This is a genomic window from Nakamurella antarctica (assembly GCF_003860405.1).
Classification (GTDB): Bacteria; Actinomycetota; Actinomycetes; order Mycobacteriales; family Nakamurellaceae; genus Nakamurella; species Nakamurella antarctica.
Map to the genome: position 1 here is coordinate 2,417,755 of NZ_CP034170.1, position 115,343 is coordinate 2,533,097.

General features: G+C 62.3%; 102 protein-coding genes (2 of these 102 only partly in view). 54 read left to right on the plus strand and 48 right to left on the minus strand.

The window, feature by feature from the left end; all coding sequences use genetic code 11:
• A protein-coding gene (locus EH165_RS10735) for a hypothetical protein (RefSeq protein ID WP_124799443.1) crosses the window boundary here: on the minus strand, window positions 1–224 show its 5' portion. 163 nt of this gene lie to the left of the window's left edge; 224 of the gene's 387 nt are visible here — the first part of the coding sequence; the start codon lies at window positions 222–224; its stop codon lies off the left edge, out of view.
• Window positions 225–455: 231 nt separating this feature from the next.
• Here EH165_RS10735 and EH165_RS10745 point away from each other — a divergent pair, with 231 nt between their 5' ends.
• Window positions 456–1,934 (plus strand): LCP family protein, encoded by a 1,479-nt coding sequence (locus tag EH165_RS10745; protein WP_124799444.1) that lies wholly within the window; start codon window positions 456–458, stop codon window positions 1,932–1,934.
• Window positions 1,935–1,949: 15 nt separating this feature from the next.
• Window positions 1,950–2,687 (plus strand): TIGR03089 family protein, encoded by a 738-nt coding sequence (locus EH165_RS10750; protein WP_124799445.1) that lies wholly within the window; start codon window positions 1,950–1,952, stop codon window positions 2,685–2,687.
• 17 nt (window positions 2,688–2,704) lie between these two features.
• Here EH165_RS10750 and EH165_RS10755 read toward each other — a convergent pair whose 3' ends face one another.
• Window positions 2,705–3,850, minus strand: a complete 1,146-nt coding sequence (locus EH165_RS10755) for an acyl-CoA dehydrogenase family protein (RefSeq protein ID WP_124799446.1) — start codon at window positions 3,848–3,850, stop codon at window positions 2,705–2,707.
• Between the two features lie 196 nt (window positions 3,851–4,046).
• Here EH165_RS10755 and EH165_RS10760 point away from each other — a divergent pair, with 196 nt between their 5' ends.
• Window positions 4,047–5,036 carry a glycosyltransferase family 2 protein gene (locus EH165_RS10760; protein ID WP_206425919.1) on the plus strand — a complete coding sequence of 330 codons (990 nt, stop codon included), beginning with the start codon at window positions 4,047–4,049 and terminating at the stop codon, window positions 5,034–5,036.
• Between the two features lie 41 nt (window positions 5,037–5,077).
• Here EH165_RS10760 and purE read toward each other — a convergent pair whose 3' ends face one another.
• The 3 genes from purE to EH165_RS10775 all read right to left on the minus strand — a co-directional run bounded on the left by purE (window position 5,078) and on the right by EH165_RS10775 (window position 7,816).
• A complete protein-coding gene (purE, locus tag EH165_RS10765) occupies window positions 5,078–5,590 on the minus strand; it encodes a 5-(carboxyamino)imidazole ribonucleotide mutase (RefSeq protein ID WP_124799448.1) in 513 nt (170 codons plus the stop codon).
• Entirely contained in the window at window positions 5,587–6,879 is a 1,293-nt protein-coding gene (locus EH165_RS10770) for a 5-(carboxyamino)imidazole ribonucleotide synthase (RefSeq protein ID WP_124799449.1), read from the minus strand. The genes purE and EH165_RS10770 overlap by 4 nt, the downstream gene beginning before the upstream one ends.
• 181 nt (window positions 6,880–7,060) lie before the next feature.
• A complete protein-coding gene (locus tag EH165_RS10775) occupies window positions 7,061–7,816 on the minus strand; it encodes a GGDEF domain-containing protein (RefSeq protein ID WP_124799450.1) in 756 nt (251 codons plus the stop codon).
• Between the two features lie 381 nt (window positions 7,817–8,197).
• Between EH165_RS10775 and EH165_RS10780 the strand changes: the two genes are divergently transcribed.
• The 3 genes from EH165_RS10780 (at window position 8,198) to EH165_RS10790 (ending at window position 12,101) form a co-directional block, all read left to right on the plus strand.
• Complete coding sequence (locus tag EH165_RS10780) at window positions 8,198–9,820, plus strand: sigma-70 family RNA polymerase sigma factor (protein ID WP_164479200.1); 1,623 nt, start codon at window positions 8,198–8,200, stop codon at window positions 9,818–9,820.
• Entirely contained in the window at window positions 9,814–11,490 is a 1,677-nt protein-coding gene (locus EH165_RS10785) for a COG1361 family protein (RefSeq protein ID WP_124799452.1), read from the plus strand. The genes EH165_RS10780 and EH165_RS10785 overlap by 7 nt, the downstream gene beginning before the upstream one ends.
• 89 nt (window positions 11,491–11,579) lie before the next feature.
• On the plus strand, window positions 11,580–12,101 hold the full coding sequence (locus EH165_RS10790) for a GtrA family protein (RefSeq protein ID WP_124799453.1): 522 nt from the start codon (window positions 11,580–11,582) through the stop codon (window positions 12,099–12,101).
• A 17-nt stretch (window positions 12,102–12,118) separates the two neighbouring features.
• Here EH165_RS10790 and EH165_RS10795 read toward each other — a convergent pair whose 3' ends face one another.
• From EH165_RS10795 to EH165_RS10820, 6 genes are all read right to left on the minus strand, one after another.
• A complete protein-coding gene (locus EH165_RS10795) occupies window positions 12,119–13,477 on the minus strand; it encodes a sensor histidine kinase (protein ID WP_124799454.1) in 1,359 nt (452 codons plus the stop codon).
• Between the two features lie 9 nt (window positions 13,478–13,486).
• Window positions 13,487–14,176 (minus strand): response regulator transcription factor, encoded by a 690-nt coding sequence (locus EH165_RS10800; RefSeq protein ID WP_124800469.1) that lies wholly within the window; start codon window positions 14,174–14,176, stop codon window positions 13,487–13,489.
• 95 nt (window positions 14,177–14,271) lie between these two features.
• A complete protein-coding gene (locus tag EH165_RS10805; protein WP_124799455.1) occupies window positions 14,272–15,834 on the minus strand; it encodes an acyl-CoA carboxylase subunit beta in 1,563 nt (520 codons plus the stop codon).
• Window positions 15,835–15,850: 16 nt separating this feature from the next.
• Entirely contained in the window at window positions 15,851–16,477 is a 627-nt protein-coding gene (locus EH165_RS10810) for a PH domain-containing protein (protein WP_124799456.1), read from the minus strand.
• A 158-nt stretch (window positions 16,478–16,635) separates the two neighbouring features.
• Window positions 16,636–17,334, minus strand: coding sequence for a YggS family pyridoxal phosphate-dependent enzyme (locus EH165_RS10815; protein ID WP_124799457.1), 699 nt, complete (start codon window positions 17,332–17,334; stop codon window positions 16,636–16,638).
• A gap of 9 nt (window positions 17,335–17,343) precedes the next feature.
• Window positions 17,344–18,090, minus strand: a complete 747-nt coding sequence (locus EH165_RS10820) for a biotin--[acetyl-CoA-carboxylase] ligase (protein WP_206425922.1) — start codon at window positions 18,088–18,090, stop codon at window positions 17,344–17,346.
• A 376-nt stretch (window positions 18,091–18,466) separates the two neighbouring features.
• Here EH165_RS10820 and EH165_RS10825 point away from each other — a divergent pair, with 376 nt between their 5' ends.
• The 5 genes from EH165_RS10825 to EH165_RS10845 all read left to right on the plus strand — a co-directional run bounded on the left by EH165_RS10825 (window position 18,467) and on the right by EH165_RS10845 (window position 23,303).
• Window positions 18,467–20,080, plus strand: a complete 1,614-nt coding sequence (locus EH165_RS10825) for a carboxyl transferase domain-containing protein (protein WP_124800470.1) — start codon at window positions 18,467–18,469, stop codon at window positions 20,078–20,080.
• The gene (locus EH165_RS10830) at window positions 20,077–20,289 is read left to right on the plus strand and encodes an acyl-CoA carboxylase epsilon subunit (RefSeq protein ID WP_124799459.1); all 213 of its coding nucleotides are present in this window, start codon (window positions 20,077–20,079) and stop codon (window positions 20,287–20,289) included. Before EH165_RS10825 ends, EH165_RS10830 begins: the two co-directional genes overlap by 4 nt.
• Entirely contained in the window at window positions 20,286–20,954 is a 669-nt protein-coding gene (locus EH165_RS10835; protein WP_124799460.1) for a Maf family protein, read from the plus strand. Before EH165_RS10830 ends, EH165_RS10835 begins: the two co-directional genes overlap by 4 nt.
• Window positions 20,951–22,723 (plus strand): acetyl/propionyl/methylcrotonyl-CoA carboxylase subunit alpha, encoded by a 1,773-nt coding sequence (locus tag EH165_RS10840; protein WP_239020542.1) that lies wholly within the window; start codon window positions 20,951–20,953, stop codon window positions 22,721–22,723. The genes EH165_RS10835 and EH165_RS10840 overlap by 4 nt, the downstream gene beginning before the upstream one ends.
• A 76-nt stretch (window positions 22,724–22,799) precedes the next feature.
• Complete coding sequence (locus tag EH165_RS10845) at window positions 22,800–23,303, plus strand: DUF1707 SHOCT-like domain-containing protein (RefSeq protein ID WP_124799461.1); 504 nt, start codon at window positions 22,800–22,802, stop codon at window positions 23,301–23,303.
• 408 nt (window positions 23,304–23,711) lie between these two features.
• Here the strand turns inward: EH165_RS10845 and EH165_RS10850 are convergent, their stop codons facing one another.
• Together EH165_RS10850 and EH165_RS10855 are read right to left on the minus strand one after the other, a co-directional pair.
• A complete protein-coding gene (locus EH165_RS10850; RefSeq protein ID WP_124799462.1) occupies window positions 23,712–24,182 on the minus strand; it encodes a hypothetical protein in 471 nt (156 codons plus the stop codon).
• A gap of 72 nt (window positions 24,183–24,254) precedes the next feature.
• A complete protein-coding gene (locus EH165_RS10855) occupies window positions 24,255–25,658 on the minus strand; it encodes an NAD(P)H-quinone dehydrogenase (protein ID WP_124799463.1) in 1,404 nt (467 codons plus the stop codon).
• Window positions 25,659–25,824: 166 nt separating this feature from the next.
• Here EH165_RS10855 and EH165_RS10860 point away from each other — a divergent pair, with 166 nt between their 5' ends.
• Window positions 25,825–26,277, plus strand: a complete 453-nt coding sequence (locus EH165_RS10860) for a gamma-glutamylcyclotransferase family protein (RefSeq protein ID WP_124799464.1) — start codon at window positions 25,825–25,827, stop codon at window positions 26,275–26,277.
• A gap of 73 nt (window positions 26,278–26,350) precedes the next feature.
• Window positions 26,351–27,208: a hypothetical protein gene (locus EH165_RS10865; protein ID WP_124799465.1), complete on the plus strand. Its 858-nt coding sequence runs from the start codon at window positions 26,351–26,353 to the stop codon at window positions 27,206–27,208.
• Window positions 27,209–27,406: 198 nt separating this feature from the next.
• On the opposite strand, the gene EH165_RS10870 is transcribed toward EH165_RS10865, so the two are convergent.
• Complete coding sequence (locus EH165_RS10870) at window positions 27,407–28,654, minus strand: amidohydrolase (protein ID WP_124799466.1); 1,248 nt, start codon at window positions 28,652–28,654, stop codon at window positions 27,407–27,409.
• Window positions 28,655–28,795: 141 nt separating this feature from the next.
• On the opposite strand from EH165_RS10870, the gene EH165_RS10875 reads away from it, so the two are divergent.
• The 6 genes from EH165_RS10875 to EH165_RS10900 all read left to right on the plus strand — a co-directional run bounded on the left by EH165_RS10875 (window position 28,796) and on the right by EH165_RS10900 (window position 38,386).
• The gene (locus EH165_RS10875) at window positions 28,796–30,283 is read left to right on the plus strand and encodes a glutamate-cysteine ligase family protein (protein ID WP_124799467.1); all 1,488 of its coding nucleotides are present in this window, start codon (window positions 28,796–28,798) and stop codon (window positions 30,281–30,283) included.
• 215 nt (window positions 30,284–30,498) lie between these two features.
• The gene (locus EH165_RS10880; RefSeq protein ID WP_124799468.1) at window positions 30,499–32,397 is read left to right on the plus strand and encodes a methylmalonyl-CoA mutase family protein; all 1,899 of its coding nucleotides are present in this window, start codon (window positions 30,499–30,501) and stop codon (window positions 32,395–32,397) included.
• Entirely contained in the window at window positions 32,394–34,574 is a 2,181-nt protein-coding gene (gene scpA, locus EH165_RS10885; RefSeq protein WP_124799469.1) for a methylmalonyl-CoA mutase, read from the plus strand. Before EH165_RS10880 ends, scpA begins: the two co-directional genes overlap by 4 nt.
• 10 nt (window positions 34,575–34,584) lie before the next feature.
• A complete protein-coding gene (gene meaB, locus EH165_RS10890) occupies window positions 34,585–35,571 on the plus strand; it encodes a methylmalonyl Co-A mutase-associated GTPase MeaB (RefSeq protein WP_124799470.1) in 987 nt (328 codons plus the stop codon).
• Window positions 35,572–35,628: 57 nt separating this feature from the next.
• Complete coding sequence (locus EH165_RS10895) at window positions 35,629–36,819, plus strand: serine/threonine-protein kinase (RefSeq protein ID WP_206425924.1); 1,191 nt, start codon at window positions 35,629–35,631, stop codon at window positions 36,817–36,819.
• A 169-nt stretch (window positions 36,820–36,988) separates the two neighbouring features.
• Window positions 36,989–38,386 (plus strand): ADP-ribosylglycohydrolase family protein, encoded by a 1,398-nt coding sequence (locus EH165_RS10900; RefSeq protein ID WP_124799471.1) that lies wholly within the window; start codon window positions 36,989–36,991, stop codon window positions 38,384–38,386.
• 18 nt (window positions 38,387–38,404) lie between these two features.
• On the opposite strand, the gene EH165_RS10905 is transcribed toward EH165_RS10900, so the two are convergent.
• Window positions 38,405–38,956, minus strand: a complete 552-nt coding sequence (locus EH165_RS10905) for a GNAT family N-acetyltransferase (protein ID WP_206425926.1) — start codon at window positions 38,954–38,956, stop codon at window positions 38,405–38,407.
• Between the two features lie 86 nt (window positions 38,957–39,042).
• Here EH165_RS10905 and EH165_RS10910 point away from each other — a divergent pair, with 86 nt between their 5' ends.
• The 5 genes from EH165_RS10910 (at window position 39,043) to EH165_RS10930 (ending at window position 45,070) form a co-directional block, all read left to right on the plus strand.
• A complete protein-coding gene (locus tag EH165_RS10910) occupies window positions 39,043–39,837 on the plus strand; it encodes a purine-nucleoside phosphorylase (RefSeq protein ID WP_124799472.1) in 795 nt (264 codons plus the stop codon).
• Window positions 39,834–41,510 carry a phospho-sugar mutase gene (locus EH165_RS10915; RefSeq protein ID WP_124799473.1) on the plus strand — a complete coding sequence of 559 codons (1,677 nt, stop codon included), beginning with the start codon at window positions 39,834–39,836 and terminating at the stop codon, window positions 41,508–41,510. The genes EH165_RS10910 and EH165_RS10915 overlap by 4 nt, the downstream gene beginning before the upstream one ends.
• 224 nt (window positions 41,511–41,734) lie before the next feature.
• Window positions 41,735–42,700 carry a carbohydrate ABC transporter permease gene (locus EH165_RS10920; RefSeq protein WP_124799474.1) on the plus strand — a complete coding sequence of 322 codons (966 nt, stop codon included), beginning with the start codon at window positions 41,735–41,737 and terminating at the stop codon, window positions 42,698–42,700.
• On the plus strand, window positions 42,697–43,584 hold the full coding sequence (locus EH165_RS10925; protein WP_124799475.1) for a carbohydrate ABC transporter permease: 888 nt from the start codon (window positions 42,697–42,699) through the stop codon (window positions 43,582–43,584). The genes EH165_RS10920 and EH165_RS10925 overlap by 4 nt, the downstream gene beginning before the upstream one ends.
• Before the next feature lie 112 nt (window positions 43,585–43,696).
• Window positions 43,697–45,070, plus strand: a complete 1,374-nt coding sequence (locus EH165_RS10930) for an ABC transporter substrate-binding protein (RefSeq protein WP_124800474.1) — start codon at window positions 43,697–43,699, stop codon at window positions 45,068–45,070.
• A gap of 77 nt (window positions 45,071–45,147) precedes the next feature.
• Here the strand turns inward: EH165_RS10930 and EH165_RS10935 are convergent, their stop codons facing one another.
• Together EH165_RS10935 and upp are read right to left on the minus strand one after the other, a co-directional pair.
• Entirely contained in the window at window positions 45,148–46,428 is a 1,281-nt protein-coding gene (locus EH165_RS10935) for an META domain-containing protein (RefSeq protein ID WP_124799476.1), read from the minus strand.
• 105 nt (window positions 46,429–46,533) lie between these two features.
• On the minus strand, window positions 46,534–47,187 hold the full coding sequence (gene upp, locus EH165_RS10940; protein ID WP_124799477.1) for a uracil phosphoribosyltransferase: 654 nt from the start codon (window positions 47,185–47,187) through the stop codon (window positions 46,534–46,536).
• A 122-nt stretch (window positions 47,188–47,309) separates the two neighbouring features.
• Between upp and EH165_RS10945 the strand changes: the two genes are divergently transcribed.
• From EH165_RS10945 to EH165_RS10960, 4 genes are read left to right on the plus strand one after another with little or no spacing between them, the layout of a single operon-like run.
• Complete coding sequence (locus tag EH165_RS10945) at window positions 47,310–49,319, plus strand: prolyl oligopeptidase family serine peptidase (protein ID WP_124799478.1); 2,010 nt, start codon at window positions 47,310–47,312, stop codon at window positions 49,317–49,319.
• 10 nt (window positions 49,320–49,329) lie between these two features.
• Window positions 49,330–50,295 carry a deoxyribose-phosphate aldolase gene (gene deoC, locus EH165_RS10950; RefSeq protein WP_239020543.1) on the plus strand — a complete coding sequence of 322 codons (966 nt, stop codon included), beginning with the start codon at window positions 49,330–49,332 and terminating at the stop codon, window positions 50,293–50,295.
• A gap of 5 nt (window positions 50,296–50,300) precedes the next feature.
• Entirely contained in the window at window positions 50,301–51,770 is a 1,470-nt protein-coding gene (locus EH165_RS10955) for an aldehyde dehydrogenase family protein (protein WP_124799480.1), read from the plus strand.
• Window positions 51,771–51,772: 2 nt separating this feature from the next.
• Window positions 51,773–52,660, plus strand: a complete 888-nt coding sequence (locus EH165_RS10960) for an aldehyde dehydrogenase family protein (RefSeq protein WP_124799481.1) — start codon at window positions 51,773–51,775, stop codon at window positions 52,658–52,660.
• A gap of 62 nt (window positions 52,661–52,722) precedes the next feature.
• On the opposite strand, the gene EH165_RS10965 is transcribed toward EH165_RS10960, so the two are convergent.
• Complete coding sequence (locus EH165_RS10965; RefSeq protein WP_206425930.1) at window positions 52,723–53,703, minus strand: nucleoside hydrolase; 981 nt, start codon at window positions 53,701–53,703, stop codon at window positions 52,723–52,725.
• A gap of 89 nt (window positions 53,704–53,792) precedes the next feature.
• Here EH165_RS10965 and EH165_RS10970 point away from each other — a divergent pair, with 89 nt between their 5' ends.
• From EH165_RS10970 to EH165_RS10980, 3 genes are all read left to right on the plus strand, one after another.
• Window positions 53,793–54,020 carry a DUF1737 domain-containing protein gene (locus EH165_RS10970; protein ID WP_124799482.1) on the plus strand — a complete coding sequence of 76 codons (228 nt, stop codon included), beginning with the start codon at window positions 53,793–53,795 and terminating at the stop codon, window positions 54,018–54,020.
• A gap of 158 nt (window positions 54,021–54,178) precedes the next feature.
• Window positions 54,179–55,546 carry an FAD-dependent oxidoreductase gene (locus EH165_RS10975; protein WP_124799483.1) on the plus strand — a complete coding sequence of 456 codons (1,368 nt, stop codon included), beginning with the start codon at window positions 54,179–54,181 and terminating at the stop codon, window positions 55,544–55,546.
• Window positions 55,547–55,716: 170 nt separating this feature from the next.
• Window positions 55,717–56,805, plus strand: coding sequence for an S-(hydroxymethyl)mycothiol dehydrogenase (locus EH165_RS10980; protein WP_124799484.1), 1,089 nt, complete (start codon window positions 55,717–55,719; stop codon window positions 56,803–56,805).
• Between the two features lie 79 nt (window positions 56,806–56,884).
• Here the strand turns inward: EH165_RS10980 and EH165_RS10985 are convergent, their stop codons facing one another.
• Window positions 56,885–57,157 (minus strand): DUF5302 domain-containing protein, encoded by a 273-nt coding sequence (locus EH165_RS10985; protein ID WP_124799485.1) that lies wholly within the window; start codon window positions 57,155–57,157, stop codon window positions 56,885–56,887.
• A 221-nt stretch (window positions 57,158–57,378) separates the two neighbouring features.
• Here EH165_RS10985 and EH165_RS10990 point away from each other — a divergent pair, with 221 nt between their 5' ends.
• The 3 genes from EH165_RS10990 (at window position 57,379) to EH165_RS11000 (ending at window position 61,643) form a co-directional block, all read left to right on the plus strand.
• Window positions 57,379–58,833 (plus strand): aminobutyraldehyde dehydrogenase, encoded by a 1,455-nt coding sequence (locus EH165_RS10990; protein WP_124799486.1) that lies wholly within the window; start codon window positions 57,379–57,381, stop codon window positions 58,831–58,833.
• A complete protein-coding gene (gene gabT / locus EH165_RS10995) occupies window positions 58,830–60,209 on the plus strand; it encodes a 4-aminobutyrate--2-oxoglutarate transaminase (RefSeq protein WP_124799487.1) in 1,380 nt (459 codons plus the stop codon). The genes EH165_RS10990 and gabT overlap by 4 nt, the downstream gene beginning before the upstream one ends.
• A 171-nt stretch (window positions 60,210–60,380) precedes the next feature.
• Window positions 60,381–61,643, plus strand: a complete 1,263-nt coding sequence (locus EH165_RS11000) for a primosomal protein (protein ID WP_124799488.1) — start codon at window positions 60,381–60,383, stop codon at window positions 61,641–61,643.
• Between the two features lie 536 nt (window positions 61,644–62,179).
• Here the strand turns inward: EH165_RS11000 and EH165_RS11005 are convergent.
• From EH165_RS11005 to EH165_RS11035, 7 genes are all read right to left on the minus strand, one after another.
• The gene (locus EH165_RS11005; protein ID WP_124799489.1) at window positions 62,180–63,268 is read right to left on the minus strand and encodes an adenosine deaminase; all 1,089 of its coding nucleotides are present in this window, start codon (window positions 63,266–63,268) and stop codon (window positions 62,180–62,182) included.
• Between the two features lie 75 nt (window positions 63,269–63,343).
• Window positions 63,344–64,627: a thymidine phosphorylase gene (locus EH165_RS11010; RefSeq protein WP_124799490.1), complete on the minus strand. Its 1,284-nt coding sequence runs from the start codon at window positions 64,625–64,627 to the stop codon at window positions 63,344–63,346.
• A gap of 75 nt (window positions 64,628–64,702) precedes the next feature.
• Window positions 64,703–65,101 carry a cytidine deaminase gene (locus tag EH165_RS11015; RefSeq protein WP_124799491.1) on the minus strand — a complete coding sequence of 133 codons (399 nt, stop codon included), beginning with the start codon at window positions 65,099–65,101 and terminating at the stop codon, window positions 64,703–64,705.
• The gene (locus tag EH165_RS11020) at window positions 65,101–66,417 is read right to left on the minus strand and encodes an ABC transporter permease (RefSeq protein ID WP_124799492.1); all 1,317 of its coding nucleotides are present in this window, start codon (window positions 66,415–66,417) and stop codon (window positions 65,101–65,103) included. Before EH165_RS11020 ends, EH165_RS11015 begins: the two co-directional genes overlap by 1 nt.
• Window positions 66,414–67,520 carry an ABC transporter permease gene (locus EH165_RS11025; RefSeq protein ID WP_239020786.1) on the minus strand — a complete coding sequence of 369 codons (1,107 nt, stop codon included), beginning with the start codon at window positions 67,518–67,520 and terminating at the stop codon, window positions 66,414–66,416. Before EH165_RS11025 ends, EH165_RS11020 begins: the two co-directional genes overlap by 4 nt.
• On the minus strand, window positions 67,520–69,046 hold the full coding sequence (locus EH165_RS11030; protein WP_124799494.1) for an ABC transporter ATP-binding protein: 1,527 nt from the start codon (window positions 69,044–69,046) through the stop codon (window positions 67,520–67,522). Before EH165_RS11030 ends, EH165_RS11025 begins: the two co-directional genes overlap by 1 nt.
• A 284-nt stretch (window positions 69,047–69,330) precedes the next feature.
• Complete coding sequence (locus EH165_RS11035) at window positions 69,331–70,305, minus strand: BMP family lipoprotein (protein WP_124799495.1); 975 nt, start codon at window positions 70,303–70,305, stop codon at window positions 69,331–69,333.
• On the opposite strand from EH165_RS11035, the gene EH165_RS15820 reads away from it, so the two are divergent.
• The 7 genes from EH165_RS15820 (at window position 70,304) to EH165_RS11070 (ending at window position 77,166) form a co-directional block, all read left to right on the plus strand.
• On the plus strand, window positions 70,304–70,501 hold the full coding sequence (locus EH165_RS15820; protein WP_124799496.1) for a hypothetical protein: 198 nt from the start codon (window positions 70,304–70,306) through the stop codon (window positions 70,499–70,501). The two genes, EH165_RS11035 and EH165_RS15820, sit on opposite strands and share 2 nt — an antisense overlap.
• A 467-nt stretch (window positions 70,502–70,968) precedes the next feature.
• The gene (gene sdhC, locus EH165_RS11045) at window positions 70,969–71,418 is read left to right on the plus strand and encodes a succinate dehydrogenase, cytochrome b556 subunit (protein WP_124799497.1); all 450 of its coding nucleotides are present in this window, start codon (window positions 70,969–70,971) and stop codon (window positions 71,416–71,418) included.
• The gene (locus EH165_RS11050; RefSeq protein WP_124799498.1) at window positions 71,418–71,882 is read left to right on the plus strand and encodes a succinate dehydrogenase hydrophobic membrane anchor subunit; all 465 of its coding nucleotides are present in this window, start codon (window positions 71,418–71,420) and stop codon (window positions 71,880–71,882) included. The genes sdhC and EH165_RS11050 overlap by 1 nt, the downstream gene beginning before the upstream one ends.
• A gap of 55 nt (window positions 71,883–71,937) precedes the next feature.
• Window positions 71,938–73,647: a succinate dehydrogenase flavoprotein subunit gene (gene sdhA, locus EH165_RS11055; protein WP_239020787.1), complete on the plus strand. Its 1,710-nt coding sequence runs from the start codon at window positions 71,938–71,940 to the stop codon at window positions 73,645–73,647.
• Between the two features lie 80 nt (window positions 73,648–73,727).
• Entirely contained in the window at window positions 73,728–74,435 is a 708-nt protein-coding gene (locus EH165_RS11060) for a succinate dehydrogenase iron-sulfur subunit (RefSeq protein ID WP_124800476.1), read from the plus strand.
• Window positions 74,436–74,480: 45 nt separating this feature from the next.
• Window positions 74,481–75,830, plus strand: a complete 1,350-nt coding sequence (locus EH165_RS11065) for a D-alanyl-D-alanine carboxypeptidase family protein (RefSeq protein WP_124799500.1) — start codon at window positions 74,481–74,483, stop codon at window positions 75,828–75,830.
• Window positions 75,831–75,900: 70 nt separating this feature from the next.
• The gene (locus EH165_RS11070) at window positions 75,901–77,166 is read left to right on the plus strand and encodes an ArgE/DapE family deacylase (RefSeq protein WP_124799501.1); all 1,266 of its coding nucleotides are present in this window, start codon (window positions 75,901–75,903) and stop codon (window positions 77,164–77,166) included.
• Between the two features lie 90 nt (window positions 77,167–77,256).
• Here the strand turns inward: EH165_RS11070 and EH165_RS11075 are convergent, their stop codons facing one another.
• The 3 genes from EH165_RS11075 to trpS are packed head-to-tail and all read right to left on the minus strand — an operon-like array spanning window position 77,257 to window position 79,563.
• Window positions 77,257–78,276: a YhjD/YihY/BrkB family envelope integrity protein gene (locus tag EH165_RS11075; protein WP_124799502.1), complete on the minus strand. Its 1,020-nt coding sequence runs from the start codon at window positions 78,274–78,276 to the stop codon at window positions 77,257–77,259.
• The gene (locus EH165_RS11080) at window positions 78,273–78,464 is read right to left on the minus strand and encodes a hypothetical protein (RefSeq protein ID WP_124799503.1); all 192 of its coding nucleotides are present in this window, start codon (window positions 78,462–78,464) and stop codon (window positions 78,273–78,275) included. Before EH165_RS11080 ends, EH165_RS11075 begins: the two co-directional genes overlap by 4 nt.
• 55 nt (window positions 78,465–78,519) lie before the next feature.
• The gene (trpS, locus tag EH165_RS11085) at window positions 78,520–79,563 is read right to left on the minus strand and encodes a tryptophan--tRNA ligase (RefSeq protein WP_124799504.1); all 1,044 of its coding nucleotides are present in this window, start codon (window positions 79,561–79,563) and stop codon (window positions 78,520–78,522) included.
• A 233-nt stretch (window positions 79,564–79,796) separates the two neighbouring features.
• Here trpS and EH165_RS11090 point away from each other — a divergent pair, with 233 nt between their 5' ends.
• Window positions 79,797–80,720, plus strand: coding sequence for an amidohydrolase family protein (locus tag EH165_RS11090; RefSeq protein ID WP_206425931.1), 924 nt, complete (start codon window positions 79,797–79,799; stop codon window positions 80,718–80,720).
• Window positions 80,721–80,881: 161 nt separating this feature from the next.
• Complete coding sequence (locus tag EH165_RS11095) at window positions 80,882–81,424, plus strand: cysteine dioxygenase (protein ID WP_422392153.1); 543 nt, start codon at window positions 80,882–80,884, stop codon at window positions 81,422–81,424.
• 1 nt (window position 81,425) lies between these two features.
• On the opposite strand, the gene EH165_RS11100 is transcribed toward EH165_RS11095, so the two are convergent.
• Window positions 81,426–83,150 (minus strand): aromatic amino acid ammonia-lyase, encoded by a 1,725-nt coding sequence (locus tag EH165_RS11100; protein ID WP_124799506.1) that lies wholly within the window; start codon window positions 83,148–83,150, stop codon window positions 81,426–81,428.
• A 191-nt stretch (window positions 83,151–83,341) separates the two neighbouring features.
• Here EH165_RS11100 and EH165_RS11105 point away from each other — a divergent pair, with 191 nt between their 5' ends.
• The 7 genes from EH165_RS11105 (at window position 83,342) to EH165_RS11135 (ending at window position 90,204) form a co-directional block, all read left to right on the plus strand.
• Window positions 83,342–84,184: an IclR family transcriptional regulator gene (locus EH165_RS11105; protein ID WP_206425932.1), complete on the plus strand. Its 843-nt coding sequence runs from the start codon at window positions 83,342–83,344 to the stop codon at window positions 84,182–84,184.
• Window positions 84,181–85,323 (plus strand): ABC transporter ATP-binding protein, encoded by a 1,143-nt coding sequence (locus tag EH165_RS11110; protein ID WP_124799508.1) that lies wholly within the window; start codon window positions 84,181–84,183, stop codon window positions 85,321–85,323. The genes EH165_RS11105 and EH165_RS11110 overlap by 4 nt, the downstream gene beginning before the upstream one ends.
• Complete coding sequence (locus EH165_RS11115; RefSeq protein ID WP_239020545.1) at window positions 85,320–86,027, plus strand: ABC transporter permease; 708 nt, start codon at window positions 85,320–85,322, stop codon at window positions 86,025–86,027. The genes EH165_RS11110 and EH165_RS11115 overlap by 4 nt, the downstream gene beginning before the upstream one ends.
• Window positions 86,024–86,818, plus strand: coding sequence for an ABC transporter permease (locus tag EH165_RS11120; RefSeq protein WP_124799509.1), 795 nt, complete (start codon window positions 86,024–86,026; stop codon window positions 86,816–86,818). The genes EH165_RS11115 and EH165_RS11120 overlap by 4 nt, the downstream gene beginning before the upstream one ends.
• Before the next feature lie 103 nt (window positions 86,819–86,921).
• A complete protein-coding gene (locus tag EH165_RS11125; protein WP_124799510.1) occupies window positions 86,922–87,983 on the plus strand; it encodes an ABC transporter substrate-binding protein in 1,062 nt (353 codons plus the stop codon).
• Between the two features lie 275 nt (window positions 87,984–88,258).
• Window positions 88,259–89,269, plus strand: coding sequence for a LacI family DNA-binding transcriptional regulator (locus EH165_RS11130; RefSeq protein ID WP_124799511.1), 1,011 nt, complete (start codon window positions 88,259–88,261; stop codon window positions 89,267–89,269).
• Complete coding sequence (locus EH165_RS11135; RefSeq protein ID WP_124799512.1) at window positions 89,266–90,204, plus strand: HutD/Ves family protein; 939 nt, start codon at window positions 89,266–89,268, stop codon at window positions 90,202–90,204. The genes EH165_RS11130 and EH165_RS11135 overlap by 4 nt, the downstream gene beginning before the upstream one ends.
• A 14-nt stretch (window positions 90,205–90,218) precedes the next feature.
• On the opposite strand, the gene EH165_RS11140 is transcribed toward EH165_RS11135, so the two are convergent.
• The 8 genes from EH165_RS11140 to purN form a co-directional block, all read right to left on the minus strand.
• A complete protein-coding gene (locus EH165_RS11140; protein ID WP_124799513.1) occupies window positions 90,219–91,010 on the minus strand; it encodes an exodeoxyribonuclease III in 792 nt (263 codons plus the stop codon).
• 224 nt (window positions 91,011–91,234) lie between these two features.
• Window positions 91,235–92,164 (minus strand): hypothetical protein, encoded by a 930-nt coding sequence (locus EH165_RS11145; protein WP_124799514.1) that lies wholly within the window; start codon window positions 92,162–92,164, stop codon window positions 91,235–91,237.
• A 319-nt stretch (window positions 92,165–92,483) separates the two neighbouring features.
• A complete protein-coding gene (locus tag EH165_RS11150) occupies window positions 92,484–93,701 on the minus strand; it encodes an NADP-dependent isocitrate dehydrogenase (RefSeq protein WP_124799515.1) in 1,218 nt (405 codons plus the stop codon).
• Window positions 93,702–93,851: 150 nt separating this feature from the next.
• Window positions 93,852–94,193: a DUF3017 domain-containing protein gene (locus EH165_RS11155; RefSeq protein ID WP_164479202.1), complete on the minus strand. Its 342-nt coding sequence runs from the start codon at window positions 94,191–94,193 to the stop codon at window positions 93,852–93,854.
• Window positions 94,148–94,906: a class I SAM-dependent methyltransferase gene (locus EH165_RS11160; RefSeq protein WP_124799517.1), complete on the minus strand. Its 759-nt coding sequence runs from the start codon at window positions 94,904–94,906 to the stop codon at window positions 94,148–94,150. Before EH165_RS11160 ends, EH165_RS11155 begins: the two co-directional genes overlap by 46 nt.
• A gap of 43 nt (window positions 94,907–94,949) precedes the next feature.
• Window positions 94,950–95,804, minus strand: coding sequence for a bifunctional methylenetetrahydrofolate dehydrogenase/methenyltetrahydrofolate cyclohydrolase (locus EH165_RS11165; RefSeq protein WP_239020546.1), 855 nt, complete (start codon window positions 95,802–95,804; stop codon window positions 94,950–94,952).
• A 101-nt stretch (window positions 95,805–95,905) separates the two neighbouring features.
• Window positions 95,906–97,489 carry a bifunctional phosphoribosylaminoimidazolecarboxamide formyltransferase/IMP cyclohydrolase gene (purH, locus tag EH165_RS11170; protein WP_124799519.1) on the minus strand — a complete coding sequence of 528 codons (1,584 nt, stop codon included), beginning with the start codon at window positions 97,487–97,489 and terminating at the stop codon, window positions 95,906–95,908.
• A complete protein-coding gene (gene purN, locus EH165_RS11175; protein ID WP_124799520.1) occupies window positions 97,486–98,139 on the minus strand; it encodes a phosphoribosylglycinamide formyltransferase in 654 nt (217 codons plus the stop codon). Before purN ends, purH begins: the two co-directional genes overlap by 4 nt.
• A gap of 128 nt (window positions 98,140–98,267) precedes the next feature.
• On the opposite strand from purN, the gene EH165_RS11180 reads away from it, so the two are divergent.
• Window positions 98,268–99,017, plus strand: coding sequence for an IspD/TarI family cytidylyltransferase (locus tag EH165_RS11180; RefSeq protein ID WP_124799521.1), 750 nt, complete (start codon window positions 98,268–98,270; stop codon window positions 99,015–99,017).
• A gap of 15 nt (window positions 99,018–99,032) precedes the next feature.
• Here the strand turns inward: EH165_RS11180 and EH165_RS15465 are convergent, their stop codons facing one another.
• From EH165_RS15465 to EH165_RS11215, 7 genes are all read right to left on the minus strand, one after another.
• Window positions 99,033–100,685: a cell division protein PerM gene (locus tag EH165_RS15465; RefSeq protein WP_164479203.1), complete on the minus strand. Its 1,653-nt coding sequence runs from the start codon at window positions 100,683–100,685 to the stop codon at window positions 99,033–99,035.
• An 86-nt stretch (window positions 100,686–100,771) separates the two neighbouring features.
• Window positions 100,772–101,446 (minus strand): hypothetical protein, encoded by a 675-nt coding sequence (locus EH165_RS11190; RefSeq protein ID WP_124799522.1) that lies wholly within the window; start codon window positions 101,444–101,446, stop codon window positions 100,772–100,774.
• A 47-nt stretch (window positions 101,447–101,493) separates the two neighbouring features.
• On the minus strand, window positions 101,494–102,330 hold the full coding sequence (locus EH165_RS11195; RefSeq protein WP_124799523.1) for a DUF5336 domain-containing protein: 837 nt from the start codon (window positions 102,328–102,330) through the stop codon (window positions 101,494–101,496).
• A 200-nt stretch (window positions 102,331–102,530) separates the two neighbouring features.
• The gene (locus tag EH165_RS15470) at window positions 102,531–103,877 is read right to left on the minus strand and encodes a DUF5336 domain-containing protein (RefSeq protein ID WP_164479204.1); all 1,347 of its coding nucleotides are present in this window, start codon (window positions 103,875–103,877) and stop codon (window positions 102,531–102,533) included.
• 187 nt (window positions 103,878–104,064) lie between these two features.
• Window positions 104,065–104,949, minus strand: a complete 885-nt coding sequence (sucD, locus tag EH165_RS11205) for a succinate--CoA ligase subunit alpha (protein WP_124799524.1) — start codon at window positions 104,947–104,949, stop codon at window positions 104,065–104,067.
• A gap of 2 nt (window positions 104,950–104,951) precedes the next feature.
• Entirely contained in the window at window positions 104,952–106,121 is a 1,170-nt protein-coding gene (sucC, locus tag EH165_RS11210; protein WP_124799525.1) for an ADP-forming succinate--CoA ligase subunit beta, read from the minus strand.
• Window positions 106,122–106,406: 285 nt separating this feature from the next.
• Window positions 106,407–108,401: a hypothetical protein gene (locus EH165_RS11215; protein WP_124799526.1), complete on the minus strand. Its 1,995-nt coding sequence runs from the start codon at window positions 108,399–108,401 to the stop codon at window positions 106,407–106,409.
• A gap of 381 nt (window positions 108,402–108,782) precedes the next feature.
• On the opposite strand from EH165_RS11215, the gene EH165_RS11220 reads away from it, so the two are divergent.
• Window positions 108,783–109,154, plus strand: a complete 372-nt coding sequence (locus tag EH165_RS11220; protein WP_124799527.1) for a hypothetical protein — start codon at window positions 108,783–108,785, stop codon at window positions 109,152–109,154.
• Entirely contained in the window at window positions 109,147–109,602 is a 456-nt protein-coding gene (locus EH165_RS11225; protein WP_124799528.1) for a hypothetical protein, read from the plus strand. Before EH165_RS11220 ends, EH165_RS11225 begins: the two co-directional genes overlap by 8 nt.
• A 495-nt stretch (window positions 109,603–110,097) precedes the next feature.
• Here the strand turns inward: EH165_RS11225 and pcrA are convergent, their stop codons facing one another.
• The 3 genes from pcrA to EH165_RS11245 all read right to left on the minus strand — a co-directional run bounded on the left by pcrA (window position 110,098) and on the right by EH165_RS11245 (window position 114,817).
• Window positions 110,098–112,722, minus strand: coding sequence for a DNA helicase PcrA (gene pcrA, locus EH165_RS11235; protein ID WP_124800479.1), 2,625 nt, complete (start codon window positions 112,720–112,722; stop codon window positions 110,098–110,100).
• A 144-nt stretch (window positions 112,723–112,866) separates the two neighbouring features.
• The gene (locus tag EH165_RS11240) at window positions 112,867–113,859 is read right to left on the minus strand and encodes a sodium:calcium antiporter (RefSeq protein WP_124799530.1); all 993 of its coding nucleotides are present in this window, start codon (window positions 113,857–113,859) and stop codon (window positions 112,867–112,869) included.
• A gap of 313 nt (window positions 113,860–114,172) precedes the next feature.
• Window positions 114,173–114,817, minus strand: a complete 645-nt coding sequence (locus EH165_RS11245; protein WP_124799531.1) for a DUF2461 domain-containing protein — start codon at window positions 114,815–114,817, stop codon at window positions 114,173–114,175.
• A 117-nt stretch (window positions 114,818–114,934) separates the two neighbouring features.
• Between EH165_RS11245 and EH165_RS11250 the strand changes: the two genes are divergently transcribed.
• Window positions 114,935–115,343, plus strand: partial view of a hypothetical protein gene (locus EH165_RS11250; RefSeq protein ID WP_124799532.1) — the 5' portion only. The gene runs 233 nt beyond the window's last position; only the first 409 of its 642 coding nucleotides appear in the window; it begins with the start codon at window positions 114,935–114,937; the stop codon falls past the right edge of the window.

The window sequence follows — 115,343 nt, forward strand, 5'->3', positions numbered from 1 at the left end:
CACAGGGCCAAAACCCCCAGCGCCCGAACCCGCAGGGTCAAAACCCCCAGCGACCGCACCCGCAAAACCCCCAGCGCCCGAACCTCCAAAACCACAACCCGCAAAACCCCCAGGGCCAAAACCCCCAGCGCCCACTCCCGGCGAACCAGAATCCGCAGCGCGACGATCCGTATCGTCGCGCGTGGTCGGAAGCCGATCAGCAGCCGCAGCGCCCGAATGTCCACAGTCAGTACCCCGAGACCAGAGTGTTCGCCGTGCCTCCGCGTGAATCCGCGGGGCCGCTCGGCCCCACGGGCCGCGGTCCCGGCGGTCCCCCGGTGCAAGGTCCCCCGGGTCGGGGCCCAGGCGGCCCAGGCGGCCCAGGCGGACCGGGCGGACCGCCAGGACCTGGGGGGCCACCGTCAGGCGGTCGTCGCAAGCGGGCATCTGGTCCGCTGAAAGCGGGCCGCATAGTGATGGCTTTGATCTCCGCCGCCGTCCTGGTGGTGAGTGGATTCGGCACTGTGGTCGCCGCCACCGCTGGCCAACAAGAGGCGGGCCTCACCAACCCGTGCGATGCCGCCGGCGCATGCCCCGGTCAGACGATTCTGCTGGTGGGTTCCGATGCCCGCGTCGACGCTCAGGGAAATCCGCTCAGCGCCGAAGCGCTCAAGCAAGTAGCCACAGAGGCAGACGGTGGCGGCACGAGCACCGACACCATGATGCTGATCCACATTCCCGAGGGCGGGGGCAAGGCAACAGCCGTGTCGATCCCGAGGGATGTGTGGATAGCGAATCCACCGCCCGGACCTTCCGACTCTGATGCGTCCGCACTGGTGAAGTACGACGCCAACAAGGTCAACTCGTACTACGGCAGTGCCAAGTTTTTCACCCAGGTTCGACTTGTCGCCGAAGGCGTTACTGATCAACCCACTGTTGAGCGTGAGTCCAACAATGCGGGCCGGAAGATGCTAATTAGCGTTCTGGAGAACTTCACCGGAATCCACATCGATAACTACGCCGAAGTCAACCTCTACGGGTTTTACCTACTGTCCAATGCTCTTGGTGGCGTGCCGGTCTGTTTGGTCAACGCGGTCAACGACCCGTTCTCCGGTGCCGTTTTTCCCGCTGGACCGCAGGAAGTTCAAGGTACTGCTGCACTTTCGTTCGTTCGTCAGCGTCACGGCTTGCCCAATGGCGACCTCGATCGCGTCAAACGTCAGCAGGCTTTCCTTTCCGGGGCCATCTCCAAAGTTCTGTCTGTCGGGACTGTTACCAAGATTCCCGAGTTGCTCAGCGCGGCTGACAAATCAATTGTGCTGAGTGAGGGCTTCAGCCTTTTGCAGTTGGCGAATCAAATGCAGTCGATGTCCACCGGCAATATTATTTTCGCTACTTTGCCCACCCACGGCAGCGAATCCTCCACTGAGAAGGACGCACTCGCTGTCGACGTGCCTGAGGTACAAGCACTTTTTGCTTCGATCAAGAATGAGACGGCCTCGACCCAGGGACCCGCCGCTCAGAGCGATCCCGCGGCACCCACTCAGACCCTTGACCCGGTGTCGATCATCGTTGATGTGCAAAATGGAACCATCACATCAGGGATGGCGAAGGCGGTGTCTGACGAGGTTGCCGCAGCCAAGTACACCCGGGGCCAGATCTCAGACTTCCCCGGTGTCTCCGAGGGCAACGAGCAGTCCAGCACCACGATTCGGTTTTCGCCGGGTGGTGAGGCAGCAGCTGCCGGAGTGAAAGCCGCTCTCGGATACGGCGAGTTGCAGCCGGATTCCAGCGTGGACGCAGGTCACGTTCTCGTGGTCGTTGGCACTGACCGATCAGCGAAACCAAGCGGGCTCCGCAACAGCGCCCCGTTCGTTTCCGCACCCCCTGCTTCCTTGTACGCAGCCCCCGGTGACGGCTCCATCACCGCAGCCCAACCGGGCTGCGTCAACTAATCTGATCGGCTCTGGATGACACCTCCCAACCCCACCGTCGCCGCGTGTATCGCCGCCATGGCGGTAGACCCCAGCCGGCCGCGATTGACGTTCTACTCAGTGGCGGGCGATCGCACCGAGCTATCCGGGACGGTCTTGCTGAATTGGGGCGCGAAAGTGGCCGGGCTCTTGATCGATGAGTTGGGCGCCCGCATTGGCGACACCGTCGCAGTGATGATCCCCGATGGCTGGCAAAAGGCTGGCATCCTGCTTGGGGCTTGGTGGGCTGGCATGGTAGTCACCGATTCAGATGACGCAGGAGCAGCAGCTGCATTCGTAGCCCAAGGCGAGGATGCCTCTTGCGATGAAATTTTTGTCGTATCAGGCCATCCATTTGGATTTCCCAGTACTAACGTCGCAGCACATCAACGGGACTACACCTCTTCGGTGCAGATCCAGGCGGACCAATTCATGTCCCGCGTCGCAGTCCCAGACACCCAGAGTGCCGTCCTCGACGGCCTGACGGTGGGGGCAGCGGGCGAGGCGACATGGGCTGCGGCCGAACAGCTTTCACCTACCGATCGCGTGTTGACCGTGGGCCCTTGGTCCTTAACGGGCGAGGTGTTCAGCAACCTGTGGGGACCCATTGCCGCAGGCGCTCAGGTAATTCACTGCGCTGATGCCGCGACGGCCGATCTTCGTCACCGAGCTGTTGCCGAGAGCGCCACAGTCACCATCGGCGTCACCATTGCTGGTGTACCGAGACTGCGCTAAGCCCCGCGAAATCTGGCTCAGCGCAACAAACTCCTGGCCATCACCAATCGCTGGATCTGATTGGTTCCTTCGTAGATCTGCGTGATTTTTGCATCACGCATCATGCGCTCGGCGGCGAAGTCTCGCGTGTATCCCGCGCCACCGAGGATCTGGACAGCATCGGTGGTGACGCTCATGGCGGTATCTGAGGCTAGGCATTTCGCCGCCGAAGCTAAGAAGCTGGAGCGCGGGTCGCCGCGTTCAGCGGCTGCTGCGGCTTGATAGACCAGCGTCCGGGCAGCTTCCACGGCCATCGCCATGTCGGCGATCATGAACTGAATTGCCTGGAACTGGGCAATCGCCTTGCCGAACTGCTGACGATGCTTCGCGTAGTCGACGGAGAGCTCAAGTGCGCCTTGGGCGATTCCCACCGCTTGGGCTCCAATGGTGGGGCGGGTGTGTTCGAGGGTCGCGAGCGCGGTGGAGTAGCCGGTCCCCGGCTCACCAACAATGCGCCAACCTGGGATGCGGCAGTTGTCAAAGTGGATCTCCCTCGTGGGCGATCCCTTGATACCGAGCTTGCGTTCCTTGGTACCAACCTGAAAGCCCTCGTCATCGGCGTGGACCACGAAAGCGCTGATTCCGCGAGATCCCTTGTCCGGATCGGTTACGGCCATAACGGTGTACCACGAGGACACACCCGCGTTGGTGATCCAGCACTTCGTTCCGTTCAGGATCCAATCGTCTCCGTCAGCCTTTGCGCGCGTGCGCATGGCGGCAGCATCGGACCCGGCCTCCCGCTCCGACAGCGCATACGAGATCATCGCTTCGCCCGACGCGATCGACGGCAGGACCGCCTGCTTGAGCTCCTCGGAGCCGGACAAGATAATCGGCATCGAGCCCAGCTTGTTCACCGCGGGGATGAGCGCAGAGGAGGCGCAGACCCTGGCGACCTCTTCTATAACCACCACTGTCGCCACGGCGTCGGCGCCCATGCCCTCGTAGGCTTCCGGGATGTGAACGGCGTGAAAACCTGCGTCGATCAGGGCTTTCTGGGCCTCGACGGGGTATCGCTCTTTTTCGTCGCAGTCCGCGGCGAACGGTTTGATCGCCCCCTCGGCAAGCTCACGAACAGCAGCCCTAATGTCCTGGTGATCTTCGGGCAAATTGTATAGATCAGACATCAAGACCACCTTAGTTTTGAACGCTCAAGACGGTGCCCGGCAACTGCTTCGTTCCACAAACACTACTCGCGGGTAACTATGACCGGCAAAGGCAGCGCGGACCTTGCTGGATGCCCCGGTACGATCGAGGACCTCACTAATGCTCGTGCGGGTAAGTTCAGGCTCTCGGTACGCCGACAGCAAAGAGGAGCACAAGGTGAATCCGGCGACCGTGACCGTGGTGGTGGTGACCTTTCGCGCAAAGGCGATGATTGCCGACTGCCTGGACTCGTTGGCGGCCCAAGACCTGCCGCACGAGCTGCTGGTTGTAGACAACGCATCTTCGGACGGCACAGCTGACGTCCTGCGGAGCAAGTACCCCGGGGTCCGTGTCATCACGCTCGCCGAAAACCGCGGTTTCGCAGGTGGCCTCAGCGCGGCTTTGGCCCACATCGAGTCACCGTACGTGGCGCTTCTGAATGACGACGCCGTAGCCGAGCCGGGTTGGCTGAGCCAGCTCCTCGCCGTGTGCGAGAGCGACGAGCGCATCGGGGCCGCGACATCAAAGATGATCCTTGAAACCGGCTTCCCCGGCGAAGAAGTTCTCAATAACATCGGCGTAGCGCTCACCAGGCACGGCTACGGGTTTGATGTTGGTCTCGGCTTGCCTGCCAGTTCGGCCTACACCGAGGTCACCGAAGTTTTCGGGTTCAGCGGGGGCGCTGCTCTGATCAGGACCGAGTCGCTCCGTGCCGCGGGCGGCTGCCCAGAGCACTTCTTCCTCTATTACGAGGATGTGGACATGTCGTGGCGGTTGCGGTTGAGTGGCTTTGCTGTGATGTCCGTCCCGGGCGCGATAGCTCATCACCGGCACTCAGCCACATCGGATCAGAACAGCGAGATCTTTCATCGGCACAATGAGCGCAACCGACTTCTCACCTTGATCCGTTGCGCCCCTGCAGGTTTCGCAGCTTCCGAAGTACTCCGATTTGGCCTGACGACGATCAGCCTTGCAGTCACAAAGGTAATCCGTCGACCAGTGCCGCCGGCTCTGAACTTTCGCATTCGACTGCGCGTGGGCGTGTTGGCCGAGGTGGCGCGACTCCTACCGTCAGAATGTGTGGCGCGCCGCCGGATCGGGCGGACGGCGGTGGTCAGCCGCCGGAGCGTTACCAGCGCATGGGTGGGCGCGAAACCCCTTGACTAGCAACTCTTTGCAGACTCTCGCCGCGACCGTCGGTGGTCACCTCACTCGGCGATGAGCTCTTGCAGCTTCCTGTCTTTCGCAAGCACCATTGCCTCCAGATCGGCTGCGTAGGCGGCCAGCTCACCACCGAGCCGGAGCCCGAGCTCGTCTGGCGCCGAAGCCAGAATGCGGATGGCCAGCAGTGCCGCATTAGTTGCGCCCCCGATCGAAACTGTCGCGACCGGGATCCCCGCGGGCATCTGGACGATGGACAGCAGCGAGTCGAGCCCGTCAAGGGTGGCCAGCGGCACCGGGACACCAATCACTGGCAACGTGGTGGCGGATGCGACCATGCCCGGTAGATGCGCGGCCCCGCCGGCACCAGCGATGATGACCCGCAGGCCCCTCGACGCTGCGGAGGACGCGTATTCGTGCATCCGCGCGGGCGTGCGGTGCGCTGACACCACTGCCACCTCGAACGGCACCTCGAAATCGGTCAAAACGTCCGCAGCCGCCGACATTACCGACCAGTCTGAATCTGAGCCCATAATCAGGCCTACTACCGCTGTGCTCATCTGGCTCCCCTATCCGTTCCCCGCTGGTGCTGCGGACTATCACTTGCGTCATCTGCTGGGCCGTGAATGGCATACCCATCGCCCCAGACACCGTCGCTAAGCCACAACGCGGCTAACTGCGCAGTTCGTCTGGTGACGGCCAGGTCGCTTCCGCCGACATTAACGTGCCCGAGCTTGCGGCCGGGCCGGAAGGATTTGCCGTACAGATGGACCTTGACAGCAGGGAATCGCGCCGCCAGGTGGTGAATGCGCTCGTCCATCCCCATACCCGCGCCCGGGGAGTCAAGGCTGCCGCCGATGACGTTCCCCATCACCATGACCGGGAAAACCGCATCGGTCTTGCCCAGCGGGTAGTCCAGGACCGCTCGTAAATGCTGCTCGAACTGGCTGGTAATGGCGCCGTCGATGGACCAGTGCCCCGAGTTGTGTGGACGCATCGCTAGTTCGTTAATTACCAGACCACCAGGGAATTGCGCCGACGGAGCTACTTCGAACAGTTCGACTGCCAGCACTCCGACCACGCCGAGGGATGCGGCGATGCTCAGAGCGAGCTCTTGGGCCGCCACTGCGCGCGCGTCGTCGAGATTCTGTGCCGGAGCGATCACCTCGACGCAAATCCCCTGCTGTTGAACTGTTTCCACTACCGGCCACGCGGCTGCTTGGCCGAATGGTGAGCGGGCAACCACCGCCGCCAACTCACGGTCGAGTGGCACCAGCGTCTCAACCAGCAGGTCTCCCGCCGATCCGAGATGCGTCAGGACCGCGGCGGCGTGCGCGGAGTCTTTCAGGATCCAGACGCCCCGCCCGTCGTATCCACCTCGGCATGTTTTGAGCACCACGGGCCACCCGTGGGCAGCGGCAAATTCTTCGGTGGCCTTGTGCGTCAGTTCACTATTAGCATCAGCGGGAATGACAGAAAAAGGGGGCACCGGAAGCCCCATGGCTCGCAGCTTTCGCCGCATAACGCCCTTGTCTTGCGCGTGTTCGAGGGCGTCTGCGCCGGGGTACATCGCATGCCCTTCGGACGCCAGCGTGCGGATGTGTTCGGTGGGCACGTGTTCGTGATCGAACGTCACCACCTCGCAGCCTTGCGCGAAAGAGCGCAGCGCAACTAAGTCGGTGTGAATTCCGATTTCAAGCTCGGGGGTGACAAGGGCTGCGGAGTCGTCGGCCGAAACGGCAAGTACGCGGAGTGTTTGACCTAGTCCAATCGCCGCCTGCTGCGTCATTCGGGCTAATTGCCCGCCGCCAACCATTCCGACTCGGGGCATACCCGTACGTGGATCCACGTTAGTGAGCTTAGTGCGGTGCTCCTACCGTCGGCGCCGACGCAGCTGAATACAAGACCCAACGCTGGCCACGAAGTGCAGTTCGCACAACACCGCCGCCGGTGGCGGGACAACGCACCTTGGATGTAGGGATCCGAGGTGCGCCGTCCGACCATCGGCGGCGGGGTGGCGCGCCCAACAGCTATCTGGCGAGTTCGTCAAGCAAGAACCTGACCGATGCGAATTTGGTGGGTAACGGCTCGGTCCACACCCTCGGCGCGGGAATGTTGGCCTGCGGATCGGCGCTAATTCGACTCGTATACATTCGGGCCGCCAGTTGCAGGCGACGCGGAAGCATTTCGTCGCGATGCGCGAGAGCGACAGCGATTGGTTCGCCCAAGCGGGCCAGCGTCTCGCCGGCATCAAAGACGGAGCGCAGACATTCGCTGACCAGAATCATCGGGAGGGTTCGCTGCCAGGCGCTGCGGCCAGAAAGGTCTACGCGGACAACAGCTAACGCAAACCTCTCATTAACATCGAAGTGCTGCGCCTGGGCTTGCTGATAAATCTCCGCCAACCGCAGCTGCAGGTACTCCTTCGATACCAAGCCGGTAAGCGGATCGGAGATCCCCACCGGAGGAGCGGTGATGCGTTCGGCCCAACCGAGGGAAACACCGCGGCGGAGTTGATCGGCATAGCGGGACGACACCAAAGCAGTCAAGGCATCCACGTCCGCCAGTGTCTCGCCGAGCCCGACGCCGGCGGCCGCACGTGCGCGGCCGAGCCGCTCTGCTGCTGGCCAGATATCAGTTTCACCGACAGCGGCTTCGCAGATCGCGTCCACGGCGGGGCTGTCCCAATCAGAGGGGAAAGACCAACCAGCCAATGCGGATTCTTCTGCCCACTTGGTGCGCAGCGCTCTGGCCGACATGCGTCCGAGCTGTGTTCCTCTTGCCATCAGGCACCTTTTCGTTCATCCACATTCGTACACGCGAGCGCTTGTCGAAGTCGTTCTACGAGGCCTTACGGAGAGGAGACGCGCTCAGAGCAGATATATCACGCGATAGAACGACAAAAGATATTGCCCTGACGATTATTTTTGGTGCAGGAATCGCGTGACATTTGTCGGGTTCCGTCGTCCCTTGACTGAATGGCTCAGCAGAGCCTTCGCGAAGCTCGTTGCCTCAACAACACTGTGCGTACTCTCCTGGACACTCGCAGTGAAGACAATGGTGACCCTCTTAACGAAGGTCCTACTTCCCGCAGACCCTTCATCACCCGTATGCTTCACACAGGCGTTGGGGCATATGCCTCACACTATGACCGCGAAAGAATGCACATGACGATCACCGACGAGGCAACTGCGCCCAGCGACGCTGAGTTGATCTCACGCGTTCGTGCGGGCGACCGCACCGCGTACGGCGATCTCTACGGACGACACGCACGGTCAGCAGCCACTCTCGCCCGGCAAATATCGGTTTCCGGCGCCGAAGCCGACGATTTGGTCGCCGAATCTTTCGCGCGGGTGTTGGACACTCTGCTTGATGGCCGAGGACCTGACTCGTCTTTCCGAGCCTACCTTTTCACCACGGTTCGACACACGGCCTACGACAGGTCACGCAAAGATAAACGGCTCCAGTTCACCGATGACGTCGCGGCCCACGAGGTCGCCGTTGAAGCCGAAGATCCAGTGCTCGCTCAAATGGAAAGCTCTTTTGTAGCAAAGGCTTTTGGTCAGCTTCCCGACCGTTGGCAAGCCGTCCTCTGGCATACGCAAGTCGAAGGGCAGTCCGCCGCCGAGGTGGGCGTTCTCCTGGGAATGTCCCCGAACGCTGTGTCCTCGTTGGCCTTCCGTGCCCGCGAGGGTTTACGAGAGGCGTACCTCCAGGTACATATGTCGGAGACCATCGCCGAGCGATGCCGGGCTACCATCGACCGCTTGGGAGCGTGGACCCGCGGTGGGCTGTCGAAGCGCGAAAGCGCGCAGGTCGATGCTCACCTCGCCGAATGCAACACTTGCCCTGCCTTGGCTGCAGAGTTGTCCGAGATCAACTCCGGCCTCCGTGGCTTGCTGGCACCTCTGCTCTTGGGCGCTGCCGCCGCCGGTTATGTTGCCACCCTTCCCGCAGTGCCGGTTCTGATGCAGGTCGGGGCCCACGTCGGCGGCACCGCCGCGGGCTCTTCTGCCGCTTCTGGGGTTACAACGCTCAAGTCGGCTGGCTGGATCCTGGCCCAACCCGCAAGCCTCGGAGCTGGCGTCGCTGCCGCTGCCGCTGCCGCCGTTGTCGCTTTGGTCGTCGTGCTGTCCACGAATGGACAATCACCTCTCGACAGTCTGGCCGCGGAGACTATCGCGTCTGGGCCTGTCGCTCCCCCCCTCGGGGTCGGTACCAGCGGTACAGGTGCAGGGGCAGCCGCTGCGACATCGTCCGCAGCGAGCGATTCGCCGTCTGCTGCTACCGCGACCGCACAATCTGCATCAGCGGGATCAAGCACGGAACCGGTGTCCGTAGCAACAACTACGACAGCCTCGGTGCCCGCGGTAGCCCCAGCCTCAGTATCCGAATCCGGGCTGGCTGGACCTGACTCTGCATCTGTACCCGCTGACGCTTCCGCTGCCGGCGGGATTGTTGGCTCGCCGGTAGCTCCGCCGAGTATCTCCAGGCCTACCGTGCCTCGAGTGACGGTTCCTCGAGTGGCGGTGCCTCAAGTTACGGTGCCTTCGCTGCCCATCGCAGCGGCCAACCCCGGCGACACTGCGCCGACCACCACTGCGCCGACCACCACTGCGCCCCCCACCACAGCGCCAACCACCACCGCGCCGACCACCACAGCGCCAACCACCACCGCGCCCCCCACCACAGCGCCAACCACCACAGCGCCAACCACCACCGCGCCCCCCACCACAGCGCCAACCACCACCGCGCCCCCACCACTGCGCCGACCACACCGCCCGTGCTGACGGAAGCCAGCTTTGAGGTCACTACTTCTTCTCTGTCCGTAGTCGCGGGCGGCACCGCAGAGTTTTCGGTAAGCATCAAAAACGTGGGCCAAAAGCCCTCGGCGGAAAATCAAGCCATCACCTTGGCGGGCAACGGTGTTGCCCTGACCGGAGTGAGCCTCACATCAGCCCCAGTGGGCCAAGGCCTGCGCCCAGCGGGAGCGGCCCTGCGGGGGGCTCCCGCCACCACCATCAGCTGCACAAACAACTCCTGCTTGCTTCCCAAGGTCGAACCCGGTGTCAGCATCTCGCTTACGGTCACCGTCACAGCGAGCCCAGACGCCCAGGGCGGCCCGAGTAGTTTCGAGATCGGCAACGTTTCCTATCCATTTGCTGTCGCGGTTCAACCGGGATATCAGAACCTCACGCTGACAGCGCTGGACTCCTTGGGAACGCCCGACGCTGGCCCCGTTGTCGCGGGTACCGCAGTCGACATGGTGTTGGCAGCGACAAACGCGGGAACGTCCAACCCCGGCCCGATCAGCCTTCCAGTACAAATGGGAGATTCGCTGATTATCGACAGTGCCTCCCCTGACCCAGCCAGTGGATCAATCTGCGAATTTGTCGGCCAGGACCTGATTTGTACGCCCGGCGCCAATGGTCTCGGGAACGTTAAATTGGGAGTTTTTGTTCGTACTGATGCAGCTGGAAGTGCGAGCTTCACTGCACGCCTGGCTGGCGAGCGCGTTGTCGCTGTCACCAATGGTGTAGAAGTCACTCCTCGTGTTGGCAACCAACCTATTGAGATCAAGGGCCACTTCGGAGCCACATCCGTCGGCGCGGCGACACTCGCATGTTCGACTCCCCCTAACGTGACCATTCAAACCAGTTGCCGGAGCACGTCCGCAGTCCAACCGGTCGCTCCTGTCGCGCAGCAACTGGCAATCCCTGCTGGGTCCACCGTGGCCTTCGCAGAGCTGGTCTGGGCAGCAACCTCTGGTGAATCCTCCGCCATTACCGCTGACTTTGGCTCTGGCAGGGGCCCAGAGGTACTCGCTGGCGACCTCGTTCCCGTCACGGGTGGCGCCGGCGGATTTATCGCCACCTATCGCGCCGACGTCACCGGCAAGTTGACTGGTAGCGCGGCGGTCACCGTCACCAACCTGGCCAGCTCCCTCACTACGGTCGTTGACCCGGACGCTACTCAGAGCACGCCTCCCCTCGGTGCCTGGACGCTCAGTGTCATCTGGTCTGACCCCACATCGGCGACCCGGATGGTTCAGTACAGCAATCTCAATCTGGGATCGATTCCACCGCCTGCAGTGGTAGGCGGCCCGCCGGCACTCAATGGGCCACTCACGCTGGCTACCGGAACTTCGAGCATTGAGCGCGCGTGGCTGTCCGTGTGGGGGGCAGACCCGTGGGGGGTGAAAACGCTTAGAAACGCCGGAGTCGAAGTCACTACCTACGTTGATGGCTCTGAGGCACCGCGGCTTATTGTCGGCTCCACACCCTCCGTCCAAACGGGCTTCGATCTCGTCGAGTTCTCCTCGCAGGCGAACGCCGGGAATCTCACCCTGTCGAACCAAGGTGAATTTACCGGTCTCGATCCCGCAAATCCGTTGGCGGGCCTCTGGAACCAAGATCGCATCTGGGTGGGCCCGCTACTCATCGTTCGGAATCAAGGCTAAACCGTCTAGTTCGTGGCAATCTGTTGAGGATCGGGTGCGATCGATCGTGGACCGCTGAACAATTGCAGGAGACACCTTAGAATGATCCGGTGAACCTTGTAGATCGCGTGCGGGCCGTATTGCCTGAAAAGTACCGCCAATTCTCGAAGTTCCTCATTGTCGGCGGGTTCACCTGGGTGATCGATACCGGGCTTTTTTTGATCCTCCGTAACACGATCTTGAGCGACAAGGTCCTGACTGCCAAGATTATTCCGGTCCTCATCGCGATGATCGTCAACTACGTACTGAACCGCGAATGGTCTTTTGCCCAGCGGGGTGGTCGCGAAAAGGCACACGAAGCGTTGCTTTTCTTCCTCCTCAACGGCATTGGGCTGCTCATCAACTTGGTCCCCTTGTGGATCTCCCATTACCTACTCGGCTTCAACCTTGCCCACTACAGCACCCTGACGGTCAACATCGTCGACGTCATTTCTGGTTCCATCATCGGCACAATTTTGGCGATGGCATTTCGTTACTGGGCTTACAAAAAATGGGTTTTTCCCGAAGTCAAGGATGAAGAATCCGCTCACCTCTCCGAGGGCAACCCGGGGAGCCCTCGAGGTACTTCATAGAGTGGATCTACCTTTAATTAGCAAAAGCGTGTGGGTGCATCCCAGGGCGGCGGTATCCGGGGTGAGCCGCCCGGAGCTCCGATGCTGTGAGGCGCAAACACACTAGGCGCAGACCCATTAGGCACAGAGCCACTGGGCGCAGAGTCGTCGGGGTCAGCGCGCACCAGGAACATCCCAAAAACTGGTGGGCGCGCGCGGCGCAGCTCTAGTCGTCCGCCGTCTGCTTCGATGAATGCTCTTGCCAAGGCCAAGCCCAGCCCCGAGGAGTCGGCGCCGGATATGCCACGATCAAAGATGTGGCCGGCTAACTTTTCACCGACCCCGTCGCCCTCATCCGCCACTTCCAACAGCACCAGCGGCTCACCTTGTTTGACCGTCACTCGGACTGCCCCCGCCCCGTGCATGAGGGCGTTGTCGAGGAGTACGCCGAGCGCCTCCCGCAGACGCACCGCGGTCGCTTTCACCACTATCTGGGGTGGGCAGATCACGGTCAGCGTTCGACCAGCCGCTGCGTACACCGTTACCCACTCAGTGCGGACCTGCTCTAACGCGGTAGAGAGGCTGATTTCTGCTGCGCTCGCGGCTCGTTGCGAACGAGCATTAGCCAGCAGATCGTTCACGATGTTCACCAGCCGGTCCGTCTGCTCCAATGCGGCGCTCACGTCGGCGCGGACTACGTCATCTGGATACTCCGCAAGCTCCTCGAGCCGAAGCTGCAAGCCGGTTAAGCGGGTGCGCAGCTGATGGGAAATCTCGCTGGCTAAGTCCCGCTCGCGTTGCAATACGGTCGAAATGTCGCCAGCCGCGGAGTCCAGGACCTCGGCCACCCGGTCCAATTCGGCGATCTGGTATCGGCGTTTGAAGGTGCGGAAGTCGCCGGAACCCAACCTGGCAGCGCGATCGGCCAGATCCGACAACGGGTGCGTGAGCCGACGTGAAGTGATCAGCGCAACTCCGACACCCACCACGATGGACGCGAGCACTGCGAGAGCCACTAGACCAAGGGCCAAGAACTGCTCGCGTCGGAGCCGGTCGACGGGGCTGTACAGGGTCAGCTTCCCGTTGGAGATGCTGGTGACTGCGTCGGACACCGAAACGGCCAACGGTTCAGCTCCCACCGCCTGACCAACGCCGCCCCGCTCGTACTCCAAACGCCATCCCGGCGGCACGGAAACGCTCACGGATCGAAGGTCCATCGCGCCGTCGGTGAACTGCTGAGCGTTGAGTGAAGCATTAATTGCTTCGAGCTGCGAAGTGATGTTGCTGTGCACCAAATCGTCGACGAGGCGCCACGAGACGACGCCCAATGGCAACCCCAAGGCAATCACGGTCACCATGATCACCATCACGATGGAGCGCAAAAGTCTGCGACGCATCTGTCAGCCTCAGATCACGTTAAAGCGAAAACCCAGGCCGCGGATGGTGGTGATGCGGTGCTCGATCTCAGGCTTTTCGGCGGTATCCTCGCTGTCCGCAGGGCTGATCTTGCGGCGTAACCACGACATATGCATGTCCAGAGTTTTCGAGTTTTTCATCGCCGGGTCAGCCCAAACCTCTTCGAGAACCTGCTCGCGCGTCACCACATCGCCCGCGTGGGCCATCAAGATTCTGAGCAATTCGAATTCTTTGTTTGCCAGGCCTACGGGGGCCCCGTCGACGGTGACCTGCCTAGCCCCAAGATCCATTCGGATACCGCTGCACTCCAGGATTTCCGGTGAGCGGCGGCGCAGTAGGGCGCGGACGCGTGCGAGTAACTCCCCTGTCCGGAAGGGCTTTGCCACATAGTCATCTGCGCCTGCGTCCAAGCCGACAACAAAATCAGCTTCGTCGGTCCGCGCAGTGAGCATCAGCACGGGGGTGCTTTTGCCTGCCTGCCGAATTCGCCGACACACGTCGAGTCCGTCCCAGATGGGCAGCCCCAAGTCCAGGATGACAAGCGAAATATCCCCCTCCAGCGCCTGATCAAGTGCGCTTTGGCCATCCTTAGCCAGCAGGACTGCATAGCCTTCGCGCTCGAGAGCGCGCGCTAAAGGTTCGGAGATATCAGGATCGTCTTCGGCCAGCAGCACGGTCATCACGCCGCTAGCCTACGGTCCGCTGATGGCACTTACATGAGAAAGAGCCATCCGTAAGTGGGGAAAAGGCTGACGCAGCCTACCGAGCTGGTTAATTACACGGGAGTGACGCCGTGTCTGCGCCGAGAAAACGTCCGATCCTTGCCACGAGCAGCAGCGATGCGGCCAATCAGTTCGGTACGGAGGTTCTCTGGCTCGACAATGGAGTCGACTACCATTTCGGCGGCAAGCCGCACGGTATCGATATCCGCTTCGTACTCGGCGCGTCTGTCGGCCACAAACGCTGCCGCCGCCGACGGGTCGTCGAAGTCGGCAATCTTCTTGGCGTACACCGCGTTGACGGCCGCATCCGCTCCCATCACCGCTATTTTCGCCGTGGGCAGCGCAATGGTGGCGTCTGGTTCAAAACCTGGACCGGCCATCGCGTAAAGCCCGGCGCCGTAGGCCTTGCGGACCACCACGCAAAACTTTGGGACGGTTGCTTCGCAGACTGCGGAGATCATCTTCGCGCCGTGTCGGATAATTCCTTGCCTTTCGACGGCCGCACCGACCATGAAACCAGGCACGTCTGACAGGAAGATCAACGGGACATTGAACGCATCGCACAATTGCACGAAATGCGCTGCCTTGTCTGCAGAGTCGACGAAAAGCACGCCGCCCTTGAACATCGAGTTGTTCCCGACGATACCCACCACTTCGCCATTGAGGCGCCCAAAGCCGGTCGTAAGCTCACGGGCCCAGTCGGGATGGATGGGGAAATAAGTGCCATCATCAAGCAGCGCCGCGACATAGCGGCGCATGTCGAAGGCAACCCGCTCGGCTACCGGCACCAATTCGCGGAGGTTCCCCTTCCCTGGTGGTAGCGCCGGCGCGGTGGGGGGCTGCTGCTGAAAGTTATCGGGCAGATAGCTCAGGTAGTGCGCCACCATGGCCAATGCCTCTATTTCGGTCTTCGCCAGCAGATGGCCGACCCCGGAGACGGAGGTGTGCATCTTCGCCCCGCCCATCTCTTCCAGGGTGGTTTTTTCGCCGGTAACCATCTCCACCATACGATCGCTACCGAGGTACATGGAGGCGTTCTTTTCGACCATGATCACCACATCGCAGAAGGCGGGAATGTAGGCCCCTCCAGCTGCGCTAGGCCCAAACAGCGCACAGACCTGCGGAATCACCCCTGACGCCCGAACCTGGGTGTGGAAGATCTTCCCAGCGCCGCGGCGCCCGGGAAAGAGATCGACTTGATCAGTGATGCGTGCCCCAGCTGAGTCCACTAGGTACACCATCGGAACTGATGTGGCATAGGCCTTTTCGATAATGCGGATGATCTTCTCGACTGTCCTTGCGCCCCATGAGCCGGCCTTCACCGTGGAGTCGTTGGCCATCACGCAGACATGGCGACCGCCGATGGTGGCGCCGCCGGTAATGACGCCGTCCGCGGGTAGTCCGTCAGCTAACGCATTCGCGAAGAGGCCGTCTTCGATAAAGCTGCCGTCATCGACAAGCTGTGAAATACGTTGGCGCGCAAACATCTTGCCCTTGGCCGCGTTAGCGTCGTGGTACCGCTTCGCCCCACCCGCCAGGACCTTCTCGCGGAGCTCGGCTTCGCGGCTGGAGTTAGACGTACACGGTGTGGGCTCGACTCGATCGTCGGTACTCATTGATGCGCCTCGCTTTCTAACGACGCGAAGTGTTGTCCCCGCCGGGGAAATCATTGCCCTCGTCATCGTCGGTGGTGTACTGCGCTGTCGGCCGATTACCAGCCGGCCGCGTCTGACTTCCTTGACGCGGAGCAGCCGAACCCATTCCATCACCACGGTTGCGATCGTCATCAATGAGCTGGTTGAGCAGGCTTTGAACCTTGGTCAATGCGGCGACATTGTAAAAGGACAGCGGCTGGTCTGCCGCTGATTCCACCGTCAGGTCCCCGTAGCCGAAAATACGGCCCCAGAAGCTGACGTTTGTCTCCATGTTCTGGATCCGGCCGAGCGGGATTTGGTGTTCGCGACGCTTGAAAAAGCCTGCCCTGAAGAAGATGTGGTGCGTAGTGATTACAAAATGTTCAAAACGCCACTTGATGAACGGCACCAGCACAAACCAGAACAACAACCCCACCGCGACCACAGCGATGACGATCCAGTAAATGACATGGTTGTTTTGATCGCGTACCCAGGCAGCGAGAGCGAACGCACCGCCGATAATAAGGATGAACAGCGCGATTGGCACGACGAGCACCTTGGGTGTCGGGTGCTTATGCAGCATCACCTTTTCGCCTCGCGCCAGCAGGTGGTCCGGATACGCCATGGTGGAGCCCTTCACATCGAGTTGAGATGCACGAGTTGAGATGCACGAGTTGACGCGGGTAGTGCAAGGTCACGCTACCGTGCTCACCCCTCTGCGACCCAGGACCTGGCGAACCTTGGTGAGTGCGACTGGCCGGCTACGCCAGTCGGCCTCGCGAGCTAGCGGACTGCGCGCGCACCAAAGGCAGCCGAGCCCAGCCGCACCATCGTCGCGCCGCAGGCGATGGCCAACTCAAAATCACCGCTCATCCCCATCGATAACTGCCGGGCACCATCAAGTTTCAGCTCATCACGCATGTGTGCAAGCTGCAGATAACCTGCCTGAACGGCCGCCGCGTCCGGTGAGTTCAACCCGACCGTCATGTATCCCGTGAGCCGCACACCGGGCAAGGTGGCGATGTAAGCCGCCACTTCGGGCGCCCGCTGCGGCGTGAGGCCAGACTTCGAATCTTCCCCAGAGACATTGACCTGTAAAAAGACATCCATAACCCGCCCAGCATCGACGGATCGGTTGCTCAGTTTGCTCGCAAGATCGGCGCTGTCCACTGTCTGTATGCAGCTGACGAGAGGCAGCACCTGCCCGATCTTATTCGACTGCAGGTGCCCGATGAAGTGGGTCGTGGGCGCGAAAGCTGCTAGCTCTCTTGCCTTCTCGACCACCTCGTTGACCCGGTTCTCGCCGATCAGGTTGTAGCCGGCCTGTAGCGCTTCGATGATTCGAGCTGCGCTCTGCGTTTTCGTCGCCAGCAGTATCTTCACGTCGGTGGGTAGCCGTCCTGCAGCGACCGCTGCCGCGTCGGCACGCTGCCGGAGAGCGGCTAACTGCCGTGGCAACTCGCGGGGCTGGGGAGTCGTCATCGCCCCACCTTAGGACGCTGGCCGCAGGTGCAATACATCGGCGGCGGTGAACGTGCACAGCTCCCCTGAATCGGAGCGCACCACGAGGCTGCCGTCTAAGGCGATGTTCGTTGCCACCCCGAGCACGGTCGCTCCTGACGGCAATTCCACCCGCACCCCAGCTCCAATGGTGGCGCACAGCGTGAGGTACTCGGCGCGGATCTGAGCCACATCACCGTTCGCGCCCTCCCAGCGCCGCAGCAGGCTGTCGATCTCCGTCAGCACCGCCGCAGCCAACTCCGCCCGGTCCAGCGATGACGAGCCCGCAAGCAACAAAGAGGTGGCGTCGGGCCGCGGCAGTTCCGCTTTCAGCAAGCTGACATTCAGGCCAAGACCGATCACTACTGCGCTACCAGCCATCTCGCCAAGGATTCCCGCACACTTCCTCTCGGCGCCTTCCGCATCTGTCACCAGAAGGTCGTTGGGCCACTTCAGGCTTGCGGAAACTCCACCGAGTTCGCGGCATACACGGACTGCAGCAATACCGGCGACGACACCGGCCCAGCCGCGGGCCGCCATCGGCACGTAGGGCAGGAGCACCAGCATCGACATGGTGATCGAAGAACCGGCGGGCGCCGTCCACGTGCGGCCGAGCCGCCCCTTCCCCGCTACCTGCTCTTCGGCGATCAAAACGGCGCCATCCACCATGTTTCCATCGCGCTCGCCGCGAGCCGCAGCAGCCGCGAGATCCGTGTTGGTAGAACCTGTATGGCTCACTACGGACACTCTCCAACGGCTGTCGAGAGCCAGTAACGCCTGCACTGCCCCGGCGTCGATTGGGCGACGGGAGAGGGCTGCATGCTCGTCTAGGTCGCAATCACGTGTCATCTGTCCTCTGCCATCGTTCGCCCGTCATCGTGGGTCCTGTGCGGTGCGCTGCTGGGTGCGCTGCTTTCACTCGCGGTGGTCAGTGCAGATTACCGACGCCCAGATCTCTTGGTGGCACGCCTTCGCGTTACCGCCCGACAGCACCTTCGAGCTTCGCTATTACAGTGGGACTACTCATTATTGCCATAGTTAATTTGTTGCGACACCAGACGAAGGGCCAGCGGTGACTCAGGCCGGTACAGCAGATCCGCAAAACCCAGCAGACATGTCCTTCCCCGCGCGTTCACCCTCCCCCGCAGCGGCGCCCCACGGAACTGCGGCGAAACTGCAAGATCTCGCAGCACGTAACGAGGCCGCGATCCACGCCGGCGCCAAAGCCGCCGTCGAGCGCCAGCATGCCAAGGGCAAGAACACGGCTCGCGAGCGGCTCGCGATGCTTCTCGACGAAGACTCCTTCGTCGAATTTGATGCCTTCGCCAGGCACCGCAACACCCACTTCGGTTCGGAGAAGAACCGGCCCTACGGCGACGGCGTCGTCACCGGCTATGGGACGGTCAATGGGCGCGAGATCGCAGTCTTCTCCCAGGATGTCACGGTTTTCGGCGGTTCACTGGGTGAGGTCTACGGCGAAAAGATCTGCAAGGTGTTGGATTTCGCCCTCAAGACTGGCCGGCCCGTCGTCGGCATCAATGAGGGGGGTGGCGCCCGGATTCAGGAGGGCGTTGTCAGCCTCGGTCTCTATGCGGAAATCTTCAAGCGCAACGTGCACATGTCCGGAGTGGTGCCGCAAATCTCGCTCATCATGGGCGCCGCCGCCGGCGGCCACGTCTACTCCCCCGCACTCACCGATTTTGTGGTGATGGTGGACCAAACCTCCCAGATGTTCATCACCGGACCGGACGTGGTGCGCGCCGTCACCGGCGAAGACGTCACTCTTGAGGATCTCGGAGGCGCCCGCACGCACAACACCCGGTCCGGGGTCTCCCACTATTTGGGCGCTGACGAGGCAGACGCGATTTCCTATGTGCAGGAACTCCTCTCCTACCTTCCGAGCAACAACCTGTCGGCTCCCCCTGTGTTGGAGGGCTTTTCGGATCCGGGGATTCTTGAAATCACCGACCTAGATACCTCCCTTGACACGTTGATCCCCGATTCAGCGAACGTGCCGTACGACATGCACACGGTGATCGAGGCGGTGCTGGACGAAAAAGAGTTCCTGGAGGTTCAGGAATTATTCGCCCCGAACATGCTGATCGGTTTTGGCCGCATCGAGGGCAAACCCGTTGGCATCGTGGCGAATCAGCCACTGGCACTGGCCGGTACCCTGGATATCAACGCATCGGAGAAGGCTGCCAGGTTTGTCCGCACGTGCGACGCCTATAACGTCCCCGTCATTACTTTTGTGGACGTTCCGGGCTTCTTGCCGGGCACCGACCAGGAGTGGAATGGCATTATCCGGCGCGGCGCCAAACTGCTGTACGCCTACGCAGAGGCCACCGTTCCCCTCATCACCGTCATCACCCGCAAGGCCTTCGGCGGCGCCTATGACGTGATGGGGTCAAAGCACCTCGGCGCTGATATCAACCTCGCCTGGCCGACCGCCCAGATCGCCGTACTCGGCGCGCCGGGGGCCGTAAACATCCTCTATCGCAAGGAACTTGCTGCCGCAGCCGCTGAAGAAGTCGAGGCGTTGCGGGCGAAGTTCCAAGCAGACTACGAGGACACATTGCTCAACCCCTATATCGCGGCCGACCGCGGATACATCGACCAAGTCATCGCTCCCGCTGCCACTCGCATTCAGCTGGTGCGCGGATTGCGGGTACTTGCCGATAAACGAGAAACGCGGCCCACGCGCAAACACGGAAACATTCCGCTGTGACGCCGGATCGGGAACGGGCCGTTGGCAGCACCCGCGATCGGGACGATGAGGATGCGGCGGCGGTCATCGCCGTCATAGCTGCGTTGGCGACCGGCAACAGCAAGACCAGCGAGTCCGCCCCGCGTTCTGCCTGGGGCAGCCCTGCGCATCGTCTGGGAGTCGTGGCGCCCGGTCAGCACGCTTGGTGGATGTCGGGGGTCGGCCGATGACGACGTTCATCCTTGCGTCAGCCTCCCCCGCACGCCAGGCGGTACTCACAGCGGCGGGAATCGATGCGCTGGTTCATGTTTCGGGTATCGACGAAGACGCCTTAGCCGCAGCCAACCCCACCGCCTTGCCCGCCGACCTCGTGGTCATCCTGGCGAGAGCGAAGGCGGAGTTCGTTGCTGGCGCGCTGCGCGAGCAGCATCCGGATGCTGTCGTGGTTGGGTGTGATTCGATGCTGCACCTCGACGATGAGCTGATCGGTAAGCCGCATGACGAAGCAACGGCGCGCCGTCGCTGGGCCCAGATGACCGGCCGCGCGGGTGATCTGCTGACCGGACATTTGGTGTTGCGGATCTCTGGCGGGGTCGTGACGTCAACTGCGTCGGGCACGTGCTCTACCTCGGTCCAGATTGGCGACCCCAGCGATGAGGAACTGGACGCCTATCTCGCCACAGGCGAACCACTGGCAGTGGCCGGTGGTTTCACCCTCGACGGCTACGGTGGGTGGTTCGTCGATGGAGTGATCGGCGACCCGTCATCGGTGGTCGGCATATCCCTCCCCCTGACCCGCAGGCTGCTGCGCGAGGTCGACATTAGGGTCACTGACCTCTGGCGCACACGTCCCGGCGCCGAGGGCAACGGCCACCAAGGAGCAGTGAACAAATGACCAGTGCCATGCATACGGTTTTGATTGCCAACCGCGGTGAAATTGCGGTCCGCGTAGCCCGGGCGTGCGCCGACGCAGGCCTGAAATCCGTTGCGGTGTACGCGGATCCGGATCGCGACGCGGTCCATGTCCGCGCGGCGGACGAGGCATACGCGCTGCACGGCGAGACCTCGGCGCAGACGTACTTGGACGCAGGAAAGCTTCTGGATGTGGCGCGGCGAGCCGGCGCCAACGCGGTACACCCGGGGTACGGATTTCTGTCGGAAAACGCAGAGTTTGCCCAGGCGGTCATCGACGCCGGGCTGATCTGGATCGGCCCGACACCACAGGCTATCCGCGACCTTGGCGATAAGGTGACTGCGCGTCATATCGCGATGCGAGCCGGTGCACCATTGGTCCCAGGAACCAAAGACCCGGTATCCGGACCAGACGAAATTCTGGCGTTCGCAGCCGAATTTGGGCTTCCGGTTGCCATCAAGGCCGCATTTGGGGGTGGCGGTCGCGGGCTGAAAGTGGCGCGCACCATGGAGGAGATACCCGAACTATTTGACTCGGCAGTCCGCGAGGCCATCTCCGCCTTCGGCCGCGGCGAGTGCTTCGTCGAGCGATTCCTCGACTCGTCGCGTCACGTGGAAGCGCAGGTGCTCGCCGATACCCACGGTAACGTCATCGTTGTCGGCACCCGGGACTGCTCCCTGCAACGGCGTAACCAGAAGCTGGTGGAGGAAGCGCCGGCCCCGTTCCTCACCGACGAACAACGCGCCAGCATTCACGCCTCCGCCAAAGCGATTTGCCGCGAAGCCGGCTACCACGGCGCGGGGACCGTCGAGTTCCTCGTCGGGCGTGACGGGGCGATCAGCTTCCTGGAGGTCAATACGAGACTTCAGGTGGAGCACCCGGTTTCAGAAGAAACATCGGGCTTGGACCTGGTGCGTGAACAATTCCGCATCGCTGACGGCGAGGTTTTGCGTGTCGCGGATGACCCGATACCCCGGGGGCATTCCATCGAATTCCGGATCAACGGCGAAGACGCCGGCCGCGGCTTCTTGCCAGCCCCCGGGGTAGTGACGACGTTCCTGGCGCCCGCCGGACCGGGGGTCCGGGTGGACTCCGGCGTCGAATCGGGCAGCGTCATCGGAGGTCAGTTCGACTCGTTGCTGGCGAAAGTAATCGTCACCGGCGCAACCCGAGACGAGGCCATCGCCCGCTCCCGCAGGGCCCTGGCCGAGATGCGCGTCGAGGGGATGGCGACTGTGTTGCCATTCCATCGCGCTGTAGTCGCCGACCCCGACTTCACCGCCCCAGACGGGGTTTTCAAGGTCCACACCCGCTGGATCGAAACCGAATTCAACAACCGGATCGAGCCCTTCAGCGCCGCTGGAAGCGCAGGTGATGCCGGTGACGGCGGCGCGCGCCAGGTAATCGTGGCCGAGGTAAACGGTCGAAGGATCTCGGTTTCGCTCCCTGCCGGGTTGGTCGGGGGCGCAGCAGCCGGTTCCGGCACCGGGCCTGCCAAAGCCAAACGCACTGCGGGCTCCAGCAAGTCAGCCGTCAGCGGCGACGCCGTTCTGGCTCCGATGCAGGGCACCATCGTCAAGCTTGCGGTCAGCGAGGGCCAAGAAGTGGCGACGGGTGATCTAATCTGCGTGCTCGAGGCCATGAAGATGGAGAACCCGGTGACCGCGCATAAGGACGGCGCTGTCACGAATTTGATCGCCGTGGTGGGCGCGGCAGTCGCCAACGGCGCCGTCATTGCTGAATTGAAGTAGGCGCACCTCCGTCACTCCTCTGCTGCCCTTGGCGCATACTCGAGCGACGGCCCGGCCGAATCGAAAGGACGTATCCATGGCGCTACCTGGACCCGACCAATCTGAACCCGGCCCAGGTGAACCCGGCCCAGCTGAACCCCGGCAAGGGGGCGGAAAACTGCCCGCTGTCCGCATCGGGGACGTCGATCGTAATGCGGCGGTGACCGCGCTGAGCGAGCACCTGGGTCTCGGGCGGCTGAACCTCGAGGAATTTAACGAGAGGTCGACCGTGGTAGCCAATGCCCGCACCATGGACGAGGTGGACGCGGTGTTCGGCGACCTCCCCGAGCCCCGTCCGGTGGGCGCCGCACTGGCCCTCGCGGGCACTCCGGGCGTTGCCCTCGCGGGCCCTTCGGGCGTTGCAGGCAGTTCGCAGACGCTCTCCCCGGTGGCGGGTCCGAATAAAACACTCATAGCGTTGATCGCTGCAATGCCGTTTCTGGCGCTTGGCCTGTTTTTCATCACCGGGCTCTGGTACTTCTTTTTGCTGGTCCCGTTGAGCGGGGCCGTATTGGGGCCATTCATCAACAAGGGGAGATAGGCCGTGCGCGGCCCGCCGAGCGCTCGCGCTTGGGTCCCGCCCCGCGCTCGGGCTTGGGTCCCGCCCCGCGCTCGGGTTTCGGTTAGGCCCCATGCTCGGGTTTCGGTTGGGCCCCATGCTCGCGCGATCGGTTTAGGCCCCACGCTCGGGTTTCGGTTGGGCCCCACCCTCGGGTTTCGGTTGGGCCCCACGCTCGCGCGATCGGTTTAGTTTGGTGCGATCGCAATAGGAGTCGCACGGACCTAAACCGATCGCACGAACAGACCGCACCACCCGACCGCACCAACCGACCGCACGAACAGACCTCACCAACAGACCGCACCAACAGACCGCACGAACAGACCGCGCCAACCGACCGCGCCGAGGCACCACTAGATGCGGCGGCGAGCCGACGGCGACAATCCGAAGCTAGGTTGCTGCGTGGAAGCTGACCCAGCAATACAAGCGTTCGCCGCGTGCCCGCGCGCGCCTGGCCAGCCCCACCAGCTGATGCAAGAACGTCTCGAGATACGCGGCTTCGACGGCGCCGCCGAACTCTTCGGATGTCGCCCATTCCGCAGCGACACCGGCGAGGGAATCGTCTTTACTGTCGGCAAGGACAGCCTGCAGCGCGTCGGTGATCGTTACAACCATCGCTTCGGACTCGACGCTGGTCTGCAGGGTGTCACCTGCCCGCGGGATGTCAAGGATCTCGTCAAACTCAACGCCCGTCAAAAGCTCTTGAAGTTCTAAGAGCTGAATGGAGGGCTCGACACCTGACACGGAAACAGTGTCCCATTGCGCTGTCCCGTTGGGGTTTGCCGGAGCCGCCACCGGACCGTAGTCGACCATGGAAACGGCGAGATCGTCGCTGGGCGCTGAGAAATAGTCAAAGTGCATCCCCTGAAGCTAGGGCACGGCCGCACGGGCTACCAGCTTGGGGCCCCACCGTGGCCCCACGTCACACTGATTTCAGCCAAGATCCCCGTCAAAATGCATCAGCTGACGGCCCAGCTCGGTGATCGAACCGGTCAGCGATGGGTAAACGCTGAAGGTGTAGGCCAGATTTTTTGCCGTTAAGCGGTTCTGAACGGCCAGCGCCATGGGCAGGATCAGCTCACTTGCCTCCGGTCCTACCACCACCCCGCCGACGACGATGCCGGTGGCCGGGCGAACGAAGATTTTGACGAAACCGTAGCGCAGGCCCAACATTTTTGCCCGAGGGTTGGTGGCCAGCGGCAGCATCAGCACGCGGCACGGCACCAGGCCCGCGTCGGCTTCCGCCTGCGAGATGCCAACCGTGGCGATCTCGGGATGAGTAAACACGTTGGCGGACACCGTCTTCAGCCGCAGCGGTGGCACCCCGTCGCCAAGGAAATGCCACATTGCAATACGCCCCTGCATGGCCGCAACCGAGGCGAGCATCAACACGCCGGTGCAGTCGCCCGCGGCATAAATACCTGCGACAGACGTGCGCGATACCCGGTCTACGGGAATGAAACCGCCTGGGCCAGTGACGATCCCGACTTTCTCCAGGCCAAGATCGACGGTGTTGGGAACCGACCCGACCGTCATCAAACAATGCGACCCGACGATTTTGCGGCCATCGGCGAGCGTCACCCGCACCTGGTCACCCTCCCGCTCCACGAGGTCGGCGCGCGCATGTTTCACCAGCGTCACGCCGCGATTATCAAACACCTCTTCGATGACGGCCGCCGCGTCCGCATCTTCGTGCGGCAGCACCCGGTCTCGGCTGGACACCAAGGTGACTCGCACCCCGAGTTCCGTGTAGGCGGAGGCGAACTCGGCACCCGTAACACCCGAGCCCACGATGATGAGGTGCTCCGGCAGCTCACTGAGCGAGTAGACCTGGCGCCACGTCAGGATCCGTTCGCCATCCGGGATCGCCGTCGGAAGGACCCGGGGGCTCGCGCCCGTAGCAATCAAAACGGCTTCGGCTTGCAAGTTGATGATGCTGCCATCGAGGGCTGTTACTTCCACATTATGGAGCGCCAGACCCGTTGACTCATCAACAAAACGAGCGTGCCCAGACAACATCGTGACGCCAGCGGCGAGGAGCCCGCTACGTATGTCGTTGGACTGCGCCATCGCTAACGCCGACACCCTAGCGTGGACGCGTGCGATATCGACATCCACTTCGTTGATTGATACCTGGATACCCAGTTGATCGGCCTCGCGGACAGCGGTGCGCCCGCCCGCCGAGGCTATAAAGGTTTTGGAGGGGACGCAGTCGTAGAGGACGCAATTGCCGCCGGCCCCGTCGGTTTCCACCAACGTCACTTCGGCTCCGTACTGCGCAGCGACCAGTGCCGCTTCGTAGCCTGCTGGCCCTGCGCCAATGATGACGATCCGCATTGTTTTTTTCGCTCCCTACGTTGAAATGCCGTGCCTGTTGCCGGGTCAGGGCAGCAATGCCTGTTTCAACTCCGGCTCGACGCTGTGGTGCGCCCGCAGCCCGTCAACCGTATCCCGTGCCAGCAGGCCCGCCCACGCACGGGATAACCCACTAAGCTCACAGCCTATGGCGCTTTACGCCGCTTACGGCTCGAATATGGACCCCGCCCAGATGCTTCAGCGATGCCCGTCATCGCCCATGGCCGGGGCTGGTTACCTACCCGGTTGGCGTTTGACGTTCGGCGGCGAGGACCTCGGGTGGGAGGGCTCGCTCACCACCATCGTCGAGGACGCCACTGCCTCCGTCTTTGTGGTGCTTTACGACATGGCCGAGGCTGATGAGAAAAATTTGGACTCGTGGGAAGGCGCTGATCTAGGCGTCTACGAGAAGATTCGGTTGCGGGTCCGGACGCTCAACGGCGACCAGCTGGCGTGGCTGTACGTCCTTGTCGCCTACGAGGGCGGGCTGCCATCGGCGCGCTACCTCGGCGTCATCGCCGATGCGGCAGAAGCTGCCGGGGCGCCTAGCGATTACGTCACCGAATTGCGGCATCGTCCGTGCCGGTCCAACGGCACCTGAGCAATCGAAATCTCTCGCTCCACGCCCACGAGAAGCCACCTCCGAAGCTCCACGAAAAAAAGGAATTGCAGAGATGACCTGCGAGCCATGGCTGAATGCGGATGGTTCCACCACCACGTTTTTTGATTCTCTGAAAAATAGATATTTTGCGGTATCTACGCTTGAAAATCCTGAACGGTACGTCAGCGTCAGGCTGGATGGCGTTCAAGAAGTGCAACCCTATTTTTCCAAAAAGATATCCTTGCCGTGGAAATGGGAATGCGAGCTGCGTTTTTACAAACGCGTTAATACTGAACCTCCCGAGTTTGAACAAGAAGAAATTCTCAAACTTGCGCTCACCCCAGAAATCTATAATAACCTCGAAAAAGGGAGGGTGAGAGTTCTAGCAGACGGGAAGGTCTTGACGTTGATACCAGTGCCCGACGATCAGGAATTCTGGGTCTTTCAGAACGTCATTACCTCCCGCGGTGATCAATATTCGCGCCGGATGAGGGCAGCCCGATCTGATTTTGACGCTCGGCAGATACTGCTATCTCAGCTCCAAAACGATGTGGGCGCAGTGACTTACGATAACAAATTTGATGCGCACGCGGGGTGTGGCTTCGTCACTTTCGACTGCTCTGGGTGCGAAGGGTTTATCGAATTCGCGATGTTTAGTCTTGATGATGATGTTTACGCCAGATTAGTTTTTGGGTCGACTTACTATATTGAAGGCCTGACAATTCACGAGGCATTACAGATACTGGAGCTTCTAAAGAAAAAGAACTTTACGATCAAAGTCAACCGACTTGGACCTCTCAAGTTCATCAAACTCGAATTTGAAATTCTGGGTGCGGATTCTCAAGGCTTCAAGGCTGGGCGCGAGAGGGTGAAAGTTTCACGTTTTGCTTGGTGTGCTCTTGAAGCATGGGAGTCGGCTGTATATAATTAAGTGGACGAATAGCACTGAGCCTTCGCTCGTCACGTCTGTGCGGGTCACCGAGGAAGCAATTGGTGAAGCGACTCTGGTGATCAATGCTCTCCATCACGGGATATCTCTGCCGGTCCAGAAGCGCTGAGGGAACCTGGTCCATGCAATGTGCCTGGGGTCTCAACGTGGTGGGTGCACGCGTGCGCGACACAGTCGCTACTAGACTTTTAGCGCCGCCAGGGCCACGTTCACCACGGTTCGGATCCCGACGGCGATCGCTCGCTCGTCCAGTTCGAACGTCGGCGAGTGCAGGTCTACCTGTTTACTGTGCCCATCCCACACGCCGAGCCGAGCTAGCGCTCCGGGGATGTGATCCAGGTAGACGGCAAAATCCTCCGCACCGGTGGACTGTTCGGTGGTGGTGATAGCCGCCTCACCCAGGCCGGCAGCGATCCCCTCGCGCAACAGTTCGACGGACTCTTCGTCATTGACAACCGGTGGTACGCCGCGGGTGTAGATGAATTCGTGCGTCAGCTTCAGCGGCGCCAACAATTCGGTGGTTAGCTCCGCGAGCAACGGTTCGGCTGCATCCCAGGCCTCGCGTTGCATGATCCTCAGCGTGCCCTTGAGCGAACCGGATTGCGGGATGGCGTTGGCAGCCTTCCCCGCATCGACGGCCCCCCACACCAGCACCGGCGCACTGCGCGGATCCATCCGCCGGGTCAACATTGTGGGCAAGCCGGTGATCAAGACACCCAACCCGAACACCAGGTCGCCCGTCAGGTGCGGTCGGGCGGTGTGGCCACCTGGGCTCGTCAGCCTGATTTCAATCACGTCCGCGGTCGAAGTAATCGGCCCGACCTTGAGCCCTACCTTTCCCACTTCGGTGCGCGGATCACAGTGCAGCGCGAAAATCCTGTCTACACCATTGATTCCGCCGGCCTCTACGACGTCATAGGCGCCGCCCGGCTGGATCTCTTCTGCAGGCTGGAACAGGAACCGCACCCTGCCGGGCAGGTCGGGAGCGCTGTTGAGAGCAAGCGCTGCGCCTAAAACAATGGCGAGGTGCGCGTCGTGACCACAGGCGTGGGACACCCCCTCCACAGTGGACGAGAACCCCAGGCCGGTTGCTTCAGGCAGCGGAAGCGCGTCAACGTCAGCCCGAAGACCCACCGTGCGGTACTCGGAACCAGCAGGGCCGACTTCGGCCATCAGGCCGGTGCCGCCGGGAAAGATCCTGCTGACAATGCCCGCGTCGTCCAGGGTTGAGGCGATGAAGTCGGTGGTGCGGTGCTCCAGATGTGACAACTCGGGGTGCGCGTGGATGTCCCGGCGCCATTCCAACACCGTGGCGAGATTGTCCTGCAAAAACTTGTCGAGCCAGTCTGGGCCGTGCCCGGTGCCCAGGTCTGGGATACCGGCAGGCGGTACGACTGGCCTGTTGTGCGAGTTGTGGGCCGAGGACATGCAGTGGAGTTTAGTTACCGCGGCTCAGTATTTCTGCCAAGACGTGCCCGTGGTGCAGGCCTTGGTCACCGGCGTAGGCGTGTTTGTGATTGGCTTATCCCACTGATCCGGGCCCTCGGCCCACAGCGGCGGAGGTTCCCGGTGGGCGACGACATCAGCTTGAAAGAGTTCTCTCGTGAACAGCGCAAGTTCTACCGCGAAAAGGTTCGCCAGTGTCTTGATGTGTTCGAGCGGATGCTAGTTGAGCACACATTCGAGTTCGACCGCCAGCTCACCGGACTGGAAATAGAACTCAATCTTGTCGACTCTGAGTTCCAACCAGCGATGGCAAATGCGGAGGTATTGGCCAATCTGGCCGACCCGTCCTACCAAACCGAGCTGGGGCAGTACAACATCGAGCTCAACGTCGACCCGCAGGCGATGCCCGGCGACGCTGTGCTCGAGCTGGAAACGAAACTCCGAGCATCGCTGGACCATGCCGAGCTCAAGGCCAACGAAGTCGGCTCCAGCATCATCATGATCGGCATATTGCCGACGCTGCAGCCCGAACACTTCACTACCGAGTGGATGAGCGCGAACCCCCGGTACGCGGCGCTGAACGAGGCCATTTTCAGCGCCCGCCGGGAGGATCTAGAACTATCGATCACCGGAACCAACGAGTCGCTACGAATGGACGCGGACACCATCGCGCCCGAGTCGGCGTGCACTTCGGTCCAGCTGCACCTTCAGGTTTCCCCCGCCGACTTCGCGTCGAACTGGAACGCCGCACAGACCCTGGCAGGTCCACAATTGGCGCTGGGAGCCAACTCTCCATTCCTTTTCGGCAAGAAGCTATGGGCCGAAACCCGCACTGAACTGTTTTTGCAGGCCACCGACACCCGCTCCATTGAGCTTCGCAACCAGGGTGTGCGGCCGGGAGTGTTCTTCGGTGAGCGCTGGATTACGTCCATCTTCGACCTGTTCGAAGAGAACGTCCGTTACTTCTCCCCGCTGCTCCCCGAAACCACAGACGAAGATCCCGAAGCCGTTTTAGCGGCAGGCGGCGTGCCGAAACTGCAGGAGCTTCGGCTGCATAATGGGACGGTCTATCGCTGGAATCGACCCGTCTATGACGTCTACAACGGGCAGCCTCACCTGCGGGTCGAGAACCGCGTATTGCCAGCGGGTCCGACCGTCGCCGACGTGCTCGCCAACGCCGCCTTCTACTACGGCGCAGTCAAGATGCTCGCCGCGGACGAGCGGCCCGTATGGTCCAAAATGAGCTTCGCCGCCGCCGAGTCAAACTTCAACTCCGGTGCCCGCCGCGGTATCGATGCGACCTTCTACTGGCCCGGCTTCGGCGAGGTGCCCTGGGACGAGCTGATCCTGCGTCACCTCCTACCGATTGCTCACGAGGGACTCGAGCGTTGGGGCGTGTCTGCAGCCGTGCGCGACCGTTTCTTGGGGATTGTCGAAGACCGCTGTAAAACCCGCAGCAATGGCGCCTCCTGGCAGGTGCAGACCGTCGAGGCCTTCGAGAGCCGAGGCCTGGGCCGTATCGACGCTCTGAACGCGATGTTGCGCCTGTATGCGGACGGCATGCACTCCAACGAACCTGTTCACACGTGGGAGATCCCGACAGCGAGATAATGCTGCGACGGTTTTGGCACCTGGGGCGATCTCCGCAGGTGCGAACAGGCACGCAGCGGGCATATGTCTGGCGTCGGCTCCTCGCGCAGGTGGCCACCGCCACAAGCACAGTTACATTCACAGTCAGAGCCAGAGCCAGACTCAGGCACGAGCGGTGTTGTTCCCCACTGCACCCGCACTAGCTAATTGTTAGTAACTTTGCCACCATCAAAGCCATGGATGCACTCAGCGAAGAGCTGCCCCTACTGGGCAACACCGCTGTCCCAACCCGGCAGGGATGGGACGCGGCTGCTGCGGCTGTACTACGCAAAGCGGGCAGGCTGGCTGCAGATGCTTCCGATTCGCTGGCTCTTGCAAGCCTTTCTCGCCGAAGCGAAGACGGCATCGTCGTTCCAGCGCTCGGTACCGCCGAATCCGCCGCTGGGCTCCCCGAACTAGGACTGCCAGGCCACGCACCGTTCACCCGTGGCTCTGCTGCACCCCAGTCCGAAGAAACCACCGCCGACGGCTGGGACATCCGCACCTACATCGCCGAATCGGACCCCGCTGCCGCGAACCGGATTGCCCTCTTGGATTTACGGGGCGGCGCGGTTTCGCTCTGGCTTCGCGTGGGCGCAACTGGCACCGATATCGCAGACTTGGCAACGGTTCTCGACGGCGTGTACCTCGACTTCGGCCCGGTGGTGTTTGACTGCGACGACGACGTCGACCCCGTTGCCGTAGCCGTTGCCTTTGACAGCATCCTCACCACGCGCGTGCTAAGAAGCGCTCCGACCAGCAATCTTGGCGCTGATCCGCTTGCTTCCCTCGTCCGGTCAGGTGGAGTCGATCCTGGTTGCGCTGCAACAGCTTCCGCTGCAGTCTCGGCCACCATTGGCGAAGTGGGCGCGATAGCGGCTCGACTCGGAACTCGCGGCGTGGTGGTTGATGCCACGGCTGTCCACGACGCCGGAGCGACCGACGCCCAGGAACTCGGTTATTCGTTGGCCGCCGGCACCCTCTACTTGCGCGCTCTGGTTGATTCTGGCATCGATGTCAACACAGCCGCTTGCCTCATCGAATTCCGTTACGCCGCAACCGATAACCAATTTTTGACGATCGCGAAACTTCGTGCGGCGCGAACACTGTGGCACCGGGTGTGCGAACTTTCCGGAGTAGTCGAATCGGCTCGCGGTCAGTTGCAACACGTGGTGACCTCACGCCCGATGATGACGCGCTACGACCCCTGGGTGAACATTCTGCGCACGACGATTGCAGCCTTCGCCGCCAGTATCGGGGGCGCAGCGGCCATCACGGTGCTGCCCTTTGACGACGCACTGGGTGAGCCGAATACGCTGGCGCGCCGCATTGCTCGCAATACGTCTGCCGTCCTCATCAGCGAATCGCATATTGCCAAGGTCACTGATCCTGCCGGGGGCGCTTATGCGGTCGAGGAGCTCACCGACGCCACCGCCCGCGCTGGGTGGGCCCAGTTCCAGCTGATCGAAGAATCGGACGGCGTCGTCGCGGCGCTCGCCGACGGGTCGTTGGCAGCACGTGTTCACGCCGCGGCAGTAGCGCGTTCCGCGGACATCGCTCGGCGTAAAAGGCCTCTGACCGGCGTCAGCGAGTTTCCGCTGACTGGCGAGCAGCTCCTCGATCGCAACCGGCCGCCAACGTCAGGAACGAAACCGCGTCCCGGCGCTCTCCCTGCCATCCGGTACGCGGAGGAATTCGAAGAAATGCGCGACGCTCCCTGCAGTGGAACACTTTTTCTGGCAACACTGGGCAGTGTCGCCCAGCACACGGCGCGTGCCACGTTTGTTGCCAACCTCTGCGCGGCAGGTGGCATCACCGTGGACGCCGCGGGGACCACCGCTACACCGGCCGACGTGGTCGCCGCGTTCACGCGCAGTGGCGCAGGCGTGGTTGCCGTAACCGGAACAGATGCTGCGTATGTAAATTCCGCCGTCGACGTCATTGCCGGGCTGCGGGCCGCCGGAGCCACATGGATAATCCTGGCCGGCAGGCCCTCTGAGGATCTGGCGCCGCTAGTAGACGATTGGGTTGCCGCCGGCGTAGACGCCCTAGCCTTCCTGCACCGCACTCGCGCCCATTTGCAGGAGACGACATGACGATCCCGAAATCCTTTTCTGGACTGGACTTTTCGACGCCCGGAGCGATAAAGCCACAGTGCGAGCCCAAGGCGACACCGTGGTCATCACCGGAAGGCATTGAAGTTGAGCGCCTCTACACCGCCCGCAGCCTGGACGGCCTGGACGCACTCAACACCTACCCGGGGCTCGCTCCCTTTCTGCGCGGACCCTACCCAACCATGTACACCACCCAACCGTGGACAGTGCGGCAATACGCCGGCTTCTCCACGGCGCAGGCCTCAAACGCGTTCTACCGGCGCAACCTTGCGGCCGGCCAGAAGGGCCTGTCGGTCGCCTTCGATCTCGCTACCCACCGCGGCTACGACTCCGACCACCCACGCGTGGCTGGCGATGTTGGGATGGCGGGGGTGGCCATCGACTCCATCTATGACGCGCGACAACTTTTCGACGGAATCCCCCTCGACGAAATGTCGGTCTCCATGACGATGAACGGCGCGGTATTGCCGGTTCTCGCGCTGTATGTGGTCGCCGCCGAGGAGCAGGGCGTACCGCCGGAAAAGCTGGTCGGCACCATCCAGAACGACATCCTCAAAGAGTTCATGGTCCGTAACACCTACATTTACCCGCCGAAGCAATCGATGCGGATCATCTCGGACATCTTCAGCTACACCGCCGCAAAAATGCCGAAGTTCAACTCGATATCGATCTCCGGCTATCACATCCAGGAAGCCGGGGCCACAGCCGATCTCGAGCTGGCCTACACGCTCGCCGACGGCGTCGAATACCTGCGAGCGGGGTTGGCCACGGGAATGGACGTCGACACCTTCGCCCCGCGCCTGAGTTTCTTCTGGGCAATAGGGATGAACTTCTTCATGGAGGTGGCCAAACTCCGCGCCGCACGGGCCATCTGGTCGAGGTTGGTGAGCGAGTTCGGACCGAAGAATCCGAAATCCTTATCCTTGCGCACACACTCGCAGACCTCGGGCTGGTCGCTGACTGCGCAGGATGTGTATAACAACGTCGTACGAACCTGCGTCGAGGCGATGGCGGCCACCCAAGGCCACACACAATCGTTGCACACCAACGCATTGGACGAAGCCATCGCGTTGCCCACTGACTTCTCGGCGCGGATCGCCCGCAACACGCAACTACTGCTGCAACAAGAGAGCGGTACCACCGACATTATCGATCCGTGGGGCGGCTCGTACTACGTGGAGAAGCTCACGCACGATCTGGCCAACAAGGCGTGGGCCCATATCCAGGAGGTCGAGAAGGCTGGCGGGATGGCCGCCGCGATCGAAGAGGGCATCCCCAAGATGCGGATCGAGGAAGCCGCGGCGCGCACCCAAGCCCGCATCGACTCCGGCACGCAGGCCGTCATCGGGGTGAACACCTTTGTCCTGGAAAGTGAAGAGCCGCTTGATGTTTTGAAGGTTGACAACCGCGCCGTCCTCGAAGCACAAAAGGAGAAGCTGGTGCGGTTGCGCGCCGAACGGGACCCGGAGGCGGTGCAGGCAGCGCTGCAGGCACTCACCGAATCCGCCGCTCGCGGCGGAACCACCACCGGCGGCGATTTGGACGGTAATCTGCTCGCCCTAGCGATCGATGCTGCACGGGCCAAAGCCACTGTCGGCGAGATTTCGGATGCGCTGGAGAAGGTCTACGGCCGTCATACCGCGACGATCCGTACCATCTCCGGTGTGTATCGCAACGAGGTCGGCGCTTCGGCAGCCGTCGATAAAGTGCTCGCGGCTACCGCGGCGTTCGAAGAGCACGAGGGTCGGCGGCCCCGAATCCTGGTAGCAAAAATGGGGCAGGACGGGCACGACCGTGGCCAAAAGGTGATTGTGACCGCATTCGCCGACCTTGGTTTTGATGTCGATGTGGGTCCGTTGTTCTCGACGCCGGAAGAGGTTGCGAAGCAAGCGGTGGACGCCGACGTGCACATCGCCGGCGTTTCTTCGCTGGCTGCAGGACATCTCACGTTGGTCCCCGCCTTGAAACAGGAACTGGCGAAGGCCGGTCGGCCAGACATCATGATTGTGGTCGGCGGCGTCATCCCGCCCGGCGACGTGCCGGAGTTACTGGACATAGGAGCAGCTGCGGTGTTCGGCCCCGGCACGGTGATCCCCGCAGCGGCGCTGGATTTGTTGGAGCGGTTGGCTGCCCAGTTGAACCACTCACCCAGCACATGAAGACGGCCGTATGACGGATGTGCGCTTGCTCGCTGAACAGGTTCTTGCTGGCTCTCGCTCGGCAATGGCGCAGGCGATCACCCTCGTCGAGTCCCGGCGTCCAGACCACCGCGTTGCGGCGCGCGAGCTTCTTGCCGCCTTGGCGCCCGCAGCGGGAAAGTCCTGGCGGGTAGGCATTTCCGGGGTTCCCGGTGTTGGTAAGTCCACCTTTATCGAGTCGCTCGGCACGATGCTGACTGAAGCTGGCCATCGCGTGGGAGTGCTTGCCGTCGACCCGTCCAGCGTCCGCACCGGCGGGAGCGTTCTTGGCGATAAGACTCGGATGGCGCGGCTGGCCGCCAACGATAGCGCCTACATCCGGCCCTCCCCCACCGCGGGCACGCTCGGCGGTGTCGCCAGGGCCACGGCGCAAGCGATCACCGTCTTGGAGGCGGCCGGTTACGACATTGTTTTGGTGGAAACCGTTGGCGTGGGCCAATCGGAGATCACGGTCGCGGGCATGGTCGACACCTTCGTCCTGTTAGCGCTGGCGCGCTCGGGCGATCAGTTGCAGGGCATCAAGAAGGGCGTGCTGGAAATCGCGGACCTGATTGCGGTCAACAAGGCTGATGGCGATCACCTTCGGGAAGCAAAAGCCGCCGCACGGGATTTGAGCAGCGCCTTGCGGTTGGTCCACGGCGGCTCGACCTCCTGGGTGCCACCCGCAATTACCTGTTCGGCGCTCACCGGCGGCGACGTTGACACCGTGTGGCAGCAGGTCACCGCTCACAGGGAAAGCATGGGCGTGGTCGGCCTTGGGGCGAAAAGGTCTCGGCAGCAATGGGCTTTCACCCAAGCGCTGGTCCGCGAGGAATTGCTCGAGCGGCTGCGCAGATCCCCGGGTGTCGCTGCTATTTCCGAAGGCATTGAAGCCGCGGTACTGCGAGGCGAACTACCAGCCATGACGGCTGCGGACCAGATCATCGCCGCCTTCGATGCCCGCGACCGCAAGGAATAGGGGGCGTTCGCACGCGCGCGTCCTCGCTCGCCCTGTTTAATGCACCACAATGGAGCTGTGCCCCCCTCTGAAATGCCTGCGAACCCGGTTCCCGGGCCCGCGCCGACCCGGATGGTCGCGGATCGGTACCGACTGGATCGGGTTCTCGGCAAAGGCTCTATGGGCACCGTGTGGGCCGCTTATGACGAAACTTTGCGTCGCCGCGTCGCGATCAAAGAAATTTACTTTCCTGCTGGCCTCACCGAAGCAGAGGCCCACCTTCTCATCGAACGAACCCTGCGCGAAGCCCGTGCGATTGCGCAGCTCTCGCACCCCAACGTCATCACGCTCTATGACATTTTGACGCTGCCGACAGGGCCGGTGATTGTGATGGAATTACTAGCCGCGCGGTCTCTCGGCGAAGTGTTGAAAGAGGTCGGGCCCCTGTCCGAAGGGCAGGCTGCAACGGTAGGTCTGGCCGTATCTGCCGGGCTACTTGCCGCACACGATGCGGGCATCACGCATCGAGATGTCAAGCCGGGCAACGTGTTGATCGGTGGCGACGGCCGGATCAAGCTCACGGACTTCGGGATCGCCCGCAGCGCCGCCGAGAACGCCATGACGGCAGTGGGTCTACTGCTGGGATCGCCCGCTTACATCGCACCCGAGGTGGCCACCGGCGCGCAGGCTGGGCCTGCTGCGGACGCGTGGGGTCTCGGCGCTCTACTTTTTGCCACGGTCGAAGGTAAGCCGCCATTCGACAAGAGCAATCCGGTTGCCACTTTGATGTCCGTGGTCAATGATCCCATCCCTTCCCCTGAGCGAGCTGGCAACCTGCGGCCCATCATTGAAGGCCTACTCGTCAAAGACCCACAGGCTCGAATGGGCCTCGCCCAAGCGCGAACCTTGCTCACCGCTATTACAAGCGACGCAGTGGACGGGCGTCTGACTTTCCCGCCCATAGCCGGCAGCGCGTCGGCGCGTCCTTCGCAGGGCGCACCTGCAGGATCTTCCCTGCCCCGAGGGCCGCTACCCCCTTCTGCTGCGATGCCCCCGCCCCCGTGGGCGGCAGATGCTGCCGAAAGCCTGGCCGCCCTTCCACCACGAGCAGACACTGGGGAATCTGCAAAATCCGGGATTTCCAGGCCGACTACTTTGACCCCCACGCAGCGCTGGATGCTGATCATCGGTGTGCTGGTAGTGGCTGCGGCACTGGGCTTCTGGGGTGTGCGGCTGTTAGTTGACGCCGTGGCAGGCCGCGCCGGCTGACGCAGCACACTCCTAGTGGCCCCGCAGCACACAAGTCAGACATCGATGCGGCGGCATCGGTTACTAGCCGTAATGGCAAGCTCCATTGCAGGGCGAGATTCTGTGGGGGCCTCCCCAGTAGGCCTCGATCGGGAAAAAATCGCGCCACGGATCAGGAAGAGGTAGCCGCATGAAACTCACTGGCGCACACTACGACCGAGCCGTTGGCGCTCTGCTAGGAAGCGCTGCTGGTGACGCTCTGGGGGCTGGTTACGAATTCACCCACCCACCGCAGGACACCGTCATCGCCATGATCGGGGGCGGCCCCTTCAACTTCGCCCCAGGCGAGTGGACCGACGATACCTCGATGGCCGCAGCGGTGGCTCGGGTGGCAGCCACGGGCGCGGACCTCCGATCCCCAGCGGGGCTGAACGCTGTCGCTGCAGGTTTTAGCGAGTGGTTTGCTCAGGGCCCCAAAGATGTGGGAACCCAAACCCGCGCTGTACTGTCCCACCACGACGCCACCGCCGCCGAAATGACGGCGACAGCAGCCACATTGCGGGGCCGCAAGGGCGGCAACGGATCCTTGATGCGGACGGCTGCTGTCGGCCTTCGCTACCTGCAGGACCCGAAAGGGTGTTTGGAAGCCGCTGCATTGGTCAGCGACTTAACCCATGACGACGAACGGGCGCGGCAGGCGTGTCAGATCTGGTCGTATGCGATCCGACATGCGGTGCTGTACGGCAACTTCGGTGGCGTCCGTGAATCGCTCACACATCTGGGCCAAGAAGCCACCGATTTCTGGACGCCACTGCTTAATGGCGCGGAAACTGGTGTGCCCCAGGACTTCCCGAAGAACGGCTGGGTAGTGCACGCGCTGCAGACGGCGTGGTACGCGATCACGCAGGCTGACCAGAGCGACGCAGGCCATCTTGGGGCCGCACTGGAGTTGGCGATTCGCGCGGGCAACGACACCGACACCACGGCCGCTATTGCCGGCGGCTTGCTCGGTGCACGCTGGGGCGGCTCGGCCGTGCCTGCTCGATGGCGCAGAATGCTTCACGGCTGGCCGGGGCTGGTAGCAAAGGACCTGGCAACGCTCGCGATTGAAACCGTCAATGGCGGCAAAAACCCTGGGGTGTGGCCGAACGTCGATGTGGTCGACTATGCGACAGGAACCACCGCTAGCGGGCCCGTCATGCACCCGCACGACAAAGGTGTGTTTCTCGCGGGCCACGCCGCCGCCCTCTCCGGCGATTATGACGCAGTGGTCAGTGTGTGCCGGATGGGAACCCGGACCCTCGCGCCCGACCATGTGGAGTTCTGGCTGATTGACGCCGGCCCTACCGAAAACGAGAACCTGCAGTTCATCCTCGACGACGCGGCAGCCACCGTTCGCGAACTGCGAGCGGAGGGCAAAACTGTTCTGCTCCATGGTGTTCACGGCACGAGTCGCACCCCCAGCGTCGCCGCTCGCTATTCGATGCTGCTCGGTCAAGAACCCGATGAGGTCTTGAACGTCATGACGTCGTCGCGGCCCGATCCCGCGCTGTGGGCCGCTGCCACCCACCGGCCGGTGAGGGCCTAGTTGTTGCCCGCCCGCGGGCTACTGAGTACGCAACACCATTTCGAAGAGTGTCTCTAGACCGTCTTCGTCGTCCCACTGTTCGCCGACTTCGGCGAAGGCGAATTGCTGAATGAGCGCTCGTGACGCGTGATTTTCCGGGCTGATGCTGGCCCGCACAACGCGCACATCCGGGCTGGAACCGGCTACAGAAAGCAGAATCTCCAGAGCCTGCCTCGCGTAGCCGTTACGACGGTGTTCCGGCGCGATCCGGTAGCCCACTTCAACCATGCCGACCTGATCAGGCGCTCCGTGGAAGCCTGCGGCTCCCACGGCTCCGGATACCCCGGGAACAACGACGAATCGGGTGACCCAGGGAGCGTCCCCGGGCTTATCGGAGAGCTGCATGCTCCTCATCCGCCACAGACCCGCGCATTCCTCGCCAGCGAGGTAAGGAGTCACCAATGGTGGGGGCAGAGCGGCCGCAGCTCTTCCCGACACCAACGCAGTGAGGACCGGTCGGGGTACTGCCACCAGCTCTAGTCGATTTGTCAGCGGCTGGGGGTGCGGCCACGAATCCATGGTGATTCTCATCCAGAGCATTGTGACACTCGGCGGGATCCGTGGGCTGGCACCCGAGGGTCTGCACTGCCAAACCCTCGGGAGTTTATGCTGCCTACATGACATCTCCCTACGAGTTAGCCGTCGAAGCCGCAGCCGCCCTTGCCGCAGCCACCGGCGTGGAGCAACACGACGTCGCGCTGGTCTTGGGCTCCGGTTGGGTACCCGCCGCCGACGTCTTAGGCAGCGCCGACGTGGAGATCGACATCGCCGATCTGCCAGGCTTCACCGCACCCGTGGTGGCTGGCCATGGCGGCAAGCTACGGTCCCTGAAAGTGGGCGACAAACGATTGCTGGTGGTGCTCGGTCGCACCCACTTCTACGAGGGTCGCGGCGTTTCCGCCGTCGTACATGGAGTTCGAACTGCTGCGGCAGCGGGCGCAAAACTGATCATCCTGACCAACGCCGCTGGCGGACTGCGGACCGACATGCGAGTCGGGCAGCCGGTGTTGATTTCTGACCACCTGAACCTGACAGCTACCTCGCCCATTATCGGGCCGACATTCGTTGACCTCACGGATGTTTACTCACCTCGACTGCGCGCGCTCGCCCAACGCATCGACCCCTCCCTGGCTGAAGGTGTGTACGCGCAGTTGCCGGGGCCGCACTACGAAACCCCTGCCGAAATTAGGATGCTCCGGGGCTTCGGTGCGGACTTGGTGGGGATGTCGACGGTGCTGGAGGCAATCGCCGCGCGAGAGGCGGGCGCGGAGGTGATGGGTATTTCCCTCGTGACCAACCTCGCCGCTGGCATGACGGGCCAGGCGCTGAACCACGCCGAGGTGCTTGAGGCGGGCAAGGCGGCCGCTACCTCGATGGGACAGCTTCTCTCTCAGCTCGTGAAACAAGCATGAGTGCAACGGCTTTGGACGGTGACCTGCGTCGCGCCGTAGTTCGTTGGATCGCAGACGACCCCAGTCCCGCAGACGCCGCCGAACTGAAAGGGATTCTCGCCGACGCGATGGCAGGGGATGCGGCAGCGATCGGCGAGCTGACGGACCGGATGTCCGCGCCCCTAGCGTTCGGGACAGCGGGTTTGCGCGGTCCGCTCCGCGCCGGCCCAGCGGGGATGAATCTTGCCGTCGTGCGGAGAGCCGCAGCCGGTATTGCGGCATATTTGCGCAACGTTGGTAGCGCAGGCGAATCCGTCGTCATCGGGTACGACGCGCGGCATCGCAGCGCCGAGTTCGCACATGACGCGGCCGGAGTGCTTGCGGCAGCAGGGTTCCGGGTACTGCTGGCACCCTCTGCGCTGCCTACGCCCCTCACCGCCTTCGGAGTCCGTTCGCTCGGCGCGGTCGCCGGATTGATGGTCACCGCTTCCCACAACCCGCCCAACGACAATGGCCTCAAGGTCTACCTGGCTGGCGGTACCCAATTGGTCTGGCCCGCCGATGTCCAGATCGAAGCGGCCATCGCCGCCGCCCCCGCTGGGGTAGCGATCGACGCGACCGGACAAGCTCAACCCTGGCCGGATTCGCTGATCGGCGACTACCTCGACCGGGCAGCTGCCGTTGCCACCGGAGGAGCAAAATCGCTCCGGATAGCCGCCACCCCCATGCATGGCGTGGGCGGCGAAACGTTAGTGAAAGCGCTTTACCAGGCTGGCTTCTCCGACGTACACATGGTGGCGGAACAGGCGGTACCGGACCCGGACTTCCCCACGGTGGCTTTCCCCAACCCGGAGGAACCCGGGGCTGCGGATCTGCTGCTCGCACTTGCCACGGCGATTGATGCCGACTTGGCGATCGCAAACGACCCAGATGCCGACAGGTGCGCGATCGGCATCAAGGACGTCAACGGCATCTGGCGGATGCTGACCGGCAACGAAACTGGAGCGTTGCTCGGTGACCGAGTGCTTCGAGGGCTCGACCGCGGGGCACACCCGGACCCACTGGTTGCAACTACCATCGTGTCTTCGGCAATGCTCAAATCCATTGCAGCGCAGCATGATGTCCGCTTCGACGAAACCCTCACGGGATTCAAGTGGATCGTGCGAGCTGGCGACGGCGACGGCACCGGACTGGTTTTCGGCTTCGAGGAGGCCTTGGGCCTGTGCGTCGACCCCACCGTGGTTCGCGACAAGGACGGAATTTCTGCTGCCGTCCTTGCTTGTGATCTCGCCGCGACTTTGAAGGCCGGTGGTCGGCACATCACCGACGCCCTCGATGATCTCGCTCGGCAGCACGGCCTGCACGCCACCGATCAGCTCTCGTTCCGAGTGGCGGATCTTTCGCTCATCACCGATGGGATGGCGCGGCTTCGCGGAAACATTCCCATCGAACTTTTGGGTGAGACGGTGCTGACTACAAAGGATTTACTGCCCCAGACCGATGCGGTTGTCTTGCACACTGAGCGCGTTCGCGTCGTCATCAGGCCCTCGGGCACCGAACCCAAATTGAAGTGCTACCTGGAGATCATCACTCCGGTGGGCGTGGACGATGATCTGACGGCGATCCGAGAAGCTTCGGCGGGGCAGCTGACGGCTCTTAAGTCTGAGCTGCGAGAGGTCCTGCAGCTAGGCTGAGGCTTGGCAAGCCTTCGACGCCGTCAGAGCCACGTTCGAGCCCTCCTGCCGACGCGAAATGTTCATCTACTGGACGCGAGATGAACTGTGAACGAAGGCTTTTCGACTTCTCTGGAAAACTGTCTCAGTAGCTGTTTGGCGGCTGTTCCGTCACTGGTGTTCATGCAGAGATCCTGCTGACATCACGCGATCGGCTCCATTACTGACATGAATTTCGGCCCGCGATGACCCCGCCCTCCGATCTGTTAATCAAACAACGACAGCCCGCCTTGGCATCCACCACGACTGGGCCAGTAACTCCAAAGAGGCTTACGCACCGGAGCAAGCGAGACTTTTTTGTGTTCTTGGCCTTCGCGCTACCGAACCTTGCACTGATCGCTGTCTTCACCTACAGACCTCTGTTGAACAACCTCTATTACTCCACGCTCGACTGGACGCTGGGAAGCTCCACCGCAACGTCGATCGGTTTTGACAACTACCGGAAATTCTTTCAGTCGGCTGAAAGCATGGAAACGCTCAAAGTCACCGGAATCTTCACTGTGGCAACGGTTTTTGGCTCCATGGCAATCGGTCTGCTGGTGGCGCTCTCACTCAACAGGAAGGTTCGCGGCCACTCGTTCGCGAGAGCAGCTATCTTTGCCCCGTTCGTACTTTCTGGCGTGGGGGTAGGCCTGATCTGGTTGTTCATTTTCGACCCGACTATCGGGGTCTTGTCGGCGGTATTCCGCGCGTGGGGAAGCGTCAGCCCGCAATGGTTCAACGATCCGAATCTAGCGTTGACGATGATCATCATCGTGTACGTGTGGAAGAACCTCGGGTACGCCGCGGTCATCTATCTTGCTGCGCTGCAATCAATTCCGAAGGATCAGTTGGAAGCAGCGGAACTAGATGGAGCAAACGGGTTTAAAAAGTTTAGGTACATCACTCTTCCGCTGCTGTCCCCCACAACGTTCTTTCTGATGCTCACCACGATCTTGAGTTCACTGCAGGCGTTCGACCTGATTCGGATTATGACTCCCACCGGCAGCGGCACCACCACGTTGATGTACTCCTCCTACTTACAGGCCTTCGCCGGCGCCTACCAGCGCGCTGGGTACTCCGCCGCGATCTCCGTCATCCTTTTCGTCCTGCTCCTGATAATGACCATTTTCCAGCTCCGTTTTCTAGAAAAACGTGTGCACTACGCATGAGCAAAGCCACGCGGGCGCCTCGCCCCCAGAGGAGGGCAGACCGTCCCCTTTCCGCGAGCAATGTCTGGGCCACTGTTCTCGGTGGATACATCCCTCTGATTCTGGCCACATTCGTCATCATCGCGCCGCTGCTCTGGATGGTCTTGTCGTCGTTCAAGCAACCGTCAGAGATCGTCACCACCGATATCGTCGTCTTGCCGGGCTCTTTTGATCCGGCAAACTACATCCAAGCTGCCCATCAGATCCCCTTCCTACGAATGCTGCTGAACAGCACCATCGTCACCGTCATCGGCGCGAGCATCAAGCTATTACTAGCCATATCTACCGCTTATGCCTTGGTTTTCGTGCGGTTTCCCTTCAAGCGCACAATCTTCGTTGCCATCTTGATCGCGTTGATGGTGCCGCCACAGGTGGCGCTGCTGCCGAACTACGTGTTGATCGCCAACTTGGGCGGCCTTAACACCTACTGGGGGATTATCGTGCCGGGTCTCGGCACAGCATTTGGCACATTCCTGCTGCGCCAGCACTTCCTGGCACTTCCCATGTCCGTCATCGAGGCTGCGGAACTCGACGGCGCCGGACATTGGCGCCGCCTCACCAGCGTTGTCATTCCCATCTCGATGCCCACCATCGCCACCGTGGCGCTGGTTTCGATCGTCAACGAATGGAACGACTATATTTGGCCGCTTATCATCACGACCGACTCCTCCATGATGACCCTTCCAGTGGGGTTGACCATGCTGCGGAACAGCGAAAGTGGCGCCGATTCCTACGGCGTGCTGATGGCCGGCGCTGTCATGGTCATTCTTCCCGTCCTTATCGTCTTCGCCGCGTTGCAGCGCTACATAGTCGCTGGGCTCACCCAAGGCGCCAACACGGGCTAATTGGAAAACGTTGTATGCACTACAACGCATCTCGCTCACATCCACGTCCAGAGAAGGAATCCACATGTCATTCGTCAACCCGCTAAACGGCCGAACCAGCGATGGCTTACACCTGCCCGCCGCATTGGACCGACGACGATTCTTGCAGTTATCCGGCTTGGGCCTGTCGGCCGCGGCGCTAGCTGCCTGCGGCGGCCCGGCCACCGTAACCCAGAGCGGCTCCACCGCCGCTGGCGTCAGCGGATCAGCAGGAAGCGCGGCGTCCTCCGGCATCGACTACTCAGGCGTCAAGCCCGCTTCCGAGATCACCTGGTGGTCCAACCACCCCGGCAAGTCCGAGGACGTCGAGAAGGCCCTCATCGAGAAGTTCCACCAATCTCAAAAAGATATCAAGGTCACCCTCGTCACGGCAGGGGCGAACTACGAGGAAGTGGCACAGAAGTTCCAGACGGCGCAGGTGGGCGGCGAACTACCGAACCTGGTGGTGTTCTCGGACGTCTGGTGGTTCCGCTATTTCCTCGCCGACACCATTGCGCCGCTGGACCCCCTGATCAAGCAACTCGAGATCGATACCTCCGACTACCGAGACTCGTTGATCACCGACTACCAGTACAACGGACAGCAGTGGGCGCTCCCATTCGCACGGTCCACCCCCTTGTTCTACTTCAACAAGGCGCACTTCGCCGCCGCCGGTCTTGGTGACAAAGCCCCAGCAACCTGGGATGAATTCAGCGAATGGGTTCCGAAGTTGCAGGGCGCCGGCCTCGGTACCCAAAGCGTCTACCAGCATCCAGCACTCGCCGGGTATGCCGGTTGGAGCTTCCAGAACAACCTGTGGGGACAGGGCGGCGGCTGGAGTAGCGAGTGGGACATCACGGCCGACTCGAAACAGTCTGTCGCCGCTATGCAGTGGCTGCAAGACTCGGTTTACCGGGGCAAGTGGGCCGGTGTTTCCAGCAACGACGCTATCGACGATTTGGCGGCTGGCGCGGTCAGCGCCACCATCGCCTCCACCGGATCTCTTGTCGGAGCTATTAAGGCAGCAAAATTCGATATCGGCGTAGGCTTCTTGCCCGGCGGACCGACCGAGAAGTCGCCTGTTTGCCCTACCGGCGGGGCTGGAATCGGCATTCCCAAGAAGAACACGCCGGAGCAACAGCTGGCAGCGGCGACGTTCCTCAAATTCCTCACGTTGCCTGAGAACACCGCAAGTTTCTCTGCTGCAACGGGTTACATGCCGGTGCGTAAGAGTGCGGATATGAAGCTGGTTGTCCAGAAGACGCCGCAGATCCAAGTTGCGATCGACCAGCTCGCCGTCACCCGCTCGCAGGACTACGCACGCACATTCCTGCCGGGCGCGGACATCGAGATGGCCAACACCTGCGGCAAGATTCTGACCCAGCAGGGCGACGTTGCCACCGAGCTGGCTGCTCTCAAGGTCAAGCTCACGGACATCTACACCTCGGACGTGAAGCCCAAACTGTAGGAAGCAAGTCGAGCCACAACTGCCGCGGTGTCTGGCCTTTCGGTCCGGCGCCGCGGCATACTTTTACCCGAGGACCCTCAGGTCGTAGAAGTGAGCGCGTAGCTGGTGTCGCCCGAAGTCAACGTCAAGACCGAGCCGTCGAGGCTCCATGTCGGGGAAGCACCCAAGAATTGGAGCCAGGCGGTTTCAGCCTCCGAGATGCCCTCGCAGTACATCTCTGTCGATATCAACCCGCCCATGTTCAGTGAGCCTCCCGCGGTCGACTGTTCTTCGGTGGCGGAAATGATATTGCAACTGGCGTTTGTCAGGATCGCAACGGCAAAGCTCAGGCTGATCAGTGCTACCGGCTCGGTGCCCGGGATCGGAGTCGTAAACGAAAGCCCCTGCAGCACCGGGTCAATGGTGGCCGAGACGGCCTTACCCGAGACGCCCGTCGCAGACACCGTGGGAGCCACCGGCGCAGTCGCGGACGTCATCACAGGACTAGATTGGCTTCCATCGGGCTGAGCGCTCGCGCTGGCACCCGGAACGGCGCTGCCACTCGCATCGGCTACGAATATCAGTTCTGTGCCATTCCCCGTGACGGACAGTGTCTCGTCATTGATGACGTAATCGACGGTCCCGTCGAAAACAGTGATCAGAATTTTTTCCATTTCGCCGCGCACGCCCTCGCAGAACATCATGGTCCCGATTACGGCCGATATTGTCATGGACGCCTCAGTGGCCTCGACGTCTCCGCCCACCGAGTTGCATTGTGCGTCAAAGGCAATGCGTCCGCCGTTGATCGTGATCGTCGGGTCCACTCCAGCCGGAACGCCTGTGGGCACGCCAGCGCTGAGGATGGTAGTCAGCCTCCACCGTGTGCTCGTCAGCGTTGGACTCGGAGCTTCTGGGGCCGTGATGGCAGAAGAAGCTTCAGGCTGTGCGGCCGTCCTCGCCATCGTGATGACGCTCCGGCCTGACGTCAGTGTCAGAGTGTCGCCCACCAATGCCCACGTTGGGGTCGAGGCGAAGAAGGCGGCCAGCCAGGTGTCTTGTTCGAGCAGCGCTGGCTCGCAACCGATCAGGGTCTGCGTCATTTGCGGGGCAGATATCTTGCCGTCGACCAGATTCACCGACCCCGACGTAGTGTTACAACCAGCGCTGATCGCGATGCGGCCGGAGTCGAAGGAAACGGCGATTGACGACCCGGGCACCATGTCGTGGCCAAGGACGGCGGTTGATACAAACTCATATCCTGCCGGGTCAGACCCAGCCTCCGGCGCCGCACCCACCGGACTGCTGGCCTTTGACGCACAAGCAGAGACGATGACCGTAGTTGCCGCCAGAATCGCTACCGCTTTCAGTGACCGCAACACGGTTACGTCCTCCTTCGTGAGATCTGCGCGAGGGCGCGCGCATCAGTGCGCGCCACCCGTTCTATGTCAGACGCAGAGAACACCTGAAACGGTTGCAGGAGGCGACTAAACAGCGCCAAACTGGCGATCGCCCGCATCGCCCAAGCCCGGCACGATATACCCCGAATCGTTGAGACGCTCGTCGATACTTGCTGTCACCACCCGGATCCCGAGGTTGGCAGCCGCCAGCGTCGCCAACCCTTCGGGCGCCGCAAGAGCGCAGATCGCGGTCACATCGGTGGCGCCGCGGGCAAGGAGCAATTTGATGGTGTGCACCATCGAGCCGCCGGTGGCGAGCATCGGGTCAAGGACGAAAACTGGCCGCCCAGCAAGTGATTCGGGCAACGACACCATGTAGGGCGTCGGCAGCAGTGTCTCCTCATCCCGCGCGATTCCGACGAAACCCATCTGTGATTCCGGGATCAGCGCATGCGCTTGGTCGGCCATTCCCAGGCCCGCCCGGAGCACCGGCACCAACAAAGGCGGATTCGAGAGCCGGATGGCATTCGTCTTGGCCACCGGCGTGTGGATCGGCACCCGCTCCACGGACAGACCGCGGGTTGCTTCGTAAATCAGCATCAGTGTCAGCTCGCGAAGCGCCGCGCGGAAAGCCGCATTGTCGGTGCGGGCATCCCGCATTGTAGATAGCCTGGCCTGCGCCAACGGGTGGTCCACCAGCACCAATGGGAGGTTCGACGGCACTTCGTGCGGGGCAGGCATCAGCGGGACTCCAGATGTGTAGGTGGCGGGCTCCTCAAACCGTATCGGGCCGCGCGCCTTGGCACTACCGTGCGCGTCCCCCGCGCCGAGACAACCAGACGGACCACCTACCGTAAGTTCTTATGACCACCACCGACATTTCGTCCCAGTCCCCTGCAGTCGTTCCCTACGGCGCTTGGCCGTCCCCGATCAGCGCCGCCGACCTAGCTGCCAACTCCCATCCGGTGAGCGGTGGAGCCTTTGTGGCTCAGGAGATCTGGTTCACCGAATTGCGACCGATGGAAGGCGGCCGGCAGGCGATTCGGCGCGTCGACGCCCACGGTTTTGTCAGTGACGTGCTGCCGGCCCCGTGGAATGCACGAAGCCGGGTGCATGAGTACGGCGGAACCTCGTGGACGCCCTACGGCGACCACATGATTTTCGCCGAGTTCACCGACCAGCGCCTGTACCGCCTCGATCCGTCGTCAGGAGAACCGCCGGTCGCACTCACCCCCGCCGACACTGGGTTTCGCTTCTGCGATTTCCACGTGCGTGGCGGCGAGCTGATCGCCGTCCGGGAAACGCATTCTGATGCTGGCCTGAGCAGGGATATCTGCGCCGTCCCGCTGGACGGCAGCGCGGCGAGGGACCCTGCGGGGATCCGCAGCATTGTCAGCGGTTCACATTTCCTGGCCTACCCCCGTTACTCACCGGACGGATCCAAGCTTGCCTGGATCAGTTGGGAACACCCCCAGATGCCCTGGGATGGAACCGAACTCCGCGTCGGGGACATTGATCCTGACGGTGCAGTCTCGACGTGGCGAAGTGTGATCGGCTCGACCACCGAATCGGTGCTGCAACCGCACTGGACCACCAACGATGAACTGATGGTGCTCAGCGACCGCACCGGATTTTGGAACCTCTACTCGGTCGCCGATGCCCCCGGCGGTTCGGTTCAGCCGTTATGCGCGAAGGATGTCGACTTCGCGGCTCCACTCTGGCAACTGGGCCGCACCTTCTTTCTGCCACTGGATGACCGGCGGGTGTTGACGGTGCGAACCCACGGCACTGACAGGATGGGCATCCTCGACCTGAACTCGGGCGACCTGGTCGATGTGGCGCCGGAGCTCACCTCTGTGAACCTGGGAGGCATTGGTCGCACCGATGGCACGGGGGCCGGCGAACTGTTGCTGGTGGGTGGCAGCGGCGGGCTCGCCTCGGGCCTTCGGAAACTTGATCTGGCCACGGGCGCTTTGACGGATGTGCGGCTCGCCGTCGACGCACTACCCGACCCCGAACTACTGCCGCTGCCCGAGGCGCCCACATTCATCAGCAAGGAAACCGGCCGCGACGTGCACACCTTCCTCTACCCCCCGCGTAACCCAATGCATGTGGGGCCGCATGACGAACTCCCGCCGTATGTCGCATTCGTGCACGGCGGCCCGACCGGTCACGTCAGCGGTTCCCTCAGCGTGCTCTACGCCTATTTCACCAGCCGCGGCATCGGCGTTATCGACGTCAACTATGGCGGTTCGAGCGGATACGGCCGTGAGTACCGCAACCGGCTGCGCGGCCAGTGGGGCGTCGTTGACGTCCAGGACGTCGTGACCGCTGTTGTGGGGCTCGCAGACGCGGGGCTGGCGGACCGCAATCGGCTGGCTATCGAAGGTGGATCCGCTGGCGGCTGGACCGTGTTGGCCGCGCTCACCAGTTCGAATGTGTTCGCCTGCGGCGCGAGCTATTACGGCGTCGCCGAGTTGGCGGAGTTCGTCAAGGAAACCCACGACTTTGAATCGCGGTACGTCGATGGTCTAGTTGGACCCTGGCCGGAGGCCGCCGCTCTGTATGCCGAGCGCGCGCCACTGAACCACGTGGACAACCTCGCGTGCCCCGTCTTGCTGCTCCAGGGGCTTGACGACCCGATCGTGCCACCGGCGGGGGCCGAGCGCTTCCGAGACGCGATGGTAGGCAAGGGTATTCCCCACGCCTATCTTGCCTTCGAAGGAGAATCACACGGGTTCCGGCGGGCTGAAACGATTATCGCGGCGCGGGAAGCTGAGCTGTCGTTCTACGGCCAAACCATGGGATTCACCCCGCCGGGCGTCCCCGTTCTGCCGCTGCACAGCGGCCCGAGCGCGGACAGCGCACTCTAGGATGAAGCCCATGACCACAGCCCACGTCTCACCGGCGCTGCCCTCCCACCTGGCTGACGCCCGGGTCGATGAAGCCTCGCTCAAGCGGTTTCTGCGCGGCCTGCCGGGGGTGGATCCCGTTGGCCTCGAACAACGCTCCGCCGGGCTGGCTACCCGGTCCATCAAGAAGGGCGCCAAGAAGCAGGCCATCGATCTCGCTATCTCGATGGTGGACCTCACCACGTTGGAGGGCGCCGACACCGCTGGCAAGGTGCGCTCTCTCGCGGCGAAGGCGCGACGACCCGACCCCGATAACCCCGACACCCCGACTGTTGCAGCGGTCTGCGTCTACCCCGACATGGTGGCCACGGCCGCTGCCGAATTGGCCGGCACAAGTATTGGAATTGCCTCGGTAGCAACGGCTTTCCCGTCTGGCCGGTCAAGCCTGGCGATCAAGATCGCCGACACCCAGCTCGCGCTCGATTCCGGCGCCACCGAGATCGACATGGTGATCGATCGCGGCGCCTTTCTCAGCGGGAACGTGGGCAAGGTCTTCGACGAAATCGTTGCCATCAAGGGGGTCTGCGGTTCCACCAGGCTCAAGGTGATCCTCGAAATTGGCGAGCTTGGCACCTACGACAACGTCCGTCAAGCGTCATGGCTTGCGCTGCTCGCGGGTGGCGACTTCATCAAAACCTCCACAGGCAAAATCAGCCCTGCGGCCACGCTACCGGTGACACAGGTGATGCTGCAGGCGGTTCGGGACTGGAGGGACCAAACCGGCGAGTACCGCGCAGTCAAACCCGCTGGCGGCATCCGCACTACTAAAGACGCAATTAAGTACCTGGTGATGGTGAACGAAATCGCTGGCCCCGAATGGCTTGATTCGCACCTCTTCCGGTTCGGCGCCTCCTCACTGCTCAACGATCTGTTGATGCAGCGACGCACCCAGACAGACGGCCACTACTCGGGCCCCAACTACGTAACGGTGGACTGATACCTGTGACCACAGCATCTGCAGCGCAACCGCTTCAGTGGGACTACGCCCCCGCTCCGGAGTCGGCGGCCATTGGCCGCATCAAGCCCCGGTACCAGCCGTACATTAACGGGCACTTCGTTGATGGGGGTGGCGTCGACGATGTCACCATCAACCCGGGCACCGAGGAGGCGCTCGCCACCGTCAGCCAGTGCGATGACGCTAACGTCGACGCCGCGGTCAAGGCGGCCCGGACGGGCTACGACAAGTACTGGTCGAAGCTCTCCGGCGCCGAACGCGGCAAATACCTCTTCCGCATTGCGCGGGCCATCGCCGAGCGGTCCCGCGAGTTGGCGGTGGTCGAAACGCTCGACAACGGCAAACCCATCAAGGAATCTCGCGATGTAGACGTGCCGACCGCAGCGGCGCACTTCTTCTACCACGCAGGCTGGGCCGACAAGTTACAGCACGCGGGCCTCGGCGCCCACCCCCAGCCGCTAGGTGTCGCGGGCCAGGTGATCCCCTGGAACTTCCCGCTGCTCATGGCTGCGTGGAAGATAGCCCCGGCCCTCGCCGCAGGCAACACCGTGGTAATCAAACCCGCTGAGACAACGCCGTTGTCGCTGCTGGTACTAGCCGAGATCTTTGCCGAAGCGGACCTGCCGCCGGGGGTTGTCAACATCCTCACCGGAGCCGGCGATGTGGGCAGCGCTCTCGTCAACCACCCAGGCGTGGACAAGGTGGCGTTCACCGGCTCCACCAATGTGGGTAAAAAGATCCAAGCCAGCCTCGCCGGTACCGGCCGCAAGCTGACCTTGGAACTCGGGGGCAAGGCGGCCAATATCGTCTTCGACGACGCCCCGATCGACCAGGCCGTGGAAGGCATCGTCAACGGAATCTTCTTCAACCAGGGGCACGTCTGCTGCGCGGGATCCCGACTCCTGGTCCAGGAGTCGATCGCCGAAGAGGTGCTGGCCAAATTGAAGGACAGAATCGGCACCCTGCGCCTAGGTAACCCGATGGATAAGAACACCGACATCGGCGCCATCAACTCCGCCGCACAGCTGGCGCGCATCACCGCCCTGGCCGACACCGGCGAAGGCGAGGGCGCAACCCGATGGACGAGTTCGTGCGCCATTCCCGACCGGGGCTTCTACTTCCCTCCGACCATCTTCAGCAACGTCTCACAGTCGATGCGGATCTCGCGCGAGGAAATTTTTGGGCCCGTCCTTTCCGTCCTCACCTTCCGAACGCCAGACGAGGCAATCGCCAAGGCCAACAACACCCCCTACGGCCTCTCCGCTGGTGTCTGGACCGAGAAAGGTTCGCGCATCCTGGGAATGGCCGGGGCGCTCAAGGCGGGCGTCGTCTGGGCCAATACCTTTAACCGCTTTGATCCCACCGCGGCCTTCGGTGGGTACAAGGAATCCGGATTCGGACGTGAGGGCGGACTGTCCGGCCTTGCTGCTTACCTACGCCCCGAACTGGAGGCCTAACCATGAGCGATCGCATCGATGTTGCCAAGACGTACAAACTGTTCGTCGGGGGCGCGTTCCCGCGCTCGGAATCCGGACGCACCTATCAAGTCACGGATTCGAGCGGCAAGTTTCTCGCCAACGCGGCGCAGGCCTCCCGCAAGGATGGTCGCGACGCAGTAGCCGCCGCCCGCAAGGGTTTTGGTGGCTGGGCCAGCGCTACGGCCTACAACCGCGGGCAGGTGGTGTACCGGGTGGCCGAGATGTTGGAGGGCCGCCGAGCCCAGTTCGCCGCGCTCCTGCACGACACCGAGGGCACAGAAGAATCCGCGGCCAAGAACACGGTTGACGCCGCTGTCGACCGTTTGGTGCACTTCGCCGGCTGGACGGACAAAATTGCGGCAGTCTTCGGCAGCTCCAATCCTGTTGCTGGGCCGTACTTCTCATTCTCCACCCCGGAGCCCACTGGCGTGGTCGCGGCCCTCGCACCGCAAAACGACAGCTTGCTGGGGCTTGTCTCGGTGATCGCGCCCATCATCTGTTCGGGCAATTCCGTGGTGCTGATTGCCTCGGAGACCCGCCCGCTGCCTGCCATCACGTTGGCGGAAGTCTTTGCCACCTCAGACCTGCCCGGTGGCGTAGTCAACATCCTGACCGGCTCGCCCGCAGAGATCATGCCCTGGCTGGCATCTCACGCCGACGTGAACGCCCTCGACCTAACGGGCGCCACCGGAGACCAGCGGATTGAGTGGGAGGCCGCAGCTGCGGGCACCGTCAAACGCGTCTATTCGCCCACTGGAACCGACTTCTCTGCGGCTCCGGGAACGGGGCGGATGCGCGCGTTCCTCGAAACGAAAACGGTATGGCACCCCACCGGAGCCGTGTCGCTCTCCGGCGGCGGCAGCTACTGAGCGGAAAACCTTGATCAGGTCGAGATCTGCTGCAACCCAGCAGATCTCGAGCCCCGAACAGGTCAGAGACTCAGTATTCGGTCTACAAGCATCGGCGAGAAGTCCTCATCCACCCGCAATACCACCGCGCAGTGGGCCCCTTCGATCAAGGGGTATCCCCGGAATTGGCCGCGCAAATCGGCAATGGTTTGACCCCGACCAATCCCGAGCGTCGCGTCGATCTCTACGGGAACAATGGGAGCGAGTGACGGGACTACCTCGCCGGTCGCTATTGCTGCCGCCAGTGGGTCGTGCAGCGCCGAACTCGGATGCCCATAGACGTTGACGTAAAACTCGAAATACAGCTCGAGCATCGCCCCGATAGCAATGGCCACAGGTTTCCCGGAGCTCAGAAGACGCTGCCGCGCAGGCTCTTCCATTCGCTGCTGCATGGTGACGTCCAAACCGACCATCGTCATCGGCCACGGTGCCGCAAAGACCGCGGCCGCTGCCTCCGGGTCGAGGCCGATATTCGCCTCGGCTACCGGCGTAATGTTGCCGGGCGCCAGCGCGGCCCCGCCCATGATGGTCAAGTGCGAAATTTTGGTCGGTAGCGACGGGTCGAGTTTCAGGGCAAGGGCAAGGTTCGTCAGCGGTCCAATCGCTACCAGTCGAAGTTCGCCGGCATACTCGTCCGCAAGCTTCACGATCAGCTCGGCTCCGGACTCCGCGACCACCGAAGCCGACGCGGTCGGAAGTTCGATGTTGCCCACACCGTTCGCCCCGTGGATATGCGGCACGCCACCCTCGAAATCACCCACCAGCGGGTCGTGCGCTCCCACAGCTACCGGGATGCCCTCGAAACCGGATATTTCCAGCAGGTCGAGGCAGTTCTGCGCGGCCTGGGCAGCGCTGACATTGCCCGACACCGTCGTGATTCCGACGAGATTGGCCACCGGCGAAGCGAGCAGATAGAGCAGCGCCAACGAGTCGTCGATGCCAGTATCGCAATCCAGGAGAAACGGAGGCGCTGCGATGGCATCCGGCCGTGCGGTTTCTGGCACAGGGCTCCTTATCAACGGGGAACTGGTCGAGCCGCAACCCTATCCGCCCCCGCGCCCTTGAGGTCGACGCAGCTGTCTACGATTGCCCCATGACCGAAGCCGCTGTTCTGAAAACCGAAGCCAAACTGCTGTACCGGTTAATTACCGGGCCCGACGACATCACCTTCTGCCAGCGCATCAGTGCCGCACTGGCCGATGGGTACCGCTTGTACGGGAGCCCGGCTGCCACGTTCGATCCAGAAAAACGGGTTGTTACTTTGGCGCAGGCGGTCGTGCTTGACGTTGCCGTCGACAACAAGGGCACCTTGCGCGGGTAAGGAAACAGCCAGCTCCTGGCCAATCTCGCACCTGCAGCAAGGGCGGCGCCCAGCCTGGTCGTGACCCCAGTCACGGCAGGTCAGGCCCGTCATAAGGGCACGGTAGGTTGGAATGGTTGCTTTCGCAGACCTTGCATCCACTTGGGGAGTTTTTTCTAATGACGTTGCCGTTGCGTGTTGCTGTAGTCGGCGCTGGGCCAGCCGGGATCTACGCATCCGACATCCTGACGAAGAATGATCCGGACGCGACCGTGGATATCTACGATCGGCTGCCCACGCCCTACGGGCTCATTCGATACGGGGTTGCGCCGGATCACCCGCGGATCAAGCAAATTATCGTTGCTCTGCACCGCGTCATGGAAAACCCGCGTATCCACTTCACCGGCAACGTCCACGTCGGAGTCGACGTCAGCATTGACGAACTGCGTGGCTACTACGACGCCGTCGTCTTCGCCACCGGCGCCGAACGCGACCGCACCGTTGCCATTCCCGGCATCGGCCTCCCGCGCTCCTACGGCGGCGCTGACTTTGTCGCCTTCTACGATTCGCACCCCGATCGCGAGCAGACTTGGGACCTCAGCGATGCCAGCAGCGTTGCCGTTCTGGGTGTGGGCAACGTCGGCTTGGACGTGGCGCGTATCTTAGCTCGCACCGGCGATGAGCTTCTGTACACCGAAATCCCGCCGCACGTCCACGCTGCGCTGAGCAACTCGGCCGTTACCGACGTCCACATGTTCGCTCGCCGGGGACCCGCCCAAGCTCAGTTCACCCCCGTCGAATTACGCGAGCTGGACCACTCCCCCAACGTGCAGGTAGTGGTGCACCCCGAAGGCATGGAGTTTGACGAGGGCTCAGAAGCCGCGCTGCGCGAGTCGAAGTCGCTGCGGATGGTAGTGGATGTTCTCTCCCAGTGGGCCATGCGCGACCCGGAAGACGGGCCGCAGCGCCGAGTCCACATCCACTTCCTGGAGAACCCGGTTGAGATCCTCGGCGACGAAACATCAGGGGTCACCGGCTTACGCACCGAGCACCAGGAGCTCACCGGCGATGAGGGTATTCGCGGCACCGGCGTCTTCACCGACTGGGATGTGCAAGCGGTGTACCGCTGCGTCGGATATCGATCCGAGCCTATTGCCGAAATACCGTTCGACGACCGAAAGATGGTGCTGCCCAACGTAGCCGGCCGAGTACTGCAAGCTGCCGGGCCCGATGCCGAGGTCCTACCGGGGGTGTACGCCACCGGCTGGGTCAAGCGTGGCCCGGTCGGACTCATTGGGCACACCAAATCTGACGCCGCCGAAACGATCGCAAACCTGTTGCAGGACGCCCCGCACCTGACGAAGGCCCCCCACCGCGACCGAGCGGCCGTCCACGCGATGCTTGTCGCAAAGGGATTGCCCGTCACCGACTTCGACGGATGGGACAGGCTTGAAGACTTTGAGCGGGCAGCCGGCGTCGCGGTCGGTCGCGAGCGCATCAAGTCAATTTCCAGGCCGGAAATGACGGAAGTGGCAGGGGTCCGCTAGTCCGCTCGGGCGAACAGTTCCAAGACACCACGATTGCCCCGCCATCCGAACTAAGCTTGGGCCAGCACACCCTGGGCCCGCGAGGCTTTAGCTGAGAAGCGTCGGCCCAGAACAGATTGCCCCGAAGTCCCGCATCGGTCATCGCCGCCCAGCAAAGTGAGGTAGTCAACGTGGTTCACGCTGTCCAGGGAGTTATCTCCCGTACCAAAGACGCCCCCGTCGAAGTCGTCACCATTCTCGTTCCGGATCCGGGTCCGGGCGAGGCTTTGGTGAAGGTCCAGGCTTGCGGTGTCTGCCACACCGACTTGCACTACAAGCTCGGCGGTATCGGCGACAGCTACCCCTACCTACTAGGCCACGAGGCCGCCGGAATTGTCGAAGCGGTTGGCGAAGGAGTCACCGACGTCGCACCCGGCGACTACGTTATTTTGAACTGGCGTGCGGTCTGCGGCAGCTGCCGCGCGTGCTCCAAAGGCCAGCCCTGGTACTGCTTCAATACCCATAACGCGGCGCAGAAGATGACGCTGGAAGACGGCACCGAGCTCTCCCCCGCTTTGGGCATCGGCGCCTTCGCGGAGAAGACGCTGGTCCACGCGAAGCAGTGCACCAAAGTGGACCCGGCGGCGCCGGCCACCGTCGCCGGCCTCCTAGGCTGCGGTGTGATGGCGGGCATCGGCGCTGCCATCAACACGGGCAACGTCAGCAAGAACGACACCGTCGCGGTGATCGGATGCGGCGGCGTCGGCGACGCAGCTATTGCCGGATCGCGATTGGTGGGCGCTCGGCGCATCATCGCCATCGACCGAGATCAGCGAAAGCTGGATTGGGCCAAGGAGTTCGGGGCGACTCACACGATCTTGGTCGAGGCTGACACCGATGTGCCCGCTCAGATCCAAGCGCTCACTGACGGCCACGGCGCCGACGTGGTGATTGACGCTGTTGGCCGCCCGGAAACGTGGAAGCAGGCGTTCTATGGGCGCGACCTCGCTGGCACCGTCGTGTTAGTGGGTGTGCCGACACCGCAGATGCAGCTCGAAATCCCGCTGCTGGATATTTTTGGCCGGGGTGGCTCGCTCAAGTCCTCCTGGTACGGGGATTGCTTACCTTCGCGCGATTTCCCGGTGCTGATTGAGCTGTACCTGCAGGGCAGATTGCCGTTGGACAAGTTTGTCAGCGAAGAAATTTCGCTCGCCGAGATCGAGGCCGCCTTCGATAAGATGCACGCCGGCGACGTGCTGCGCAGCGTCGTCGTCATCTAGCTCTGCCCTTCGCGAAGGAGTGGAGTTGTGACCGACTAAGACCGAGTCAGAACTCCATTCCATTCGTGCAGAGCGCTGATCAGCCGCCGGATTTGCGGCGGAACTGACGTTTGCTCACCCCTGGAGTTGAAGACCCCAGCAAATTGTTCTGCCCGTCGAGGTGGCCGGACCGCTTCAACGCGTGGGCGTTCTTGCGGGCCAAAGCAGTTGCCATGAGAGCCTTTTGGTCGACGACCACATCACCCGTCAACTCCGGTGTGGGGATTTCTTCCACTTCGGATGCCGACACTGGGGATGCCGACACTGGCGCATCTGCGGCTGGCTCTTCGTGACTGTGTCCAGTGTGAGACATAACCCGTCCTTTATTCGTTGCGGTGCTACTCGGTAGGTTGCTCCATCATGTCCCACCCTGCAGCCCACAGTGACCACCCACGCCACCTTGCACCGCTCCTCCGGGGCTGCAGTTCCGAGTCCCATCCCGTGTGATTCACCCTCGCCTGATGACGGCAGGAATCGCGGGGTGACAAGATGTAGTTAGCGTCAAATACCCGCCCGAACGAAGGAAGTTTTTCGATGAGTGAGCGCACCCAGGTCCTGCGCAATTTCGTCAACGGTCAGTCCGTTGACGCTGCTGACGGAGCGACGATGGAGGTCACCAACCCGTCCACCGGACAGGTCTACGCCACCGCCGCTCAATCGGGCGCCGCCGATGTCGACGCAGCCTACGCCGCCGCAGATCACGCCTTTGAACAGTGGGGTAACACCACTCCCGCCGAGCGCCAGCGTGCCTTGCTCAGGATCGCTGACTCACTCGAAGAACGGGCTGGCGATTTTGTCGCGTGCGAAGTTGAGAACACGGGCAAGCCCATTGCTCTGACGGCCAGCGAGGAGCTTCCCCCGGCGATTGATCAACTGCGTTTCTTTGCTGGCGCCGCTCGCGTCCTGGAGGGCCGCTCCGCCGGCGAATACATGGCGGGCCATACGTCATTCGTCCGCCGCGAGCCCATCGGCGTGATCGGACAGGTCACCCCGTGGAATTACCCCCTGATGATGGCCATCTGGAAGATCGGTCCGGCGCTGGCCGCCGGCAACACCATCGTGCTCAAGCCATCCGACACCACCCCCGCGTCCACATTGCTGCTCGCCGAATTGGCCGCGGAATTCCTGCCGCCCGGCGTCCTTAACGTCATTACTGGCGACCGCGAGACTGGCAAGGCCCTCGTTTCGCACCCGACGCCGCAGATGGTGGCAATCACCGGCTCCATCCGCGCCGGCATCTCGGTAGCGGAGGCAGCTGCGGCTCAGGTCAAGCGCGTGCACCTGGAATTGGGCGGCAAAGCGCCCGTCATCATCTTCAACGACGCCGACATCGAAGCAGCAGCCGAAGCAATCGCGGTTGCGGGTTACTTCAACGCGGGCCAGGACTGCACAGCTGCCACCCGCGTCCTCGTTGCCTCCGGGGTGCACGACGCATTCGTCGCGGCACTGGCGGCGCATGCCAAGGCCACGATTACCGGGCCACCGTCGAACACGGACGCCCTCTACGGCGCCATTAACAATGCCAATCAACTCGCGCACGTCAGCGGGTTTATCGAGCGTTTGCCCGACCACGCCAGCCTGAACGCGGGTGGAACGCGGGTCGGCAACGAGGGCTTCTTCTACGCCCCCACCGTCGTCTCCGGTTTACGACAAGACGACGACGCCGTGCAGAACGAGATCTTCGGACCGGTCATCACCGTCCAGAAATTTTCCGACGAGCGCGAAGCGCTGAGCTGGGCTAACGGAACCAAATACGGCCTTGCATCCTCCGTGTGGACCGCCGACCACGGCCGCGCCATGCGGATGTCCAAGGCGCTGAATTTCGGTTGCGTGTGGATCAATACCCACATCCCGCTGGTGGCAGAGATGCCGCACGGCGGCTTCGGACAGTCCGGCTACGGCAAGGACCTTTCGATGTATGGCCTCGAGGACTACACCCGCATCAAACACGTCATGTCCGCCATCGGCGACATCAACTCAGGAGTATGACCGTGACACCTTCGCTGACAACTGTTGACGCACCACTGGGCGTGCAGAGCTACCACACCGAACTTACGCAGGAGCGGCGGCTGGTCACCGCCATTCCCGGACCCCTGTCGACGGCCATGCATGCGCGGCGGACCGCAGCGGTGGCCGCCGGCGTTTCCTCCACTCTGCCGATCTACACCGCCGATGCGGGTGGCGGCGTCATCGTCGATATTGACGGGAACTCCCTCATCGACTTCGGGTCGGGCATCGCCGTGACCAGCGTCGGTAACGCAGCGCCCCTCGTCAGCGCCGCAGTGGCAGAGCAAGCCGCGCATTTCATCCACACCTGTTTCATGGTGACACCGTACGAGGGGTACGTTGCCGTCGCCGAGAAGCTGAACGCGCTCACGCCAGGCAGCCACGCCAAGCGGACCGCGCTGTTCAACTCAGGCTCGGAGGCGGTGGAGAACGCCGTCAAAATTGCGCGCACCGCCACCAAGCGACAGGCTGTCGTCGTCTTCGACCACGCCTACCACGGCCGCACCAGCCTCACGATGGCGCTGACGGCCAAGGCCATGCCGTACAAGAAGGGATTCGGACCCTTCCCGGGCGAGATCTACCGCGTACCAATGTCCTACCCGTTCCGAGATTCTGGAATCTCGGGCAAAGAGGCAGCTGCACGGGCGATCTCGATGATGGACAAGCAAATTGGTGGCAGCGAAATTGCCTGCGTCATCATCGAACCCATCCAGGGCGAGGGCGGCTTCATCGCGCCTGCCGACGGCTTCCTGTCCGCGATTTCCGAGTACTGCGCCGCCAACGGGATCGTGTTTGTCGCCGACGAGGTGCAGAGCGGTTTCTGCCGGACCGGGCAGTGGTTTGCCAGTGACTTTGAAGGCATTGTGCCCGACCTCGTGATTACCGCCAAAGGCATCGCGGGCGGTATGCCGATCTCCGGGGTCACGGGGAGAGCGGATCTGATGGACGCCGTGCACCCCGGCGGTTTGGGCGGCACGTACGGCGGCAACCCCGTCGCGTGCGCCGCGGCGCTGGGCGCCATCCAAACGATGGAAGCCCTCAACTTAAACGCCGCGGCCCTCTCGATCGAGGCCGCAGCTGTTCCAAGGCTGAAGGCGCTAGCCGCGGAGACCGGGAAAATCGGTGACGTACGTGGCCGGGGAGCGATGCTGGCCCTCGAATTCACCGTCGCGGGTTCGCTCGAGCCCGATCCAGCCACGGCGACTGCCGTGGCAAAGGCCTGCCACGCAGAAGGTGTCGTTATCTTGACCTGTGGTACCTACGGGAACGTCATCCGGCTCCTGCCACCGCTGGTGATCGGGGCCAAGTTACTGTCCGAAGGCTTGGACGTCCTGGAAGCGGCAGTTCGACGCTGCTAGCGCCGGTTGGCCCCGACGCCAGATGCGAGTTTCGACCATCTGGCGCCGGTAAGCTGCCAATGGCATTCCAACGAGCCGGCACCACCCCCGCTCGGACGAGCGCGGCCGCCAACCATAGTGCGAGCGGTACTGACAGGGCCAGATAGCCCTGAACATCGAGAGGATTCCCCCGTGGCAGCCGATATTGTCCCCATTGAGCTCGGCCTGACCGCCGGCAACCTCGTGACGCTGTGGGCGCCGCTGTGGCGCGAGGACGGCGAGGAGTGGGAGGCCTTTCTCGGGCACGGCGAAAACCTCTACGCATTCCCCCATGTCGCGCAGCTTGCCGCATTCATTCGCACCGAGGATGAGCACGACCTTGCCGACCATCCCGATTGGGAGGATTTCCCCGACGCACTGACCCACGAGCTGCAGCCGGGCGAGGATCGCAAATTCGACCTGGTGGGCGTGCCCGAACTAGTCTCCGGCCCCGCCGACATCTGGACATTGGCCGAACTCGGCGACACCGTCGCAATTCTCCGTTCGCTCGCCGAAGTGTGCGATCTCGACGTCGTCAACAGCGTGCTTGACTCCGCTGAAGGCTTCCAACTCCTTTCCTTCGGCGAATCCGCCTTCTCCGGCCGGGGCGGCGAGAAGCTGTGGACCGGCATTGGCAAGGCCGTAGTTGCCCGATGGGATGAAGTGATCGATGCTCTCGATGCCATCGTCATCACTCCCGAAGTGAATGCCGAAGCACTCGTCCAAGCCGAAGCAGAATTTGCCTCCGTCGCGAAGCTCGAGGCTGGTGTCCTTGTTGATGGCGAGCGGGAGATTGAGGCTGCCGAAGACGATGTAGAACGAAGCGAGGAACTTAAGTTCTGGGACGAAATCGGTATCGACTGCATCACTGTCACCGTCGACGGGAAGTCCGGCCACACCCTCCGTTGCTACCTCGGTCAGCAAGCGGTGTTCCTGTCCGTGGCCAACCGCATCCAGATCTTCACCACTGGAACCGGTTTGCTGGATTATCTGGCCGATGCGGGGAACAAGCACACGCTGTCCGGCATCGAAGTGTTTGACGAAGTGCGCAGTGGCGCCGCAGCCGGGGATATCGAAATCGTTGCTGGTCCCGAAAACACCTACGTGATCGATGGTGTGATGCAACAACTGGCCAAGGGGCCCGAAGCGGTCCACCCACGCAAGCTCGAACTTGCGGTTGAACTATTGACCGACGCAGCCACCGCCCGCGGCGACGAAGAGACCACCGATGCCATGACGACAGCAACCCCATTGGGGTCTTTGCTCGGCGCCTGCCTGCGGCCGGACCCCAACCGTTTGGCTCCCGCACCGCCGTTCACCGATGAAGTAACCGCATGGAACATCTTGGTCGAGCGCTTTGTTGCCACGCTGGACTGGGACGGTGGCTCGGACGACGAATTCGACGAGCTCGACTGATCCCACTCGAGACAGGCCCACGGGCTGAGCGCCCAGGGCTGGGTGTCCAGGGCTGGGCGCCCAGGGCTGAGTGTCCAGGGCTGGACGCCCCTGGTGTCGTAGGTCTTTGCGGTGCCGCACTTGCGCGACTCGCTAGACCCCTACCGGCCACCCCTTTGATGCTAAACGTTGATGTTCAACGCTGATGTTCAACCCTGATGCTCAACGCTGACCTGCTGGGCATAGATTCCGTGCTGCACGCTGCTGCCCCCGCCCACGGCAGCCTGCAACTTCCGAATCTCGATCGCGGCGCATCGCCTCTGCTACCTCGATGCCCAGCAGGTCCATAGCCTTAGGTAAACACATGTCAACCCATTGGGGGAATAGCAGTTTCAAAAATGTGGATCAATCGAGAAAAATACTACTGTGAGTCCATGGCGCCGCACGGTGCGTGGTAAAAAACTACAGAACTACTCCCCCCGTGTTGGTATGAGGCAGTCGCCTTCTAGACCAGATACCGCGTATCACCGCAAGGGGTGTAGTGCCCCCCGTGATCGTTAGCCTGCCAGCGCGGCGTACCCGGGCTTGATGACGTCGTTGATAATCGCCAGCCGCTCGTCAAAGGGCAGGAACGATGACTTCATCGCGTTGAGGGTAAACCATTGCATTTCCTCCCAGCCGTAACCGAAAGCCTGCGCCAGCGCGGTCATCTCGCTCGTCATCGAAACGCCGGACATCAACCGATTGTCGGTGTTGACTGTTACCCGAAACTTCAGTTTTGTGAGCAGGCCGATCGGGTGCTCAGCGATCGAGGCCGCCGCTCCGGTCTGGATATTTGAACTGGGACACATCTCCAACGGAATCCGTCGATCGCGAACGTAAGCAGCGAGTAGGCCCAAACTCACCGTGCCATCCGCTGCCACCGAAATGTCGTCGATGATGCGCACGCCGTGGCCCAAACGCTCTGCGCCGCACCACGTCAGCGCCTCCCAGATGGAGGGCAGACCAAAGGCCTCGCCAGCATGGATCGTGAAATGCGCGTTCTCCTTGCGCAGATATTCGAAAGCGTCCAAATGACGAGAGGGCGGGAAACCCGCTTCGGCGCCGGCTATGTCGAATCCAGCGACCCCCCGATCGCGATACTGCACCACCAACTCGGCGATCTCCCGAGAGCGGGCCGCATGGCGCATAGCCGTCAACAGGGCCCGGACCACGATGGGGTGCCCGGCTTCCGAGGCGATGGCCGCGCCGATCGCAAAGCCTTCCAGCACGGCCTCCACGACTTCGGTCAGGTGCATACCCTTCTCGGTGTGCAGTTCCGGAGCGAACCTGACCTCCGCGTACACCACACCGTCCGCAGCGTGGTCTTGGGCGCACTCAGAAGCCACTCTGATCAGCGAGGCGCGGTCCTGCATTACACCCACGGTGTGCGCGAACGTCTCGAGATAACGTACAAGCGACCCGGAATCTGCGGACTCGGTGAACCAGCGCGCTAGCTCTTGCGCGTCGGTGGCGGGTAGGGCCGAATACCCGGTCTGCTGCGCCAGATCGATGATTGTCTGTGGTCGCAGACCGCCATCAAGATGATCGTGCAGCACCACCTTCGGTGCGAGGCGAATGTTGGCTGGAGTTACTGAAGCTGGCATGTTTTCACGCTACCGGACTTGCCTAGCCTGAGCCGAAGGCGGCGCGCAGGGGTGCAGCAGTGCTCACCAGCGGGGTCAACCGCGAATGGTATCCAGCACCACTGGCGTGCGCGTAAACGCCGTTCCCGCTGGCGAGATGGTGACCGCATCGGCAAGCTCGGACAGCGCATCGGCGAATCGCTCGGGGGTGTCTGTTCTCAGTTCAAAAATCGGCTGACCGACCGCCACCTCGACACCAGGCTTGACCAAGCACATAATCCCCGCCGCAGCCTGCACACGCTCCTCTTTCCGCGCTCGACCTGCACCCAGTCGCCACGCGCTTACCCCCACCGCGAGGGCGTCCATACGCGTTACAAGCCCGGCACTCTCGGCACACACCAGATGTGTTTCGCGCGGAGCCGGAAAGACGAAGTCTGGGTCTGCACCTTGGCCACTAATCATCTGTCGCCAGCTGTCCATTGCCGCGCCAGAAGCCAAAACCTCGGCAGGGTCGGTGTCAATGCCCGCGAGGGACAGCATCTCTCGCGCTAGCGACAGCGTGAGCTCCACTACGTCCGGCGGGCCACCGCCAGCGAGCACCTCCACAGCCTCCGTGACCTCGATAGCATTACCCACCGCGCAGCCCAACGGAGTCGACATATCCGTCAGCAAGGCGGTGGTCCGAACCCCATGCGCTGAGCCAAGTGTGACCATCGTCTTCGCCAACTCCGTGGCTTGGTCGCGCCTTTTCATAAAAGCTCCTGCGCCAACCTTGACGTCGAGGACCAACGCATCGGTACCCTCGGCAATTTTCTTGCTCATAATGGAGGCCGCGATCATCGGGATTGATTCGACGGTTGAGGTGACATCCCGTAGGGCGTAGAGCTTCTTGTCTGCCGGAGCGAGATCGGCTGATGCGGCACAGATTACGGCGCCCACGCGAGAAAGCTGATTAATGAACTCCGCGGGAGTGAGCATCGGATTCCAGCCGCGAATAGACTCGAGTTTGTCGAGCGTTCCGCCGGTATGACCCAAACCGCGCCCCGATAACTGCGGCACGGCGGCCCCACAAGCGGCAACCAAAGCAGCCAACGGCAGCGAGATCTTGTCGCCCACGCCACCTGTCGAGTGCTTATCCACCGTTGGGCGGCCGACTCCGGAAAGGTCAAGTCGAACTCCGGAGTCGATCATCGCCGAGGTCCAACGCGAGATCTCTCTAGGCGTCATGCCGTTGAGATAGATCGCCATCAGCAGCGCGGACATCTGCTCCTCCGCAACAGCTCCCGCGGTGTAGTGCGCTACCACCCACTCGATCTGCGCGTCGCTGAGCTCCTTCCGGTCCCGCTTGGCACGGATGATGTCTACGGCGGCAAAACTCATGGGTGTCCTCTCCCGTATTCAGCTAGCACTGCGAGGTGCACCTTCGGGCAGGATGCCCGCTCCCGCAGGCGGGTTTTAGGTGGTGGGCAGGTGCTCCGGACCGAACGCATCCGGCAGGACCCAGCTCATAGGCTTGATTCCCGAAGGAGTGTCGACCAATAGCTCTGGCCCGCCGAACTCATAAATTACTTGACGGCATCGCCCGCACGGCATCAGCAACTCACCGGCGCCGCTGCGGCAGGCAACGGCCACCAGCTTGCCGCCGCCGGTCAACCTGAGCTGTCCCACCAGCGCGCACTCGGCGCACAGGCCCAATCCGTACGAGGCGTTCTCGACATTGCAGCCGGTGATGATGCGGCCGTCGTCGACGAGGGCAGCAACGCCCACTTGGAGGCCGGAGTAGGGGCAATAGGCCAGCAAGGCGGCCTGCACAGCACGCGCCCGCAAATCGTCCCAGTCATACCCAGTAGTCATTAGTGGTCCTCTCCAGATCGGTATGGCAGGCCGGCATGCGCCGGCGGCCGTAGACGTTGACTCGCCGCAGCCAGCACCAGCAGCGTCACCACGTACGGCGACATGGTGACGAGATCCGTAGGCAATTTTGTGACAGTCAAATTTGCTAGCAGGAATCCCGCGGCAACGATCAGCGTGGCAACAGCAACCAGCGGCCGTTTCCGGCGGAACTGCATGATCGCCAAGCCGAACAGGAGAGCGGTCACAAAGAGAAAGAGTGCGGGGATGCTGTCGGCGGAGAGCAACTGCAGCGAGTCGGTGTAACCAAACAGTCCGGCGCCACCGAGAAGACCGACCGGGCGCCAGTTTCCAAAGATCATGATTGCCAAACCGATGTAGCCACGGTTTGCTGTCTGGCCCTCCTGGTAGGCCGAACTCGCCACCACAGCGAGGAACGCGCCACCGAGTCCTGCGAGCCCGCCACTGACGACCATCGCCTGGTACCGGAGGCGAATGACCTTGACGCCCAGGCTTTCTGCCGCCGAGGGAGCCTCCCCGGAAGACCGGAGTCGCAGCCCGAACTTGGTGCGCCACAACAGGTACGCGGTGATGGGGACCAACACAATCGCGACGATGGTAGCGAGCGACACTTCAAACATCAGCCCGCGCGCAATGCCTGCAATGTCGGAAAGCAAGAACCAATGCTTGTCTTCGAGCGAGCCCAATAAATCTGGGCTTTCCCATCCGAACGGCTTCCCGCCGGCGAGAACCGGCATGGAGAGAGTGTCGATCGCAGATGACCTGGGCGGCGACTTTGACACGCCCCCACCGGGGGCATCCTTGAAGGTGACCGCAGCTAAATACTGGGTGACACCCAACGCCAAAATATTCAGTGCCACACCGGAAATGACGTGGTCGACGTTGAACCGAATCGTCGCTAGGGCGTGGATCAAACCACCGATGATGCCTCCGACAATGCCGAAGGCAAGCCCCATCCACGGTCCGAACTTCCAGGCTCCGAAGCCGCCCGCGAAGGTACCGAGGATCATCATGCCCTCAATACCGATGTTGACGATGCCTACGCGTTCGGCCCAGAGGCCCGCGAGTCCGGCGAGCAACAGCGGGACAGCCAATCGCAGCGTTGCCTCGACAGTGCTGGAGGAGGTTAAACCATTGGCGCCGGTGATCGCCCGGACGAGAGAGAGCAGCACCAGTAACGCAACGCCAATAATCACCAACCTCATCGGGCCCTTGCGGCCTAGTACGTCAAGGATCTTGTACCTCGAGCCCGCAGGCGTACCTGGCGTCCTAGGCGCCAGGGGTGTCGTGGTGCTCATACGAGCGCCTCCCCACGGTCCAGTGCCTTGGAAGTGCCTCGCTGGGTGCGTTTCTCATACCATCTCGAGACGGCCTCGTTCACGATCACGACGGTCAGCACCACGATTCCCTGAATGATGTCAACGATGGATTTGGGCACTTCCTGCAACTGCAAAATACCGGAGGAAGCCTGCAAGAAGCCGAATAGTAGACCGGCAAGCACGATGCCGCCGGGGTGGTTGCGGCCCAGCAACGCGACCGCGATGCCGACAAACCCCAGACCGGTGCCCAGACCCGGGCGGTAGGAGTGTTCGTCCACCATTAGCGACTGCATTCCCACCAAACCGGCCAACGCACCGGAGAACAACATGGCGCGGACAACCATCTTCTTCGAGTCGATGCCAGCGGTGCGAGCGGCCACTGGGTTCAGACCCGAGGAGCGCAGTTGGAAACCAAACGTGGAGCGGAACACGACGAGCCACACCACGAACGCCACCACCAAAGCAAACACGAAATACCAGGACAACTTTCCGGCAGAACCGGAGAAGACGTTACCGAGCCAGGCAGATTCGGGCAGGACCGCGGTGCGGACATCCAGGGAAGGTCGCCCGGACGAATCCAACTTGGTTGATTTGAAAAAGCTCTGGAACAGCCATCCCGTCAAACCCAGGGCAATGGCGTTCAACATGATGGTCGCAATCACCTCGTTAACGCCCCGCCACACCTTCAGCAGCGCGGCAATTCCCGCGTATGCGGCGCCCGCAGCCATGGCCACTACAAAGATGAACGCCACGTGCAGCGGCCCCGGCAGCTTCACTGCGGCTCCGGCGACGGCAGCGAGCAGCAATGCCACCCGGAACTGGCCTTCGACACCGATGTTGAACAAGTTCATTTTGAATCCGACGGCGACAGCGCATGCCGACATGATCAGTGGGCCAGAGCGTTTCGCCGCGTCCAGCAGCTGCTGTGGTTCGGTGCCGTAAGAAAACATCTGCCGGTAGACCTCGAACGCGTTGTGTCCCGTGGTCCACAGCAAAACGCCACCCAGGATGAAAGCCACCAGAACAGCTCCGATAGTTCCCACGCCGATGACGCCAAATCGTTGTAGCGCAGCCCGATCCATCACGCCACCTCCTGCTCTGTTCCGGTCATGTACACACCGAGCATGTCGGGGGTGGCATCCGTGGGCGCCAACCTCGCTGTGATCCGGCCGTCGAACATCACGACCAAGGTGTCCGACAGGCCCAGGAGCTCGTCCAGATCGGCCGAAATCAACAGGATCCCCATTCCCGCGTCGCGCGCCTTTCGCAGTTCCTCCCAGATGGTCGCCTGCGCCCCAACATCCACTCCTCGGGTCGGATGGGCGGCAATCAAAATGGTGGGGTGCGATTCGAGTTCGCGTCCGACGATGAGCTTTTGCTGGTTACCCCCCGAAAGGGCATATGCCGGAACGGTTTCGCTGGGTGTTCGCACGCCAAAGGTGGAGATTATCCGCCGGGTATCGGCGCGGACAGCTGCCGCCGCTAGAAAGGGCCCCTTCCGGAACTGTGGCTCAATTTCCCTTCCCAGCAGGGCGTTCTCCCACAGCGGCGCCCCGAGCATAAGGCCCTCTCGCTGACGGTCGAAGGGGACGTAGCCGATACCTGAGCCACGACTTTCCTGGGCTGACAACGTTGTCAGGTCCTTCCCGTCCAGCTCGACTTTGCCCTCGGCGACGGGGCGCAGGCCCATAATCGCCTCGCACAACTCGAATTGACCATTCCCTTCGACACCGGCAATGCCAACAATCTCACCGGCGCGCACCCGCAGGGAAACACTTTCCACCAACGGTTTTGCCTCAATTCCTGCAACGGTGACGTCGTCTACGTTGAGCAGGACTTTGTCGCCTATCTTGGTGACCCGGGCAGGTGGCACAGGGAGCTCGGACCCAACCATCATTTCGCCGAGCTGCTTTTTATTCACCTCGGCCGGCTTGACCGTGCCCACCGTTGTACCGGCTCGAATCACCGTGATGTCGTCCGCGACGGCAAGCACCTCGTCGAGTTTGTGGGAGATGAAGATGACGGTGGCGCCACCCTTCACCAGTTCGCGCAAGTTGACGAACAGCTCGGCAACCTCTTGCGGAACGAGAACGGCAGTGGGCTCGTCCAAGATCAAGATCTTGGCGCCCCGGTACAACACCTTAATGATCTCGATGCGCTGACGCTCACCCACGCCCAGCTCAGAAACCTGCGCGTCTAGGTCAACGAGGGAGCCGGCCCGCTGCGCTGCCTCGCGAACCAGCGCGTGAGCGTTACCAAAATCAATGCGGCCGCCGCTGGTGGGCTCGGAGCCGAGGATGACGTTTTCAAGCACCGTCAAGTTGTCGGCGAGCATGAAGTGTTGGTGGACCATACCGATACCCGCGGCGATAGCGTCGCTGGGGCTCTTGAAGGTCATCAATTGGCCGTTGACCGCGATCGTCCCAGCATCCGGCTGATGCATCCCGTAGAGGGTCTTCATCAACGTGGATTTGCCGGCTCCGTTCTCCCCCACGATCGCATGGATCGTGCCCCGGCGTACTTTCAACGACACATCCCGATTGGCAATGACGCCGGGGAATCTCTTTTCGATTCCCTCCAGCTCGACTGCCAGATCACTCTCGCTCACTCAGGCCACCTTCATCTCGCGCTGGGGCATTTTGTACTTCATCACTTCGCACTGCGTCACTACTCGCTGCTTCGGACGTCACCACACTGCGTCGGTGACCGAACACTTCCTGTGTGAAGCGTTCCTTCGCAAACTTAGGGCCAAAACCCGGCGCAACCTAGGACCCGGACCATAAAACAAACAAGGGTCCCGGGGCGTGATGCCCCGGGGCCCTTGTTCGCCGTGCCTTGGGAAATTCCGTGCGGTCAAGTCAGCGCTTGATCGCGGACGAGACCAAGACTCAATTACTGGGTCGGGACCTTGATCTCGCCCGAGATGATCTTGGCCTTGAAGGCTTCCAGCTGGGGAACAATGTCGTCGATGTAACCACCCGAGGTGGCGTAGCCAACGCCGTCGACCTTGAGGTCGAAGGTCTGGATTCCACCGGACTTGTCGCCATCCTGAACAGCCTTGATGGTCTGGTAAACAGCCGAGTCAACACGCTTGAGCATGGAGGTCAAGATGACCTTCTGCTGTTCCGGTGTGGAGGTCAAGTACTGGTCGCTGTCAACGCCAATGGCCCACTTCTTGGCTTCGACAGCGGCCTCAACGGTGCCCGCACCCGATCCACCAGCGGCGGAGTAGATGATGTCGGTACCTGCGGCGTACCAAGACTTAGCGATCTCCTTGGCCTTGTCTGGGGAGTTCCACGCGGCGTTGTCACCGTCGGCACCCAAGTACTTGCTGTCGATCTTGATGTCGGGGTTAACCGCCTTGGCGCCGGCGACGTAGCCAGCTTCGAACTGCTTGATCAGTGCGCCCTCCTGGCCACCGATAAAGCCGATCATTCCGGACTTCGACTTCAGCGCAGCTGCCGCGCCGACCAGGAACGAACCCTGTTCGGAAGCGAAGAGCAGGCTCTTGACGTTCGGCTCATCAACAACGCTGTCGACGATGGCGTAGGTCAGGTCGGGGTTGGCTGCGGCAGCGGCTTTGATGGTGTCGCCGAAGAGGAACCCCACCGCGATGATCGGATCGTTCTTCTGCGAGCTCAACAGTGTGATGTTCGGGACGCGGTCGTCATCCGAGCTTGCCTCGAGCTCGTTGACCTTGACGCCGAGATCGGCCTTGGCCTTGTCCGAGCCACGCCCAGCGGAGTCGTTGAAGGTACCGTCGCCGCGTCCGCCGGTGTCGAAGGCCAGGCCCACGGTGATGGGTGCACCTGTGGGAGTGGCAGCTTCAGAGCTAGCGGCTTCTGAGGTCATTGCGGATGAGCTCATGGCTTCGGAGCTCATCGCTTCGGAGCTAGGTGCTGCGCTGGCTACAGCCGAGCTGGCAGCCGGTGCTGCAGACGATGAGGTGGAGGCCTTGGAATCTGACCCGCAAGCCGCCAAGGTAATGGCTGCTACGGCAATTCCGGCGATGAGCCGAAGGCTGCGTGCACGACGCACAGTGTGTCCTCTTTCTGTGGGGTAACCCGTCGGCTGCTAAACAGCAATCTGTGGCGCTACGGATGTCGGCCACAAAACGTACGGGAACAATGAGCCGGGACATTACCCGCGCGAGGGCGCGCTGGGCAGCCCTGCGGGCGGTCCGTGACCGAATTGTTCTCATCTCCGGCCTTAGTCACCCATCAGGTGCAGCAGCTCACTGGTCGCCATCATTCGATTATCCGAACAGGTGACAACTGCCACACCGAATTCCGCATCTACTGCGCCTAGGGCGCCCGTAGGTTCTGCGCAACGGGGCTGTGTCCAAGCCTCACCGTCCCTGTTCACGCCCGCTCGTTGCCCCGGTAACCACAGCTAAGGGTCGCCTATGTCAAGAGCGTCACAGGGGAACTAGTTACACCCCCCGACTGACACGGGGTTAGCATCGAGTAAGTCCTTGGTGCCGTCCGGCGCCAAGTTTCCCGCCGCTGACGTCGGAGGTCTTTTTCCAACATGGCCAGCCCTACCGCCATACGTGGTTCCGATGCAGCCGCGCAGCACCCATTAGCCACTCCAGGAAAGCGCCGCGGCTCGTTGTACCGCGGCGGCGAAGGCATGTGGTCGTGGGTTGCCCACCGGATCACCGGCGTACTCACGTTCTTTTTCCTCTTCACCCACGTGCTGGACACCGCCCTCGTGCGCGTGTCGCCCGAGTCCTACAACAAGGTGATCGAGACCTACAAGAATCCGCTCGTCAACCTGATGGAAGTGGGTTTGGTCGGAGCTGTTCTCTTCCACGGTCTCAACGGCCTGCGCATCATGACAGTTGACTTCTGGTCCAAGGGACCTAAATACCAACGCTTGCTGCTCTGGGTAATTCTTGCGGTGTGGGTGCTCGTCATGATCCCCGGCGCTTACTTCATGCTGCAACGCACCTTCAGCGACATGTTCGGAGCATCCTGATGACCACCGCCAAAGCCGAAGTTTCAGCCCCGGCCGCCACAGGGTCGACCAACGTCCGATCCGGTATTGAGGCCCCGAACGCCAAACGCCGCAAGGTAGCTGGCCGCCGGACCAACTTCGAAATGTATTCCTGGCTGTTCATGCGTCTGTCCGGCATCGTGCTGATCGTGCTCGTGTTTGGGCATTTGCTCATCATGAATGTGCTCGACGGTGGCGTGCACCGCATCAACTGGGGCTTTGTCGCAGGTCGCTGGGCCTCTCCGTTCTGGCAGACATGGGACTTGCTCATGCTCTGGCTGGCGGAGCTGCACGGCGCCAACGGTCTGCGGACCGTCATTAACGATTACGCGCGGAAGGACGGCACCCGCTTCTGGCTCATGGTGCTGCTCTACGCGTCCGTCATTTTGACCATCGGGCTTGGCACGCTGGTCATATTCACCTTCGACCCATCCATGGGGGGCTGATTCCGTGCAAACCCATCGCTATGACGTCATCATCGTCGGAGCCGGCGGCGCTGGTATGCGCGCTGCCATTGAATCCTCAGGACGGGCTCGCACCGCCGTCCTAACAAAGCTCTACCCCACGCGGTCGCACACAGGCGCGGCTCAGGGCGGCATGTGCGCCGCTCTGGCTAACGTCGAGGACGACAACTGGGAGTGGCACACGTTCGACACCGTCAAGGGTGGCGACTACCTAGTCGACCAAGACGCCGCCGAGATCATGTGCCGCGAAGCTATTGACGCGGTCTACGACCTGGAGCGGATGGGGCTGCCATTCAACCGCACCCCCGAGGGTCGGATTGACCAGCGCCGCTTCGGTGGCCACACCCGCAACCATGGTGAAGCGGCTGTGCGTCGCGCGTGCTACGCCGCGGACCGCACCGGCCACATGATCCTGCAGACCCTTTACCAAAACTGCGTCAAGCAAGGCGTGGAATTCTTTAACGAGTTCTACGTTCTCGACATCATGCTCACCGACGACCCGGAGAACCCGGGCGAGCAGATCTGCACCGGCGCTGTCGCCTACGAGCTGGCCACCGGAGAGATCCACGTCTTCCACGCCAAGGCCGTCATCTTTGCCACCGGCGGCGCAGGCAAAGTCTTCAAGACCACGTCGAATGCGCACACCCTGACCGGTGACGGGATGGGTGTCGTGTTCCGCAAGGGCCTGCCCCTGGAAGACATGGAGTTCTACCAGTTCCATCCGACAGGTCTGGCTGGTCTGGGTATTTTGCTGACCGAGGGCGCACGCGGCGAAGGCGCGATCCTGCGGAACGAATCCGGCGAACGCTTCATGGAGCGCTACGCACCCACCATTAAAGATCTTGCACCGCGCGACATTGTCGCCCGGTCAATGGTTCTCGAGGTCTTGGAGGGCCGAGGCGGTGGGCCCCACAAGGACTACGTCTACTTGGACTGCACCCACCTCGGCGCAGAGGTACTCGAGACCAAACTGCCCGACATCACCGAATTCGCCCGGACCTACCTCGGCGTGGATCCGGTTACCGAACCTGTCCCGGTGTTCCCCACCGCGCACTACGCCATGGGCGGCATTCCCACCACTGTCAACGGCGAGGTATTGCGCGACACCGATCACGTGGTGAGGGGCCTCTATGCGGCTGGCGAATGTGCGTGCGTGTCGGTCCACGGCTCCAACCGCCTCGGCACCAACTCACTGCTGGACATCAACGTATTCGGTAAGCGCAGCGGCATTGCTGCCGCCGAGTACTCCAAGACGGTCGACTTCCAACCGGACGCCGAATTGCCCGCGGACACGGTCATCTCGATGGTCGAAAACCTTCGCAACGCCACGGGTGGCGAGCGTGTTGCGGACCTGCGCATCGCGCTGCAGGCCACGATGGACGCCAACTCCGCCGTCTACCGCACGGAAGAGACGCTGAAGCAGGCGCTCACTGACGTGCAGTTGCTCAAGGAGCGGTACTCGAACGTCTCGGTCCAGGACAAGGGCCAACGCTTCAACACCGACCTGTTGGAAGGTATTGAGCTGGGCTTCCTCCTCGAGCTCGCCGAAGTAATGGTAGTTAGTGCATTGAACCGCAAGGAATCTCGTGGTGGTCACGCACGTGAGGACTACCCGAGCCGCGACGACACCAACTACATGCGGCACACCATGGCCTATAAGGAAGGTTCGGAGCTTATTTCCGACATCCGTCTGGGGTGGAAGCCCGTGGTACAGACCCGCTACCAGCCAATGGAGCGTAAGTACTAGTGACCACAACACTGCCAGCCGTCTCTATCGGGACGGTTCAGCACACTCAACCGCTGCCGCCTATTCCCGACGGCGCCGTGATGATCACGGTGAAGCTACAGCGCTTCAACCCGGAAATCGACGATGCACCGCATATGGAGTCCTATCGGATTCCCGCGTTGCCCACGGACCGGATTCTGAACCTGCTGCACTACATCAAGTGGTACATCGATGGTTCGCTGGCCTTTCGCCGATCGTGTGCGCACGGTATTTGCGGCTCGGACGCGATGCGGATTAATGGTCGGAACCGGCTTGGCTGCAAGGTGCTGGTCAAGGATCTCATCACTGACAAGGTGAACGAGATGACGATCGAGCCGATCAAGGGTCTTCCCCTGCACAAGGACCTGATCGTCGACATGGAGCCGTTCTTCGACGCCTTCCGTTCGGTGATGCCGTACATGGTTACCCACGGCAACGAACCGTCCAGAGAATGGGTGCAGTCCATCGAGGACCGCGAGCGGTTCGACGACACCACCAAGTGCATCATGTGTGCGTGCTGCACCACCTCGTGCCCCGTGTACTGGAGCGCCGACAACTATGTGGGCCCAGCAGCTATCGTGGCTGCGCATCGGTTCATCTTTGATTCCCGCGACCAGGCGGCCGACGAAAGGCTTGAGATTCTTTCTGACGCCGAGGGAGTCTGGCGTTGCCGGACCACCTTCAACTGCACCGATGCCTGCCCGCGCGGGATCCAGGTCACTCAGGCTATTCAAGAAGTGAAGCGTGCGTTGATGTTCCGACGCATCTGATCGAAGAGATTCTCGTTTGCCGAGGCGGGGATAAGCTGGCATTTAATGTCTGCTTATCCCCGCCTTAGTTCGTTTCCAGCCGTGCTTGCCTGCGCCCTTGCCATCGGAATGGGTTCACAGGCCCCAGCTTTCGCTGGCGACGCGTACTTGCCGCCATCGGTCACCGTGAGCGCTGCGGATACTTCCGGTTGTCCGCAGCGCGACACGCCGCCGCCAGCCATCGACACGTCCGAAGATGTTGCCCCGGGCCAAACGACGCCCGCTCCACTGCCGGTGCCGGAACCGGCCATCGGGGAGCTCAGCGGTGCCACTTGCGGATACTTGTTGCCTACTGATTCGCCCGACCTGCCGTCTGATATTTCCGCCAGCGCCTGGCTCGTCGCCGACTTAGACTCCGGACAAATCCTTGGCGCCAAAGATGTGCACGGGCGGTACCGGCCCGCGTCCACACTTAAACTCCTGACCGCCCTGACGATGCTCACCAATCTGCCCGACCTCAACCAGGTGGTGACCGGGAGTAACGAGGACGCCCAGCAAGAAGGTTCGCGCGTTGGCATCGGCGAGGGTGGCAAGTACACCGTTGGCCAGCTGCTGCTATTCATGATGATGGGCTCTGGCAACGACACCGCTTTCGCTCTCGCGCGCGCCAACGGGGGCTACGACAAGACCGTGGCCGACATGAACGCCCAGGCAGCAGCTTTGGGCGCCGCCGACACCCGAGCCAGTACCGTGTCCGGCCTGGACGGAGCGGGACAGATGACATCGGTGTACGACCTCGGTCTCATCATCCGTGCCGCAATGGCACACCCAGCCTTCCCACCTCTGATCTCCACCCCCTATTCCACCGTGCCAGGATTTGGCACCGAACCCGAGTTCGGTATCGCCAACGACAACAAGCTGCTGCTGAACTACCCTGGCGCGCTAGGAGGCAAGACCGGGTTCACCGACGATGCCGGCAACACCTACGTGGGCCTCGCCGAGCGAGACGGCCGACGCCTCCTCGTCACCATGCTCGGCGGCAGCCAGCAGCCGCGCCGGCAATGGATGCAGGCAGCATCTCTGCTGGATTGGGGGTTCTCACTTGCCGCGCCCAAAGTGCCGGCAGCTGTCCCGTGGCTCGGACGCCTGGTGAACTCTGCGAGCGACGGGTCTGAGATCGACAAACCCTCCCTACCAACCACTCCCGACACACCTGGTGCAATTTCCACTGATGCTGTAGGTGTGGCCGATGAGACTTCAAGTGTCCCGCCCTCGGCGCCCACCGCTGGCGCAGCGTTACCGCAAACCAACCCTGGAGCCTCGTCGTGGGACTCGCTGCGCTGGGTAGTAGCGACCGGAATTGTGGTGGTGGGCCTGGGTGGCGCAGTAATGCTCGCTGCGAGGCGTCGAAGCTAGAAGGTAAAGGCCAGATGATCCGCGCAACGGTGATGTGAATAAACCCGCGCGGACAGCTTAGGATCGCGACATGACCCTGACTCCGGCGCAGAATGCCGTCCTGAATGCCATCGACGAATCGGCCCTCGTCGCCGAATTGGTGAACCTGATCCGAGTGCCCAGCGTGACGGGAACCGACGCCGAGTCAGAACTTCAGCACCGCAGCGCCGCTCAGTTAACCGAGCTGGGTCTTGACGTCGATCTCTGGAAAATCAACCTCGAGGAATTGGCGGCAGATCCCCGCTTCCCCGGGAGCGAAGCGGAGCGCCTGGAGGGGTATGGCGTCGTGGGCGTCACCGGCCCGGGCGTCCCCGCTCTCGTACTGCAGGGGCATGTGGATGTGGTTCCGATCGGCGACGAAACTAAGTGGACCGAAGACCCGTTCAGCGGGGAGATTATTGGCGGCGCACTCCATGGCCGCGGGGCCTGCGATATGAAGGCCGGGGTCGCCACCAACCTCGCCGTTATCCGGGCCATTTACGCCAGCGGCGTCACGCTCGAACGCCCGTTGGCGCTGCACACGGTTGTGAGCGAAGAAGACGGCGGTCTGGGCGCGTTTGCCACCCTGCTCCGCGGCCACACCGGCGACGCTGCCGTCATCCCCGAGCCCACGTCCGGCCGTATTATCACCGCCAACGCGGGGGCCCTCACGTTTGAGCTCACCGTCGCGGGCCGCGCGGCACATGGCAGCGCGCGGCTCGAGGGCGTCAGTGCCTTCGATGCCTTCCTCCCGATCAACGCGGCGATCTTCGAACTCGAAGCGCGGCGCAACGAAAACCCCGATCCGCTCTTCGCGGGCAACCCGTTGCCGTACCCGATCGCCATCGGCACCCTGCAGGCTGGCGACTGGTCCAGCTCCGTCCCGGATCGATTGACCGCGCACGGTCGCTACGGTGTCCGCCTCGACGAAGATCCGGATGTGGCCCGCGCCGAATTTGCCGAGGCGATCGCTGCCGCGTGCGCGAAAGATGCGTGGCTACGCGATAACCCGGTGCAGATTAAGTGGGACGGCGGTCAATTCAACAGCGGTCGTATCCCGCAAGGCCACGAACTGATCGCTCAGATGAGCGACGCGGTGGTCGCCATTGGCGGCTTTGCACCCGACCAAGCAGCGGCCCCCTATGGCAGCGACCTGCGTCTGTACAACAGCATCGGCGGTATCCCCACCCTGCACTACGGGCCGGGCGACGTGCGGATGGCGCACGCGCCGCGGGAACAGGTCGATATCGCCGAAGTGATCCGCGTAACGCGGGCGCTCGCAGTACTAGCCGTGCAGCGGTGCGGGGCGCACCTCTAGTCCTGCTGGTGGGCCATGCCACGCCGAGCGGTGCCGTCTGACGTGAAACTCGCCGGGTTCAGGCGCCAGAGTGCCCTGCTCGGCGCGGGTTTAGCCTTTGCTGCCGAGCTTGCGGGCCCACCACCCAGCTCCCGCCCCGACCCCGGCCGCACCGACCGCGGCGGCAACCACGGGCAGCGCGCCTTCCAGCCCGCGAGGCTGGACAAGGATGGCCACATCCGGTCCCCTGTCGGCACTTTCAGCATCGTCGTCATTTGGCTCGCTGGTCGCAATCCACGCTGCGACCATCAGCATCATCCTGGCTACCAAGTTGATCACGATCAGCAGCACGATCACCGATCCGAAGACGGCTGCGGTGGCAGATTTGCTGAACAACGACACGAGGAAAACCAGCAGCAGTTTCAGGAGTTCAAAGAATACTGCGGCAAAGATCGCTCCCCGCCAAAGCTTTCGCTTTGGCGCCCTGTTGTGCGCCAGTGGCAGGAATCGGTAGAGGAAGTAGAAGATCAGGGTGTCGGCCACAATCGCGACCGCGATCGGCGCGATCCGCAGGCCCGCGTTCAGCCAGCCGACGTCATCGACGCCCAGCCAGCTCGTGATCAGACCGGTTGCCGATGACGACACGGTGGTGAGCACCACCGAAAGCAGGATCCCCGTGCCCAGCACTACCAACGCGACCAAGTCCTTGACCAGGCCCAGGAAGAAGTTCTCGACCAGCTTCTCGTCTTGCTCCCAGGTGGGGCGCCATTGCGCCCGCACGGCTTGCTTCAGGTTCCCCATCCAGCCAATTCCGGTAAAAAGCGCGACTGCGATACCCAGCCATGCGGCAGCCGTCCGGGAACTGATAGCTCCGTCGATGATGCTCGAAACCTGAGCCGCAGTGCCGCCCTCCGAGGCCGTCGTCGAAATGAGCTTGGTAACTTCTGCTTTCAGATCTTCGATCACCGACGGTTGACCAGCCAACACCAAGCCCGCGATACCGAAGGCGGCAAGGAGAATGGGGATCAACGCCAGAAAAGAAAAATAGGTGATGGCTGCAGCGAACTGGGAGCCGAGCCGATCGTTGAACCGCTCGATCATTCGGATCAGGTGCGCGATCCACGGCTTCACCGAAAGCCTGGACCACAGCGCCACAAGGGGGCAACGAGTTTGCCGATGCCGCTCGGTGGCGCCGTCGCATCGGCCCGCTGCTTCTTCGTGACGAAAAGTGCGTCAGCGAGCGTGCGATCGGTGGGGGGTTTCACCGGTATCGCCGGCGGCTTCTGATCAGGTGCTTGAAGCTTTGCTGCTGTCGTCATGTGCCCCTTTTTCCATTCCGGTGGTGTTCAGCGATGAGATCGACATGCAGTGTTGTTACTCGGCCCCCAGCGCTAAAAAGCCAATCTTTTCGTACACGGAGCGGACGGTTGCATCGGCCACTTCGCGCGCCCTGCGGGCACCCCCGGCAAGAATTCGGTCCAACTCGGCCGGATCATCAAGGTAGGTCTTCACCTTCGCTTGCACAGGCTCGACGAACGCTGTGAACGCCGCAGCCAGATCACCCTTCAGATCCCCATAGCCCTTACCCTCGAATCCCGTTTCCAACTCCGCGATCGGCGAGTCCGTGAAGACGTGCAGCAGCGTTAGCAGGTTCGACACCCCTGGCTTGTTCACCTCGTCAAACCGAACCTCGCGCTCGGTGTCTGTCACCGCGCTCTTGATGGACTTGACCGACTTTTTTACGTCTGCAAGCAAATCGAGGACGCCGCCGGGCAACGATTTACTCATCTTCGCCGACGGGTCCATCAGGTCGTAAATTTTTGCGGTGGCTTTCAAAATATACGGCTCGGGGACCTGCAGGGTTTTGCCGTAGCGAGAGTTGAAGCGCTGCGCCAGATTCCGTGACAACTCCAAATGCTGTCGCTGGTCTTCGCCCACCGGAACAGTGTCTGCTTGGTAGATCAAAATGTCGGCCGCTTGCAGAATGGGATAGGTGAAAAGGCCGACGCTGACGTGTTCGGCCGAGGCAGACCTGGCTGACTTGTCCTTGAACTGCGTCATGCGGCCGGCCTCGCCGAAACCCGCTTGGCATTCCAGAACCCATGACAGCTGGGAGTGCGCGGGTACATGGGACTGCGCGAACAGGACAGAGCGTTCCGGATCGACACCGAGGGCGAGCAACTGGGCCACCGATGCTCTGGTTCGACTGCGCAGGGTCGGAGGGTCCTGCTCGACCGTGATGGCGTGCAGGTCGGCGACCATATAGAACGTTTCGTGCGTGTCTTGCAGCTCGACCCACTGCTTTAACGCGCCGACATAGTTGCCGACGTGGAAGGAGTCGGCCGTGGGCTGGATGCCGGAAAGCACACGGGGGCGCCGCGGCGTGGCGGTGACAGTGGGGTCGGTGAGCGCAGACATGAGCATCATCTTCCCATTGCTCGCGGCCAGGGAACCAACCCATCGAAGGTTGGAGAGGGATCGCTCGATGGCTGCCGTGATGCACCCGAATCTCGGAGCGGCAGGCAGCTGCGTGATTTCCGGGGAGTGTCCGAATGTTTCAGGCGCTTTAATTTATTCCACGGGTCTTGACAGGAGGCATGGTTAACCGCTTCACTGAAGCGCATCACCAGATAAAAAGGAGCGGTCCACCCATGTCACCCACGATGACGCCCGAGGCGCGAGCCATCGACGTGCACCAGCATCTGTGGCCGCTCGAGTTGGTGGAAGTTCTCCGCAGCCGCTCATCGTTTCCGTACGTCCGCGATTGGACGTTGCACTTGGCGGGAGAAGCGCCCTTCCAGGTGGACCCGATCGATCACGACATCGCCGCCCGGATGGCCCTCGACAGTAGCTGCGACAAGGTCTTGTTGAGCTTGTCCAGTCCCCTTGGTATCGAACAGCTCTCACCCGACGATGCCGAGCCGCTACTGCAGGCATGGCATAGCGGCGCCGCTGCGCTACCCGAACCATTTGGCGCCTGGGCCGCTATCGGCGAGGTCGATCCGGATACTCAGGCACTGCGCGCTCACCTGGCCGCGGGTTTTGTTGGCCTGCAGATTTCTGCCACCCAGCTTGCCAGCCCGGCAGCGGTCGAGCGTCTCGCCCCGGTCCTGCGGATCTGCGAGCTCGCCAACAAGCCCGTGATCGTGCATCCCGGGCCCGTTCCCGCCCGCCCCCACACCAGCGAACAGTTCCCCGATTGGTGGCCGGCCGTAGTCGACTACAGCGCACAGATGCAGGCAGCGTGGTGGGCCTGGCAAATCGACGGCCGAAACATGTTGCCCAACATCAGAATCTGCTTTTTGGCTGGGGCCGGACTCGCGCCCCTGCACCACGAGCGTTTCACGATGCGCGGCGGAACACCCCTGGTGATCGACCCGAACACGTTCGTCGAGACGTCGTCGTACGGCCGGCTTGGCCTGGATAGCCTGATCCGAGTTCTCGGCATCGACACCATCGTTTTCGGCAGTGACAGACCCAACGCCGAACCCACCGATCCGCAGCTGGGCCCGGCCGCCACGTACGCAGTCCGCATTTCCAACCCACGACGTTTCCTCGAAGGAGGTCAGCCATGACCGCAGCAATCTCCACCACTGACACCACCACCGCTGAAGTGATTGGCGCCGATGTCGACGTTGCCGCCCCTCCCCTCACCGACCGTTCCGTTGCTCCGGATCAGCCGGTCTTCCTCGCCGACGAGGTTGCCAGCATAGTTACGCTGCCCGCCACCGATGGCGTGCCCGCGGCGAATGCTGTGGCGCTCACCTCTATCACGTCGGAAATCACGCTGGCCAACCTGCCCGGCCGCGAACTGGATTCCCTGGAGTTGCTCGACCTGGCTGCCGGAATCGCCAACGATCCGTCCCAGTGGGAGGAGCACGTGGCCTTCAGCGACGACAAGCGGCACTACGTCTCGCTGCACCGCGATGCCCACGTCGATGTCTGGGTCTTGTGCTGGACCCCGCAGAACGACACCGGCTGGCACGACCACGACATCTCCTCGGGCGCCGTGGCCGTCACCCAAGGCACGTTGACCGAACACAACCTCTCGGTTTCCGCACCGAGCCTTGCCACAGCAGTCCCGGCAGGCAAAGTTTTCAGCTTCGGACCCGAGCACATTCACCGGTTGACGGGCTTGGACGCTGGCAGCGTCTCCATCCACGCCTACTCTCCGCCGCTGTGGCGGATGGGGCAGTACATGGTCAGCAAGGCTGGCATCCTGCGGCGCACCTCGGTGTCTTACGCGGACGAGCTGCGGCCGTTAGACGACATGATCTAACTCAGGACAACCGTGTTACTAGCGAAAGCTCTGCTGCCAGCAACTCTGACAATGCAGGCAGCAGAGCCTCCGCTAGTTCGATATCGGCCGTGAGGTCGCGATCATTCATTCCAGCCGGCAGCGCTTCGCAGATCGCCATCGCAGCAACAACTTCAGGGTTAGCGGCTCGTACGCCTCGAAGGCGGATAGCTCTGACGGCAGCGACAAGTTCGCACGCGAGCAGCGACCGCAGCGCCGCAGCAGCAGTCATCGCTTTCCGCGCAGCGAGGGAGGCGAAGCTCGCATCCTCCTCGACGCCCCGGGAAATTACCACCGTCTGCAAGCCCACCGGGGTTGCGGCAAAACGGATGTCGCCTAGGGCGCTTGCCGCGACATATTCCAACACCATGATTCCGGATGCCACAGGCGCCCCGCTGCCGAGGAAAGGAGCTAACCCCGTGAACTCCGGCTCGGTGAGGCTAGCAATCCTGGCTTGGATCAACTGCGCAGACTGCGCTAACGCGATCACCGCGGTGTCCAAGGCTTGACCGAGGTAGGCGGCATGGAAACCCGCGTGGTGCGCCAGCTCACCTTCGGTGTCATCTTCAGTGTCACCTTCGGTGAGCAGCAACGGGTTCTCGCTGGGGGCATTGGCATATTTACCGATCACCACCTCTAATGCAGCTACCGCCTCCAGTGCAGGACCGTGGGCCTGCGGTATCGCTCGCAGCCCGAATGGATCCTGAATCCGGGCGGGCGCGTTCGCGCCCACTGTGAGGGTCCGTAGCCAGCGCATGGCTGTGGCGGCGCCGGGAAACGGGGTGGCGTTCTCCACCGCTGTCGAATACGCCTCGGCGTTGCCATCGATGGCGAGGAAGGTGAGGCCAGAAACGACAACATAGGCCCTGCAGAGCATCTCGAGTTCAGACCACCCCAGGGCCGCGTCTGCGATCACCGCAGCATTACTGCTGATGAACGGGAGCGCATCGTGCACGCCGAAACCAACGGGATCAAGATGTCCCTGCGATGTCCCGACCTCGCCAAGCAGCGCCAGCGCGGTGGTGGCCAAGGCGGATAGGTCACCAGTTCCGATGCTGCCGAACTCGCGGATCCTCGGTAGCGCATCTTGGGCGACCATCGAAGCGAGGGCGTCAACGATTGCTGGCGACGCGCCGCTACCACCGCGGGCCAGCTGGTTCAGCCTCACGAGCAACATAGCGCGCACCCTGACGTCATCCCGGGTTGCGCCTGCCGACGTGGCATGCGAGCGCAAAAGATTGATGGCGTGCGCGTCGAGATCCTCGTCTAACGCGGGCTGGGCCGCCCCGGCGGGCTCGTCTAACGCGGGCTGGGCCGCCCCGGCGGGCTGGGCCGCTGCAGCCTCGGTGGGGGGGCCAATTGAGACATTGCGGTTAGCTCCCACCCCCGTCGACCTGCCGTAGACCGGCCGCTGGGCCGAAACCTCGACGGCGAAACGATAGGACGCAGCGACCCTCTCGCGCGCCGTACTGGTGAGGGCGCACTCAATGGGTGCTCCGGCCAACTCCGCAATCTCGCTTGCCCGCAAGTCGCGTCCGCTGATTTCAAGCAAGATGCTGCCCTTCTGACCAGAACCTGATGGCGCAGACTCTACGGTTCTGGGTCTGTCCAGATAAAACACACCACAGTGCGGGGCGCGCGAGGCGTTGACGCCCCGAAGAGGCAGCGTCGAGCGCCAACCCGTCATGTTTCGCGCAGATTGCGTCATGATTCTCTTGTGTAACAGTGCGGTCAGGGTCTTCCGCCGCGGCGTCACAAGTGCCAATATGTCATCAGGCAGCAGTCAATTTTCACCAAATGACAATTCGACGCGCCCGAATGCACTGCAGCTGCTTCTCGCGGGTCACACCTAGACACACAGCAGTACACCGGATGCACCGAGATGGTGAGGGGGAAAGCGTGACTAAAGCAACTGATCACACGTCTAGACCCTCGCGCGCCGTAGCGCTCTCGCAGATCGTCTCGGCTAACCCCGCGCTCGCGCCCAGCCCCGCGCTCGCGCCATTGGTGAGCTCGACCCGGACCGTCGACCGCGCGCTCGACCTACTCGCTGAAGTCTGCGCGGAGGGCGCTCTCAGCTTGAGCGAAGTAGCCAAGCGCGCCGACCTGCCCGTCAGCACTGCCCTTCGGCTGCTTCGCACCCTCGAGCGGGCAAACTTTCTGATCCGCGGCGAAACCGGCATGTTCGAGGCGGGGACCCGACTCATCCAGCTCGGGGCCGCCGCCTTCGGTCGACAGTCTCTGGTGCCGCTAGCGCAGCCTTCACTGCAGCGGTTGGTTCACGCCACGGGCGAAACGGCTTACGTCAGCAAACTCGGCCCGGGCAACAGCGCTCTCTACCTGGGCATCGTTGAAGGAACGCACGCGATCCGGCACACCAGCTGGGTGGGTCGTACCGTTCCCCTCGACGGAACCGCCGTTGGCTTCGCATTGCGCGACATCGTTGGCGACCAAGGGTATGTCGCGTTGCGCTCAGCGGTTGAACCCGATGTCACGGCAATTGCGGCGCCGATTAAGCGACCGGGAGGCATTGCAGGCGCACTCTCCATCCTCGGACCCACGTACCGTATTGATGACGTCCAGTTGGCCGAGTTCGGGCGACTTGTCGCGCTGGAGGCTGCCACGGTGGCAGCAAACTTTTTCATCGGCGTCGGGCCTTCGTCGGTGGAGGACCCCCCGCTTGTAGCAACATCCGTCCATCTCTCGGAGAGAGACAAGTACAAGAAAGTTGCCACCGGATGATTCGTTTTGACTCGGTAACCAAGCGCTACCCCGACGGCACCCTGGCGGTCGACGACCTGAGCTTCACCGCTCCGACCGGCAAGATTACGGTGTTGGTTGGGCCGTCCGGCTGCGGCAAAACGACATCGCTGCGCATGATCAACCGGTTGATCGAGCCCACCTCGGGCACCATCTGGATTGACGATCGTGACGCCTCGCAGATCTCGGCCACCCAGCTTCGCCGAGGCATCGGCTACGTCATTCAGCACGCCGGTCTGTTTCCGCACCGCACGATCGTCGACAATGTAGCCACAGTTCCGATATTGCTCGGCACCCCCAAAAAGCAAGCCAGGATGGCCGCATTGGAACTGATGGAACGCGTGGGCCTGGATCCCATGTTCGCCAACCGTTATCCCGCACAGCTTTCCGGCGGCCAACAACAACGCGTAGGCGTTGCCAGAGCTTTGGCCTCGGACCCGCCGGTGATGCTGATGGACGAACCGTTCAGCGCCGTCGACCCGGTGGTACGCGCCCAGTTGCACGAGGAATTCCTGCGCCTGCAAAGCGATCTCGGTAAGACCATCATCATGGTCACCCACGATATCGACGAGGCCGTGAAGCTGGGAGATCAGATTGCGGTGTTACAGGTGGGCGGCCATCTCGCCCAGCTCGCCTCGCCGCATGAACTCCTCACCCGCCCGGTCAACGACTTTGTTGCCGACTTCGTCGGCCGTGATCGGGGCTATCGCTCGCTTAGCTTCGAAAAATCTGGCTCTCTTCCGACCCGAGGCGAGCCGACCGTCGAGCTGGGAAGCGAGGTGAGCGCCGCCCGCGCGCTTGCCATCGACGACTGGATTCTGGTGGCAAACAGCGACGGCAAACCACTGGGTTGGTTGTGCACCTCGTTGGCACCCGCCGGGGCCGTCCGCGAAGACATGCTCTTCCGCGGCGGCACGATCGCAGCATCAGACGGCACCCTGCGTCAAGCATTGGACGCCACGCTGTCCTCCCCGTCTGGCCGCGGAGTCATCGTCACCCCAGACGGTGTTCTGATCGGCACCGTCACCGCCACCGAGGTGGTCGAGCGAATCACCACGAACGCCGGTGACGCGCGCGCTGAGCATTCATCCTCCGGTTCTCCTGCCGGGGCCACCCAATGACGACGGCTGGTGGCAGCCCCACGATGCTTCTTGCCAGCGATAACAGCACGCCCTGGGGCTATTTTGGGAATAACTCTGACCAGGTGCTCGGATATTTCTGGGAGCATCTGTGGCTCTCGGTACTCCCAGTAGTTCTCGGCTTGATCATCGCCATGCCCATCGGCTACCTCGCCCGTCGCGTGAAGTGGACCTACACGCCGCTAGTAACGGTGAGCGGTCTGCTCTATACGATTCCGTCGATCGCGCTGTTCGTGTTGGCGCCGCAGATACTCGGCACAAAAATTCTCAGCCCCGTCAATGTCGTCATACCTTTGACGCTCTATACGGTTGCGCTGATGGTCCGGGTGATCGCCGACGGGCTCGCCGCGGTTCCCGAACACGTCCTTCAGTCGGCATCGGCCATGGGCTACAACAGGTTTGAGCGGCTGCTCAAAGTTGAGTTGCCCATTGCCGTGCCTGTGATCTCGGCCGGTCTGCGAGTCGCCGTCGTCGGCAACGTGGGAATGGTCGCAGTAGCAATCACCATTGGCGTTCAACAACTCGGAACCCTGTTCATCACCGGATTTCAAAAACAAGCGTTCGGCCAAGGACCGATTGTTCTCGGCATCATCCTGAGCGTTGTCCTCGCACTGTTCCTGGATAGTTTGCTCGTCCTCGGTACCAAGGTGCTGACCCCCTGGCGTAAGGCGGTGAGCGCCACGTGATCGACGAAATCAGCAACTACCTCTCCGACCCGAAAACGTGGTCAGGGAAGAGGACCTTGCCCATCAGGTTCCTCGAGCATCTTCAGTACTCGGCTACCGCATTGATCATCGCCCTACTCATCGCGCTCCCCCTCGGGCTGCTCATTGGTCACACCGGCAAAGGAGCTGGTCCCGTCATTGCGGTGGCTAACGCCCTGCGAGCCCTCCCGACGTTAGGTCTGCTCTTCTTCTTCGTCGTGTTGCTCTCGTCGCAGTTTCCGGGTAAGGGCGACACAGCCTTTCTCATTCCCACGCTCATTGTGCTGCTGCTACTGGCCATCCCTTCTATCCTGGCCAACACCATCGCGGGAATCCAGAACGTGGACCCGGCGGCGCGTGATGCTGCGTTCGGCCTGGGGATGACCCGAACGCAAGTTCTCCTGCGGGTGGAGGCGCCCAACGCGATGCCGCTCATCATGTCTGGGATTCGGTCAGCGACCCTCCAGGTGATCGCCACCGCCACCATTGCCGCAGCAACACCGTTGGGTGGGCTCGGCAGGCTGATCTTTGACGGCCTGGCCCGACAAGACTTCGGAATGATGATCGTCGGCGCGCTCCTGGTGTCCCTGCTGGCCATCGGCATCGACCTCCTGCTAGCCGGGTTGGGCCGCCTCATCACCTCACGCGGAGTCACCGGGCGCTTCTCGACCAAAAGCTCCGCGGCCTCGCAAGGTCTAGGCACTCACGATCGCGGTGACGACGACTCCACCCTCGCTCACGAAATGCCCATCGAAGTGAAAGCGAGGGTTTGAATCAAAAGTCTGTAGCTTTGAGAGCCGGACCGCTACGGACAATCGCTTGCACCCTCCCTACCGCCTACCCAACGCCGCATCCACTCACTCACCAGGAGAGATTATGAAAAGAACTGGAACCATCTTCACCGCACTTGCCGCCGGCACTGCCCTGCTGCTGACCGCCTGTGGCAGCAGCTCAGACTCCGCAGCTTCCTCTGCGTCATCTGCCGCCCCGGCTGCTTCGTCAAGCGAAGCCCCGGCCGCTTCCGCCTCGTCGCCTGCTTCCGCCTCGTCTTCCGCTTCCGCCTCGTCTTCCGCTGAATCCACGCCTGCCGACTCGTCGTCGGCGCCCTCGTCCTCCGCGGCCGCAGCGGGTGGAACCACCGGCACCATCAAGATCGGATCGGCCAACTTCCCCGAGGCGGTGCTCTTGGGGGAGATCTACGCCAGCGTCCTCGAAGCCAAAGGCATCAAGGTCGAGCGCAATCTGAACATCGGGTCGCGCGAGACCTACCTTCCCGCCCTGCAAGACGGCTCGATCGACCTGCTCCCCGAGTACAGCGGAACCCTGCTGCAATACTTCGACAAAGCGGCCACTGCCGTTTCGTCTGAGGATGTCTACACCGCGCTCGGCGCGGCCCTCCCAGCAACGCTCACGGTGTTGAAGCAGTCCGATGCCCAGGACAAGGACTCCGTCACCGTCACCAAGGAAATCGCAGAAAAGTACAAGCTGAAGTCACTAGAAGACCTCGCTGCTGTGTCCGGTGATCTCACCTACGGTGGACCCGCAGAAATCGAGCAGCGGCCATCCGGCCTGCCAGGACTCAAGGCCACCTACGGCATCGTTTTCGGTGACTTTCTCGTCACCGATGCGGGCGGCCCTTTGACGGTCAACGGGCTTATCAACAAGCAGATCGACGCCGGGGACATCTTCACCACCGATCCTTCCATCCTGGACAACGGCTTTGTGGTCCTGGACGACCCGAAGAACTTCTTCACCGCACAGAACATCCTGCCGCTCATCAACAAGACGAAGGCGACGCCAGAAGTCACCGACGCCCTCAACGCCGCCTCCGCCAAGATCACCACCAAGGCCCTCACCGAGCTCCTTAAGAAGGTCTACGCCGGCGCCAGCGAAGCCGACGTTGCCAAGGCGTGGGTCACCGAAGTTGGGCTCAGCTAAACCTGTCGTAGAGCTTCGCAGTCTGGGCATGCTTGAGTACCAAAGCCGCATCTGAGCTGCGGGTGGCTTCTCCGCGCTGCGCGCTGGCTTCTCCGCGCTGCGGGTGGCTTCTCCGCGCTGCGGGCTGGCTTTGCAGGGCGCCGCTCGAATCTTTGCGATTCGGGCGGCGCCCTTCGGCATTTTTGGCTCAGATTTTGGTGTGGATTTGCCCCAGATCTGGGTAACCGTCAACTTGGAGGAGCGAGGCCGACGGACTCCCCGGATAAGGTGAGGTAATGCCGGATCGAGGACGACCCACACTGCGCGATATCGCCGCAGACACGGGACTCTCGTCGGCGACGGTGTCCTACGCTCTACGCGGGCTACATGTTCCAGAAAATACCCAAGCCCGTGTGCGGGAGTCAGCAGAACGCCTCGGGTATCAAGTGGACCCCATCGCGAGGGCGCTCGCCTCCGGTCGCACCGGTTATGTAGGAATTTTGGTCGGCTCCCAGGCCGACATGTGGCAACAGTCCGTCGCCTCTGCGCTGGGCAGGGGGCTGCTGGGTGCTGGCCTGCATGCGCTCGTCGTAGACGCTGGCAACGACGCCGACCTTGAAGCCTCGCTCGCGCAAAGGCTGGTTGACCAACGCGTCGACGCACTGATAGTGATGCCGGTGAACCCGCGTGGGGCGCACTGGCCAACCATTGCGCAACGGACAGTGCTGGTGTCTATTGGCGACAGCCTCCCCCGTACGGGAACCGCCGCCGAGGTGGTCTTCGACAATGCCGCTGGCGTGACGGATGCAATGAATAGGCTCGCTGCCGCTGGTCACAAACGGATTACCGTTCTCACCCCCAGCGCTGTGTCCACTCCCGACAAGCCTGCCGAAGAGGTGGTGAAGGATCTCGCGGAGGAACTCGGTGTCAGCGTCGACGTGTGTACCGCCCCACACGATATGCAAGGAGCCACCGAGGTAGCTCTGGCAATCCTCCGGGGTGACGCCCACCCAACTGCCTTCCTGTGCTTGGCGGACTCCATCGCATTTGGCGTCTATGCAGCCTCACGAGAATTGGGCCTGCGCATCCCCGAAGATTTATCGGTGGTGGGTTTCGACGACCGCCCCGTTTCAGCATTGCTGACGCCGCCGCTCGCCACCTACAGCTGGCCGGTCGACGACCTCGTGGCCGAGGTGGTAGAGCGGACCGTGCACTCCCTCGAGACGGGCAAGCGAAGCCGAAAGCGAACACTGACTGCCACTCCCCAAATCCGCGCATCGCTGGGCCAGATGCCGGGGGCTCGATGAGGGCGGATTCAAGCCCTGAGCCGATTCTCCTTCCCGCCAACGTTGCTGGGGCAGGTACTGGTGCTGGCCCAAGTGCTGTGGCTGGTGCTGGTGATTCGTTACTGCACCTGCCGGCCAGATCAAGGACAGTCACTGCGTGGAAAAATGGGGGCGGACAGACCTGGCAAATAGCTGCCGATTCGCCGCAGGCCGCGGTGGATAACTTCGCTTGGCGCGTGAGCATCGCCTGCATCAGTAAGGACGGAATTTTTTCCGCCTTTCCAGGTGTGGACCGCAGCCTTGGTCTGATCGACGGCGACGATCTTGAGCTCCTCATTGAGGGCGAGCTCCGACGCTTACGTCGGGGGACCGTCACAGATTTTGCTGGCGAAGCAAACGTAGTCGGCCGTCTTACCGGGAGCGCAACGCGCGACCTCAACCTGATGGTTCGCCGCAGCTTCGGACGGGGCTCAATGGAATTCGCGCGCGTACCGGTAGGAACCAGCTCTATCGTCGGACAAAGCGCGGGATTCACCGCCGGTGCAGGTATCACTGCAATTTTAGGGTTCACGGCAAGTGCAGGACGGCTGGGCGAATCGGTCAGCACATCAGGTGCAGAGGTCGCAGACACTGATCAGGACTCAGGTCAGGATTTGATGAGGGCCTCAGGTCTGATCGTCGGCCGGAGCTCGGATTCACCCACAACTCCGGGACGCGAAGTCTTTGACAATGCGTCCATCACGATGTTGGTGTGCACCGTCGGGCGAGTAACGGTGCGTCAGGAGAACGGCGCTCTCAGCGTGGAACTACTGCCCGAGGACGCGGTACTTCTGGGGGCGGGAGTATCAGCGGTGGTGGTCGGGCCGGCGGGCCAAGACACAGCGGATAACGAGATTGCCGTCATTCGCATCACACCGCACCACTCGCGGGGAGCCCTCCCGCCTGCGGACCAGTGACCGTCGGTCGCCAGCTAGAGATCGTAATCCACCACCACCGGGGCATGGTCCGAGATTCGCTCCGCATAGCTTGGGTCACGATCAACACCGCCTGTTATTGCTAATTTTGCAAGTTTCGGAGTGGCTAAGTGGTGGTCGATGCGCCAACCGCTGTTGTTATCGAAAGCTTGCCCACGCCACGACCACCACGAGTACGGCCCATTGACGTCCGGATAGAGCATTCGCAGCACGTCAACGAGTCCGCCCGCGGCGATCAGCTCCCCCAGCCAGGCGCGCTCTTGCGGGAGGAAGCCGGCCGACTTCAGGTTCGTTTTCCAGCTCTTGATATCCAATTCGCTGTGCGCGATGTTGTAGTCGCCACACACGAGGAACTCTCGTTTGTGGCGCTTAGCCCGTCGCGTGGCCTTCGCAGTGTGTTGGGCAAACTCAGCCATGAATCGGAGCTTGGAGGCCAAAATATCCCCGTCAGCGGCGCCCTTCGGCAAGTACAAACTGCCGACCGTAATGCCGGGTAGGTCCACCTCGATATACCTGCCCTGCAGATCAAACTCGGGATCGCCGAAGCCAATCCGCACCGCGCTTGGCTCTTCGCGGCTCAGTATTGCAACGCCAGCTCGACCTGGCTGGTTTCCTTCATGATAGGAAAGGTGATACCCAGCAAGGGCTTCCGGCGGAATTGCTGCCAGCGGCGCACGCACTTCTTGCAAACAAATCACGTCTGCATTGCGAGCGGCTGCCCACACGGGAAAGCCCCGGCGCACTGCCGCCCTGAGCCCATTGACATTAAACGCGGCCACACGCAGCACGGGCCGACACCTTTCGATCGAGGATTATTGCCGGGGGATCTCCCAGTTGCGGTACCGAAAAGCGCCACATGCCCAATCCTGCCACTCCGCCGAGCGCCCCTTTCCCGCCTTTCCCCCTGCCGTCTTCGTGCGATCGGTTTCGGTTGACGCGATCCGAATGGGAGTCGCACGAGGCGAAACCGATCGCACGAAGCAAGTTGGTCGACGGTCACCTGTATCGCCGGTTAACGAAGGGCACCACGCCGGAAAGCCCGCCTGAAGCGGTCGTAGACGACACCGAAGTGATCCAACTCCGGCCACACCCACCGCACCATCTCCCAGCTCCGATCCCGAACCGAATCCTCACGCCTCTTCTCGCGGAAAACTGCGTCGGCTGGCGTCTCTCCGGGCCGCAAATAGCGGCTGTATTTGACGAAACCATCGGACTCCCCCAACGTCCGCTGGCTCTTGAATCCGAAATCGGATCTGGCAAGAAATCTGCCATCCTCGTCGAAGATGTCCATTTGAAGTTCAGGAACCGGCATCTGGAACTTATGCATCAGAACTCTGCTTCTGGATTCCCCGACGCTCTCGCTCAAGCCGTTCGCAAAAGCCACGGTGGCGCGCGCCCGCCCTATCCCAGGCCGACGACCAATCTCAGCCAAACATTCCGACAGCTGCTGTGGGGTAACAAGTTTGCGATGAAGCGCGGCATCTGCAATTACTACGCCCTGCTGCATGGGCAGTGCGGCAGCGAGATCGACAACCGTCCGCGCCACCGACGTCACCATGTGGTCGCCGATCAGGGCCCAATCGCGCGAATCCATTAATCGGGCGTGGCTGACCACCGTAGGTCCCTGGCGCCCGCCAGATCGTTTCGGGCGCGTCACGTGCACCTTGCTCATATCGATACCCCAGAGCGGAAGGCCGTGAATATGCGCCGCAGATTGATGGCTGAGCACAGACCTTTCCCCCAGTTTTGGTAGCGCCGAGGCAATAAGGACGCCGTACCTTTCCTGATTGGACAGCTGCGCTGCAACACCATGCGGAAGGTAAGCGCCGGGTACGACCGGTATCCAGCGCTCAGAGCGGAGATGCCCGCGAAGCTCCTGGTCGGACGTCCCTTCGCGCAGCAGATCTTGGCGAAACATCGGGCGCACTGCGTCATCTGGCATGCACTACCTTGGCTGGTAAGCGCCACTAGTGCGGGTCTGCGACTGACCTTTGGGGACGAATTTAGGCTTGTGGACACCGGTCGCTGTGCGCGGGCACGGTGCGCGTACGTGCACGGTGCGCGCACGTGCACAACGCTTCGTGCGATCGGTTTGTGTCCCCGCGACTCCGATTGCAGTCGCGCCAAACGAAACCGATCGCACGAAGCGAGGGCAGGGCGGCGGGCGGGCGGGCGCGGGGCCCCGGTTAGACAGCGGGGCCCCGGTTAGACAGCGGGGCCCGGTGAGAAACCGGGGCCCCGCCAACAACGCGTACCTACAACTAGGAAAGCCGTGCCGCCAAGTTCTCGTCCAACGCCGCGAGGAAATCCTCTGTCGTCATCCACGCTTGGTCGGGTCCGACGAGAGCCGCGAGGTCCTTCGTCATCTTGCCGCTCTCAACGGTCTTGATGATGACGTCCTCGAGCGCTTCTGCGAAGGCTGTGACCTCGGGGGTGCCGTCGATCTTGCCGCGGTGCTTCAGCCCGCCGGTCCACGCGTAGATCGATGCGATCGGGTTGGTCGAGGTCGGCTTGCCTGCCTGGTGCTGGCGATAGTGCCGGGTCACAGTGCCGTGGGCGGCTTCGGCTTCGACGGTCTGGCCATCGGGCGTCATCAGCACGGACGTCATCAGGCCGAGCGAACCGAAGCCCTGCGCCACGGTGTCGGACTGGACGTCGCCGTCATAGTTCTTGCAGGCCCAGACGTATCCGCCTTCCCACTTCATGACGGAGGCAACCATGTCGTCGATCAGGCGGTGCTCGTACGTGAGGCCAGCGGCGTCGAAACGCTCCTTGAACTCGGCCTCGAACACGGACTGGAAGATGTCCTTGAAGGCGCCGTCGTAAGCCTTGAGGATCGTGTTCTTCGTGGATAGATACACCGGGTAATTGCGCAGCAGGCCGTAGTTGAGCGATGCCCGCGCGAAGTCTTCGATGGACTTGTTGAAGTTGTACATGCCCATCACGACGCCGCCCTCTTCGGGCATCTGGACCACCTGGTGTTCGACGGGCGCGCTGCCGTCGCTCGGGGTCCACGTGATCGTGACGGTCCCGCCGGTGGGCACCTTGAAGTTCGTGGCCTTGTACTGGTCGCCGTGCGCGTGGCGGCCGATGACGATCGGCTTGGTCCAGCCGGGCACGAGTCGCGGCACGTTGGAGATGATTATCGGCTCGCGGAACACCACGCCGCCGAGGATGTTGCGGATGGTGCCGTTGGGCGAGACCCACATCTTCTTGAGACCGAATTCTTCGACCCGCGCCTCATCGGGCGTAATGGTGGCGCATTTGACGCCGACGCCGTGCTTTTGGATAGCGTGCGCAGCGTCGATCGTGACCTGGTCGTCGGTGGCGTCGCGGTGCTCGATGCCGAGGTCGTAGTACTCAAGATTGATATCCAGGTACGGCAGGATCAGCTTGTCCTTGATGAACTGCCAGATGATCCGCGTCATTTCGTCCCCGTCGAGTTCGACGACGGTTCCCACTACCTTGATCTTCGACATCAGCTGCCAGACTCCTCTCGCGTACTGCGTTCACGTGCTCACAATTTCCAGTACAAGCGTACTGCTAACCCTGCCTGAACACTCACTCGGATCGGCGCGCACCTGCGCGAAAGCCTGTTCAGCTTGCGCTGCCGGGAGTTTCAGCGACTATCAGTCGTCAGATCCCAGCCACCCAGAGCCGAGTGCGATGAGGAAGAACGCAACGAGCACGCAAAAGCCGATGTCGAATGGCTTGGATCTGACCACCAGTGGGCCAAGCTTTTCAGGAGCGACGAACAGTCGCAGTAACGCGGCCAGGCTCACGGCGCCAGCAATAGATGCAGCACCGCGACGCCAGTGGGACTGCGAGATCAACAGCAGTCCAACAACAATCAACGCCAGCACCATCAGCATCGGAACAGCCGTCGGCCACGTGCTCGCAGCCTTTCCTCGGCTACCGCGAGCTTTCACGCCTGCCGTCGCATCATGACCCAGGTATGACGGGGGCCCCACGTCTTGAGGGTGACAGTAGCTTTCGGCCCGCTCTCGGAAACCGCTGAGCCACTCGCGGCAGCCATCAGCGACACAACCGGGACATGCGCACCGCGCCACGCTTTGGATAACACCTTGCGACCAGAAACGCGGTGGCGCGCGTGCCCGGCCCATTCCAGCGCACGGGCTTTCACCGTATTGCTACGAACCTGGATAGCTGCCTTGCCACCGGGTTTCAACACTCGGCGGGTCTCTCTGAAATAAGACAGCTGGCCCTCCACGGTGGGCACGTGCTGCAACACGATGTAGGAGAACACCACGTCGACGCTGGAATCATCAACACCGGCCAAGTCCGAGCCGTTGCCTAATACGTACGTGACATTGTCGAGGTCAGCCATGGCGACAGCGGCCCGGTCCAGCATTTCCTGGGATACGTCAAGGGCAATGACCCGGCCGTACAACTGGGCCAACCTGGCCGTCATTCGACCTGCCCCGCAGCCGATTTCCAGCACGGTTGCATTCGGGTCAGGCGCGATGTCGGCGAACGCAAGATACTCGTCGGTCTCCTTGCGACCGGAGGCATAGAACGTCTCCTTATCGGTGGCCGCGCCAGTCGCGATGAACCACAACGCGTCCTCGCGCGCGGCTCCATCCCAATACTGCCGTGAAAGGTTTTGCTCACCAGCGGGTTGCCCCGCGCCAGTCGGTCCGTCAGTCATGCCATCGTTGGTCATAGTATTCTCCCTGCCGGTTGCTCGTCAGTCGATGCGTCATTCATCATGGCAAGTAACGCTTTTCGGCTGCGATGACCACGTTCGTCTGCAGCATCGCCCGCGTCATGGGGCCGACGCCCCCTGGCATCGGAGCCAGGAAACCCGCCACTTCTGCAACCGCGGGGTCGACATCGCCGACCAAACCCGTTGCCGTCCGGGTGATGCCCACATCCAGCACCGCCGCACCAGGCTTCACCATTTCGGCGCGCACAAGGCCCGGCACTCCGGCGGCAGCGATGACGATGTCAGCGCGCGCTATTTCTGCTGCCACGTCTTTGGTTCCGGTGTGGCACAAGGTCACCGTGGCATTTTCCGACCGCCTGGTAAGCAACAATCCCAAGGGCCGCCCGACAGTGACTCCGCGGCCAATGATCACCGCATGGGCGCCGGCGATAGGGACCTCGTAATGCCGCAGCAGCGCCACGATGCCAGCGGGGGTGCACGGAAGCGGGCCCGCTTCGCCAAGTACCAACCGGCCAAGACTGATCGGGTGCAGCCCATCGGCATCCTTCTCCGGGTCCATTGCCTCGAGAACTGCGCCCGTGTGCAGATGCCGGGGTAGCGGTAATTGCACGATGTATCCGTCGCATCTGGGATCCGCGTTGAGTTCCGCAATGACGTCAAGCAGACCCTCTTGGCTCAGGTCGGCAGGCAGATCATGCCGGATCGAATGCATCCCGATACTGGCCGAATCCGCATGCTTGCCCCGTACATAAGCCGCCGAACCCGGGTCGTCGCCGACGATGACGGTGGCGATCCCCGGCGTATGCCCAGCCGCTGTCAGCCTGGCCACCCTGATTCGCAGATCGGAAAAGATGATGTCGCGTAGGGCCTTGCCATCCATCAATGTTGCAGTCACAGTGCATTTCCTCCTGCCGAGCAATCCTGCCATGGCCGAAGCTCCGGGCGCGCACGACCGGCAGACCAACCACGCTCAGCTTCCTGGGTAAGTCGATGCCTCTAGTGGAAGAAGTGCCGAGCTCCAGTCAGATACAGCGTGATGCCCGCAGCTTTCGCCGCCTCGATCACTTCCTCGTCCCGAACGGATCCACCGGGTTGCACCACGGCGACGACCCCGGCGTCGAGCAGGATCTGCAGGCCGTCCGCGAACGGGAAAAAAGCATCAGAAGCCGCGACTGATCCGGCAGCGCGGTCCCCCGCCCGCTCGACGGCGAGGCGCGCCGAGTCCACGCGATTTACCTGCCCCATTCCCACCCCGACGCTCGCGCCATCGCGCGCGAGCAGAATGGCATTGGACTTCACCGATCGGCACGCGCGCCAGGCAAAGGCAAGATCCGCCATCGCTTGCGCTGAGGCTGCGGCTCCAGTGGCAAGGGTCCAGTTGCTTGGATCGTCGCCGGCCGCATCCAGGACGTCCACCGATTGCACGAGAAGCCCGCCACTGATGGCCTTGATTTCGTGCCCGCGCCGGGGAGTACCTGGGACCTGCAACAGGCGAATGTTCTTCTTGCGCCGCAATATTGCCAGGGCTTCGGGCTCGAAAGATGGAGCCAAAAGAACTTCGGTGAACACCTCGGCGACCTGCTCCGCGAGGTCGGCCGTAACAGCAGCGTTGACGGCAATCACGCCGCCGAAGGCCGATATCGGGTCGCTGGCATGGGCTCTACGGTGCGCTTGGGCCACAGTTTCACCAATAGCAATCCCGCAAGGATTGGCGTGTTTGATGATTGCCACTGCCGGACCTTGGTGATCGTGCGCTGCACGCCAAGCAGCATCGGCATCGACGTAGTTGTTGTACGACATCTCTTTGCCGTGCAGCTGCACCGCCTGAGCCAACCCGGAAGGAGCGCCTTGCTCGGCGTACAAAGCGGCTCCCTGGTGCGGGTTTTCACCGTATCGGAGCACGCTTGTCCGGTCGTAGGCCGCGCCGATCCAGTCTGCGAACTCAGCGCCTTGATGTGCGTCAAAGGCGTCACCCATCCACGAAGAAACATGGATGTCGTAGCTGGCCGTATGACGAAAAGCATTGATGGCAAGCATTTTTCGCTCGGCGAGGGTAAATCCGCCCGCACGCACTGCTGCAATCGCAGCCGGATAGCTCGCCGGGTCCACCACAATCGCCACGCTGGGGTGGTTCTTGGCCGCGGCACGCACCATGGAGGGGCCACCGATATCGATCTGCTCGATAACCTCATCGGGGCCTGCACCGGATGCCACGGTATCCGAGAACGGGTAGAGGTTCACCACCACCAGCTCGAACGCCTGCACGCCGAGATCCGCAAGCTGGCCGACGTGATCCGGCTTGCGCTGGTCGGCCAGGATCCCTGCGTGGATTGACGGGTGCAAGGTCTTGACGCGACCCTCGAGGATCTCGGGGAAGCCCGTCACACTCTCGACCGTGGAAACCGGAATACCAGCAGCAGCAATGGATTTGGCTGAGTTGCCGGTAGACACAAGGCTCACGCCGACATCGACCAACGCCTGAGCTAATTCCAGCAGACCAGTTTTATCCGATACCGAGATCAGCGCCCGACGCACGGGGATGCGATCAAATTTTACGGCAGTTGGTTCGGAAGACATCATCGGATACTCACCTTTCGCTGGTTGACGTCCCAGCCTCGGGAGGCCATCGCAGCGACCACCTCCACCAACAGTGCCCGTTCGGCCACCTTGATCCGCTCGTGCAAACTCGGCACGTCATCGTCATCGAACACCGGAACAGCCCTTTGCGCGAGGATCGGTCCCGCGTCCACACCTTCGTCAACGATGAAAATGGTGCAGCCGCTGAGCTTGACGCCATGTGCGAGTGCGTCAGCAGGTGCGTGCATTCCAGGAAATGCCGGCAGGAGCGACGGGTGTGCATTAATAACCCGCCCCGGAAGTGCTGCCAAAAAGGCAGGGCCGACAAGCTTCATAAATCCGGCGAGCACTACCAAGTCGGCATCCGCGTCCAGGCACAGTTGCGCCAGCGCGGCATTCCAGGCGCTCCTGTCGAGGTACTCGTTCACTCCGACGGTGAAGGTGTCGATGCCTGCCTGCGCAGCGCGGTCGAGAGCGCCGCAGTGGCGGAGGTCAGATCCCACCGCTACGACGCAGAAACCAGGATCCGTGCAGTCCAGCAGAGCCTGAAGAAGGGTTCCGCTGCCCGACGCGAGTACGACAACCTTTGCCGGGTGCGCCCCAGCCTGTTGCGCATCTGAAACCCGAGGGCTGAACTGACTTGAATCGGTCACAGATCACCTTCACGTCAGGGCATTGATATCGGTGCACCCAGGGTAACCGTGCGCGATACCCGTTGGCGACTCGGCTGCTCTCCTGGCGATCCCTCATGAGGATTCAGCGGCCAGTAGTGTGACCTTTCATGCCTGAAAGCCATGAGCCACTCGTCCCCCGGCGTGAGGTACGGGCCGTCGCGGTAGTCCTTGCTGCGGGCACCGGCACTCGATCCCAGAGCGAGATCAACAAAGTTTTCCTGCCGCTTGCGGGCCACTCGGTGATCGGCTGGAGCTTGCAAGCGCTCGGTAGTGCCGCCGGCATTGAACGCTTCGTGCTGGTGATTCGAGAATCCGATAGGGAGCTCGTCCAACGGGTTATCACCAGTGAGATGCTTGACTTCCCAGTCGAACTCGTCGCTGGCGGCAGCACTAGACACGAGTCCGAGTCGCTGGCGTTACGTCATCTTCAAGGCGCTATCGAAGCAGAAGAGGTAAACCTAGTGCTGATCCATGACGGCGCTAGGCCGTTGCTCTCGCACTCTATGCTCGCGGAGCTGATCGACGCGGCTGCCGAATGCGGCGCCGCATTTCCCGGGCTACTCATGGATGACCTCGCCTCGGTCGACGCCGCCGGGACGCTTCTCGAGCGCAACCTCGGTTCCATGGTTGGGGCACAAACACCCCAGGTATTTGAGGCAAAAACCCTGCTAGCTGCCTATACCAACGCTCAGGACGACGATTTCGTTGGCACGGATACCGCGTCCTGTGTTGTCGCGTACTCCGATCAAATGCTGCACTGGGTGCCCGGAGATCCGCGAAATATCAAGATCACCTTCCCCGGCGATATCGTGCAGGCCGAAAAGATCCTGCGGGACAACAACTTCAGGCTGGACTAAGGTCTATCCGACCCCTCACCCCTGATGGGAAGTTGCTGCTGGGAGCTCGCCCCGGTCAGGGTCTGGTTCCAGCACTGCGTCTGGTTCCAGCACTGCGTCTGGTTCCAGCACTGCGTCTGGTTCCAGCACTGCGTCTGGTTCCAGCACTGCGTCTGGTTCCAGCACTGCGTCTGGTTCCAGCACTGCGTCTGGTTCCAGCACTGCGTCTGGTTCCAGCACTGCGTCTGGTTCCAGCACTGCGTCTGGTTCCAGCACTGCGTCTGGTTCCAGCACTGCGTCTGGTTCCAGCACTGCGTCTGGTTCCAGCACTGCGTCTGGTTCCGGGTCTAGCACTTCGTCCGCGTCGGGTTCCAGCGATGCCTCTGCGTCATCCTTCGCGCCGGGTAAATCAGCTCCGCCAGATACATCATCGTCTGAACTTGCAGCAACCGGAACCTTTTCGGGTGTCGGGTGCAGGTCCAGTGGCGGAAGAGAATCGAAATCCCCTGCGGTAGTGCCGGTTTGAGAATTATCCGGTCGCCGTTCGGCGCTTGCCGCAGCTGCCCAGGCGCCGCCGAAGACAAGAACCGCCGCCGCGACGACCGCGCCCACCATCAGCGCATGCGCCCCCATATAGGGCCAAGCCCCCTGCGATATTCCGCCGCTGGATACAGCCGCTAGTCCCGCGCAGCCCGTCCCTGCCGTTACCGCCGCGACGGCACTCGCGATGACGCGGTCCCAGCGATGCCGCAATCCACGAAGAAGGACCACGCCAGAAATGACTCCGGCGAGGACAGGGATCGCCAACGTCGAGTAGCCCACCGCAGTCGGACCCGCCTGCGCCGGGGCCGCCGCTAGAAGCGGGAAAGGTGGCAAATTTCCAAGGACAGACCCAAACGGAGAAAAGCTCGCCGTGCCGACTTCGATGCCGGTCCCTGTGACGAAACCCAAGGCTGCACCTACCGCGTTGGGCAGGTAGGCAAGACCAACCAGGGTCAGTCCCACACCACCGCCTAGCCCGTCTGCGGTGACATTTGTCAGGCTCGCGGCTACGGGAAAATGGACGATAATTCCGCCGACCACGACGATCCCCGCTCCGGCGATCATGGCGAACAGCGCAGCGAGTCCCGCTCGACCGCCGGCAAGGACTGCAGGCGGCATCGTGAGCGCCACCGCTTCTTTGATAGCCTCCCCGCGATGCAGCGTGCCAGCGCCGAGGGCGACAAAGGCGAGAGCCGCTGCGTTGACGCCCGCGAGCCTCACTTCCGTTCCCGCTGGAGCGCCGACACCCACGATCAGTGCAACCAGAACGCCGTAGGAGAGTGTCCCGACGACAACAGTCAGGACTTCTTGCAAAACCGTCGTTGCGGTTTCCCGACGCCGCCCGATGGAAGTGAAGAGAAGTACGGCAAATAGGCACGTCAAAAGTAGTGGCGGGAGTGAGAGTGTGGAGGTGCCGATCACGATGGGCACGAAATGCGCGGCCGCGTACGCGCTCATGCCGCCGCGCAACAGCGATGCTGTGCTGACGTTATCGCCCGGGGTGATAGCCCACACAAGCAATGCCACAGCGCTAATTAGCGCAGCCCCTGCAAAAACCGCGAAGCTTGATTTGAGGATTGCTGTCGACACGGTTGCCATGTCGCCGTCACGGATCGAACGGATCCGCGACTTCTCGTCCTGACTCACACCCCAACTCTCACACAAACCCGTCGAGCCACAGCCCATGCCACGCCGCACCGTCGCAGCCTCATCAGGCTTTCCGGCGCAGTTTCTTACTCAGCGCGAGGGATCGACTGCCAAGGGTAATTTTCAACCCCCGGTGTCAGAATCTCATCCGAATCCGGATCACCCCAGGGAGCGGCCGAACGTGCAGAATCCTGCAATGGCGGCTGATACTGAGGTGGCTGGAAACTCCACTCGTGATGTGCGGGACCTGTTTCTACCTGGACATCTTTCTCAGCGTGACCCTCAGATTGAGGCTCCGCTGCGGGGTGGTGTGCGAGGGTTTTGTGGTGATCCGGGTTCTCGCTGTAGGTGGGTTCTTGCTCCGCCGGGTCCGCTGCCGCAGTCTGAACCGGCATCGTCCAGGTGTAACCCTCACTCTCTGTTGACGGCAGCGCCAAGCCCGCCGTTTGGGCGTCACTAGGATCTCGTGCTCCCCCGTCGTCCATCGCATCCCGCTCCGGCGCAGCAGGTTGTCGCCATACTTCCTCTTCAGCGCCGTCCACGGCGGGGTGGGGCGAAAACCCGAGCAGTGCAGCAGAGCCGGCGGCCCCGGCTTCAAGGGCAAATGGCGACTTGACCATTTGCGTGGGCGCCGATTGAAAGCTCTGCGACTCTTTCTCGTCAGGAGCCAGCGGGAGCGCAGCCGAGGCTACTTCGGACGGTTCGATGGCCTGTGTGAGGTGTCGTGGCGGCTGCAGTGGCGCAGGAGCAGGTCCGCTCACAGAACTGCGAGCCAAGCCGTACTGTCCATCGTCTTGCTGCTCCGCATTCACCTGCCCGAGGCATAGTGATCAACGAGGTCATGCCCCGGAAAGCCGGGGCCGCCATAGTCTGGCGCACTGTAGGACGGTCCCCCATCCGACTGCGCCGCATAGGCCTGCCCTCTGTAAGGCTGCTCGGCAAACGGCTGCCCACTGTAAGGCTGCGCACCGTACGACTGCCCCACATAGGGCTGCTCGGCATACGGCTGCTCGGCATACGGCTGCGAGGCATACGGCTGCGAGGCATACGGCTGCGAGGCATACGGCTGCCCTACATATGGCTGCGCGAGTGGGCGTTGCTCGGCTGTGAACGGCGCAGTGTGTGAAACCTGACGAGGATTTTGCGTGGATCGGCTGGCACCGGAAACAACCAGGCCGGTCACCGACACCACGGCCAGCAGCACACCGCATGTCATGGACAGCCACAGCCCCATCCCCGGAACCGTGGGGTAGGCGACAATGCTTAACGAAGCGCCGCCGAGGCCCGCCGCGCAAGAAACTCCTAACGCACCTGCCGTTAGCCACGGACCGACCCCAGTCCGGCGCAGACCGCCAACAGCGCCTATGAGGCCCGCGGCCAACAGCATCGCAGGGGCCCAGGCCCACACGCCAAAGATCTGATAGGCGGTGGTACTCCGGTCAAGTACCAGCGCATCGAGGAATCCTGCGCCGAAACCGAGTGCACCCAGCAGGCCAGAGAGAACAGCGAGGACGGGTAGCGCCGCAACCGCTTTGTCCGAATCCCACGGGTGAACCTCGCCGAATGACGGATACGTGGGTGCGCCATTCCGGAGCTGCTCAGAAGGCTCGGTGCCGAGACTCTCAGCGAAAGGTGGCTGTGTCATCAAAACTCCCTGCTGGCCGTGGACAAACGACAGTGCTCAAGCGAACCTAGTTCATCCTCGTTCGACCTGTCGGGCAACGACCAAAGATGCACGCCTGACGTTTGCAAATTCGCTAAAAAGTAAACAGCGACCAACCGGAAAAAGACGCAAGCGCCGCAAATGCTTCCGCACTTACGACGCCTACGCATCCGATCCTCGACCTACTGTTGGTGACCGTTATTCTGTTGCTCCGACTGATCACCGTGCTGGGCCGGCTCATCATGCTCGGCCGGCTCATCATGCTGGGCAGGCTCATCATGCTCGGCCGGCTCATCATGCTGGGCGGGCTCAACATGCTGGGTGTTCTGCTCCTGCTGAGCATGGTCGTGAGATGCCAGCTGACCGTTGTGGAATGTCGGGACTGGACCCGTGCCATCGTTTGCGCCAGCTGTATTTGTGGCGTCATCTGCTACGTGGATGTTCGCGGCTCCCTCCGCGGTCGGCGCAGGGCCGAACGTGGTGAGCTGGGAAGCGAATTGCGCTCCACGGCTCGGGTCTGAAGCTGCAGCTGCCTCGCGCACTTCCTGCATCTGGGCGTAACTGACTTGAGTAGTTGGCGCACTGGCGAAGCCCGACCCCGAAGTGTTTCCGCCTACTGGAGAAGTGAGACCGGGCGCAGCGGAGGAAGCCGCACTCGGGGCATCCTTCGTCATATTCGGAAACCCTGACGACGCCTGCTGGCCATACGAAGCGTCGCGCTGGGCGGGAGGGGATTGTCCGTAAGCGGGCGGCTGCTGGCCCTGTTGGCTCTGCTGGCCATACGACGGCGCCTGCTCAAAGCCAGCTGATGCCGGACCCTGCTGGCCCCGGACCTGCGAGCCCGGACCTTGCTGTCCTGGAGTTCCGACCCCTGCCGAAGGGCCGTAACCGGAAGGAGGACCAAAACCGGCGGGCGGACCAAAGCTCGGGGGTGGGCCGAAACTCTGCTGCGGGCCCTGGCCACCTGATGGGCCAAATCCGGGTGGCGGTCCGTACTGTCCCCCACCGGAGGAGGGCGAGTGGGGGTGGGGGGCTGACGGCTTCAGGATCCCGGCGGTCATCAGGTAGGCACCGACAGCCGCTGCGGCCTGAACGAGCGCCAAAATGAGTACGAGCCAGTATCCGGCTCCGGGTGTGCCGTAGGCACTGAACAGGACGAACAGCAAACCCAGGAACACGCTCGCCGGAATCACCGCGGCGGCGTATACGTAATTTCCTGCTTTGGGCAGCAGGGGCGCGAGCGCGAGAAGCCCGCCGAAGAGGAGCGGAATCGCGTAGGCATACCCGGGCGCGGTGTCGAGCAATGTTAAGAAAAAGGCCAGAACTGCCGCTCCTGCGGAAACGAGTCCGAGGGTCTTCGCCAGAGAGGCTGGTGTTGCGGGCGTGGCCGGTGCGGCAGGCCCAGGCTGCCCGGAAGGCCCAGAGAAGTTAGATGCCGACGGACCCTGTTGCGGGTTCCAGCCGGGCGGCGGACTCCCTGCTGGACCCTGAGGTCCGGGCTGTGGATGCTGGCCATATGGACCGCTCATTGATGCCGCCTTTCGTTGATGTTGCTTCGCCAACCATACGCAGCCGAACAGTCGAGGTGGGCAAGAAACCCCGCGCGCTTGGCAACCGGTCAGTACCTACCCGGTTCGGGTACCCGCATTGCAGCGATGCCGCCCGCCCCTGCGACAGGGGTGGACGGCATCGGCACAAGGACAGCGGTGAAAGTTACTACTCGGCGATGACCTCGCGAAGCAGCCGTGCGGTCTCCGACGGCGTCTTACCGACGCGGACGCCCGCAGCTTCCAGAGCGATCTTCTTACCATCGGCGGTGCCTGCTCCATCGGACACGATGGCGCCTGCGTGGCCCATAGTCTTGCCCTCGGGAGCAGTGAACCCTGCGACGTAACCCACAACAGGCTTTGTCACGTGCTCGGCAATGTAGGCGCCGGCGCGCTCTTCTGCGTCACCGCCGATTTCGCCAATCATGACAATCGCATCGGTCTCGTCATCTGCCTGGAAAGCTTCGAGAGCATCGATGTGGGTGGTCCCGATGATGGGGTCCCCGCCAATGCCGATCGCGCTGGAGAAACCAAGATCGCGGAGTTCGTGCATCATTTGGTACGTCAGCGTGCCCGACTTGGAGACAAGTCCGATGCGGCCAGCTTTGGTGATGTTCGCCGGGATGATGCCCGCGTTGGACTTACCTGGGGAAATGATGCCCGGGCAGTTCGGCCCAATAATGCGGGTCTTGTTACCGGTGGCAACCGCGTGCGCCCAGAAATAGGCGGAGTCGTGAATCGGAATGCCCTCGGTGATGATGATGGCGAGTTCGATGCCCGAGTCAATGGCTTCCAGCGCAGCGTCTTTGGCGAACGCAGGCGGCACGAAAAGGACGGTGACGTTGGCGCCGGTGGCTTCCATAGCCTCGGTGACCGAGCCGAATACCGGTTGATCGCCGTGCTCAAACGACGCCGTGGTTCCCGCCTTGCGAGCGTTGACACCTCCGACGATGGTGGAGCCGGAGGCCAGCATGCGGGCCGTGTGCTTCATGCCCTCGCCGCCTGTCATGCCTTGGACGATGATGCGAGAATTTTCGTTCAGGAAGATAGCCATGCTCAGACCCCAGCGTTCGCAAGTTCGGCAGCCTTGTCGGCTGCTTCGTCCATCGTTTCGACAACTGTCACCAGCGGGTGTGCCGCTTTCGCCAGAATTGCGCGGCCTTGCGCCACGTTGTTGCCGTCCAACCGAACGACGAGCGGCTTGGTGGCCGAATCGCCCAAAATGTTGAGCGCTGCGACGATGCCGTCAGCTACCGCATCACACGCGGTGATACCGCCGAAGACGTTGACAAAGACGCTTTTGACGTCCTCGTCGCCGAGGATGATCTCGAGACCATTGGCCATCACTTCTGCGCTGGCCCCGCCCCCGATGTCGAGGAAGTTGGCTGGTTTCACGCCACCGTGACGCTCACCCGCGTAGGCGACAACGTCGAGAGTGGACATCACCAGCCCCGCACCGTTACCGATGATGCCCACCTGGCCGTCAAGCTTGACGTAGTTGAGACCCTTTGCCTTTGCGGCGGCTTCGAGCGGGTTCTGGGCGTCAATATCGGCGTACGCGGCGTGGCCCGGGTGGCGGAAATCCGCGTTCTCATCCAGCGAGACCTTGCCGTCGAGGGCGATGACCTTGCCCTCCGGAGTTTTAACTAACGGGTTGACCTCGACAAGTGTCGTGTCCTCGCCCTTAAACACGTCCCACAACTGGATCAGGATGTCGATGACCTGCTCGCGGACCTCCTCGGGGAAGCGTCCAGCAATAGCAATTTCGGTGGCTTTCGCGCGGTCCACACCGGCAATGGCGTCAACCGGAATCTTGGCGAGAGCTTCGGGGCGCTCCACGGCCAGCTCTTCGATTTCCATACCGCCGTCCTTGCTGGCCATCGCCAGGAAAGTGCGGTTGGACCGGTCGAGGAGGAACGAGACGTAATACTCCTCAGCGATGTCGGCAGCTTCGGTGATCAGCACGGTCTTGGTGATGTGGCCTTTGATGTCCAGGCCGAGAATATTCTGCGCGTTCTTCGTAGCGGCGGCGACGTCAGGCGAGTACTTGACCCCACCTGCCTTACCTCGACCGCCCATCTTTACCTGCGACTTGACCATGACGGCCCCGCCGATTTCCTCGGCCGCGGCGGTTGCCTCAGCGACTGTGGTGGCAGTGATGCCCCTAGTCACTGGTACGCCATGTGCTGCGAAGAGTTCCTTCGCTTGGTATTCGTACAGATCCACGTGTGCTCCCGACGTGTTGTTTTCTCGATGCAGCCCTTGATAGAGCCAGCGATGTAAGCCTCGGTCCACGCGCAGCGGCCAAGACCGGGCGCGTCGCGAACCTGTTTGACTACCCTAACGAGCCGCGATTGATGCGTACACCTTCGGGAGGCTAGCGGCACACACCACAGCCTGCGGCCGACCCAACCCAGCGTTTACCGTCAAGGGCCTCCCCGTCATCGCCTCTGGACGCCCCGCACCTGGACCGAGCGAGGCTGAAGGCGGCGAAAAGGCTTGCGCCGCACATCATCTAACCGTCGGACCCTTTTTCTTCCTCGATGTTGTTGCTGGCCCTCTGGTCGCAAGCTTGCTTGGTTGCCGGTTCCTCGGAGTGGCGGAGTGCTGCACAGTTTTTTCGTTAGCTATGTTCAACATCACCGCACCTGCGGGGAGAGGCTGCAAGCTCACCGGATCAAGAAACACCGGCGGGCCAATGCGCCGATAGGCGATGCCACCAGCCACCAACAGCACTAGTCCCAGCGCCGCGGCCACCCAAAAACCCGGCAGGACCCTGAACTGGTCGAGCCGCGTGATCGACGGCGCCACAATCAGGCGGCTCAACACGACGGCAGCCGCTGCGACAAACAACGTGAGGGTGACCGACCTCCGGCCCGCGCGAAGGGCGAAAACCACAGCGCAGATGACGGCGACAACGCTCACCCACATCCCCCAGGTATCTGGCCGACCACCGCTGGAAAACAGAGCGGAAGCGGAGGTGTCGACGTACTTCCACACTGGCATGGCGAACGAGACCACAGACAACACCGAGATGACGGCCGCGAGCGGCGTAGCCCACACGCTTCTGCTCTCATAGTCGACATCGATGATCTGTGCGCTCAGCTCTGTCTCCGCATTGGTGAGAACACCCGCCCAGATGGCGCAACCAATTGCCACCAGCAGCCCTGCCAGTCCGCACCAAAAGCCCAGCTTCAGGCTAGTTTCGGCGGTAAAAACATTGCCCAAAAAGAGCGCTGGAGGAGTCGACGCCAACACGAAATGGAGCCCGAACAGCACTGCCACCAGTGCTGGCGCCCACGCCAGCGTTACCGCAGCTCTGCCCCACCTGGACGTGCTCGGCAGCCAGATCAGAATGGCAGCCACTGCCAACAGCACTGCGGCCGGCAGAAATGCCACCCGTGCCGGATCGAAAAACTCAGGAAGCCTGCCATCGTCAAATCCAGCCACCCGAAGGAGGAATGCCAGCAGACATGCCATCGCTGCCGCCAGGGTCACCGACGCTAGTGCGCGAAATTGCTTACGCGTCGGCGGTTTCGGCTCGCTCGTTTGCTCAACGTCGCCGTCCTGCACTGTTGGCTCGGGCTGTAGTGTGCTGCGGCTTAGCCCCGCGGCAGCAAAAACCACCGCAGAAATCAGACCCGCATAGGCCAAACCCGAGGCTGTCGCGTTGGGCCCCACACTCCCGACGATGACGATCAGCGGGGGCGTGGCTGCGGCTGCGGCAACTCCCAGTAGTAGCCCTCGGGCAAGCGCCGGGGTGAGCGCCGTCGCCGTCATCACCGTTATCACCATAAGTAACCCGGTTACCACCGAAATCACGGTGCCCCACAGCCCAATGTCGGCAAACCCGTCCCGAACTGCCGGAAGCGGTTTGGCGTAATTGACCCCCAGGGTTGACGTCAAATATCCCGTCGCGCCCACGACCCCCACAAACGCGGCTGGCGTCATCGGCATCACTCGCGAACGCGGCTCCCGTTCCGCCACCACGCCAACCTCGCGCCCCCAGTCGGCGACCGCCAGCCGCCGTGCGGGTGGCTCCAAGGATTCCACCAGCACGCTGCCAGCGATGGCTCCCCCTGCCAGCACGCACACATCGCTTACCACCGGGATCCACGCAGCCCAGGTGGGATGCAGGGGAAATGCGCTCAGATTCCGGACGCCGTACAACTCGGGGCGCAACGCGTGCGCGGGGTCAAAGACGATGCCCAGGTCCGTGACCAGCCGGACGAGGCCAAAAATTCCCACCCCCACGACGGCCGGCAAAGCGGCGGGGCGTCTTAACGCGCTCAGCGCAACCACAAGCACTGCAGGGAAAGCCGCCAGCCAACCACTTCCGACCGAGGGCGACGTGCTTGAGCCGTCATCAGCGTTCATCACTGTCAGCAGTGGGGTCAGCGCTAACAGAAGACCACCAACAAGCAACAATCCGGCGGCTAGATGCAGGCGGCTACCAGCAGGGGCGTCATCCGTCCCGCCCGCTGCACCCGATCTGCCCACTGCCATCACGTCATATGTCCTTCTGATTGCCCTGCGGTGTCGCGGGGTGTGGGTACTACCCCAGCACTTCCTTCGCGCGATCTTGTGGCGCGCAGGAATCCCCGCATGGAAGACGGTAGCAAGCCAGCCTGACATTCACGGCGCGTTGGGGAGCCGGCGACAGCAACGCGGCGACAGCGAACCGGCCACATCACCGCGGTGAAAATGCCACACCTCACTCTGCGCTCCGGCCCTTTTCGCCGTCCCATTGAGCCCAGGCAACCGCATCTTGAGCGCCAGCACACAGCGGCTCGCGCGAAAGTTGGCCTACGGTGGACCCGGAGGCCCGCACCCGAGCGCGCCGCGCGGCCAATTGTGGATATCCCACACCAACGACGATGGAGAACGATGATCACCGCAGTGGCCTACGGCATCATGTGCCTTGGCCTTATTCTGGCCGCGTGGACGGGTTTTGACGCCTACCGGCGACGAGCCGCATCGACAGCGACCATGGTGGCCGCACTCGTCGTCGAAGTACTGCTCATCGTGCAATCCGGGATTGCGATATCTCGCCTCATTGGCTCCGCCGAAGTCAACGAACCGATCACTTTTGTGGCCTACTCGGTGGGAGTGCTTCTGCCACTGCCACTGGGGGTGTATCTGGCGCGCCTCGAACGCACTCGATGGGGCAGCATTAGCCTCTGTTTCACCGCCGTTGTTGTTGCTGTAATGATGCTGCGACTACTGCAGTTGTGGCGGATAGGACCTGTTCATGTCTGACCCCGGTCTACCCCTTTCCGGCTCTGCGCCCGCTTCAGCTTCACCTGATGCGAACGTCGATCCCAGCAGTGGACCGCGACGGGTGCTGATCGCGCTCTACGCGGTGTTTGCTGTGGCAGCGACGTCACGCGCGGCCGTGCAGCTCGGCACAAAGGTGAGCGAGGCCCCGCTTGCTTACAGTCTCTCGCTCGTCTCCGGAATCATCTATATCGCCGCCACGGTCGGCTTAATCTCGCGCCGACCGTTCGCGCGTCCGCTTGCGTTGGCTGCGTGCAGCACTGAACTCGTAGGCGTTCTCATTGTCGGAACGCTTTCCCTCGCCGACTCAGCAGCTTTCCCCGATGACACCGTGTGGTCGAAATTCGGCAGTGGATACGGGTTCGTTCCGGTGATCCTGCCAATTCTTGGCATCTGGTTCTTGTTGCGCCAACGAAAGATCTCGGCCTAACCGAGGGCCGGACTTGGGCCTGCGTGCGCTGGGAGGAGCGGGATACGTCCAGTGGATGCTGAGCCCTGGAAATTTACGCAAAAGCCGGGGCTGAGCGACCACTCGGCGGGCAGTGCGGCGTATGGGCAGCGGGCGAGCGCAGCGGATACCCCTGGGGGTATATGCTTGGTCTGGTGAGGCAGCGTGCCACATCAATGACGAAGGGCTCCGCGATGTGCCGACAGGTGACTTGCAAAGTTTGCGGCAAGACGGGCTGGGCAGGCTGTGGCCAGCACGTTGATCAGGTGATGAGCGGGGTTCCGCGTGCACAACGGTGCCCGGGTCACCCGAAGGAAGAATCATCCGGCGGATTCTTCGCAAAGCTTTTTGGTCGCTCTTCCGGCTGAGCCTGCGATGGACCTTCCGGCTGAGCCTGCGATGGACCTTCCGGCTGAGCCTGCGATGGACCTTTCAGCCGGGCTGCGGAAAGCCGGCCCAGCAGTCCTCACCCACGAATCACAGCTTGGTGAGCGGGACGCCGCCAATCAGCATCAACCGGATCTTGCCGGCGGCGCCAAAGTCGATGGTTGCGGTGGCTCGCACCCCCACGCCCTCTGAGGCGATCACCGTTCCGAGACCGTACTTGTCGTGAGACACCCGATCCCCCACCGCTAGCGCGAGGGTCGCGGAGTTCTGCCAGCCGGTGCGGCCGGTTGACTTGGTTCCCGTTGCAGCCAAACGGGATTGGGCCGATTCGCCGTACTGTGAGCCACCAGTTCCGGAGCCAAAGCTGGAACCCGAGCCGCTGAACCCGCCGCTGGAGGAGAATCTTCCGGCAGAGACCGGCGCGGAGCGCGAACCTCCACCGCCGTACCAGCTCTGAGAACCTGAACCGTAGTCAGGGGCTTCAGCCAGTCGCTGCCAGTCCACCAGTTCCTCGGGGATGTCCTGGATGAACCGGGAAGCCGGATTAGCGCCGGGCTGACCCCACGTTGACCGGGTCACCGCGCGCGAGATATACAGCCGCTCGCGGGATCTGGTGATCCCGACGTAGGCGAGACGCCGCTCCTCGGCGAGCTCCTTGTCGTCGGCAAGGGCCCGCATATGGGGGAAGAGTCCGTCCTCCCAGCCAATCAGAAACACGACGGGAAACTCCAGACCCTTCGCGGTGTGCAGGGTCATCATCGTGACCATTCCCGCCTCGGAGTCAGGAATCGAGTCGGCATCGGCAACCAGCGAGAGTTGTTCCAGCACAGCGGCGAGCAGCGGTGCACCCGCCGCGAAATTCTCTTCCCCGCCCTGCAGAATCTCAACTCGTTCCCGCAGCACCGTCACCAATTGTTCGAGGTTTTCCAGCCGCGAAGCGTCCTGCGGATCGGAACTGATCTCGAGAAGTTCGGTGTAGCCGCTCTTTTCTAAGACCGACGTCAAAAGGTCAGCCGGTTCGGCGCCGCCGTCGAGGTCGGCCCGCAGCAGGTCCATCATTTCGTTGAAACCCGAAATGGCCTTCACCGAACGCGTTGCGATAAAGGGAATGTCTGCCACGCTCGCTAGGGCTTGCGCGAACGGGACCTTCTCCTTTTGCGAGTACACCGCCAACGCCGCTTCGGCGCGATCGCCAATACCGCGTTTCGGGGTGTTCAGGATCCGGCGCAATGACACCTCGTCAGCCGGGTTGGCCAACGCTCGCAGATACGCCAACGCGTCCCTGACCTCTTTGCGCTCGTAAAATCGCACCCCACCAACGATTTTGTACGGCATCCCCATCCGGACGAACACATCCTCGAAGGCCCTGGACGAGGAGTTGGTTCGGTAGAAGACGGCGACATCGCCGAACCGGATGCTGCCTTCGTCGACCAACCTGTCGATTTCCTTGGTGACGAAGGCTGCCTCGTCGTGCTCATTGTCGGCGACGTAGCCCACAATCATTTCGCCGTTGCCCGCGGCAGTCCAGAGGTTTTTTGCTCGGCGTTCCGGGTTGCGTGAAATGACGGCATTCGCGGCCGACAAAATGGTCTGGGTGGAGCGATAGTTTTGTTCCAGCAGGATGGTTCGGGCGCTGGGGTAATCGCGCTCGAACTCCACGATATTGCGGATGTTGGCGCCGCGGAAGGCGTAGATCGATTGGTCGGCATCGCCCACCACGACCAACTCGGCGGCCGGAATGGACGAGGTCGCTGCTCGAACGAGTTCACCATCGGCGGCGCGGACCTCACGCGCATCGTGCGCGCCGCCGACGAGCTCTTTGACCAGTGTGTACTGGGCGTGGTTGGTGTCTTGGTACTCATCCACCAGCACATGACGAAATCGCCGACGGTAATGTTCGGCCACGGCCGGAAAAACCTGCAGCAACGCAACGGTTTCCATAATCAGGTCGTCAAAATCCAGAGCCGAGGCAGCTTTGAGCCGGGCCTGGTAGCCGGCGTATACCTCGGCCACCACCTTGGCGATATCGGAGTCTGCGCGCTCGGCGGCAGTCGCCGGGTCAAGCAACTCGTTCTTCAAGTTGCTGATCTGGGCAGCCAGCGACCTGGCCGGGAACCGTTTGCTATCAAGGTCTAAGTCGGCTGCAACCAGTGCCACGAGCCGCTGCGAATCGGCCGAATCGTAGATGGTGAACGTTGATTTGTAGCCGAGGTGTGTCGCCTCGTTGCGCAGGATCCGCACGCACATCGAGTGGAACGTGGACACCCACATGGATCGGGCCCGGGCACCCACCAGCTCGGCAACCCGCTCCTTCATTTCAGCGGCAGCCTTGTTGGTGAAGGTGATTGCCAGGATCTCGCCAGGGGTGGCCCCGCCGACACCTAAAAGGTAGGCGATGCGGCGCGTCAGGACCCTGGTCTTCCCAGACCCCGCGCCCGCCACCACGAGCAACGGGGCGCCGCGGTGTTCGACGGCCGCGCGTTGCTGGTCGTTGAGACCTTCGAGTAGTTCTTCGATGTTGAGTTGTCGCGGCTGGTAAGCCGCCGCAGAGCTCCCCGGGGCGTGCGGCCGAAACTTTTGCGCCGGGTGGGTCCCGTCCCAGTTATCCGGCGCGGTGTGCGCGTCGGCCGGCGCTCCGAACAAGCCGCCGTCAGCAGCCCGTGAGTCGAAGTCGTCATCGCCATAACCGTCGCTGGGCGGTTCCGGGGGCGCCATCTCCGCGATGCTGATTGGGTCGAGAGAGCCCGCGCTGCTGCCCGCCTGGGGTGGGGTGTTGTGACTCGTCATGACCGTTCCAAACTACCCGTCGGCACCGACATCGCTGCGCCACCACAAGCCAGCGAAGCGCCCAGGCGCAGCTCAGTTCACGATAAGTACAGCGGTCAAAAAGCCCGCATAGATACCGAACCCGCCGAGCAGCGCCCCTGCTGTCAGGCGCCGCAAGCGTCCGAGCAACATCAGTAGTGCCACCGCGGCGAGGGTGACGGTCCCCGCGATCAGCAGGCTGGAGTCAAAATGCCAGGGCGTGAACCCGATTCCCAGGGCGGACGGAATCGTTGCCTGAATCATCATGGAGCCGGCGATATTGGCCATGGCAAGTTCGGTTTTGCCCTGACGCACCCAGATGACGGCATTGAGAATTTCCGGCAACTCCGTCGCCACGGGGGCAAAAAGTAACGCCACGACGGCTGGCGACAGCCCCAGATCTGGCCCAAGATTCTCCAACTGCGCCACAAACACCTGGGAGGCAACGAATATCACCGCAAGAGTTCCGGCAGTTTGGACGCCGATCGCCCATCCGGCAGGTACCGACCGACTCGGCTGCAGGCGCAGCCGATCTAGCTCGTCGCTCCGATGCGCCCCCGCACAACTTGCTTGACGCACCTCCAGCACCACGAAAACGACGTAGGCAACGAGAAAGGCCCAGCCCAGCCACGGTTTCCAGCTGAAGACCAGTACCCCCAGCGCGACCTTTAGGGCGAAAATGACGAGGAACCACGTCTGATCGCCCACCACATTCCTCCCCCCCGCAGGCCGCGAAATCAGCGAACGCGAGGTGAGCGCAAGAACAACGCCGATCGTGGCGTAGGCGAGCGTTGATAGCACCAGTGGTCCGCCCATGGCGGCCCCTACCCCTACCTCTTTGCTGGCAGGGGTATCGCCGAGCACCACCGCAACGAAGGTCACCACGCTTTCTGGGAGCGCAGTGCCCACGGCTGCCAAGACAGATCCGATAGCTATGCTGCCCATTTTCAGCCGGGAACCCAGCCATTCGACGGCGTTAATAAACCAGGTGCACGCCACATAGATGGCAACAGCCGAGACAATGAGCAGTGAAATAGCGGAGAACAACGGAGTGCGGTTTCCTTAGGGCATCGAAGGTCTCGTCCACCCAAAAATGCTTTCCGGAACCCGCTCGCGGGCATGTCAGGCATTTCGTTTCGGGCCCGGGCGCCGGGCACCTGTTGGCGCCAGAATGTCGACAGATCCGGTAGCGGACTACTCCCCTTCAGCCGCGACCCTACCGCAGCAAAACGGCTCCCTACTCCAATGTGGAATGCCGAAAAAATGAACAAAGGATGCCCGAAAAGTGTTGCGCGGCAATGCCTGCGACCAACTACGGGCACACCCTGGAGAGTGCTCAGCAGCAGCTCAGGCCGCCGGGCTAGCCGCGTGCAGGTAGATCACTGTTGCCCACATGCTGCTTCAGCCACTGCACCAACGGCGTGATCTGTCGCCAACTCTTGCTGATCTCTGTCTTTGCCTGCGGCGTATCAATCCACGCGGGCGCCCCGATCATTTTGCGGGCCACCAACGTCTTGTACTTCAACAGTTCGGCTCGCTCGTGGTCCTTGGCAAACCCTGACGGCACCCTGCTCAGCTGCTCACCATGAATCTCGAACTTCGCTTTTCGTAAGGTGGCCAGAATTTTGTCCAGCGCCCCGGCATGGAGATCGTTGTCGATTGCCGCCCGATACCTGGCGACCTGGTCGGGCATGGTCCGCCAGAATCCACCCGCCACCGCCAAGCCCTCGGCGCCGACCTCCACATACAACGCGCTCTCATCGAACCAGAGTCCCTGGTGGGTTTTGTACGGTGTCTTGTCTTTTGCGAATCGAACATCTCGGAATGGTCGAAAGAGCTTGCCGTGGCCAAACTCTGGCTCCATCTCGAGTGCCAACGCGGCCATCGGGGCCTTCACCGACACGTCATAGATGTGTTTGTTGGCGGCCCAGAAGATTTTGCTGTTGTCGACTTCCAGGTCCTCGTAGAAGTCCAGCGCGGTGAGCGGGATCCCGGTGAAACTCACGAAAGCTCCTTAGTCGATTGTCTGTTCCTGCTCGTCGCCGTCCTACAGATCATGCTGCCAGGCCTCCGGCCAGCAAGCCACGCGGACTTCGGCATCAGCAGCCGTAAGCTCACCGCTGTGACCGAAGCAGAAAAGTCAATCCTGACCATCACCCCCGCGCACCCGGTGCAGGGGTATCTGCGCGGCGTACACGTCAGGGCGATGGGGCTGCTCCTGTTGGGATGCGTCGTGATCGCGGTAGTTGCCGCTGTGTCCAATTTCGATCGACCCAGCCAGATTTGGCCGCCGCTCGCGCTCGTGGCGATCATTGTGCTGCCATCCATCGGTTTCAGCTTCTGGGCGCTGCGCCGTTCGACGCTCGAAGTCACCACGTCATCGCTAATCTTGCGCAAGGGCCGCCGCCCACCGCTCGTGTTTCCGCGCGAGAAGCTCTCCCTGGTAAGGGAAATTCGCGAGTTTAAACTCGGGCTTGGCGCCAAAGGCCCGGCGCTGTTGTTCTTTGATCTTGACGGGTTAGCAATCCTGA

Bases quoted from the DNA above. Each gene is read 5' to 3' on its own strand.
- EH165_RS10755 (WP_124799446.1), bottom strand. From the start codon at position 3,850: ATGTCTGATCTATACAATTTGCCCGAAGATCACCAGGACATTAGGGCT.
- EH165_RS11005 (WP_124799489.1), bottom strand. From the start codon at position 63,268: ATGCCAGCTTCAGTAACTCCAGCCAACATTCGCCTCGCACCGAAGGTG.
- EH165_RS10825 (WP_124800470.1), top strand. From the start codon at position 18,467: ATGTCCTTCCCCGCGCGTTCACCCTCCCCCGCAGCGGCGCCCCACGGA.
- EH165_RS10855 (WP_124799463.1), bottom strand. From the start codon at position 25,658: ATGCGGATCGTCATCATTGGCGCAGGGCCAGCAGGCTACGAAGCGGCA.
- EH165_RS11130 (WP_124799511.1), top strand. From the start codon at position 88,259: ATGCCGGATCGAGGACGACCCACACTGCGCGATATCGCCGCAGACACG.
- EH165_RS10985 (WP_124799485.1), bottom strand. From the start codon at position 57,157: ATGTCTCACACTGGACACAGTCACGAAGAGCCAGCCGCAGATGCGCCA.
- EH165_RS11160 (WP_124799517.1), bottom strand. From the start codon at position 94,906: ATGACCAACGATGGCATGACTGACGGACCGACTGGCGCGGGGCAACCC.
- EH165_RS10905 (WP_206425926.1), bottom strand. From the start codon at position 38,956: ATGAGAATCACCATGGATTCGTGGCCGCACCCCCAGCCGCTGACAAAT.
- EH165_RS10920 (WP_124799474.1), top strand. From the start codon at position 41,735: ATGACCCCGCCCTCCGATCTGTTAATCAAACAACGACAGCCCGCCTTG.
- EH165_RS10800 (WP_124800469.1), bottom strand. From the start codon at position 14,176: ATGACCGTGCTGCTGGCCGAAGACGATCCTGATATCTCCGAACCTTTA.
- pcrA (WP_124800479.1), bottom strand. From the start codon at position 112,722: ATGGCGCCCCCGGAACCGCCCAGCGACGGTTATGGCGATGACGACTTC.
- EH165_RS11225 (WP_124799528.1), top strand. From the start codon at position 109,147: ATGTCTGACCCCGGTCTACCCCTTTCCGGCTCTGCGCCCGCTTCAGCT.
- EH165_RS10840 (WP_239020542.1), top strand. From the start codon at position 20,951: ATGACCAGTGCCATGCATACGGTTTTGATTGCCAACCGCGGTGAAATT.
- EH165_RS11020 (WP_124799492.1), bottom strand. From the start codon at position 66,417: ATGAGCACCACGACACCCCTGGCGCCTAGGACGCCAGGTACGCCTGCG.
- EH165_RS11180 (WP_124799521.1), top strand. From the start codon at position 98,268: ATGCCTGAAAGCCATGAGCCACTCGTCCCCCGGCGTGAGGTACGGGCC.
- EH165_RS10835 (WP_124799460.1), top strand. From the start codon at position 20,286: ATGACGACGTTCATCCTTGCGTCAGCCTCCCCCGCACGCCAGGCGGTA.
- EH165_RS10745 (WP_124799444.1), top strand. From the start codon at position 456: ATGGCTTTGATCTCCGCCGCCGTCCTGGTGGTGAGTGGATTCGGCACT.
- EH165_RS10970 (WP_124799482.1), top strand. From the start codon at position 53,793: ATGACCGAAGCCGCTGTTCTGAAAACCGAAGCCAAACTGCTGTACCGG.
- EH165_RS11135 (WP_124799512.1), top strand. From the start codon at position 89,266: ATGAGGGCGGATTCAAGCCCTGAGCCGATTCTCCTTCCCGCCAACGTT.
- EH165_RS10865 (WP_124799465.1), top strand. From the start codon at position 26,351: ATGACCTGCGAGCCATGGCTGAATGCGGATGGTTCCACCACCACGTTT.
- trpS (WP_124799504.1), bottom strand. From the start codon at position 79,563: ATGTCTGCGCTCACCGACCCCACTGTCACCGCCACGCCGCGGCGCCCC.
- sdhC (WP_124799497.1), top strand. From the start codon at position 70,969: ATGGCCAGCCCTACCGCCATACGTGGTTCCGATGCAGCCGCGCAGCAC.
- EH165_RS10900 (WP_124799471.1), top strand. From the start codon at position 36,989: ATGAAACTCACTGGCGCACACTACGACCGAGCCGTTGGCGCTCTGCTA.
- EH165_RS11100 (WP_124799506.1), bottom strand. From the start codon at position 83,150: ATGACGCAATCTGCGCGAAACATGACGGGTTGGCGCTCGACGCTGCCT.
- scpA (WP_124799469.1), top strand. From the start codon at position 32,394: ATGACGATCCCGAAATCCTTTTCTGGACTGGACTTTTCGACGCCCGGA.
- EH165_RS11070 (WP_124799501.1), top strand. From the start codon at position 75,901: ATGACCCTGACTCCGGCGCAGAATGCCGTCCTGAATGCCATCGACGAA.
- EH165_RS10925 (WP_124799475.1), top strand. From the start codon at position 42,697: ATGAGCAAAGCCACGCGGGCGCCTCGCCCCCAGAGGAGGGCAGACCGT.
- EH165_RS10845 (WP_124799461.1), top strand. From the start codon at position 22,800: ATGGCGCTACCTGGACCCGACCAATCTGAACCCGGCCCAGGTGAACCC.
- meaB (WP_124799470.1), top strand. From the start codon at position 34,585: ATGACGGATGTGCGCTTGCTCGCTGAACAGGTTCTTGCTGGCTCTCGC.
- EH165_RS10880 (WP_124799468.1), top strand. From the start codon at position 30,499: ATGGATGCACTCAGCGAAGAGCTGCCCCTACTGGGCAACACCGCTGTC.
- sdhA (WP_239020787.1), top strand. From the start codon at position 71,938: ATGCGCGCTGCCATTGAATCCTCAGGACGGGCTCGCACCGCCGTCCTA.
- EH165_RS10805 (WP_124799455.1), bottom strand. From the start codon at position 15,834: ATGAGTACCGACGATCGAGTCGAGCCCACACCGTGTACGTCTAACTCC.
- EH165_RS10910 (WP_124799472.1), top strand. From the start codon at position 39,043: ATGACATCTCCCTACGAGTTAGCCGTCGAAGCCGCAGCCGCCCTTGCC.
- EH165_RS11035 (WP_124799495.1), bottom strand. From the start codon at position 70,305: ATGAGCTCATCCGCAATGACCTCAGAAGCCGCTAGCTCTGAAGCTGCC.
- EH165_RS10775 (WP_124799450.1), bottom strand. From the start codon at position 7,816: ATGGCAAGAGGAACACAGCTCGGACGCATGTCGGCCAGAGCGCTGCGC.
- deoC (WP_239020543.1), top strand. From the start codon at position 49,330: ATGACCACAGCCCACGTCTCACCGGCGCTGCCCTCCCACCTGGCTGAC.
- EH165_RS11215 (WP_124799526.1), bottom strand. From the start codon at position 108,401: ATGGCAGTGGGCAGATCGGGTGCAGCGGGCGGGACGGATGACGCCCCT.
- EH165_RS11220 (WP_124799527.1), top strand. From the start codon at position 108,783: ATGATCACCGCAGTGGCCTACGGCATCATGTGCCTTGGCCTTATTCTG.
- EH165_RS11150 (WP_124799515.1), bottom strand. From the start codon at position 93,701: ATGTCGAAGATCAAGGTAGTGGGAACCGTCGTCGAACTCGACGGGGAC.
- EH165_RS15820 (WP_124799496.1), top strand. From the start codon at position 70,304: ATGGCTTCGGAGCTCATCGCTTCGGAGCTAGGTGCTGCGCTGGCTACA.
- EH165_RS11090 (WP_206425931.1), top strand. From the start codon at position 79,797: ATGTCACCCACGATGACGCCCGAGGCGCGAGCCATCGACGTGCACCAG.
- EH165_RS10860 (WP_124799464.1), top strand. From the start codon at position 25,825: ATGGCGCTTTACGCCGCTTACGGCTCGAATATGGACCCCGCCCAGATG.
- EH165_RS11125 (WP_124799510.1), top strand. From the start codon at position 86,922: ATGAAAAGAACTGGAACCATCTTCACCGCACTTGCCGCCGGCACTGCC.
- EH165_RS10945 (WP_124799478.1), top strand. From the start codon at position 47,310: ATGACCACCACCGACATTTCGTCCCAGTCCCCTGCAGTCGTTCCCTAC.
- EH165_RS11065 (WP_124799500.1), top strand. From the start codon at position 74,481: ATGTCTGCTTATCCCCGCCTTAGTTCGTTTCCAGCCGTGCTTGCCTGC.
- purH (WP_124799519.1), bottom strand. From the start codon at position 97,489: ATGATGTCTTCCGAACCAACTGCCGTAAAATTTGATCGCATCCCCGTG.
- EH165_RS11060 (WP_124800476.1), top strand. From the start codon at position 73,728: ATGATCACGGTGAAGCTACAGCGCTTCAACCCGGAAATCGACGATGCA.
- EH165_RS11195 (WP_124799523.1), bottom strand. From the start codon at position 102,330: ATGACACAGCCACCTTTCGCTGAGAGTCTCGGCACCGAGCCTTCTGAG.
- EH165_RS11015 (WP_124799491.1), bottom strand. From the start codon at position 65,101: ATGACTACTGGGTATGACTGGGACGATTTGCGGGCGCGTGCTGTGCAG.
- purE (WP_124799448.1), bottom strand. From the start codon at position 5,590: ATGAGCACAGCGGTAGTAGGCCTGATTATGGGCTCAGATTCAGACTGG.
- sucD (WP_124799524.1), bottom strand. From the start codon at position 104,949: ATGGCTATCTTCCTGAACGAAAATTCTCGCATCATCGTCCAAGGCATG.
- gabT (WP_124799487.1), top strand. From the start codon at position 58,830: ATGACCGTGACACCTTCGCTGACAACTGTTGACGCACCACTGGGCGTG.
- EH165_RS11115 (WP_239020545.1), top strand. From the start codon at position 85,320: ATGACGACGGCTGGTGGCAGCCCCACGATGCTTCTTGCCAGCGATAAC.
- EH165_RS11050 (WP_124799498.1), top strand. From the start codon at position 71,418: ATGACCACCGCCAAAGCCGAAGTTTCAGCCCCGGCCGCCACAGGGTCG.
- EH165_RS10810 (WP_124799456.1), bottom strand. From the start codon at position 16,477: ATGGCGTATCCGGACCACCTGCTGGCGCGAGGCGAAAAGGTGATGCTG.
- EH165_RS10850 (WP_124799462.1), bottom strand. From the start codon at position 24,182: ATGCACTTTGACTATTTCTCAGCGCCCAGCGACGATCTCGCCGTTTCC.
- upp (WP_124799477.1), bottom strand. From the start codon at position 47,187: ATGCCTGCCCCGCACGAAGTGCCGTCGAACCTCCCATTGGTGCTGGTG.
- EH165_RS10975 (WP_124799483.1), top strand. From the start codon at position 54,179: ATGACGTTGCCGTTGCGTGTTGCTGTAGTCGGCGCTGGGCCAGCCGGG.
- EH165_RS10870 (WP_124799466.1), bottom strand. From the start codon at position 28,654: ATGTCCTCGGCCCACAACTCGCACAACAGGCCAGTCGTACCGCCTGCC.
- EH165_RS11010 (WP_124799490.1), bottom strand. From the start codon at position 64,627: ATGAGTTTTGCCGCCGTAGACATCATCCGTGCCAAGCGGGACCGGAAG.
- EH165_RS10915 (WP_124799473.1), top strand. From the start codon at position 39,834: ATGAGTGCAACGGCTTTGGACGGTGACCTGCGTCGCGCCGTAGTTCGT.
- EH165_RS15470 (WP_164479204.1), bottom strand. From the start codon at position 103,877: ATGAGCGGTCCATATGGCCAGCATCCACAGCCCGGACCTCAGGGTCCA.
- EH165_RS11110 (WP_124799508.1), top strand. From the start codon at position 84,181: ATGATTCGTTTTGACTCGGTAACCAAGCGCTACCCCGACGGCACCCTG.
- EH165_RS11025 (WP_239020786.1), bottom strand. From the start codon at position 67,520: ATGGATCGGGCTGCGCTACAACGATTTGGCGTCATCGGCGTGGGAACT.
- EH165_RS11080 (WP_124799503.1), bottom strand. From the start codon at position 78,464: ATGACGACAGCAGCAAAGCTTCAAGCACCTGATCAGAAGCCGCCGGCG.
- EH165_RS10795 (WP_124799454.1), bottom strand. From the start codon at position 13,477: ATGCGTCGCAGACTTTTGCGCTCCATCGTGATGGTGATCATGGTGACC.
- EH165_RS10815 (WP_124799457.1), bottom strand. From the start codon at position 17,334: ATGACGACTCCCCAGCCCCGCGAGTTGCCACGGCAGTTAGCCGCTCTC.
- EH165_RS11145 (WP_124799514.1), bottom strand. From the start codon at position 92,164: ATGCCAGATGACGCAGTGCGCCCGATGTTTCGCCAAGATCTGCTGCGC.
- EH165_RS10990 (WP_124799486.1), top strand. From the start codon at position 57,379: ATGAGTGAGCGCACCCAGGTCCTGCGCAATTTCGTCAACGGTCAGTCC.
- EH165_RS10960 (WP_124799481.1), top strand. From the start codon at position 51,773: ATGAGCGATCGCATCGATGTTGCCAAGACGTACAAACTGTTCGTCGGG.
- EH165_RS10750 (WP_124799445.1), top strand. From the start codon at position 1,950: ATGACACCTCCCAACCCCACCGTCGCCGCGTGTATCGCCGCCATGGCG.
- EH165_RS10780 (WP_164479200.1), top strand. From the start codon at position 8,198: ATGACGATCACCGACGAGGCAACTGCGCCCAGCGACGCTGAGTTGATC.